Genomic DNA, 112,466 nt, shown 5'->3' with positions numbered 1-112,466 from the left:
CGTAAGCAATTCGCCAGCCGACGCGTTGACTCGCTCACATTTGAACGATAACAATTCTCATTTACAAAAAACATGTGGCAAAAACTTTCAGGGGAGTGTCACCACGTCATGTCCGCAGCACAGATCGAACGCAAGCGCACCGAACATTCGGTGGTGGGTTATCTGACCGGCGCGATGAGCTTCGCCGTGGTTTCGGCGCCGGCACTGGCCGACACGAAGAAAGACGCCGTGTCCGCCACCCTGCCCGAGCAAACCGTCACCGGCACCAACGGGTTCAAGGCGGATGCGGCCTCGGGCGGCAAATTCACCGCGCCGCTGCTCGATACGCCCAAGTCCGTCACGGTGGTCCCCGCAGAGGTATTGCAGGGCACCGGCTCCGTCACACTCACCGAGGCGCTGCGCACGGTGCCGGGCATCGCATTTGGCGCCGGCGAAGGCGGCAACCCCGTCGGTGATCGCCCGTTCATCCGCGGCTACGACGCGCAGGCCAGTACCTTCCTCGACGGGCTGCGCGACATCGGTGCGCAATCGCGCGAAATGTTCAACGTGGAATCGGTGGAAGTCATCAAGGGCCCGTCGGGTGCGTATGAAGGCCGCGGCGCGGCAGGCGGGGCGGTCAACATCGTCACCAAGACGCCCAAGCTTGAGCACTTCACCGAGGGCACGCTGTCGGTCGGCAACGCGGCGTACAAGCGGGCCACGGCCGACGGCAACTACCAGATCGGCGAGCACGCCGCGTTCCGCCTGAACGCGATGGCGCACGACGCCGCCGTTGCCGGGCGTGACGTGACGAGCTTCAGCCGCTGGGGCATCGCGCCGTCCATCGCCGTTGGGCTCGGCACGCCCACGCGCGCCACGCTGTCGTACTACCACCTGCAATCGAACGACACGCCAGACACGGGCATTCCATACAACAACGGCACGTTCAACCGCCGCACCGACGGCCGCCCGCAACTGTTCGGCCCCGGCGACGGCGCGCCCGTGAATGTCGACCGCAATGTCTACTACGGCCTGTCGCGCGACTTCCGCCGCGACCGCGTCGACATGGGCACCTTCACGCTGGAGCACGATGTGTCGAGCGCGCTGAAGCTGCGCAACACCATGCGCATTGCCCGCACGAGCCAGGACACGATCTGGACGCAGCCCGACGACAGCCAGGGCAACATCTATTACGGCATGGTCTGGCGCCGCGCCAATTCACGCTATTCGGTGGCCAACACCGTCGCCAACCAGACAGAAGCGACCGGCAAGTTCAATACCGGCGGCCTCAAGCACAGCTATGCGGCCGGCCTGGAGTTCTCGCGCGAGCGCAGCAGCAACGACACCTACGCCGTGGCCACCGGCAGCAACCGCTGCCCCAACGGCATCGGCGCGGCGGGCGACTACAACTGCGCAGATCTCTTCAACCCAAACCCGAACGACCCGTGGGCCGGCAGCATCAAGCTCAACAACAATCCAGCAGAGACGACGGTGCGCACGCAATCCGCCTACGTGTTCGACACCATCGAGCTGTCGCCGCGCTGGCAGGTCAACGGCGGCCTGCGCTTCGACCGCTATTCGGCATCGGCCACCACGTCGGCGAATGCGCAGGGCGTGCGGTCGACTTTCTCGCGCGACGACAATCTGCTGAACTACCAGCTCGGCCTCGTGTTCAAGCCTGCGCAGAACGGCAGCATCTACTTGGCGTACGGCACGTCTTCCACGCCGTCGGGCTCGGTGGCGGGCCAGGGCGCCGATACCAGCGGGCTTACGCCGGACCGCTCGGGCAATCGCGGGGACGTGCTCTCTCCGGAAAAGAACCGCGCCTACGAACTCGGCACCAAGTGGAACGTGCTCGACAGCAAGCTGGCACTGACGGCTGCGATCTTCCGGATCGAGACGACCAACGCCCGCATCGTGCAGCAGGACGGCACCGCTGCCATGGCTGGCAACAAGCGCGTCGACGGCTTCGAGCTGGGTTGGTCAGGCGCGCTGACCAACCGCTGGCAGGTGTTCGGGGGCTACACGTATCTGAAGAGCGAACTGCGCAACAACGGCGGCGCAGGCGCAGCCTTTGGCGGCACCAACGGAACGGCCTTCCCCAACACGCCAAAGAACAGCTTCAGCCTGTGGACGACCTATCAGCCGATGCCGAAGCTCACGCTCGGCGGCGGCGCGTATTACGTCTCGAAGGTGTGGGGCAGCGCCAACCCCGCCAACCCGAAGTGGGTGCCGGCCTACTGGCGCTTTGACGCCATGGCCGCCTACCGCATCGACAAGCACACCACGTTGCAGCTGAATGTGCAGAACGTGTTCGACAAGGTGTATTTCAATCAGGCGTATGCATCGCATTACGCATCGCTGGCACCGGGCCGCACGGCCATCCTGACGCTGGGCATTCGCTACTGATGCCGGCCGACGCTGCAACCGCCGCAGCCGCCGGAGCCACCGCAGCCGATCCTGCGGTGGTCGATGCCATCCACGCCGTGCTCACCGGCCCCGCTGACCGCGCCGCGCGCTGGCTGGCGGCAGCCGCCCGGCGCGGGCACACGGAAGCGCAGGCCATCTTCGGCCAATGGCTGCTCGATGGCCGCGGTGTTGAACGCAACCCGGCCGAAGCGTTGTTCTGGTTCAAGACGGCCGCGCTGTCGGGCCACGCGATGGCCGCCAACATGCTGGGCCGCTGCTATGAGCACGGCTGGGGCGCGCCCACCTGCGACAAGACCGCCACGCACTGGTACGCCCGCGCCGCCGATGCTGGCCTCGACTGGGGCAAGCACAACTACGCAACACGCCTGCAACTCGGGCGCGGCATCCCGGCGGACCGCGCCCGCGCGTTTGCACTGTTCCAAGCGGCGGCCGCACAAGGGCACGCCAAGTCGATCAACGTGCTGGGTGGATTCTATGAAGACGGCTGGGAGGTCGAGGCCGACACCGCAATGGCCCTGCGCTGCTATCTGCTTGCTGCAGAGGGCGGCGACTTCCGCGGGCAGTTCAACGCTGCACGCCTGCTTGCACTCGCCAACCGCGCAGACGACGCGCTCGCCTGGATGCACGCCGTGCCGCGCACCGCCACACCGGCCTTCCTCGCGAAGGCGCACGACTTTCTCGCCGCCCATCCCGATGCGCGCCTGCGTGCGTTGGCCTGCGTGCTGAACACCCCGTCACCATGTTGCTGAAGATTTCCAACGTCCTGACCAAGGAACAGGTCGCGCAGTGCCGCGCCACCATCGATGCTGCCGAGTGGGTGGACGGCAAGGTCACAGCCGGTGCGCAGTCGGGCCAGGTCAAACGCAACATGCAGCTGCCCGAGGGCTCGCCGGCTGCGCGCGAGGTCGGCACCTTGATCCAGGATGCGCTTTCCGCCAATACGCTGTTCTTCTCCGCCGCGTTGCCGCTCAAGGTGTTTCCGCCGCTGTTCAACCGGTATGCGGGCGGCCAGACCTTCGGCAACCACGTCGACAACGCCGTGCGCCATCTGCGCGGCACCGCTTTCCGCATCCGCAGCGACCTCTCCTGCACGCTGTTCCTGACCGAGCCCGAAGACTACGACGGCGGCGAACTCGTGATCGACGACACCTTCGGCGAACACCGCGCCAAACTTGCCGCGGGCGACATGGTGCTCTACCCGAGCAGCAGCCTGCACCGCGTGACGCCGGTGACGCGCGGTGCGCGCGTTTGCTCGTTCTTCTGGCTGCAAAGCATGGTGCGCAGCGACGCGCATCGCACGCTGCTGTTCCAGATGGACACGGAACTGCAGCGGCTGATGGGGCTGCTGGGGCAGGACGACCCGTCCGTCATTGCGCTGACGGGGACGTATCACAACCTGCTGCGCGAATGGGCTGAAGCGTAGGCGGCCACCTCAGGCCTCCTCAGGCAAAGTACGCCCGCATTTCCTTGAGCAGCGCTTCCGGCGCCTCCTCCGGCACGTAATGCCCGCATGGCACCGTGCCGCCGCTCACGTCGTCCGCCACCGCTTTCCACAACTCCAACGGCTTGAAGCAGCGCTGGATCACGCCGTGCTCGCCCCAGAGCACACGAAGCGGCACGCTCACACGCTTGCCGGCGTCGCGGTCGGCGCGATCGTGTTCGAGGTCGATGGTGGCGGCGGCGCGGTAGTCCTCGCACATGGCGTGCACGCAGGCGGGTTCGCGCATGGCGGCGGCGTAGGTCGCCATGGCCTCCGGGGCGAACGGTTCGAGGCCCGCATGGCGCAGGCCCATCAGCTTGCCGATGTAGAAATCGGGCGTGGCGTTGATGAGCGTCTCGGGAAACGGCGACGGCTGGATCAGGAAGAACCAATGCCAGTAGGCGGACGCAAACGCCATGTCGGTGTGCTCGTACATTGCCAGCGTGGGGGCGATGTCGAGCAGCATGGCGCGCTCGACGTGGAGGGGATGATCGACACACAGCCGATGCGCCACACGCGCCCCGCGATCATGCGCGCACAGACGGAAGCGGCCGAAGCCGAGCGCGCGCATCACCTCCACCTGGTCCTGCGCCATGGTGCGCTTGCTGTATTCCGCGTGCCGGGCGCTGCCGGCCGGTTTGGACGAGGCGCCATAGCCGCGCAGATCGGTCGCGACGACCGTGTAATCGTGCGCCAGCTCACGCGCGACCTTGTGCCAGATCACATGGCTTTGCGGATGGCCATGCAGCAGCAGCAGCGGCGGTCCGCTGCCGCCGATCACCCCCGCGATCTCCACCCCGTTGGCCATCTGGCGGAACGGACGAAAGCCGGGAAACAGCGCGGCATCTGCGGCAGCGGTGGCGGCATCGATGGAAAGCGGCGTGGTCATGCGGGTCTCCGGTGATCGGTCGTGATTGAAGTGATGCGTGGCGAATGCTCCGCATGCTAGCGCAGAGCGGGCACGTGCGTTGCGGAACCGTCCGCTGCCGTTCCCTTCTTTTGGTTTCCCCTGACACGGAGTTCGCCATGACCCCATTGCATGACATGCGCATCGCCATTCTCGTCGACGACCTGTTCGAGCAGGCCGAGCTGGCCAGCCCCAAGCAGGCGTTGGAAGGCGCCGGTGCCACCGTCAGCATCATTGCGCCGAAGGGCCCCAGCGTGACGGGCCTGCACCACGCCGACAAAGGCGATACGTTCAAAGTGGACCTGACGCTTGATCAAGCCAAGGCAGACGACTTCGATGGACTGGTGCTGCCCGGCGGGGTTTTCAACGCCGACGCACTGCGCGTCGTGCCGGCCGCGCAGGCATTCGTGAAAGCGTTCGAGCGCGCGCAAAAGCCCATCGCCGTGATTTGCCACGGGCCGTGGCTGATGGTGTCTGCCGGCCTGGTGCGTGGCCGCACGCTGACGAGCTGGCCGACGCTGCAGGACGACATCCGCAATGCCGGCGGCATGTGGGTGGACCGTGAAGTGGTGACTGACCGCAACTGGGTCAGCAGCCGCAAACCCGATGACCTGCCCGCCTTCAACCGCACCTTCATCGAACTGCTGGCGCAGCACGCCCACGTCTGAGCCCGGTGGGGTGACCGCGCACGGCGGGGTGCGGGATCGTTCCTATAATCGATCAACATGCTCTGCCCCTGTTGTGCCGGTTTGCCAAACCAGGAGACGCCATGCCCGCCGCCAAGCACCTGCCGCCCATGCTGCAGCACCTGACGCTGCCCGTGATCGGTTCGCCGATGTTCATCGTCAGTTATCCGGAACTGGTGTTGGCGCAATGCAAGGCCGGCATCGTCGGGGCGTTTCCAGCGCTCAACGCGCGCCCAGCCGAGGTGCTGGACGCGTGGCTCACGCAGATGAACGAGGACCTCGCTGCATACCGCGCCGCGCATCCGGACGCTGTGGTGGGACCGATCGCCGTCAATCAAATCGTGCACCACTCAAACGCGCGGCTGGAGCAGGACGTGGCCACGTGCGTCAAGCACAAGGTGCCGATCTTCATCACGTCGCTGCGTGCGCCGGTCAAGGAGATCCTCGATGCCGTGCACAGCTACGGCGGCATCGTGCTGCACGACGTGATCAATCTGCGCCATGCGGAAAAGGCGCTGGAAGCCGGCGTCGACGGGCTGATCCTGGTGGCTGCGGGTGCCGGTGGGCATGCCGGTACGCTCTCGCCCTTTGCGCTGGTGGGCGAAGTGCGGCGCATCTTCGACGGGCCGATCGCGCTGTCGGGCGCCATTGCCACGGGCGACGCCATCCTGGCCGCGCAGGCCATGGGCGCCGACTTCGCCTACATTGGCACACGCTTCATCGCCAGCCAGGAGGCCCACGCCGCCGAAAGCTACAAGCAAGCCATCCTGCGCGCGGCCGCGTCGGACATCGTCTACACCAACCTCTTCACTGGTGTGCACGGCAACTACATCCGCGAAAGCATCGAATTGGCCGGCCTGGACCCGGCCGCCCTGCCCGAGGCGGATAAATCGAAAATGAACTTTGGCGACGGCAACTCGCGCGCCAAGGCGTGGAAAGACATCTGGGGTGCCGGCCAGGGCGTGGGTCAGATTGCCGATCTGCCGCCCGCCGCCGAAATCGTGGCGCGCATGAAGGCCGAGTACGACGCGGCAAAGTTGCGTCTTGCGCTGCACCTGCGCCTCTAGAAGCGGCCTGCACCGAGCCATGCGTGCGTGCCCCGCTGCACTTCAATTGACTTGCGCTGGCGGCGCTTCTACATTCCAAAGATTCAAGACACGACATGCGTGGAGCCACGGATCGGCCACCGCGCAACCGTATGCGCAAGCATCCTTGGGGGGATGTCCGACAGGCGTCTGCTTTCCTGTTGCGCGCACCGACGACAAAGGAGAACAAGATGACGCACTGCCCTGCGCCGGTGCGCCTGCTTACCAAGCGGGCGGCCGTGGCGCTGAGCGTGGTGGCCTCGGCGCTTACCCTGGGCCTGGCCGGCTGCTCCACCCAGAACGCCGCGGCCACGGCCCCCATCGAACAACGCCTTCCGAAGCCGAACGAAGCGCTCGTTCGCTCGGCCTATGTCTACGCGTTTCCGTTGATGATGACCGACGCGCTGCTGCAAACCACGTCTGCGCTGGCGCCCGCCGGCACGTTCATGCATCAGCGCACGCTGGAAGACGAAGCCCTGCCCACCGGTGTGCGCGCCCGCGTGGACGTGCTCGCCAGCAGCGCCTTCGTCGATTTGCGTAACGGCCCGGTCGTCCTGAGCCTGCCCGACGCCGGGCGCCGACACCTCTGGGTGGCGCTGCACGACGGGTGGAACGACGTGTTCGAATCGCTCGGCAACCGCACCACCGGGGCGCGTGCCGCGCACTACGCCATCACGCCGCCGGGTTGGGAGGGCACGCTGCCCACGGGCGTCAAACAGATTGCCGCGCCGACCAGCCTCGTCTGGGTGGTAGCACGGACGCAGGTGGCTGGCCCGCGCGACCTGACCGCCGCACGCCGCGTACAGGACCGCTACCGCATCACCCCGCTGGACGCCTTCGGCAAAACTTCCCTGCGCGACGCCGAAGCCGAAACCAAGGTGAACACGGACAAGGCCACAGACCTCGACGTCAGCATGGACGCGGCGCGCCGCCGCGTCACCGCACTGGATGCGAACAGTTACTTCACGCGCTTTGCCGAACTGCTGAAAGACAATCCACCGCACGCGGCCGACTCGACAATGCTGCAATCGCTGCGTGATCTGGGCATCGTGCCCGGTGCGCCGTTCGACGCCAAGGCCGTGACCGCCGCCAATCTGAAGGTGATGGATGGCGGCGTGGCGGCCGCGCGGGAAACCCTCTCGCTGGCCGTGAAGCAGCCGCCCATCACGCAAAACGGCTGGTTCATCCCGCGCATGGTCGGTGCCTATGGGCTGGACTACGCGCAGCGCGCCATCGTCGCGTGGAACGGCGGCGGCACCGACCTGCCGCAGGACATGCTCATTGCCACCGCCAAGACCGACACCAACGGCATTGCGCTGGACAGCACGCACCGCTACGTATTGCACTTCGAGCGCAACCAGCTCCCGCCCGAGAACGCCGGCTGGGCCATCGCCGCTTTATCTCCTGGCGGGCAACCGCGCAGCACAGCGGAGCGCCCGGGCCTGCACAACATGCTGAGCGAGGCCGACCACCCGCGCCTGAACCGCGACGGCTCGCTCGACATCCTGATCCAGCGTGCGCCGCCCAAAGGCATGCGCAACAACTGGCTGCCGCCGCCCACCGGCCCGTTCCTCCTGCGCCTGCAACTGACGTGGCCGAAGGAAGCGGCGCTCGACGCTTCGTGGCTGCCGCCCGCCGTACAGCGCCGCGACGCCGCGACCCCATAGTCCGTCGCCCCCAATTGCGCGATCAAGCCTCGGCCACGCGCACCACGCGCTTGCCGAAGGTTCGTCCTTCGAGCAGGCCGCGGAATGCGACCGGGGCGTTCTCCAGCCTCGTCAACGCGATGGTCTCTGCCATCTGGGCAAGGCAAGACCCAGGCGCCTCAATGCAGGCGATTGCCTGACCATTCGGCTGGACTGCCCGATCGTCTATCACAACCCCACGCGGCGGCCGGCCCGTTACCTCGTCGCACTGACCACCGTATCCGCCGCCCACTGGAGGCCCTGATGATCGATACCCTGACCATCCGCCGCGTGGGCGCCAACTAAGCAAGCGCGTGCGTCGATGCATTGGCCGATGTGCTCATCGATTGCGTGGAGGGTGGCGCGTCCGTCAGCTTCATGGCGCCGTTGTCGCAAGACAAGGCGCGGGCATTCTGGCGGAATGTGGCCGAAGGCGTGGCAAGGGGCGAGCGTGCCCTGCTGATTGCCGAAGACGAGGCGGGCGCCATCCACGGGACCGTGCAACTGGTGCTCGCGCAGCCGGAAAACCAGCCGCACCGCGCCGACGTCGCCAAGATGCTGGTGCACCGCCGCGCGCGCCGTCAGGGTGTGGCGCAGCGGTTGATGGCCGCCATCGAAGACGAGGCGCGCGCCGAGGGCAAGACGGTGCTCGTGCTCGACACCGTGACGGGCGGTGATGCCGAGCGGCTGTACGCACGCGCCGGCTGGCAGCGCGTGGGCGTGGTGCCCAACTACGCGCTGATGCCCGACGGCGCATTCTGCGGGACGACGTTCTTCTGCAAGCAGCTCTGCGCGCCAGACAGCGCCGCCTGATCGATCAAATCGATCGATCAAATCGTCAACGTGCCGCGGCCGATTTCGATCACGCGGCCACCGACGTGGATCGTGCCGTCAGCATCCACGCGCAGCGTGAGGTGGCAGGGGCGCCCGACTGCTGCGCCCTGCTCGATGCGGTAGGTTGCCGGCAACGCATGGCCCGTCGCGCGCAGCCAGCCGCCGAGGTTGGCACACGCTGAACCGGTGCCCGGGTCTTCCCACAAGCCAGTGCCGTATTCGAAGAAGAAGCGCGAGACCACCGGATCATTGCTGCCGGGCGCAGGCATGGTGAACACGTAGGCGTTGCGCCCGTCGTTGCGGCTGCGCGGCCACACATCGAAGGCCGACGGGTCGGGCCGGGCACGCTCCACATCGGCGCGTGTCTTGACCGGCACCATCAGCTGCTCGATGCCTGCGTCGACCCACAGCGGCGGGCCCGCCAGCGCATCCGCATCCAACCCCAGCATCTTTGCAACGGCCGGATCGGCTTCGCGCGTGTTCAACGCGCCGGAGCGCGGCGGCACCAGCGACCACCCCTCGTCCTGCGCCGTCAGCGACACGATGCCCGACTGGCAACGCAGCGTCAGTTCATTGCCGGGGCCATACAGCTCGCGCACCACCTGCGCGGTCCCCAGCGACGGGTGGCCGGCAAACGGCATCTCGTAATCGGGCGTGAAGATGCGGAAACGCGCCGTGGCGCCGTCGGCCTCATCGGGAAAGATGAAGGTGATTTCGGAGAGGTTGAACTGGCGTCCGATGGCCTGCATGGTGGCGTCGTCCAGACCGCGCCCGTCTTCAAACACGGCGAGCTGGTTGCCGCCAAAAGTGGATTCGGCAAAGACGTTGAGCAGGCGGAAGGCGTAGCGCGACATGGTGGCGTCCGAAGTGTTGGGGAAGAAAAAAAAACGGTGTGGCGATGCGTCATCATCAACGCACCGCCACACCGTCTCCATGCACACTTGCAGACAGTTTGCGCGAATCCAGCCTGACAGTTGGCGGACAGCGCAAACGCCGTGAAGCGTCGCGGCTTACTTGCGATAGTCGTACACGCCGCGGCCGGTCTTGCGGCCCAGGTAGCCGGCGGCCACCATTTCGCGCATCAGCATGGCGGGGCGGTATTTCGGGTCGCCGAATTCGGTGTACAGCACTTCCATCACGGCCAGCATGGTGTCCAGGCCGATCATGTCGGCCAGCGCCAGCGGCCCGATCGGGTGATTGCAGCCGAGCTTCATGCCCTCGTCGATTTCCTCGGGCGAGGCCAAGCCTTCACCCAGCACGCAGAACGCCTCGTTGATCATCGGGCACAGGATGCGGTTGACGACAAAGCCCGGGCTGTTCTTGACCGTGATCGGCGTCTTGCCGAGCTGCTTGGCCAGCGCTTCGACAGCCGCATGCGTGGCATCGCTCGTCTGCAGGCCACGGATGACTTCCACCAGCGCCATCATCGGCACCGGGTTGAAGAAGTGCATGCCGATGAAGCGGCTCGCGTCTTGCAGCACGGCGGCCAGCTTGGTGATCGAAATGGACGACGTGTTCGACGCCACGATGGCGTGCGGCGCAGCAGCAGCTTCGAGCTGCTTGAGGATCTTCACCTTCAGGTCGAAGTTCTCGGTGGCGGCCTCGATGACGAGGTCGGCGCGCTTGAGGTCGTCGTACGAAGTTGAGCCCTGAATGCGGGCGAGCGCTGCGGCCTTGTCGGCTTCGGTCAGTTTTTCCTTCTTGATGAGGCGGTCCAGGCTGCCGGCCACGGTAGCAATGCCCTTCTGCACGGCGGCATCGCTGATGTCCACCATCACCACATCCAGCCCGACCACGGCGCACGCTTGCGCAATGCCGTTGCCCATTGTTCCGGCACCGACGATGCCGACGACTTGAATTGCCATGAACTGCTCCTCGCTTGGTGTTGGAATGAAAGATGGGATGAAACAGATTGCAGAGGATAAACGACGCAGCGACGGGCAGAAAAGCCTGGCTGACGCTCGCGTCACATTCCACCGGATCGCCGTATGATGACCAGCGTCGCGCCACCCCGCCGGGCGGGTGTGGTTCATCCCTGTTTCGTACCCTGCCGGGCACGACTCACTTTTCTTTGTCTTGCCAAAGAAAGTGAGTCAGCCTCGGCAGGGGATGAAACAAGGGATGCACCACAAACAAAAAACCAAGAACCCCTACATATTCCGCCGATACTGCCCCCCCACCTCAAACAACGCATGCGTGATCTGCCCCAGCGAGCAAACCCGCACCGCGTCCATCAGCACCGCAAACACGTTCTGATCGTCAATCACCGCGCGCTGCAGGCGCTGCAGCATGGCCGGGGCTTCCCCGGCATGCCGAGCATGAAAATCCTGCAGCCGCGCGAGTTGGCTCTGCTTTTCTTCCTCGCTGGAACGCGCCAGTTCAATGTGCGGCGGCACCACGCTATCGGCGTCTGGGTTGCGGAACGTATTCACACCGATGATCGGCAGCAAGCCATCGTGCTTGCGCTGCTCATACAGCATCGACTCCTCCTGGATCCTGCCGCGCTGGTAGCCGGTTTCCATCGCCCCCAGCACACCGCCGCGTTCGGCAATGCGTTCGAACTCCTGCAGCACGGCTTCTTCCACGAGGTCCGTCAGCTCGTCGATGATGAAGCTGCCCTGGTTCGGGTTCTCACACTTGGCCAGGCCCCACTCGCGATTTATGATGAGCTGGATGGCCAGGGCGCGCCGCACGGATTCGGCCGTCGGGGTGGTGATGGCCTCGTCGTAGGCATTCGTGTGCAGGCTGTTGCAGTTGTCGTAGATGGCGATCAGCGCCTGCAGCGTCGTGCGGATATCGTTGAAGGCGATTTCCTGCGCGTGCAGGGATCGGCCCGAGGTCTGCACGTGGTACTTCAGCTTCTGGCTGCGCTCATTCGCGCCGTACTTGTCGCGTAGCATCACTGCCCAGATGCGGCGCGCGACACGGCCGAGCACGCTGTATTCCGGGTCCATACCGTTGGAGAAGAAGAACGACAGGTTCGGCGCAAAGTCATCGATGTGCATGCCGCGCGCGAGGTACGCCTCCACATACGTGAAACCGTTGGCGAGCGTGAATGCGAGTTGCGAGATCGGGTTGGCGCCCGCCTCGGCAATGTGATAGCCCGAGATCGACACCGAGTAGAAATTGCGCACCTGGTGGTGCACGAAATATTCCTGGATATCGCCCATCACCTTGAGCGAAAACTCCGTCGAGAAGATGCAGGTGTTCTGCCCCTGGTCTTCCTTGAGGATGTCGGCCTGCACCGTGCCGCGCACGTTCTGCAGCACCCACGCGCGGATCTTTGCCTCTTCGTCCTGCGTCGGTTCGCGCTGGTTGTCCGCACGGAACCGGGCGAGATTCTGGTCGATGGCGGTGTTCATGAACATCGCCAGGATCGTCGGCGCCGGTCCGTTGATCGTCATGGAAACCGACGTGGCAGGGCTGGTCAGATCAAAGCCGTCGTACAGCACTTCCATGTCGTCGAGCGTGGCGATGGAGACGCCCGAATTGCCGACCTTGCCGTAGATGTCCGGGCGCAGCGCCGGGTCTTCGCCGTAGAGCGTGACGGAGTCGAATGCGGTGGACAGCCGCTTGGCGTCCATCCCTTCGGAGACGAGCTTGAAGCGCCGGTTGGTGCGGAAGGCATCGCCCTCGCCCGCGAACATGCGCGTCGGGTCTTCGTTCTCGCGCTTGAAGGCGAACACGCCGGCGGTGTACGGAAAGCTGCCCGGCACGTTCTCGCGCATCAGCCAGCGCAGCACCTCGCCATCATCCTCATAGGGCGGCAGGACGACCTTGCGGATGGTGGTGCCCGAGAGCGTGGTGTGCGTGAGCTGCGTGCGGATTTCCTTGTCGCGGATCTTCACGACGTATTCGTCACCGGAATACGCACGGCGCAGGTCGGGCCACATGGCGAGCAGCTTGCGTTCGGCGGCGCCGAGCTGTGCGTCGCGCTCGGCCGCCTGCTTGTCGAGCGCGGACAGCGTCTGCACCGTGGCGCCGGCCTGCTCCAGCATGCGGTGGCTGGCACGCAACTGCTGGCGCTCGCGCGCGAGGCGGCTTTGCGCGTCGACGCAGCGGTGGTAGCCGCGCACGGTATCGGCCAGCTCCGCCAAATAGCGAACGCGCGCGGGAGGCACGATGGCGTCGTGGCTGGTGGAGCATTTGCCGGCCGGGCGCGGCAGCGTGCGTTCAGCCAGCGCCATGCCCCGCTCGTTCAGTCGATCGGCCAGCGCGTGATACAGCGCCGTCACGCCGTCGTCGTTGAAGTGCGAGGCCTGCGTGCCGAACACCGGCATGTCTTCGGGGCGGGCGTGCCATTGCTCGCGGTTGCGCTGCACCTGCTTGGCGACGTCGCGCCAGGCGTCCTGCGCGCCCTTGCGGTCGAACTTGTTGATCGCCACCAGATCGGCAAAGTCGAGCATGTCGATCTTCTCCAGCTGGCTGGCGGCGCCAAACTCGGGCGTCATCACATACAGCGACAGATCGACATGCGGCACGATCGCCGCGTCGCCCTGCCCGATGCCGGAAGTCTCGACGATGATGAGATCGAACCCGCCGGCGCGGCATGCTGCGATCACGTCGGGCAGCGCGTCGGAGATTTCACGGCTGGCCTCGCGCGTGGCCAGCGAACGCACGAAGATGTTCGGATGGTTGATCGCGTTCATGCGAATGCGATCGCCCAACAGCGCGCCGCCCGACTTGCGCCGCGACGGATCGATCGAGATGACGGCGATGCGCAGCGTGTCCTGCTGGTCGAGCCGGAAGCGGCGGATCAACTCATCGGTCAGCGACGACTTGCCCGCGCCGCCCGTGCCCGTGATGCCGAGCACCGGCGTCGGCGTGGCTGCCGCAGCCGCATGTACGGCTTCACGCAATGGCGGATCGATGCGGCCTGACTCGAGTGCGGTGATCAATTGCGCCAGCGCACGGCGGTCGCCATTGGCTACCGGGTCAAGGGTAGCGGGCGCATGGATGGAGAGATCGATATCGCAGCGCTGCACCATGTCGGCAATCATGCCGGCCAGGCCCATGCGCTGGCCGTCTTCTGGGCTGTAGATGCGCGCAACGCCGTAGTCCTGCAGTTCGCGGATCTCCGCCGGCACGATCACCCCGCCACCGCCGCCGAACACCTGGATGTGCTCGCCGCCGCGTGCGCGCAGCGCGTCGATCATGTACTTGAAGTATTCGACGTGGCCACCCTGGTAGCTGGACACGGCAATGCCCTGCACGTCTTCCTGCAATGCCGCGTTCACCACCTCGTCCACCGAGCGGTTGTGTCCGAGGTGGATCACCTCGCAGCCCATCGACTGCAGGATGCGCCGCATGATGTTGATCGACGCGTCATGCCCATCGAACAACGATGCAGCCGTCACGAAACGCACCTTGTTGCGCACTGGCGCGGGTTCGCTTGCAGGCGTGGGATCGGCCGCGCGGGCAGCGGAAAGATCGGTCATGTCTCCACCTTCTATAAGTGGGGCGCCGGCGTTGAATATGTTGTACGGCGCACAAGGCGCGGCGTGCCGGTCGGAGGGTCGAACAGACAGTATTTTCGGGGTTGACGCACTCGTCAACCGGCCTTACGGGGCGCCGGCCTTCCCGTTCTTCCTTACCTGCGGCTTCATGGTGGCCGAAGCGCGATTCCCTTCCAACTGGCGCGCCGCCGCCCGGCATGGTTTGCGCAAATGGTTAGGGGCCGGAACGGTCCGATCTCGGTGCAACACCCATCTTGCACACAATCGATACAAATCGTTAGAGTCGGATTCCGGTCGGAAACGGGTCCGACCACAGGGGGAACTTCCAATGCCAAGCCGCGCAACGATGCGCTGGTGTCTGACCGCCTTGCTGGCGTGGTCCGGTCACGCCCTGGCGTGGGACTACACGCCTGGCGCCATTCCGGGGCTGATCAGCGTGCTTGGCTTCCTGACCGTGCAGTCGCAGGCGCTCGACCGCGCCATCCAGCGCTTTCCCGGCCAGCGTGAAGAGCTGATCCGCGCCCGTACCCAGTTCGACAACACCTTCCCGCAGGCGCTGGCCCGCACCCGCCGCCTGATCGCCGGCATTCCGCTATCCGACGACGAGCGCCAACTGCTGATCGAGCGCGCGCTGGACCTCCACCAGCCCAGCGTGGGCGTTGCCACCCAGACGGCCGAGACCGCCCACTCGCTGGCCGAACGCGTGGTTGCGCGTGCGCAGGGCAGCCAGGACCGCGCCACGCTGCAGACCCTGCTGGCGGTGGTCTACGACGACCGCCCCGCCGATGAGCTGGGCAGCCGCTTTACCCAGGCCGTGACCCTGTCTGACTGGCCGAATGCGCGCGGCGCGAGCCTCGCCCTGCGGCTGCCGTTCTCGTGGGAACGCGTGCCGCCCACGGCGCCGCGCAAGCCCGACCCGGCACGGGTGGCGATCGGCGCGTGGGCCAATCAGGGCGGCTCTGGGCTGTCGCGCATTGAGCTCATCGTGCGCCCCACCGAAGGCGACCCCGAAACCGTGCCCGACAGCCGCGAGCCGCGCTGGATGCGCGATGCCCTGAAGCAAGCCGTGGCGGCCCCCTGCCGACTGCTCGGCTGGGGTACGCAATCGTTCGGCGGGCGCATCGGCGTGTGGGCCAGCTACATCGGCGAATCGCCCGGGCCGAATATCCCGCGCGCCCCCGGCAACACGCTGGTCGGCCGCGTCTTCATGGTGCCGACCGACGGCGCGCTGCTGATGCTGCACATGCAGTCTCTCGCCACATCGCCCGAGCAGGCCAGCGCCGTGCGCTTGCGGTACGAACCATTGTGGGACGCCGTGGCCGCGTCGTTCAGCGTGTCCGGCGCCAAGCCGTAGCGCCTGTCAGAACGGCGCAACGCACCATCAAAGCGCACGTGCAGCGCCAGATGCACCAATTCAAAGCAAGAACGCACCGATTTCGGGCCACGGCCGTCGCGCTGCCGGGCAACGACCTCCCGCGCACGACCATGGTGCGCCATGTCACCTTTTTGCACACCGCTGGAACAACTTTTGCATCTGTCGGTGCCTTTTGCGCCATTTCCGGGCACGCACCGCACCCGGATGGCGCTGACCTTTAACCCGCACGACAACCGCAATGAACTCCATCAAAACCGGGGGCGACGCGCTCTTCATCCTGCTGGGCGCGATCATGGTGCTGGCCATGCATGCCGGCTTCGCGTTCCTTGAGCTGGGCACCGTCCGCAAGAAGAACCAGGTCAACGCACTGGTCAAGATCCTGGTCGACTTTGCCGTGTCGACCATCGCGTACTTCTTCATCGGCTATTCAGTCGCGTACGGCGTCAACTTCTTTACCGGCGCCGACGTGCTCGCCCAGCAGAACGGCTACGAGCTGGTGAAGTTCTTCTTCCTGCTGACCTTCGCGGCCGCTATCCCGGCCATCATCTCCGGCGGCATTGCCGAGCGCTCGCGCTTCGAGCCACAACTGGCGGCAACCTTCGTGCTGGTGGGTTTCGTCTACCCGTTCTTTGAAGGCATCGCCTGGAACGAGCGCTTCGGCATCCAGCACTGGCTGCAGAGCGTGACGGGGGCGGAGTTCCATGACTTTGCCGGCTCGGTGGTTGTCCATGCCGTGGGCGGCTGGATCGCGCTGCCGGCGGTGCTGCTGCTTGGCGCCCGCCACGGCCGCTACAAAGACGACGGCCGCATCGCCGCGCATCCGCCGTCGAACATCCCGTTCCTGGCGGCTGGCGCCTGGGTGCTGGCGGTGGGCTGGTTCGGCTTCAACGTGATGAGCGCGCAGACGCTCGACAAGATGAGCGGCCTGGTCGCCATCAACTCGCTGATGGCCATGGTGGGCGGCACGCTCACCGCGTGGTGGATGGGCAAGAACGACCCGGGCTTCTCGTACAACGGCCCGCTGGCCGGCCTGGTGGCCGTGTGCGCCGGCTCCGACGTGATGCACCCGCTGGGGGCGCTTGCCGTCGGCGGCATCGCGGGCGTGCTGTTTGTCTGGATGTTCACCCGCGTGCAGAACGTCTGGCGCATCGACGACGTGCTCGGCGTGTGGCCGCTGCATGGTCTGTGCGGCGCGTGGGGTGGCATCGCGGCCGGCATCTTCGGCCTGAAGGCGCTGGGCGGCCTGGGCGGTGTGTCGTTCTGGGCGCAGGTGGCGGGCACGGCCGGCGGCATTGTCATTGCGCTGATTGGCGGCACGGTGGTGTACGGCACGCTGCGCAAGCTCGTGGGGCTGCGGTTGGACCGCGAGGCCGAATTCATGGGCGCCGACCTGGCGATCCACCGCGTCTCGTCCACGCCGGAATCGGAAACGCACTGGTAAGCGGAAGCCTGCAGCCAGAGGAAGGCGCGCGCGGCGCTTGCTACAGTGAAAGCGTCTTCTCTCGCCCAACTGCAGGAGTGCCGCATGCCAGAAATCGATCCGAACCACCCCATCACCGTCGAGTCGAACCCGCGCCGCGTGACCGTGACCCTCAACGGTTTCACCATCGCCAGCACGCATCTGGCGCGCACGCTGCGCGAGGCGTCGTACCCGCCGGTGCAGTACATCCCGCGCGACGATGTGCAGATGAACCTGCTGGAGCGCACGCAGCATCACACCCATTGCCCGTACAAGGGCGATGCGTCGTACTACACGATCGTGGCCGGCGATGTGCGCGCCGACAACGCCGTCTGGACGTACGAACAGCCCAAGCCCGTGGCGCGCGAGGTGGCCGGCTATCTGGCGTTCTATCCGAACAAGGTGACGATCCAGGAGGAATGAGGACGCAGGCGCGGCTGACATGCCGCTGTCATGCGGGCGGCGCACGATGCGCCTGTTCCTCTTCTCACGGATCCTCTTTCCGTGAAAGTTCCGAGACCCGGCGCAGACGATCTGTGGCCGGGTATTTTTTGCGCTGGCACCGGCTCGCGATGAGCCGGTGCCAACTTCCCCGAAGGCGGCAGTGCCGGGCGCTCGGTTGGCGCCCTGGCCGTTGCCGCTTTTGATGACGGCGCCTTTCTCGATTTAGTTGCCGGGCTTGTTGACCGAAAAGTTCACCTGGTACGTGGATGGCGTGACGGACGGCGACCCGCTCAATGCCAGCGTCAGGCCGCTCAACGGCAGTTGCCACGTCTCGTTGCACGTAACCGCAACACCGCTCGTGTTCGTGCAGACCTTGGTACCGGGCCGATGGCGCAGGCCGGCGAATGGATCGTTGTAGATGATCTGGTCCGTATGGGTATCGGCAAAGGTGCGTGTCACCGTCGAGCCATTCACCGCCGTGATGGTGTTGCTGTCTTCCGTCACCGCGCTCAGACCGGTCGACTTGACGTTGCTTTGCCAGAAGGCGTTGGTCGTGCCGACTGCTGGCATGGACAGCGTCGTCTGCGGGGCGAAGATGCCTACGCCGCCCCCGGTCAGCGCAACCACGAAAACCGTATTCCCCTGCGCGTTCCGGAACCCATAGGCGTGGGCGTTGACGGTACCTGCGGAGGCGCCATCATCAACCCAGTCGACCCCACCATCCGACGTGGCAACCATGTGCCCATACGGTGAATTCAGATCAGGCGCGCAAGGCGCGTTGACCGCGCAATTCGTGGCAACCGTCACGACGCCCTTCGCATAGTTATTCGTGCCAAACGTGCCTTGGCTTGCCCCGCTCAGGAGCGCATAGATGTAGTTTCCGTTGATAGCGGTCGGATCGACGATCTGCTTGGGAAGCGACAGCGAAAGCACGCCCGTGCCACCGCTGCCGTTGGTCCAGACCGCCATTCCCGACTTGGCCACCAGCACGCGCGTCGAACCGGTATCGTTCAACGTGTAATCGCAGGCCGTCGCACCTTGGGTCAGTTGGTAGCTCGAGCCGCCCACCGCGACGGTCAGCTTGGCCGCGTCGATGGTCACCACCTGTGCCGAACCATCCGAGAATTTGATCAGCCGATGATCGCCGCTCTTGAGCGCCGGACAGGCCGAATTGGCCGGCGCCAGCACGGTGCCAACCGTCGAGCCTGCAGACCCGCTGGAGCTGCCGCTGGTGCTGGCAACCGCGGTGCTCAGGTCGGTCAGGGTGACGCCCGCGCCGGCCAGCTTCGATTGCAGCGTGTCGAGCACCCCGTCATAACCCTGGCCGCTGCCTGCGCTGAGCGTGCCGCCCAGGAAGTCACCGATGCCCGACGCGTCAAAGCCGGCGCTCTGCAACACCTTGATCAGGGCAGCTTGCGCGGCGGTGACGTCGCTGGCATTCACGATCGTCGTCGAACTGAATCCGGCCACATACTTTGCAGGGTCCTGTCCGGCCAGTTGTGCCAGCAGCAGTTCCGTCAGCGGCGTGATGTTGGCCGTGGCGGTGCTGCCGATCGATCCTGAACCGGCAACCAGCGAGTGCAGCACCGTCTTGCCGTCGCTGCTGGTGACCGTCACCACGCAAGGCAGGCTGGCGCCCGTGATGGGTGCCGAATAGCTGCCGTCCGCTCTCGTGGTGGCCGTACCCGAACCCGCCGAGCAGGTCACGTTGACCGTTGCACCGGGCAAGGCCGCGCCAGTGGCCGCCACGCCGCTGATCGTCTGCGATTGCTGCGTGGTTAGCTGAGGCGGAGCATCTCCGCCTCCGCCGCAAGCGGTCAAAACAAGCACTGCAGCGCTGATTGCGATCGGTGTGAGCTTCATGGTTCCCTCCCTCGGGCTCTTTTGTGGTGTGGTACGGAATCGCTCGGTTTCGGACCGGATTGGATCGGATCCTCTAGAAGCACATGGCGCCGCGCATCATTCAAATGAATGAAGACGCCGTGTGGCTCCTATGGACCGCGCTCAGGCATTACGCCACGCAGCCACTTACCGATGACTTACCGATCTGGGCGGCGATGGGGCTCGATGTGCCGAAACACCCCCTCCTTCCGAGGGGAAATCACCCGAGCCGAAGTGCATGACATTCTGGAAATCCCGAGGCATGCGAGCAGCGCGGCGCACGGGATAATCCCGCTGCACCCTTGCCGCACATTCCGCGAACCTCCTGCTGGCACTCGACCCCCGCTTGAACTCCGCTCCCACGCTCTCCAAGATCAACCGCCCGCAGTCGGGCGGCATCGTGCCGCGCCCGCGTGTGCTGAACCGCATCGGGCGCGGCTTTGCAGCCAGCCCCATCGTGTGGGTGGCCAGCCCTGCCGGTTCGGGCAAGACCAAACTGGCGATCAGCTATCTGGAAGCGAGCGGGCTGCCCGCCATCTGGTACGAGGTGGACGCCGGCGACATGGACCCGGCCAGCTTTTTCCGGACCTTCGGGCAAGCCTGCGCTGCGCATCTTGGTGCAGACAGTGCCACCCAGCCGCCGCTGTTCAGCCCCGACCATCTGTTTGACCTGGCAGCGTTTGCGCGGCGTTACTTCCGGGCCGTGTTCTCGGGGCTACCAGAAGCCACCCTGCTGGTGCTTGAGAACGTGCACGCAGCGGAGGCCGAGCCCAGCTTCAAGGGAATCCTGCAAGCCGCGTTGGCCGAGGCATCCGAGCACGTGCGGATTCTGGTGTTGAGCCGATCCGCGCCGCCGCCTGAGTTGGCGCGGCTGCAAGCCAATCAGCAACTCGCGCTGGTGGACTGGCAACACCTGCGGCTGACCGAGGAAGAAACCGGCGCCATCCTGGCCGGCCACCCCGCCGCGCTGGCAACGCTGGAACAGCGCCCCGATGCAGAGCGCGAGCTTGCCGGCCGGCTGCATGCGCGCAGCGGCGGCTGGGTAGCCGCCGTGGTGTTGCTGCTGGACCAGATTGGCCGCGTGGGCAGCTATGACGTCGACCGACTGGACTCGCGTGAAGTGCTGTTCCCGTATTTCGCGCAGGAGATGATCGGCGCCGCGTCGCCCGAGCTGCGCCGCTTCCTGCTGTGCACGGCGATCCTGCCGAACTTCGATCTGGCCGAGGCTCGCCAACTCACCGGCAGCACGGATGTCGATCACTTCGTTACCTCCGCGCATTGCCAGCAGTACTTCATCGACCAGTTCGGCAGCGGGGCGGGGGCGTCGTACCAGTACCACGCGCTGTTTCGCGAATTCTTGCTGTCACGGTTACCCGATGCATTTTCCGCTGACGAGCGGCAGCAGCTGACAGCCAACGCCGCTGCCTTGCTGGAAGCGCGCGGCGAGCTTGCCGGCGCCGGCGAATTGCTGGCCGATGCCGGGCTGATGCCGCAACTGGCGGCACTGGCGCTGCGCCATGCACCAATGGTTCTCCAGCAAGGCCGCTATCGCACGTTGAGCGACTTGCTTGGGCAACTCCCCACCGCCGTGCTCAATGCCGACCCCTGGCTGCTGTTCTGGGCCGGCACCAGCCGCATGGCGCTGGACCCGGGCAATGCACGCCTCTACTTCGAGCCGGCGTTGACGCTGTTCCAGGCGCATGACAATGCCGCTGGCTGTTACCTCGCCTGGTCTAGCATCGTCGATTGCATCTATTTCGAATCCCGCGATTACCGGCCGCTCACACATTGGCTGGAAATGCTGGACACGCTGCGCGCGCGTTACCCGGCGTTTCCCGATGCGCAAATCGAAGCGCGCGTGCTGGCCAGCGTGCTCGCGGCGTTGGCGTTTCACGCCATGGGCCATGCGGACAGCCGACATTGGACCGACCGCGCCCTCGTCTTCATCGGCACGGTGGACGTGCAGACGCAAGCCTCGCTCGGCTTCATGCTGACGGTCTATCACCTGTGGACGGGCGATCTTGAGCGTGCGCGCGTAGTGCTCCAGCTCATGCGGGCGGCCGTGGCATCGCCGCAGACCAGCGACCTGCTGCGCACCACGATCCTCACCACCGAGGCGATGGGCTACTGGTTCTTTGCCGAGAACGATGCATGCATCGCCGTGGTAGAGCAAACGGAAGCCTTGATGCACGCCAGCGACATCTACCTGTGGAAGCACGCGCTACTGAATCATGGGCTGGCGGCGGCTATCTCCGCCGGCAATGTGATGGTGGCGGAATCGTTCCGGGCCAAGCTGGCGCAAGACATTCACATGGGCCGGCCACTCGATCAGGCCATGCACCATTTCGAGCGCGGGTGGCTGGCCTTGCAGCAAGACCGCTTGCGCGAGGCGGAACTCATGGTTGAGTTCGGGCGCAATGGCTTTCGGTCACTCAACTTCCGCTTCGGCGTGGCGTTCACCCTTGCCACCAGCGCATATATCGCGCACTTGCTCGGCCAGGCAGAACAGGCCGACACGTTCGCCGAAGAAGCAGAGGCGCTGTCGCGCGACGTCGATAGCAAGGTGGCGCTCTGCCACACGTTGATGGTGCGCGCGGTGATGGCGTTGGATCGTGGCGCACCAACCAGCCCATGGCTGCCGGAGGCGCTGGCGCTGGGCCGACGCTTCGGCATCACGAATTTCCCTGGCTGGCATGACCCGATGGTCGCCCGCCTGGCGGCCCATGCGTTGGCAACCGGCATTGAGACGAACTACGTGACCGCACTGGTCCGCAAACGCCGTCTACAGGCGCCAACTGCGCGCGTGAAGCACTGGCCGTGGGAGATTGAACTGCGCGTGCTCGGGGCTTTCAGCGTGAGTTGCTCAGGTGAGCCGCTAGCGCAGAGCGGCAAGGGCAACCGGCGCACGCTGGACACGCTCAAGGCGATCGTCGCGTATGGGGGACGGGAAGTCGCCATCGACCATCTCTCAGCCGCGTTGTGGCCCGACGCGGATGGCGACAGCGCCAAAGGTGCGTTCGACGTGGCCATTCACCGGCTGCGCAAACTGCTCGGCAATGCCGATGCCATCGTGGTCAGCAACGGCAAGGTTGGGCTCAACATGCACTTGTGCGGGCTCGATCTCTGGACGTTCCAGGCGCACCGCCAAATCGCACTCGATCTGGCAAAAACACCTGACGCCGATTCCGACACGCTACTGACAGCCGCGTTGGACATGCTGGCCGCCTACACCGGGGACTTCCTCGCCGACGAGGCCGAGCAACCATGGCTGCTTCCGCAGCGGGAACGCCTGCGTGCCGAACTGGTGCGCACCGTGCTCACCGTGGGGGAAAAGCTGGAAGCCCTCAATGCACCAACGTCGGCAACGACTGTGTATCAGCGCGCGCTTCGCCTGCACCCGACAGCAGAAGGCATCTGCCGTCACCTGCTGGAATGCCTGCGGGCAGAAGGCCGGTCTGCTGAAGCCAGCGCGTTCTTCGCCGAATGGCAGCACACACTCAAGGTGGTTTATGGCGCCGCGCCATCTCCATCTTTAGTGGCGATGCTGGACTGGATACGATAGGTCTACCCGAAAACCGATATGCCGTGGGTTTCGCGCGTTCAGCGGGTTGCCCGACGTCAGGTTGTAGGCAGCGGCGTGTCCGGCCGATCTCTTCCGTTAGCGCCAGAGGCCTCTCCTCTGAGATGGTCGGCATCGAGATCTCAATACAGGAGTACGCTACACGCACGAAAAATCCCCGGGGAAAATGTGACATGAAGGTTATATCCACCGGGTTGTCAAATTGATCATGCTGGACTTCCGTACCTACGGCCTCGCCGCGCCCCCACACTCGCACGACTTCATGCAAGTCGTGATGCCCGCACGCGGCATCCTCGAGATGGACGTGGACGGCCGCGGCGGCCGCGTCGACACGCACCACGCCGCGCTCATCCCGGCTGGCGCCACGCATGCGTTTGAAGCCACGGGCGCCAACCGTTTCATCGTGTTCGACATTCCCGGCCAGACCGTGGACGCCCCCAGCCTGGGCGGCCTGGCCGATCGCGTGTTCTTTCCACTTACGCCGGGCCTGCGCGCACTGATGACCTGGCTGCAGGACGCGCCCATCGTCGATGCCGTACTGGCCAATGCGTGGTCGTCTCTCGCGCTGGCGACGCTCGCGGCGCATCCGGTCAACCAAGCCGCGCAGATCCGCGCACGCCCCGACGCGCGTGCCGAGCGCGCATGGCACGCCATCGAGCACCGCTACGCCGAGCCGCTCACCGTCGATGCGCTTGCCGCCGAGGCGGGCGTCAGTGCGCGTCGCCTCGCCACGCTGTTCCGTGCCACCTATGGCACCACGCTGCATGCGCATCTGGCCCAGGTACGGCTGCGGCATGCATTGACGCTGCTGGAAACCACCGCCTTGCCCATCGCCGAGATTGCCGCACGCACCGGCTACTACGACCAGAGCGCCCTCACGCGCCACCTCAAGGCCGCACACGGCGTCACGCCCGCAGCGGTGCGCCGCTAACCCGGGCCATTTCCGTTTTTGCCAAAGCGCAGCCGTCTTCGCCAAGACGCGCGACACGCGCACGCGCAGAGTGCCGGTTCGATTGATCTTTTCGGACAGGCGCTCCATGGCTGTTGGCGACACCTCCACTGCAACGCAGCTTCATCACGGTCAGCACGACGCGCGGCGCGACCACCTCACGGGCATCGGCTACGGCGTCGCGGCCGGGGCGCTGTGGGGCGTCATCTTCGTCGCGCCGAAAATGCTGCCGCAGTTCTCGCCGCTGGCGCTGTCGGCCGCGCGATATGTGCTGTACGGCGTGCTCTCGCTCGCGCTGGCGCTGCCGGTGTGGCGCACGCTGTGGCGCAAGACGACCGGGCGCGAATGGGCGGCGCTGCTGTTGCTATCGCTGCCGGGCAACATCCTTTACTACCTGTGCGTGGCCGGTGGTGTGCAGCGCGCAGGCGTGGCGCCGGTGTCGCTCATCGTCGGGCTGTTGCCGGTGACGGTCACGCTGGCCGGCGCGGCCGAACGCGGCAGCCTGCCCCTGCGCCAACTGGCCCTGCCCTTGCTGATGGCCGTCGCGGGCGTGGTGTGCATTTATCTGGATGCGCCAGACGTGCATTCGAGTGCGGGCGGCAGAACCTATCTCTTCGGGCTGTTGATGGCAGCAGGTGCGCTGGCGTGCTGGACGGTGTATGCGGTGTGCAATGCGCGGTACCTGCGCGCGCGGCCGCAGTTCACGAGCCGGGAGTGGTCGCTGTTGACGGGCGTTGCGACCGGGGTGTTGTCATTGGCACTGGCCGTGCCGGCGTTCTTCTTGCCCGGCATGGCAACGGCTTCTGCACAGCCCGCATCGGCGTGGGCGATGTTCTGGCTGGTGAATATGGGCGTGGCGCTGGGGGCGTCCGTGCTGGGGAACAGCCTGTGGAATGCGGCCAGCCGCAAGTTGCCGTTGACGCTGTCGGGACAGTTGATTGTGTTTGAGACGGTGTTTGCGCTTTTGTATGGGTTTATCTATGAGGCTCGATGGCCGCATGGGCTTGAAGTGGCGGCTGCGGTTTTGTTGGTGAGTGGGGTGGGGTTGGCGGCGCGGAGGCATGGGTAGGGGTTTTTTGGTTGTTTTTTGCCTTGGTGGTGCATCCCTTGTTTCATCCCCTGCCGGGGCTGACTCACTTTCTTTGTCTTGCCAAAGAAAGTAAGCAAAGAAAGGCGCGCCCGAGATGGCGAAAGATTCCTTCAATTTCCGTAACCGGGCGGAGGCGGGGAAAACTCGCTGCGCTCAGACAGTTCCCCGCCTTTTTTCCGCCCGCTTACGAAAATTGAAGGCGCCATCTAGGGCAGGAAAGTCAAAGGACAAAAGCCACACCAACTAAACGCACGCCCAAACGACAAGGCCAACCTCGCGACGGGTTGGCCTTTTTCTTTTGACGTTAGGCCCTTGATGGCGCCTTGAATTTTTGTGAGCGGGCGGAAAAAAGAGGGAGGCCTGTCTGAGCGCAGCGAGTTTGCCTCCCTCTCCGCCCGGTCACACAAATTCAAGGGGAAGTCGCCATCTCGGGCGCGCCTTTCTTTTGCTTACTTTTCTTTGGCAAGACAAAGAAAAGTAAGTCGGTCCCGGCAGGGAACGAAAGGGAGGTGGACCACCAACCCAAAAACCAAAGACAAAAAACACCCCCTCCATTTGACGCCCCATTTTTTTCATGGATAACTGTCTCCCCACCCCCCAACAACACAGCGAGCCACCCCATGACCCTCCAAACCTGGCTGGCCTTCATCGGCGCCAGCATCATCATCCTGCTCATCCCCGGCCCGACCATCCTGTTGGTGATTGGTGATTCGCTGGCCAACCGTGGCCGCTCGGCGTGGAGCACCGTTGCCGGCGTGGCCGCTGGCGACACGACCGCCATGGCCGTGTCCCTTGCCGGTGCGGGCGCGCTGCTCGCCGCATCGGCCGCGGCCTTCACGGCGCTCAAGCTGATCGGCGGTTCGTACCTCGTCTATCTGGGCATCAAGTCCATCCTCAGCGCACGCCGCCTGCAGGATGACGTACAGGCGGATGCGCCCGAGGCCACCCTCCCCGTGCAGCAGAAGTCCGCTGGCCGCCGCTTCCTCTCCGCCTGGACGGTCACCGCGCTGAACCCCAAGAGCATCGTCTTCTTCGTCGCCTTCGTGCCGCAATTCATGTCGGCCGAGCAGACCTTCCTCTCGCAGAGCTTGATCCTGCTGCCGACCTTCGTCATCCTGGCCGCCGCCAATGCGTCGATGTACGCGCTGGCCGCCAAGCTGCTCGCCAAGCGCCTGACCAGCGTGGCCGCGCAACGCCGCTTCGGCTACACGGGCGGCGCGGTGATGGTGGGCGCAGGCACGCTCACGCTCGGCATGCATTCGGCCTGATCGCCCTACCCAAGGCCGCACCGAGGACACCCGATGCCCCGCAGTTACCTCCGCCCCTCGCCCGAAGGGGCCCACGGCCATCACCGCGTCACCAACATCGAGTTGTTCTTCGATCTGGTATTCGTGTTTGCGGTGACGCAGCTCTCGCACCTGCTGATCAGCAATTTCACGCTGCAAGGCGGCGCGCAGGCGCTGCTGCTGATGCTGGCCGTGTGGTGGGTGTGGATCTTCACGTCGTGGGTGACGAACTGGCTCGATCCGGACAAGCTCGCCATCCGCATGCTGATGCTCGTGCTGATGACGGGCGGGCTGCTGCTCTCGGCATCGCTGCCGCAGGCGTTCGGCTCGCGCGGGCTGGCCTTTGCGCTGGCCTATGTGTTCATGCAGTTCGGCCGCACGGTCTTCTTCCTGTGGGCCGTGCGCGGCGAGTCGCTGCCCATGCGGCGCAACTTCCAGCGCATCGCCACGTGGCTCGGCATCTCGGCCGTGCTGTGGCTGGCGGGCGGCCTGTCGGACGGTTCCGTGCGCTGGACCTGCTGGATCTGCGCGCTGGTCATCGAATGGCTCGGCCCCTCGATGGGCTTCTACACACCGGGCCTGGGCCGCTCCACCACCAACGACTGGAACGTGGAAGGCGGCCACATGGCCGAGCGCTGCTCGCTGTTCATCATCATCGCGCTCGGCGAATCGGTGCTGGTGACGGGCTCCACGTTTGCTGGCCTCGACTGGACCGCAGAAAACATCGCGGCGATGGCGCTGTCGTTCATCGGCAGCCTGGCGATGTGGTGGCTGTATTTCGACAGGATTGCCGAGCGCGGCGCGCGCACCATGTCGCATTCGGCTGATCCGGGCCGGCTCGCACGGCTGGCCTACACCTACATCCACGTGGTGCTGGTGGCCGGCATCATCGTCGGGGCGGTGGCCGATGAGTTCGTGCTGGCGCATCCGGTGGGCCGCGCCCATGAAGGGACGACGCTGGCGGTGCTGGGCAGCGCAGCGCTATATCTGCTGGGCAACCTGCTGTTCAAGTGGGCGATCTTCGGGCGGTTGCGCCCGGCACATGCGGTTGGCCTGGTGGTGCTGGGCGGCGCCTGGCTGCCGGCGGGTGAACTGCCGGCGCTCGCGGTGTCCGCGCTGGCGACGGGCGTGCTGTGCGGCACCGCGGCGTGGGAATGGTACGCACGCTCCTGCGAGACAGCGGAACCCGAAGCGGCACACAACCCGTAAGTGGTTACCTGAAAATTCCAGTTTCTGGACATTACAAAAGGCCACTCGCGCGCCTACGCTGTCAACCAACATGACAGAACACGAGGGCCCCGCCATGATCGACCTCTACTACTGCGCCACGCCCAACGGCCTGAAGATGGCGCTGTTCTTTGCCGAAACCGGCTTGCCGCACCGCGTCATCCCCGTCGATATCAGCCGGGGTGACCAGTTCAAGCCCGAGTTCCTGGCCATCTCGCCCAATAACAAGATCCCGGCCATGGTCGATCACGACCCGGCCGAAGGCAGCGACCCCGTGGTGCTGTTTGAATCGGGCGCCATGCTGCTTTACCTGGCCGAGAAGACCGGCCAGCTGATGCCCGCCGACCTGCACGGCCGCATGGAAGTGCTCAAGTGGCTGTTCTGGCAGGTGGGCGGCCTGGGCCCGATGGCCGGGCAGATCGGCCACTTCAACGTGTATGCCCCCGAGCGCGTGCCCTACGCCATCGAGCGCTACACCAAGGAAACGAACCGCCTGTACGGTGTGCTCGACCGCCGCCTGGCCGATCGCCCCTACATTGCCGGCAACGACTACACCATTGCCGACATCGCGGCCTATCCGTGGATCGTGCCGCACGCCGGGCATGGTCAGGACCTGAACGACTTTCCGAATCTGCAGCGCTGGTTCGAAGCCGTTGGCGCACGCCCTGCCACGCAGCGCGCCTATGCCGGGGTCGAGCGCGCCTACTCGCGCCGCCGCGAAGACATCTCCGACGACGAGCGCAACGTGCTGTTGGGCCAGACGGCCAGCTCCACCGCGCGCTGATCCTCGCGGAGCCTCTGCGCTCCGCCCCTCTCTCCGCTTTCCTCTTCTGACAGGAGCCGACCATGCCGGCATCGCTGTGGTGGTTGTGCCTGGGCGCGTTCGCCATCGGCACTGAAGGGTTCATGATCGCCGGTCTGCTGCCGGTGCTGGCCGCAGACCTGGGCGTGAGCGTGCCGGCGGCTGGGCAGCTCGTCACCGTGTTTGCCGTCACCTATGCCGTGGGCTCGCCGGTGATGGCGACGCTGCTCGGCAATGTGGACCGCCGACGCGTGCTGATCGGCGCGCTGGCCATCTTTGCGGCAGGCAACTTGCTGGCGGCTACGGCGCACGGCTTCGGACAGTTGATGGCGGCGCGCGTGTTGCTGGCGCTGGCAGCCGGCGTGTTTCTGCCGACGGCCAATGCGGTGGCGACCTCGCTGGTGCCGGCCTCGCGCAGCGGCTCGGCGCTGGCCATCATCACGGGCGGCGGCACGGTGGCAGTGGCGCTCGGCGTGCCGCTGGGCGCCTGGATTGCGGCGCAGGGCGACTGGCGCTCGACATTCATCGCATGCGGTGTGTTGTCGGCATTGGCCACGGCGGGCCTGGCCTTCGGCCTGCCGCGCGCGCTGCCGCACAGCGTGACCACGCTGGCGCAACGCCTGAGCGTGGCACGCCACCCCGGCATGCTGGGCGCGCTGGCGGTGTCCACGCTGTGGGCGGCAGGCGGCTTTACGTTCTACACCTACGTCGCACCGTTCTTTGTGCAGGGGCTGGGCTTCGCGCCGCAGCATGTGGGCATCGTGCTGTTCCTGGTCGGCAGCTTTGCGGCGCTGGGCACGGGCCTGGGCGGCCACCTGACCGACCGCGCCGGCGTGGCGCGCGTGCTGGCGGTCAGCAGCGCGGGCATCGTGCTGGCCTTCTCGGTGCTGTCGCTGTCGGCACAGGTGCTGCACGGCACGGTGGCCGGCGCCGTCGCCATCGGCGCGGTCGTGCTGTGGGGCATGGCCGGCTGGGGCTTCGGCCCGGCGCAGGCGACGCGGCTGATCCGCCTGGCGCCCGATGTGTCGCCGATCACGCTGTCGTTGCATGCGTCGGCCGTGTATGCGGGGATTGCGCTGGGGTCGAGCGTTGGCGCGCTGGCGCTGGCGCATGGCGGGCCCGGCATGCTGGGATGGGCCGCCGCCGCGTGCCATGTGGTGGCCGTGGTGCTGTGGCGCATGGGTGGGCGGCATGAGGCGGCGCTGGCCGATGAACCGGCAGCCACGTCGGTCGCACATTGAACCCCCGGGCGCGGAACGCGACGCGCCAGGTTCTGAACCCGGTGGTCGAGCCTCAAACCGTCGTGCTCCACAGTTCGAGCTCGACATTTTCGACCTCAAACACTCGCGCTCCGGGCTTTGAGGTCGACGCTTGGGCCTCAAAGGCTCGGCGTCCGGCCCTCGACCCCTCGCGCTCGGCCCTCTGAGCCCGATTTTTTCGACCTCGAACTGTCATGCTCCGGGCGTTGAGCTTGGTGCCCAAGCCTTCGAGGCTCACGCTCGACAGTCTGAGCTCGGCAATCGGGCCTCAGAGCCTCACGCGCCACGCTCAGATGGCCGCGGTGGGCGCCCTCCGATCACCGGTCGAACGCCGATCACCCCGCCGATCCAGGTACGGCAGCGCAAACAGATAGAGCCCCGTGAATAGCAGCAACGCTAGCGGCAGCAGCGGCGCATAGGTGATCCACGCAGGCGGCTGCGCCCCCTTGCCCACCCCCATGGCGACAAAGTTGGCGATGACGGTGAGCGTGAACGCCATCGACACCCAGCGGTGAAACTGGCGGATTGCGTTACGGGCGCTCACTGTGCACCTCCGGCGGCCTGGATCATCTTCCAGCCGTTGCCGGCCGGGTCACGAAAACCGGCGTCGACGCTGCCGAAGCGGTCGATCGGCTCCTGCGTGAATTCCACGCCGCGCTCGCGCAATTGCGCGTAGGCGGCGCGGCAATCGGCGACGGTCAGCACCAGCGGCGGCATCGCGCCCTTGGCCACCATGGCGCGCAGCGTCTGCGCCGTGGCCTCGTCGTGGATGGGCGGACCAGGCTGGAACAGGCCCAGCTGAAACGACGGCTGCTCCGGATGCTGCACCGTCAGCCACCGGTACGGGCCGTTGCGCACATCGGTGTGCACGCGAAACCCCAGCTTGTCGACATAAAACGCCAGCGCCGCGTCCTGGTCATCCACATACAGCCCGACGACATTGATCCCTTGGCTCATCACCGCTCCTTGTTGTTGGTGGGTGACGGATTTGTACCCTCCGCCAACTGGCGGCGCTTCTCCGAAACTGCTGTGACGAGGTCGGGCCGCTGCGCCGCCTTCAGCACACAGGCGGGCACGCGGTCGAGTTGTTGCAGCGACGCGGTGGCCTGTGCGTGGCGGCGCAGCGCGCTCGGGCTCTGCCCGGTGATGTCGCGGAAGATGCGGCCGAAGGTGCCGAGGCTTTCCCAGCCTGTGGCGTAAGCGATTTCGATGATGGGCAGGTCGGTGTCGCGCAGCAGGGTGGTGGCCTGCTCGATGCGGCGTGTGAGCAGGTAGCGGTGCGGCGGAATGCCGAAGGCCTGCTTGAACGAGCGCGCAAAATGCGCCGCCGATACGCCGCTCACTTCGGCCAGCCGCTTGACGGGCCACGCCTCGTGCGAGGCGGCGTCCATGCGGTCTTTGGCGCGCAGCAGGCGGCGCAGCAGCGCGGGGTCTTGCTGCGCGTCGGTGTGTGCCTGTGCCACCGCGGCCTGCGCCGGTGCGGTCAGCCCAGCTTGAACTCGCCGATGGCGTGCGCAAGCTTGCGCACACCCTCTTCCACCTGCGCCAGCGACGAGGTCGCGTATGACAGACGCAGCGTCGAGCGATCCGGGTCTACGGGGTAGAACGCCGCACCCGGCACGAACGCCACACCGCGTTCGATGGCCATCTTGGCTACATCGCCGGCATTGCGGCCCGGCAAGGTGCACCACAGGAACATGCCGCCGCGCGGGCGGTTGAAGGTCAGTTCGGTGTCGGGCAGCAGCGCACGCAGCCCGTTGGCCATGGCGTGGGCGCGTTCGGCATAGGCAGCGCGCGTGCGCGGCAGCACGGTCTCGAGGCGATTGCTGCGCAGATACGCAGCGGCCGTGGCCTGCGCAAACGTGGAGGTATGCGCATCGGCAAACTGCTTGACCATCACCGCGTTGCCCAGCACCGGCTGCGAAGCGATCATCCAGCCCACGCGCAGGCCCGGCGCCACCACCTTCGACAGGCTGCCCAGGTAGATCACGCGCCCCTGTGCGCCGTCGGTCTGCTGCGACAGCGCGTACAGCGACGGCGGCGGGGGTGCGTCGAAATACAGATCGCCATAGGGGTCGTCTTCCACGATCAGCAGGTTGTGGCGCACGGCCACGTCCAGCAGGCGCTTGCGGCGCTCCAGGCTCATCAGCGCGCCGCTCGGGTTGCCGAAGTTGGGAATCACGTAGAGGAATTTGGGGCGCGCGGTGGACAGCACCTTTTCCAGCGCGTCGACGTCCAGGCCGTCGCCATCGGTCGGCACGCCGGCCACCTTGGCGCCATACAGCTTGAACGCCTGAATGGCGGCGAGGAAGGTGGGGGCTTCTGTCAGCACCGTATCGCCTTCGCCGATCAGCACCTTGCCCAGCAGATCCAGCCCCTGCTGCGAACCGGTGGTGACGAGGATGTCGGTGTTGGCGACGTTGGCGCCGCGCGCCTTCATCAGCGTGACAATAGCCTCGCGCAGCGGCTCGAAGCCCTCGGTGGCGCCATATTGCAACGCGCGGGCGGCGTCGGTGGTGAGCGCGCTGTCGGCCGCGGCCTTCAGGCCTTCCACGTCAAACAGGGCGGCGTCAGGAAAGCCGCCGGCAAACGAGATCAGGCCCGGCTTGCCGAGCACCTTGAACAGTTCGCGGATGGCGGAGGTTTCAACGTTTTGCAGGCGGGGTGCCAGCAGCGATTGCAGGAATTCCATGGCGTGCGTGTCTCTGTAGTTCGAGTGCCCGCCACTTTACGTGATGTGCGCCGCGTGCGCATGCCAACAGGGCGTCACAGCCGTGACTAGAATGCCGTCACCGAATCGGTAAAAAGGAGCCCCTGCATGGCTGTCCGACGCATCGTCCCCAATCTGCATGCAGCCGACCCGGCACGTGCCCGCGCGTTCTATGCCGAACTGCTCGATCTGGAAGCCGTGATGGACCACGGCTGGATCGTCACCTTTGCCGACACGGCCGCCACCATGATGCCGCAAGTCAGCATTGCCAGCGAAGGTGGAAACGGCACACCGGTGCCGGCGCTGTCGGTGGAGGTGGACGATGTGGATGCGGTGCATACGCGTGCCGTGTCGCTGGGCCTGGAAATCGTCTACCCGCTCGTCGATGAGCCGTGGGACGTGCGCCGCTTTTACGTGCGTGATCCGTTCGGCAATGTCGTGAACATCCTGGCGCACCGGTAAGCCGCCAGCCTCGAAAAAAAAGCCCGCATGCCAGAGGCGATGCGGGCGCGGCAGTGCCGGCGGACTGCTACCGGTGCTTGCCGCTGTGGGTGCGCTTGTCCTGGTGTGCGTCGGCGTCTTTGTCCTTGTCGACAACGCGCGTGATGCCGCCCGTGGCGGGCGGATCACTGGCCGGGAAGGTGTCTTCCACAGCCTTTTCCACCAGCTCTTCACGCTTATGTGCGTGCGGATGCTTCTCTTGCTTGCCCTTCTCCATGGCGACCTCCTGTTTCAAGCGTGGTTGACGACACGCAAGCGAACGGCGTGCCTAGGCGTGCTCAATATTCTTCCCAATACGGACGCGAGCCGTAGTACTCGTGCACCGACTGCGCCCAGGTCGGGTCGGCCATCGTGGGCCAGCTGTCCTTGTCGAAACCGGGAGCCGCTTCCAGGCGATCCTTGTTGGCATCGAGCACGAAGCACTTGCGGTCCACGTCGAGCGACATGGCGCTCCACGGCACGGCGAAGAGCTTGTCGCCGATACCCAGGAAGCCGCCCACCGACATCACCGCGTAGGCGATCCGGCCGCGCTGGACGTCGAGCATGATGTCGGTGATCTTGCCGAGGTCTTCTCCATTGAGGTTGACGACGCGATCGCCCTCCAGCGTATCTGCGGCCATCAGTTCCGGGCCCGGACCCGCCGAATCGGAGTCGGCACGCCCGATGATGCGCATGCGTACACCGGCGGTGGTTCCTACACCGGTGCCAGTACCGGTGCCCAGCGCGGTGCCGGTTGTCGTGGTTTGCATAGCAGTTACCTCCCATCAATCAGTTGACGTTCAGGATGATGTGCGGCGGCCACGCATCTGCGCGGCGTCTCGCACGTAACCACCTGTGTCAGCACGAAGCTTGCCTGCGGCACATCGCCCGCAAAGGCGCGCGTGCGGCATGCCGCTTGCTCGACGGTACGGCGCATCAAACCAGAAACCCCTACCGGAGAGCCTCATGAACAAAGCTGAAATCCCTGTGGCGCAACGCGCCGTGCTGTCGATGCTGCTGGACGATCACCGCGAGGTGAAAAAACTGTTCAAGACGTTCCAGCAGGAGAAAGACGAAGCGACCCGCGAGCAAATCGTGCGCGAAGCGTGTGAAAAGTTGACCGTGCACACGCAGCTTGAAGAAGAGGTGTTCTACCCGTACGTACGCGACAACGGCGGCGAAGCGTTCAAGGACCTCGTCGACGAAGCCGTGGTCGAGCACGCCACCGCAAAGGATCTGATCCAGCAGTTGAACGGCATGCACGCGGGCGACGATCTGTTCGCGGCCAAGTTCACCGTGCTGGCCGAGTACGTCTCGCACCACGTGGAAGAGGAAGAGACCGAACTCTTTCCCAAGCTGGTCCGACAGCACGTCGACCTGACGCCGCTGCAGGAGACCATGGCCGCGCGCAAGGAAGCGCTGCTGACCGAGACGGCGAGCTGAACGAGTTGACGGACCCGAGACGGACCCGACCACCCGACACCGGACAGACACCATGCAAGCCACCGTCTGCGATTTCCTCGTCGCCCGCCTGTACGAGTGGGGCGTGCGGCGCATCTTTGGTTACCCCGGCGACGGCATCAACGGCATGTTCGGGGCCCTGCAGCGCGCCGGCGGCAAGATCGAGTTCGTGCAGGTGCGGCATGAAGAGATGGCCGCCTTCATGGCATCGGCGCACGCCAAGTTCACCGGTGAGCTTGGCGTGTGCATGGCAACGTCCGGGCCGGGTGCTGCGCACCTGATCACGGGCCTGTACGACGCTCGGCTCGACCACATGCCGGTGCTGGCGATTACCGGGCAGCAGGCGCGCACCGCAGTCGGCGGGCACTACCAGCAGGAGGTGGATCTGGCGGCGATGTTCCGCGACGTGGCCGGCGCGTTTGTCCACCAGGCCAGCATGCCGGCGCAGGTGCGGCACCTGCTGGATCGCGCGGTACGCATCGCCATCGGGCAACGCCGGGTGACGGCGCTCGTGCTGCCAAACGATCTGCAGGAAATGCCCTACACCGAACCGCCGCGTGCGCATGGCACGGTGCACTCGGGCGTGGGCTACAGCGCGCCGAGCGTGATCCCGCAAGCCGCCGACCTGGAACGCGCAGCGGACATCCTCAACAGCGGCCGCCGGGTGGCGATGCTCGTGGGCGCGGGCGCACTCGGAGCCAGCGCGGAAGTGGCGGCCGTGGCGGAAACGCTGGGGGCGGGCGTGGCCAAGGCGCTGCTCGGCAAGGCCGTGTTGCCCGACGACCTGCCTTATGTGACAGGCGCCATCGGCCTGCTCGGCACCGAGCCGAGCTGGGAGCTGATGAACCATTGCGATACGCTGTTGATGGTCGGCTCCGGCTTTCCGTACGCGGAGTTCCTGCCCAAGGAAGGCCAGGCGCGCGGTGTGCAGATCGACCTGGACCCCGGCATGCTGGGGCTGCGCTATCCGATGGAGGTCAACCTCGTGGGCGACAGCGCGCAGACGCTGCGTGCACTGCTGCCGCTGCTCCAGCGCAAGACCGATCCCTATTGGCCCGACCGGATTGCACGCTGGAATGAAAGCTGGTGGAAGACGCTGGAAGACCGCGCATTGCAACCGGCCTATCCCGTCAACCCGCAGCACGTGTTCTGGGAGCTGTCACCGAAGCTGCCGGACGACGTGATCGTCACGAGCGACTCCGGCACCTGCGCCAACTGGTATGCGCGCGATCTCAAGTTCAAGCCCGGCATGATGGGCTCGCTATCGGGCGGGCTGGCATCGATGGGGGCGGCGGTGCCGTATGCGATTGCCGCCAAGTTTGCGCATCCCGAGCGCCCTGTCATCGCACTGGTGGGCGACGGCGCCATGCAGATGAACAACATGGCGGAACTCATCACCGTGTCGAAATACTGGAAGCGCTGGAAGTCTTCCAAGTGGATCTGCATGGTGCTCAACAATCAGGATCTGAACGAAGTCACATGGGAGCAGCGCGTGATGGAAGGCGACCCGAAATTCCCGGCGGCACAGGACATCCCGAACGTGCCGTATCACCGCTTTGCCGAATTGATCGGGCTGAAGGGCATCTACGTGGACAACCCCGACCAGATGGCCGGCGCGTGGGACGAAGCGCTCAAGGCCGACCGGCCCGTGGTGCTGGAAGTGAAGACCGATCCCGATGTGCCGCCGCTGCCGCCCCACGTCACGCTGCAGCAGGCACGCAACTTTGCGACGGCACTGGCGTATGGCGACCCGGATGCGAGCGGTGTGCTGCGCGGGACGGCACGGCAGGTGCTGTCGGCGCTGTTTCCGGTGCATAAGGAATAGGCGTATAGACGTAACGCCCCCGCTCACGCGGTGGCGCGTCGAAGCGTGAGCGCATGTCGACAAGACATGTGGGATGCGAGTCGAAGGGGCAAGGTGCGGAAAGCCGATGTGCTCGGTAAGATGCCGTCCATCCGCGGTTTTTCCACTCCACTCCACACCACGCACGATGATCCGCTTCGACGACCTCACCATCCTCGTGCTGGCCGTGGATAACGGCAGCCTGTCGGCGGCCGCACGCGTGTTGAACATTGCACCCGCGGCAGCAAGTGCAGCCGTCAAGCGGTTGGAGGCGGAACTCGGCGTGCGGCTGCTGGCGCGCTCCACGCGCAGCCTGGCGCTCACGCAGGAAGGCGAGCGCTATCTGCAACACGCACGCCGTGCGCTGGCCGATCTGCAGGCCGGGCAGGATGCGCTCGCCCTTGGACGCCAAGCCATCGGCGGCGATGTGTCGCTGTCGATCCCGTCAGACCTCGGGCGCAACGTGCTCACTGGTTGGCTCGACGACTTCCTCATCGAGCACCCAGCGGTGGCGCTTCAGGTGCGCATCGGCGACCGGCTGGTCGACATGTTCCGCCAGCGCGTCGATGCCGCGGTGCGCTATGGCGAGCCGGAGGATTCGTCCCTCGTGGCGCTGCCGCTGGCGCCGGACAACCGCCGCGTGCTGTGCGCGGCACCGGCCTACTTTGCGCGGCACGGCGTGCCCAAGACCCCCGACGATCTGCGTCGGCACAACTGCCTGTTGCTGGCCCTGTCCGACACCACGCACGACCAGTGGACCTTTCACGGCGCGGGCGACGACAGTCAGCAGCACGTTGTGCGTGTCACCGGCAACCGCATTGCAGACGACGGCGAACTCGTGCGCCGCTGGGCGGTTGCGGGGCATGGCATCGCTTACAAGTCGCGGCTGGATGTACTGGCCGATCTGCGCGCCGGCCGTCTGCAACCCGCGCTGACCGACTGGCGCGGCGAGGCGGCGCCGCTGCATTTGATCTGCACGCACCGCCTCGCGCTGTCGCCCACGCTGATGCGGCTGCGCGACTTCCTGCAAGAGCGCATCGCCGGTTATCTGGCCGACGCCTGAATCAAAACCCTTCCAGCACGATCTTGCCGCGCGCCTGATTGCTTTCGATCAAGGCATGCGCGCGCTTGAGGTTGGTGGCATTGATCGTGCCGAAATGCTCGTTCATGGTGGAGCGCAACATGCCCTCGTCAATGAGCGCGGCCACGCGGTTGAGCAGGCGGTGCTGCTCGATCTGGTCGTCCGTGCCGAACATGGAGCGCGTGTACATGAACTCCCAGTGCAGCGACAGGCTCTTCGCCTTGAGCTTGCGCACATCAAGCTGCGCGGGGTCGTCGATCAACGCAAGACGACCTTGCGGCTTGAGCGCCTCGACGATCTGCTCGAAGTGGTGTTCGGTCTGGTTCAGGCTGGCGACGTAGTCCACTGCCGGCACACCAATGCGATGCAGTTCTGCGGCCAGCGGCTGCGCATGGTTGATCACATGGTGAGCGCCCAGCTCGCGCACCCAGGCGGCCGTCTCCGGGCGCGAGGCGGTGCCGATCACGGTCAGGCCCGTCAACCGGCGCGCGAGCTGCACGAGCACCGACCCAACACCGCCCGCCGCGCCGACAATCAACACCGTCTTCCCGCTGGGCGCTGCAGATTCCGGCACCTGCAGCCGGTCGAAGAGCAATTCCCAGGCGGTGATGGCGGTGAGCGGCAGCGCAGCTGCCTGCGCAAACCCAAGCGTGGCGGGCATCACGCCGACCACGCGTTCGTCCACGACATGCAGCTCGCTGTTGGTGCCCGGGCGCTGCAGGGCACCGGCATACCAGACCGCATCACCCGGCTTGAAGAGCGACACCTCCGCGCCGACAGCGCGCACCACGCCGGCAGCATCCCAGCCCAGCACACGGGGCTGACCATCCACTGGCGGCATGCCGGCGCGCACCTTCACATCGACCGGGTTGACGGAGATGGCGCGCACTTCCACAAGCAGATCGCGCGGGCCTCGCGTGGGTTCGGGCAGGGTCAGGTCGACGAGCGCCTCGGGGCGGTCGATGGGCAGACTTTGGTAGTAGGCAACGGCTTTCATGGCAGGCTTCCCGGTGATTTGGATCGTTGGATAGCCGCATCATGGGCGCGCCACGCCAGGGGAAACAGCCGCGCCGCGCAGATTCAGTTTCAACGCCGGACAGAAAATCCCATCCTGCCGCATCAAGCCGTGGGCATGCCGTGGAGGTCTGCGTTGCAGTTCGGGTGATCTTCGTTGTGGTCGTGCTCACGCAGCGCGCCCGGGATGCCGGTGCCCGCCAGACCATCGGCTGCGAGCCATGCCGCCGTGGCCGCAGCAGCGCGGTCGATCAGTTCGCCGCAGCGGGCATAGTCGTAGGGCGACACGTCCAGCGGGCACAGCGGCGGCACGACGGCAATGGGCACCTGCCCAGCCCAGCGCTCCAGGTCTTGCACAAGCTGGCGCGCGACCAGCAGCGACAAGGCGTTCAGCGCGTGCTCGATGGCGCTGCGCGGGGCACGACGGTCGGCACACGCAAACCCGGCCGGCAACACGACGACGCGTGTGGCGCCCAGCCGGATGGCCGCAGAGATTGGCGTGTTGTTGGCGACGCCCCCGTCGATCAACAGGCGATCACCAATGCGCACCGGCGGAAACACGCCGGGAATGGCAGCGCTGGCCAGCACGGCCGGCACGATGGCGCCAGACGACAGCACCACCTCGGCGCCGGTGCGCATGTCGGTGGCCACAACGTGCAGGGGCAGCGTGGCCGCCTCCAGCAGGGTCTGCGCGAAATGCCGCGTCAGCAGGCGCTGCAGGCCGGATGCATCGACGAGGTGCTCGCGTCGCCCGCCCAGGATGCCCAGCATGCTGAACATTGCACGCCAAGACCACGGCATCACGTCGGCGCGCCGCACACCGCGCCACAGCGCCTCGAGCTGCGCCGTGCCGGCCGCGTGCGGATTGCACGCAAAAAAGGCAGCGTTGATGGCGCCGGCTGAGGCGCCCACCACCATGTCGGGCACCACGCCCGAGGCCACCAGCTCGCGCAGCATGCCGGCCTCGATGGCGCCGAGGCTGCCGCCACCGGCAAAGACAAACGCTGTTCGTTCCACTCTGTCCATGATCGATGCCGCGTTGCAGCAAGGAGTCCCAACTGGTCAATCCAGGGACGACTGGAACTAGAGTAGGTCTGCCCCGCCGTTGCGGCTAGTCGGGCCGGTCTGCGGCGATCAGCGGGCTTGCCGCGCGGCGTCCGCGAGGGGCTTCCAGTGCAGAAAACCGAACAGCAACGTCAGCAGCACGCTGTCGAACAGCGGCCCCTTGTGCAGCGCCACTTTGCGAAAGCACAGCACCACTTCCAGCAGGTGCGCAGCCAGCAGCACCAGCGCCACGATGCGCAGCCAGCCGATGGCATCGGTCGACAGCGGCAGTGGCGTGGCATAGCTGAGCAACGCGAGGCCATACACGGCGAGCAGGACAATCTTGCTGAGGACGTTGAACATGCCAGGACTCCAGAGGGACGGTCATTCCGATGCCGTGCAGCATACTGGCCACCGCGGTCCCTCCGTCCGCTTCAAACACCTGGATAGACGCCGCCCTCCACCCGGCTGTATCTGCCGGCGGGCGGCGTCAGGCCGCCTCCGGGCCGAACCACCGCTGTAACGCCGCCTGCAGCCCCTCGGTCGTTCCGTCACCAACCCACGCCACGTGGCCGCCGAGGCGCACCAGCACTGCGGATGGCGCGGGCACCGTGCCAACCACCGGCAGCGCCCAGGCTCCCGCATAGCGGGCGTCGACCCGCCGCACGCGATTGGCCCATGGCGGGGTCCGGGTCGAGATCGGGGATGCGGCGGCCGAGCAGCGGGTGTCCTTCACCGAAGTCGTAGCGAACGTCGAGCGCGGAGACCATCCCCACGAGCCGCCTGCGTAGGTCATCCATGCGAAACAGCTCCGAGGTGATCTCGCTCAGCGCCTTGGACCGCTCGTCCTGGCGAAGCGCACACCACGAAAAAAGGCCGTCCCGAAGGACGGCCTTTTCTGTTTCCGCGCCTGCCGAAACTTATTCGACAGTCACCGATTTCGCCAGGTTGCGCGGCTTGTCGACGTCAGTGCCGCGCGCCAGTGCCGTGTGATACGCCAGCAGCTGCAGCGGCACCACGTGCAGGATCGGCGAGAGCTGGCCGTAGTGCTCGGGCATGCGGATCACCTGGATGCCGTCGCTCGACTGGATGTGCGTATCGGCGTCGGCAAACACGTACAGCTTGCCGCCGCGCGCGCGCACTTCCTGGATGTTCGACTTGAGCTTTTCAAGCAGCGCGTCGTTCGGGGCGACGGTCACGACCGGCATCTGCTCGGTCACCAGCGCCAGCGGACCGTGCTTGAGTTCGCCGGCCGGGTAGGCCTCGGCGTGGATGTACGAAATTTCCTTGAGCTTGAGCGCGCCTTCCAGGGCAATCGGGTAATGCAGACCGCGGCCGAGAAACAGCGCGTTTTCACGGCGGGCAAACTCTTCCGACCACGCGATGATCTGCGGCTCCAGGGCCAGCACCGCGTTCAGCGCCGACGGCAGGTGGCGCAGATGGCGCAGCGCATCTTCTTCCTGTTCGGCGTTCAGATGGCCGCGCAGCTTGGCGAACGTGAGCGCCAGCATGTAAAGCGCGGCCAGCTGCGTGGTGAATGCCTTGGTGGACGCCACGCCGATCTCGGTGCCGGCGCGCGTGAGGAACTTGAGCTGCGTCTCGCGCACCATGGCGCTGGTCGCCACGTTGCAGATGGCGAGCGTATGCGTGTGGCCGAGTTCGCGTGCGTGGCGCAGTGCGGCCAGCGTGTCGGCGGTTTCGCCCGATTGCGAGATCACGACGACCAGCGCGTTCGGGTTGGGCACCGTCTCGCGGTAGCGGTATTCGCTGGCGACTTCCACCTGCGTCGGGATCTTGGCGATCGATTCGAGCCAGTACTTGGCCGTGCAGCCCGAGTAGTAGCTCGTGCCGCAGGCCAGGATCAGCACGCTGTCGACCTTGGGCAGCACCTGGGCCGCCTCGGGACCGAACAGATCGGGGCCAAACCCTTGCACGCCTTCAAGCGTGTCGCCCAAGGCGCGCGGCTGCTCGAAGATTTCCTTCTGCATGAAGTGGCGGAACGGGCCCAGTTCCACGGCGGCGGCGTAGGTGCCGACTTCCTTCACTTCACGCGCGACGATCTTGTCGTTGGCATCAGCCACGGTGAAGCCTTCGCGGGTGAGTTCCACCACGTCGCCTTCTTCCAGGTAGGCCATGCGGCTGGCGGTACCGGCCACGGCCAGCGCGTCGGATGCGAGGAACGATTCGTTCTCGCCGATCGCCACCACCAGCGGCGAGCCGGCGCGCGCGCCCACCACCACGTCGGGGTTGTCACGTGCAAACACGGCAATCGCATAGGCGCCGTGCAAGCGCTTGACCGACGCACGCACCGAGGCGAACAGGTCGCCGCGCGTCTTGCTGCTCGGGTACGTGTAGGCCTGGTGGATCAGGTGCGCGACAACTTCGGTATCCGTCTGCGATTCAAAGCCGTAGCCGACGGCCTTGAGTTCTTCGCGCAGCGCTTCGTAGTTTTCGATGATGCCGTTGTGCACCAGGGCGATGGTGTCGCCCGAGAAGTGCGGGTGCGCGTTGACGGTATCCGGCCGGCCGTGCGTGGCCCAGCGCGTGTGGGCGATGCCGATGGCGCCGTCCAGGTGGCTCGTCTGTGCCTGGGCATCCAGATCGGCCACGCGCGATACGGTGCGCGCGCGCTCGAGCTGGCCATCGCGCTGAATGGCGACGCCACAGGAGTCATAGCCGCGGTATTCCAGGCGGCGCAGGCCTTCGATCAGGACGGGAACGATATTGCGCGTGGAAACCGCGCCAACGATACCGCACATGTTGATTTCTCCAGTTTGGGGTGTGGCCGCACGTTCAATGTGCGCCGCACTCGGTAATTCAGTATCGATGCTCGTGTGCCGAAGCGGCATCCGCTGTTCGGCGCAGGAGAAAACCTGTCAGCCTTCCTTCTTCTGCTTGACCGGGCGCTGCCAGCTGTCGATGGTGACCTGCCGCGCCCGCGAGACCGTCAGCTTGCCCTCGGGCGCATCCTTGGTCAGCGTGGTGCCGGCACCCAGCGTCGCGCCCTTGCCAACGCGCACCGGCGCCACGAGCTGCGTGTCGGAACCGATGAAGACGTCGTCTTCGATGACGGTGCGGAATTTGTTCGCGCCGTCGTAGTTGCACGTGATGGTGCCCGCGCCGATGTTGACGCGCGAGCCGACCGTGGCGTCGCCCACATAGGCCAGGTGGTTGGCCTTGCTGTGCGCCGCGATCTGGCTGTTCTTGACCTCGACAAAGTTACCGATGTGCACGTCTTCGGCCAGCTCGGTGCCCGGGCGCAGGCGCGCGTACGGGCCGATGCGGGAGTCGGCGCCAACCTTGGCACGCTCGATATGGCAGAACGGCAGAATCTCGGCGCCGGCTTCGATCGCCGCATCGCGGATCACCGCATTAGCGCCGATGCGCACACCGTCAGCCAGCGTGACGCTGCCCTCGAAGATGCAGTTGACGTCGATCACCACGTCGCGGCCGCACGTGAGCTTGCCGCGCACGTCGATGCGCGCCGGGTCGATCAACGTCACACCGTCTTCCAGCAGTTGCTGCGCGAGGTTGCGTTGGTGAATGCGCTCCAGCTCCGCCAGTTGCACCTTGCTGTTCACACCCAGCGTTTCCCATTCGGCCAGCGGGTGGGCGGACGTGATCGGCACGCCTTCGCTGGCGGCGCGCTCGATCACGTCGGTCAGGTAATACTCGCCCTGCGCGTTGTCGTTGGAGAGCGTGGCGAGCCAGCTCTTGAGCTTGGCCGTCGGGCACACCAGGATGCCGGTGTTCACCTCATGGATGGCGAGTTGCGTTTCGTTGGCGTCTTTCTGCTCGACGATGCGCGTGATGCGGCCTGCGGCGTCGCGCACGATGCGGCCGTAGCCAGTCGGGTCACCCAGATGCACGGTCAGCACGCCCAGGTGGTCGTTGCCGGCGGCGCCTACCAGCGCGCTCAGCGTTTCGGCGCGGGTGAGCGGCACATCGCCGTAGAGCACCAGGGTGGGCACGCTCTCGTCGAGCTGGTCGACGGCCTGCATGACGGCGTGGCCCGTGCCAAGCTGCTTGTCTTGCGTGGCGAAGGCGATGTCGGGCGCGCCAACCATCTCGCGCACCCGATCACCACCATGTCCGACCACCACCACCAGGCGCGTCGGCGACATGGTGCGCGCGGTTTCAATGACGTGCGCCAGCAGCGGTTTGCCGGCCAGGGGGTGCAGCACTTTCGGCAGGGCGGAGCGCATGCGTTTGCCCATGCCTGCAGCCAGGATGACGATATTCACAAGGAGGTTCCTAGAGTGACTCGAAGCGATAGCTGCGACGGGTTGCCGGCACCGGGAATGGCTGCCTGAAACCCACCGCCCGCCACCTCCCCTCAGGATGGCCGGACCGCCTGCAAACCCTTCTGCGGGGCGCTTTTGCGGCGTATAAGACACAGATGGAAAAATTCTAGCATGGGGCCCACCCTCCCCCTGAACCGGTCAAACGGTGGAATTGTTGCAATCGCGCCATGACCGAGACGGGTAGCCCGCTGGCCGGTCGGACGGATGGTGGACGCCCGGCATGGCGCGCTGCGCGCATGTGTGCGCCGTGTGCCACCCCGTGTGGAGCGGGCCCCGCTCAGTTTGCCGCCGCCTCCCCAGGCACGGCTTGCTCGGCCGACTTGTCGCCCGGCTTGCGCTCAAATCGCACGAACTCGATGCGGTCGTCGTGCGAGCCGGCAAACACCAGCGGGGCCTGGTCGTAGGCAGTCTGGCCGAACAGCGCGTCTTCGCCGATCTTCGCCAGGCCTGTGGTGAGGCCGTTGAAGTCGAACAGGTTGGTATCGGCCAGGTGCGACGGCACGACGTTCTGCAGCGAAGCGAAGATGTTGTCGATGCGGCCCGGCGTCTGGCGCTCCCACTCCAGCAGCATCTCCTTGACCTTCTTGCGCTGCAGGTTTTCCTGCGAGCCGCAGAGGTTGCACGGAATGATCGGGAATTCCATCGCGCGGGCGTAGGAAGCGATGTCCTTTTCCGCGCAATAGGCGAGCGGCCGGATGACGATGTGGTCGCCGTTGTCGGTGGCCAGCTTGGGCGGCATCGACTTCATCTTGCCGCCGAAGAACATGTTCAGGAAGAACGTGTTGACGATGTCGTCGCGGTGATGGCCCAGCGCGATCTTGTTGGCGCCCAGCTCCTTGGCCGTGCGGTAGATCACGCCGCGGCGCAGGCGCGAGCACAGCGAGCACGTGGTCTTGCCCTCGGGCACCTTCTCCTTGACGATCGAATACGTGTCCGCCTCGACGATCACATACTCCACGCCCAGCTTCTTCAGGTAGTTGGGCAGCACCTCTTCCGGAAAGCCCGGCTGCTTCTGATCGAGGTTCATCGCGATCAGCTTGAAGTCGACCGGCGCGCGCTTCTGCAGCGCCATCAGCACCGACAGCATCGTGTACGAATCCTTGCCGCCGGACAGGCACACGAGGATGGCGTCGCCGTCTTCAATCATGTTGAAGTCGCCGATGGCGCGGCCAACCTGCGACTGCAGTCGGGTTTCGAGGCGGTGGAAATTATTGGAAAACGTCATGGCATCTCGACCCCGCCAGCGCTGAATAATGGCCGAACAGGCGTCAAATTGTGAGGAAAATCAGCATTTTAGCGCGCACGGGGCGCCGTCTGCAGGGTCGCGCGAACAGGCCTAGAATCGTTTGCCTATCTTCTGCTCGATGGAAACGAACCCAATGACGACAGCAATGCGGATTCTGGTGCTTGGCGCCGGTGGCACCGGCGGTTATTTTGGCGGGCGGCTCGCCCAGGCCGGCGCGGACGTGACGTTCCTGGTGCGCCCTGCCCGCGCGGCGCGGTTGCGCCAACACGGTCTCGTGATCCGCAGCCCGCACGGCGATGCGCAATTGCCCGTGCAGACCATCACCGCGGACCAGGCCACGGCTTGGGGCCGCGCCGACCTGGCGCTGCTGAGCTGCAAGGCCTACGACCTGGAAGACGCCATCACCGCGATCCGCCCCGTGGTGGGCGAGCGCACGGTGGTGCTGCCGGTGCTCAATGGGCTGGCGCATCTGGAACGGCTGGATGCGGCGTTTGGTGAATCGCGCGTGCTGGGTGGGCTGTGCCACATCAGTGCGACGAGTGCGCCGGATGGTGCCGTGCTGCATCTGAGCAACGGCCAGGGCCCCGCCGTGCACTCGATCACCTTTGGCGAGCGCACACCGCATGCGCCGCGCGAGCGCACCGAGGCGATTCGCGACGTGTTTGCCACGGCCAACTTTGATTCCGTGCTGGCCGAGAACGTCATGCAGGACATGTGGGAGAAATTCACGTTCCTCACTTCGCTGGCGGCAATGACGTGCCTGATGCGGGCGACGGTGGGCGAGATTGTTGCCACGGACGAGGGCGCGGCGCTGAACGAGGCGATGTTCAACGCGTGCGAGCGTGTGGCTGCGGCGTCGGGGTATCCGAATCGGCAGGCTGCGCGCGAACGGGGGCTCAATGTGCTGACGCAGGCTGGGTCGCCGCTGACGGCATCGATGCTGCGGGATCTGGAGAATGGCGCGCGGGTGGAGGCGGGTCACATCGTGGGGGACATGCTGCGCCGTGGGCGGGCGTTGGGGACGGATGTTTCGCTGCTGCGGGTGGCGTTTGCGCATTTGCAGGCTTATCAGCAGCGATTGTTGCGGGCGACTGTTTGATTGTTTTGCGTTTGTGGTTCATCCCCGGTTTCATCCCCTGCCGGGGCTGACTCACTTTCTTTGTCTTGCCAAAGAAAGTAAGCAAAGAAAGGCGCGCCCGAGATGGCGACCCATTCCTTGAATTTCTGTCGCAGGGAGGGGAAGGGAAAAACTCGCTTCGCTCAGACAGTTTCCCTTCCTTTTTCCTCCCTGCAACAGAAATTCAAGGCGCCATCTAGGGCAGGGTACGGCCACACCTTCTGGAGGCTTGGGTTGTCGATTTGGTTTGCCGCTGTTCCTGGTTTATTGCCAGCCGCCGCCTAGGGCCTGCATGAGCGCGGCGGAATCCAGCAACCTGTCGGCTTGGCTCTGCACCTGTTGCAACGTGGCCTGGTCGACCTGGCGTTGCGCATCCAGCAACGTTAGCGTGCTGATGCCGCCGGCGGCGTGGCGGGCTTGGGCGGCGCGCAGGGTCTGTTGTGCCTGGTCGGTTGCCAGCGCTCGGGCCTGCAGCGTTTGGGCGTCGTTGTTGACGGCGTGCAGGGCGTCGGCCACTTCTTGCAACCCTTGCAATACGGCTTGTTTGTAGGCGGCGCCGGCAGCGTCGTAGGCCGCTTCGGCTTCGCGTTTTTTTGCGCGCAGAGTGCCGCCGTGGAAGAGCGGTTGCGTGAGGCCGGCGCCCAGATTCCAGATGCTTGACCCAGCGCCAAGGAGGTTGCGGAAGCTGGTGGTTTCCGAACCCAGGCCTGCGGACAACGTAATGCGCGGGAACAGGTTGGCCGTGGCCACGCCCACGTTGGCGCTGGCTTCGTGCCACATGGCCTCGGCAGCGCGGATGTCGGGACGGCGCTGCGCGAGCGTGGATGGCAGCGACACCGGCAGCGGGTCGGGCAGATGCAGCGTGTCGAGCGACGGCAACTCGGGTAACCCGGCACCGGGCTCCCGGCCCAGCAATACCGATAGACGATGCCGCTGCTGCGCAGCCTGTTGCATGAGCGGCGGCAACGTGGCGTCGGTCTGCGCGACAAGCGTGCGCTGCGAGAACGCATCGACCTGCGCGACGCCGCCCACGCTCAACCTCCGCTCGGTGATCTCCAATTGCTGGCGCTGCTCGGCCGCCAGTCGCTGCGTGGTGGCGATCTGCGCATCCAGCGCGGCAATCCGCACCGCCGTCGTCACCACATTGCCCGCCAGGGACAGCCGCGCCGCCTCCAGTTCATAACGCTGCGTATCGACCTGCGCGCGCGATGCCTCCAGCGCCCGGCGCACGCCGCCAAAAATGTCCAGCGCATACGACACCGACAGCGACGCCGAATACAACGTGAACGGCCCCGGCTTGGGCGTGTTGAATCCGAACGCCTCCGGGTTGATCTGCTGACGCACCGCCGACACGGTGCCATCCACCGACGGCAACGCATAGCCGAACTGCGCCTGCGCTTCGGCCTGCGCCTGACGCAAGCGCGCCTCCGCCTGCGCGACGGACGGGCTCGCACGCAACGCCTCGTCCACCAACGCATCCAGCGCCGGCGATCGGAACAGGTGCCACCAATCGGCCGGCACGTTGGCATCGACGAGATGCTGCGCTTCGCCGCCAACAACGGGCGCGGATGCGGTTTCCCGCGACACAGGCTGCGTGGAATAGCCGGTAGCCGCTGGCTCCGCGGGCGCCTTGAAATCGGGACCGACGGCACAGCCGCTCAGAGATAACGCGGCAACAATCACAACACCAAGCAACCGCTCGCCCCCCACCAACGCACGCCCCCACTCCAGCAAACGCCCGCCGATGGTTCGGCCGTACCCTGCCCTAGATGGCGCCTTGAATTTTTGTAAGCGGGCGGAAAAAAGAACGGGAACTGTCTGAGCGAAGCGAGTTTTCCCGTTCTCCGCCCGGTTACGAAAATTCAAGGGGAAGTCGCCATCTCGGGCGCGCCTTTCTTTGCTTACCTTTCTTTGGCAAGACAAAGAAAGTAAGTCGGCCCCGGCAGGGGACGAAACAAGGGATGCACCACCACCGTCAGCGCGTCGAATCCACAGCGTCCACATAGCCACCTCAATCCAACGTCTTGCGATAAAACCGCAACGCCACCCCCAGCACCACCACCGTAAACACCATCAGCGGCCAGATGCTCGGCCACAGCTCGAACCAGCCATTGCCCTTGAGCAGGATGCCGCGCGTGAGCCGGTTGAAATACGTCATCGGCAGCAGGTTCCCGATCACCTGCGCCCACTTGGGCATCCCCACGAACGGGAACATGAAGCCCGACAGCAGGATGTTCGGCAGGAAGTAGAAGAAGGTCAGCTGCGTCGCCTGCAGCTGGTTCTGCGCCAGCGACGACAACGTAATCCCCACCGTCAGGCTCGCCACGATAAACAGCAGCGCCGACACGTAGACCATCCACACACTGCCGACGAACGGCACGTGGAAAACGAAGAACGCCATCAGCAGGATGATGGTCACCTGCACCAGCCCGATGAAGATGTACGGCACGATCTTGCCCGTCATCACCTCCAGCGGATGCACCGGCGTGGCGAGCAGGTTTTCCATCGTGCCGCGCTCGCGCTCGCGCGTCATGGCCAGGCCCGTCATCATCACCATGGTCATCGTCAGGATGGTGCCCATCAGGCCGGGGATGATGTTGTATTGCGTGATGCCTTCCGGGTTGTACAGCTTGTGGATGCGCACATCGAATGGCGGCGCCGCCCCGTTGGTGCCAGCACCTCCAGCCAGCGACGACAGCGCGCCCTTCATATCCTTGCTGACGACGCCCTGCACCAGTTGCGAGAGCGAGGCCACGGCGAGGCCGGTAGCGGCAGGGTCGGTGGCATCGGCCTCCACGAGCAGCGAGGGTTTCTCGCCGCGTACGAGCTTGCGCGTGAAGTCCGGCGGGATCGATACGACAAACTGAAGCTGCCCCTTGGCCAACGCCTCGCGCCCGGCGGTTTCGTCTGTCAGCGTGGTCGCCAGGTCGAAGTAGTCGGAGTTGCGCATGCTGGCCAGGAAGCTGCGCGTGAACTCGCTCTGGTCGGCGGCGATTACGCCGGTCAGCAGGTGCCTCGGGTCGGCGTTGATGGCAAAACCGAACAGGATCAGCTGCATGATCGGAATGCCGATCATCATCGCGAACGTCACGCGGTCGCGGCGAAGTTGCAGAAACTCCTTGAGCACCACGCTCCACCAGCGCACAAGCGAAAACCGATTGCCCTCTGGTTTCATGGCTGCGTCCCGTAATTGTCGGAGGAGCGCCTCATCATGTGGATGAACACGTCTTCGAGGCCGGTGTCGATCGGCTCGGCGCGCATACCGGATTCTCCGGCGAGCTTGCGCAGCGTGCCCTCCAGCGCTTGTGCATCCGCGCCGGTCACGTGCAGCACCGACCCAAACGCGACGGTCTGATCGACGCCGGGCTGCCCTTCCAGCTTGCGGCCCAGCTCGACCAGATTGCCGCCCGAGACCGACCACGTCGACAGGTGCTGCGCGGCGATCACTTCATCGGCGGTGCCTTGCGCGAGCAGCTCGCCATATGCGATGTAGGCAAGCTTGTGGCAGCGCTCGGCCTCGTCCATGTAGTGCGTGCTGACGAGCACCGAGATGCCCTCCGCCGCCAGCCGGTGCAGCTCTTCCCAGAAGTCGCGGCGCGCTTTCGGGTCGACACCGGCGGTGGGTTCATCGAGCAGCAGCAGTTCGGGCTTGTGGAGCATGCAGGCGGCCAGCGCCAGGCGTTGCTTCCAGCCGCCCGACAGCGAGCCCGCCAGTTGCTTGGCGCGCGAGGCCAGCCCGAGATGCTCCAGCGCGTGATCAACCGCCTCGCGCCGATTGGGCATCTCGTACAGGCGCGCGACGAAATCCAGATTCTCGCGAATGGAAAGATCATCCCAATACGAGAACCGCTGCGTCATGTAGCCGACGCGCCGCTTGATCTGCGCAGACTGCTTGAGGATGTCGTAACCGAGGCACGAGCCACTGCCGCTGTCGGGCGTCAGCAGCCCGCACATCATGCGGATCGACGTGGTCTTGCCGCTGCCGTTGGGGCCGAGGAAGCCAAAGATCTCGCCGCGCGCAACCTGCATGGAGAGGTCTTTCACGACGTGCTTGTCGCCGAAGTGCTTGTTCAGGCTATGCACGTCGATTGCGTAGCCGCCATTGCCTGTGTGGTGCCGGCTGTCGGGGCTGTCAGGCCGGGCAGTGCTCATGGCAGTGTCACCTCGACGGGTTGGCCCGGGCGCAGCTTCGGGCCATCGGCCGCGGCCGGCCGCGCTTCCACCATGAAGACAAGCTTGTCGCGCGTCGTGTTGCTGTAGATGACGGGCGGCGTGTATTCGGCTTCTGTTGCGATGTACGTGACGGTGGCGTTGATATCGGCCGCGCAGCCATCGCAGTGCAGGCGCGCGGCTTGCCCCGGCTTGAGCGCGCCGACCACGCCTTGTGGCACGAAGAATCGCACCTTGACGTTGGCCGGCGGCAGCATGCGCACCACGGGGCTGCCGGCGCCGACCCATTCGCCTTCGCGATACAGCGTGTCGAACACGAGGCCGCCCTGCGTAGCTTTCTGCGCTTTCTGGTCGAGCCGCCATTGGGCCTGCGCCACTGCGGCCCGCGCCGCCTCCACCTGTGCGGATTGCGCGCGAATCTGGTCATTGCGCGCCGGCAACTGGGCAATGCGCAGCTGGTTGGTCAGTTCACGCACGCGCTGCGCGTTGGTCTGCGCGCTGGAGCGGCTTGCATCGAGCTGCGATTGCGCGATGCCGCCTGCACGGAACTGCGCCTCGTCTCGCGCCAACTGCGTCGACGAGAGCTTGTCCGCCGCCACCGCCTGCGCCAGTTGCGCGCGCACCGCGTCCACTTCCGGCACACGCTTGCCGACGTTCAGGTCGGCGAGTTGCGCTTCGGCGCCTTGCAATTGCGCGGCAGCCTGCTGGCGAGCGGCAGTCTCATCCACCGATTCCAGCACGAAGAGCGGCGCACCTGCGTTGACCGTCTGCCCGCGCTGCACGCCGAGATGGTCCAGCCGCCCGCCCACCGGCGACGCCACGTAGACAAACTCACCTTCCACGTAGCCCTGGTAGGTGCGGTCGTCGTGTTGGGCGCAGCCCACCAACACCATTGCCGCAGCCGATACCGCCGCCACACACCCAGCCCTGCCGATGCACAACGCTTGCCGCATACCGCCCTCCGCGGGATTCGATTGGTTCGATTGTTGCGATTGATTCGATTGCGTGCCGTGTTCGCCTAATTGCGCCCCTTGCTCTCAGGCGTCGACTTTGGCTTCGTCTTCTTCCTGCTGGCGTCCTCGGGCGGTGCGACCGGGCCGATACCGTGCAACAGCAGCGCGGCCACGTGCCGCCCGATGTCCTCGTCGCTGACCCGATCCGCCAGCGGCAGGCGGCCCCAGAGCGCGCGCGTTGCCAACGGCAGCATCGCCAGGCCAATCACCGACACCATCACCAGCGGTGGCTGCAGTGCCGCGTTCACCGCCCCGGCGGCTTGTGCGCGGGCAATGCGGTCGACCAGCAACGTGGCGCGCTCCAGCGCGATGCGCGCGAACACACGCTCGCGCAGCTGGCCGCCTTCGCTGGCGATCTCCCGAATCCACAGCGTCGGAAACCAAGGCGTGGCCGTGGCCACCGTCACCATGCGCTGCGCCACGCCTGCCAAGGTCTGCGCGAGGTCGGGCAGATGCGCGTCGTCGGCGATGATTGCAAGCGCCGGGCGCGTCACTTGATCGACCAGCGGGCGGATGCGCCCCTCCACCACGGCGTCGAGCAATTGATCGCGCGACTTGAAGTGGTAATGCACCATCGGTGCCGTCACCCCAGCTTCGCGGGCGATGGCAGCAAGCGTGGTCGGGCCAACGCCGTCGCGCGCAAACAGGGTGACGGCGATGTCGAGCAGGCGGTCACGGAGGCCGTCCTGCGTTACGCCATCCTGGCGACGGGGGCGGCCCGGGCCGCGAGAAGTCGGTTCGGAGGTTGCCATGCCGCGAATATTAATTGTCTAATTAATTAATTTCAAGGCGACATGTCGCGCCTTGCAGATCGACGGGGAAGATTGCGACCGCGCGGCTAAACGCGCGCCGCCGCATCAAGCTGCGCAAGCCGCACCAGCAAGCGGTCCTGCGCTTCGCTCGGGAAGCTCGATGTGCGGCGCACGGCGAACACGGTGTTCAGGCAGCGCCGCGTCGCGATCGGGCGCACGACCTGCAGACGCCCGCGCTCCACCGCTTCCTGAACGGCATGCAGCGGCAGCACCGACCAGCCCATGCCGGCCTCCACCAAGGTGCTCACTTCTTCCAGATCGGAAACGTGATGTGCGCTGACGGTCGTCTCCGGCATGCGCCGGAACAGCGCCTTGAACCACAGCCCGTAGACCGCATCGGATTCGTCGTAGGTGACAAAGGGCAGCGCCGCGCAGTCGGCCAGCGTGCGTGGCGCAGCGTGCTCACGCAGTGCCCGGGCGCTGCAGGCCAGCACGAACTCTTCGGTATAGACAGCGTGGTGTTCAAACAGGCGCGACGTGCGCGGCGTGTAGACGAAGCCGAGATCGGCGCGGCCGGATTCGACATGGCTGAAGACCTCTTCGTCGCTGCCGAAGACGAGTTCCAGGCGCACGTCGTCGAGAAGCGGCGCCTCCGATTCGGGCGAAGGCGTCAGCAGCGCCGGCATCAGCACATAGCGTCCGAAGCTGGAGCCGCTCGCCAGCTTGAGCGATACCCGCTCCATCTCGCCGCTGTGCAAGGCGGCGCGCAGCTCATCCAGCCCGGCAAACGCATCGCGGCACCACGCACGCACCGACGTGCCGGCACGCGTGAGCACGAGCTTGCGCCCCGAGCGCTCGAACAAGGGCACGCCGAGCCACTGTTCCAACTGCCGCATCTGGTATGACAGCGCCGGTTGCGACACGGCGAGGCGGTCTGCCGCCCGCACGAAGCTGCCTTCGTTGGCGACGGTCAGGAAGCTATGCAGATAGCGCAGCGGCGAGTGCGACATGGCGCCTCAATTCATCAAATTTTTGGATCGAAAAACGAAAAACATTCGATTTGATTTCAAGTCTGTCAGATCGCACAATCCGCCGCAAGTGAACGACCGATCCAGGCAGGAGGCCATCATGACGACCGCAATGCAACATCCGAGCTATGCATTGGAAGACCGTTACGGCGCACGCAACTACGCGCCCTTGCCGGTCATGCTGGAACGCGGCGAAGGCGTGTGGCTGTTCGATACCGACGGCCGGCGCTACCTCGACATGATGTCTGCGTACTCGGCCGTCAGCTTTGGGCATTCGCATCCGAAGCTCGTGGCCGCGCTGACGGAACAGGCCGGCCGGCTGACGCTCACTTCGCGCGCATTCCACAACACCGAGCTGGGGCCCTTCCTGGCCGACGTCTGCCGCATCACGCGCATGGACCGCGCGCTGCCCATGAACACCGGCGCGGAAGCCGTCGAAACCGCCATCAAGGCGGCACGCAAGTGGGCGCGCGACGTAAAGGGCCTGCCGCCCGAGGCGGCCGAAATCATCGTCTTCGACAACAATTTCCACGGCCGCACGACGACCATCGTCGGGTTCTCCTCACACGATCAATATCGCTACGGATTCGGACCCTTCGCGGCGGGCTTCCGGCGCATTCCGTTCGGCGACGCTGATGCACTGCGTGCGGCGATCGGGCCCAACACGGGCGCCATCCTGATGGAGCCCGTGCAAGGCGAAGGCGGCATCGTCGAACCGCCTGCTGGCTACTTGAAACTCGCACGCGAACTCGCCACCCGGCACAACGTGCTGCTGATCTGCGACGAGGTGCAAACGGGCCTCGGCCGCACCGGCGATGTGCTCGCGAGCTGGCACGAAGGCGTTGACGCCGATCTGGTGGTGCTGGGCAAGGCGCTCGGCGGCGGCATGGTGCCCGTATCGGCCATTGCCGGGCGCGAAGCGGTCATCGGCGTGTTCCACCCGGGCGACCACGGCTCCACGTTTGGCGGCAACCCGCTCGCAGCGCACATCGGACGCGCGGCACTTGCCTTGCTGATGGAAGAACAACTGCCACAGCGTGCCGCGCGCGTGGGCGCAGCGTTCATCAACGAACTGAAAACGCTGGTCGGCCACGGCGTTCGGCAGGTGCGTGGACGCGGCTTGATGATCGGCCTGCAGCTCGACGCCGACATCGATGCACACGACTTCGCCTTCGCGCTGGCCGAGCGTGGCGTGCTGACCAAGGACACCTACGGCAACGTGGTCCGCCTGACACCGCCGCTGGTCATTGGCGAGGCCGAACTGGCGCTGGCGCTGGACGCCATCCGCCAGACGCTGGCCGGCTGGCCGCGGCGCAAGGTGGCGTGACGAAGAACTCGCAAGGGGAGTGACATGACCATCATTGATCTAATCGGCGCGGCCATCGGCTGCGGAGCGCAAGACGACGGCTGCAAGGACGGCCCGCGCGCGCTGCTGGAAGCCGGCGCGCTGGGGCGATTGCAGACGCGGGACACGCATGCCGCGCTCGTGCACGACATCGAACTGGCGATGTCAGCTGGGCACAGCCGCTCAGCACGCTTGGCGGCGCTCCCAGGCGTCGCCGGCTTCTCGCGCGCGCTCGGCGATGCGACCGCGCACAGCGTGCACCAGGGGCATGTGCCCGTGGTCATCGGCGGCGATCACTCCTGTGCCATCGGCACCTGGTCAGGCGTCGCAAACGCCTTGCGGCCAAGGGGACCGCTTGGCCTGATCTGGATCGACGCCCATCTCGACAGCCACACGCCGCAGACGAGCGATTCCGGCGCCATCCACGGCATGCCGCTGGCGGCGCTGCTCGGCCACGGTGCAGCGGCCCTCACGCAGATCCGCGATGCCGCGCCGAAGCTGCTGCCGGAACACGTGGTGGTGATCGGCGCGCGCAGCTACGAGCCCGCCGAACGCGCGTTGCTTGACCTGCTTGGCGTGCGCGTCATCGACGCAGCCGAAGTCGCACGCAATGGTCTGCGCGCCGTCATGGCCGACGCCATCCGCCAAGTCAAATCGGACACGGCCGCCTTTGGCGTGACACTCGATCTGGACGCCTTTGACCCCGCCGTCGCGCCGGGCGTCGGCACGCCCGAAACAGACGGGCTCACCGCGCAGGGCATGGCACAAGCACTCGCCGCGTGCGCACGCGACGCACGGTTTGCCGCATTCGAACTGGTGGAATACAACCCGCGCCACGACAAGGGCGGGATCACGGCACATCTGGCCCTGGACCTCCTGGCCAGCGTCGCAGGCGCATTGCACGCCCAGCGCCGCGAATACGCGACGGCGGCTTGAACCGCCATTAAAAAAATCGGACCGCCAACACCCGCGCACAGACGGTGTGGCCGTACCCTGCCCTATGCGGCGCCTTGAATTTCTGTTGCAAGGAGGAAAAAGGAAGGGAAACTGTTTGAGCGCAGCGAGTTTTTCCCTTCCCCTCCTTGCGACATAAATTCAAGGAATCTTTCGCCGCATCGGGCGCGCCTTTCTTTGCTTACTTTCTTTGGCAAGACAAAGAAAGTGAGTCAGCCCCGGTAGGGGATGAAACAAGGGATGCACCACAAACGCCGGTGGTGCAGAGAAGAACAAGCGCTTAAGCCTGTTCCTTGATCCGAAACACCTCCACCCCCACCGACTCACAATCCGGATACACATCCGGCTTCTCCGTCGACACCCGCGCGGCCAGCACATGCGGGTGCTTGAGCATCGCCGTCAGCACGTCATCGCACAGCGTCTCCTGCAGATGGATATGGCCTTGCGCCATGCGCCGCGCCACGGTCTCGCGCATGAAGTCGTAATCCACCACTTCATGCAGCTTATCTTCCGTGGGCGACGAATGCTCCAGCGGCACGTACAGCTCGATGTTGATCAGGACGCGCTGCTCGCCCTTTTTCTCGAATTCATGCACGCCGATGTTGATCTGCACTTCGTAGTTGCGCAGGAACATGCGGCGGCAGTGCGACAGGCGCGGGTGGGATAGCAGGGAAAGCATGGGAGCGTCCGGGGGAGGAGTTGTTTATTCAGTCAGGAACATCACGTCGCGTGCCAGCGGCATCAGGTGCTGGCCTCCGTCGACGAACAGCGTGGTGCCGGTGACGGCGCGGGCGGTGGCGAGGTAGCACACCGCCTCGGCAATGTCTTCCGGCGTGGACGACTGGCCCAGCGGCGTCATCTGGTGCGCGCGTGCAAACCCGCCTTGCGACTGGTCGCCCGACACCATCGTGATGCCCGGCGCCACGCCCACCACGCGCAGCGCGGGCGCCAGCGCCTGCGCAAGCTGCATCGTGGCGGTCGACAGCGCCGCCTTCGACAACGTGTAAGAGAGGAAATCCGGGTTCAGGTTATCGAGCTTCTGGTCGAGCAGATTGATGACGACGCCGCGGTGCTCGGCGCCATCGGCAGTCAGCGCACGGTGCAGCTCGCGCGACAGCAGCAGCGGCGCCGCCACGTTGGTGCGCATGTGCGTATCGAGCGACGCATAGCTGAAGCTGGTCGCTACGTCGTACTGGAACAGCGACGCGTTGTTGACCAGGCACGTGGGCGTACCCAGTGCAGCGCTGCAATCGGCGATCAGGCGGCCGGCGGCAGCTTCGTCCGAGAGGTCGGCCTGCAGCACGGCGGCGCGCCGGCCCATGGCAGTGATCTCGGCGGCCACGGCGTCGGCCTCCGTGCGCGAGCGGTGGCAATGCACTGCCACATCCCAGCCGTGGCGGGCCAGGGCCAGGGCAATGACGCGCCCCACGCGACGGCCTGCGCCTGTGACGAGAGCGATGCGCTGCTGTGTAGCGGATTCTGCGGTCGATTCCGCAGTTGACTGGTTGAGCGTCTGCGCCATTGTTTACAATTCGCCGATGAGCAAAACCGTGAGTTTACCGCTTCCCAACGAGGCGGCGCAGGCGCAGTCCGCGCACCTGTTCGCCGTGATCGCCGACGCCATTGCGGCCGCCGGCGGCTGGCTTCCGTTCGACCGCTACATGGAACTGGCGCTCTACGCGCCCGGCCTGGGCTATTACAGCGGCGGCGCGGCCAAATTCGGCCGCCGCGTGGAGGACGGCGGCGACTTCATCACCGCGCCCGAACTGACGCCGTTCTTCGGCCGCACCGTGGCGCACCAGCTCGCGCAGGTGCTGCAGGCATTGCCCGAAGGCCAGCGCCACGTGCTGGAATTTGGCGCCGGCACCGGCAAGTTGGCCGCCGACATCCTTATCGAATTGGATGCGCTGAGCGTGCGGCCCGACAGCTACGGCATCGTCGAACTCTCCGGCGAGCTGCGCCAGCGCCAGCAGGAGCGTCTGACTGCGCTCGGCCCCGAGCTGGGCGCCCTGGCGCAGTGGCACGACACATTGCCCGCGCCGTTCACCGGCGTGATGATCGGCAACGAAGTGCTGGATGCGATGCCCGTGTCGCTGTGGGCGCGGCGCGGCGGCATGTGGCACCAGCGCGGCGTGATGCTAGATGCGGAGCACGGCCTGCAATGGGAAGACCGGCTTGTTGATCCGTCAGAGGTCCCAGCCAAGCTGGCCGCCCTGCCCGGCACGGATGATTTCGTTACCGAATCGCATGAGGCCGCCGAGGGCTTCATCCGCAGCACCGGCGCAGCGCTTGAACGCGGCTTGCTGCTGCTGATCGACTACGGTTTCCCGGCCGCCGAGTACTACCACGCGCACCGCGCCAACGGCACGCTCATGTGCCACTACCGCCAGCACGCGCATGACGATCCGTTCTGGCTGCCAGGCCTGCAGGACATCACCGCGCACGTCGAGTTTTCGGGGATTGCCCAGGCGGGACAGGAAGCCGGGCTGGAACTGCTCGGCTACACGAGCCAGGCGCGCTTTCTGTTGAGCGCCGGTGTGGGTGAGCTGCTGATGACACTTGATCCGTCCGATCCGATGCAGTTTCTGCCGGCGGCCAATGCCGTGCAGAAACTGCTGTCGGAAGCAGAAATGGGCGAGCTGTTCAAGGCCATCGCGCTGGGCAAAGGCATCGATGCAGCACTGCCGCTGACCGGCTTTGCCGATGCCGACCGCTCGAACCGCTTGGGTTAGACGATCAGGCTGACGCGGCCTTGGCCGCTTTGGCCTCCAAGGCGCGTTCGTTCTGCTCGGCTTCGTAGCGGCCGATCGTGCCGCGCATCCACCACAGCAGCGCAAGGCCCGGGAAGGCAAACACCACGGTCATCAGATAGAACGCGGGCCAGCCGTAGGCTTCCACGAGGTAGCCCGAGGTGGGCCCAACGTACACGCGGCCGATGGAAGCCAGCGCTGACAGCAACGCATACTGCGTCGCCGAGAACGACCGGTTGCACAGCGCCATCAGCAACGCCACAAAGGCCGCCGTTCCCATGCCGCCGCAGATGTTCTCGATGCCGATGGCCACCGCCATCGTCCACAGGTGCTGCGGCGTCACGGCCAGCACCCAGTAGCCGAGGTTCGACACTGCCTGCAGCACGCCGAAGATCAGCAGCGCGCGCACCAGCCCCAGCCGGACCATCAGCGTGCCGCCATACAGTGCGCCCACGATAGTGGCGGCCAAGCCGAGTGTCTTGTTGACGATGCCAACCTCGCCGGCGGAAAAGCCGACGCCGCGGATCAGGAACGTGGTGGACAGGCTGCCCGCAAACGCGTCGCCCAGCTTGTAGAGCACGATCAGCCCCAGCAGCGCCCAGGCGCCACGGCGGGAGAAGAAGTCCCGCAGCGGGCCGACCACCGCCTCCTGCAGGCTGCGCGGTGGGCGCGCCGATACCTCCGGCTCGGGCGACCACAGCGTCGTGATGATGCCCAGCGCCATCAGCCCGGCCATCAGCAGATACATGTTGCTCCAGCCCATCACGCGATCGGCCAGATACAGCGCCAGGCCACCCGACACCAGCATCGCCAGCCGGTAGCCAAGCACCTTCACGGCCGCGCCGACGCCGCGCTCGCTCGTATGCAGCACATCGGTGCTGTAGGCATCGAAGACGATGTCCTGCGACGCGGATAAAAACGCCACCAGCACCGCCAGCCCAGCCAGCGCCCAGAGCGCGGCATGCGGCGGCGTGAAGGCCATGGCCGCAATCGACGCTACCAGCCCGGCCTGCGTCAGCACCAGCCAGCCGCGCCGGCGGCCCATCAATGGCGGTGTGAAGCGGTCCATCAGCGGCGCCCACAGGAACTTGAAGATGTACGCCTGCCCCACCAGCGAGAACAACCCGATGGTGCGGATATCCAGCCCTTCCACCGTCATCCAGGCCTGCAGCGTGCCCGAGGTGAGCGCCAGCGGCAGGCCGGAGGCAAAGCCCAGCAACAACATGGCGCCGATGCGGCGGTTGCGAAAAATATCGAGGTAATCGTGGAAGGTCATGCGGCGGGCCGGTGGCGAAGGCGAATGCGGGTTGCCACGTAGCGTGGCGCGCGGCGTTGGCCGATATTATGTCGCACGGATCCGTCCCCTCACCTATATGCCCCGTGTCACACGCTCCCTGCTGACCGCAATCGGCCTCGCGCTATCTGCGTGGGCAACCGCCATGGACGGCCCGCTGCCCGTACCCGCCGACGGCGTGAAGCTGGAAGCGCCCACCACCACATCGCCCAACATCCGGCTCGTCATTCCGGCCGAGGAAATCGATAAGCGCGCGCTGGCCGAGTACACGGGCATCATCGACAACGCGGCCCACGAAGGCGCGCTCGCGCCCGACAACGTGCCGGATCTGATCCGCATCCGCGGCATCGTCAAACGGCTCACACCTCAGGCACCGCGCTGGAACCCCGACGCCACGCATTGGCAGTGGGACGTCAACTTGATCGGCTCGTCGCAGGTGAACGCGTTCTGCATGCCCGGCGGCAAGATCGCCGTGTTCTCGGGGTTGCTCGAACAGTTCAAGCTGACGGACGACGAACTCGCCATGGCACTCGGCCACGAGATCGCCCACGCGTTGCGCGAACACGCCCGCGCCCGAGCCGGCCAGCGCGAGATCACCAACCTGGGCGCCAACGTCATCTCGCAGTTGTTCGGCTTCGGCAACCGGGGCGATACGGACCTGGGTGAAGGCGCCAAGATGCACCTGCTGGCCTTCTCGCGGGCGGAGGAAACCGAGGCTGACCTGGTCGGCATGGACATCGCTTCCCGCGCCGGCTACGACCCGCGCGCCGCGCTCACGCTGTGGCAAAAAATGGGATCGATCGGCGGGACGGAGCAAAAGCAGTTTCTGTCGACGCACCCGTCGGGACGCACGCGCATGGCCGTGCTGTCGCGCCATTTGCCCGAAACGCTCACGCTGTTTGCCGACGCCCGACATATGACGATGGCGAAACTGCCGGAATATCGATCGAACATGCAATATCTGGGCGCCGCACCTGTTGATAATGGCGATGAGGCGCCGATGCGGCCGATGCGGCGGCGGTAATAATGGCTAGGTAATTGGCGCATTGATGTCTGATCAGTCACCGGTTCCATCAAGATGCGCTGGAAAGTCACATCGGTAGCTGGTTTTGCGCACAGCATATCGTGCAGCCCCCCAAAAAAATCTCGTCGATGTGCGAGGTTTCTTGTCTGCGCGGCCGGATGCGGCAGCAGCAGCCCCAGCAGGACGCCACCGGCACGAACGCCGCCGTCGACACCCGCCATCCACAACGTGCTGGCGCCGTCAGCCGATCCGCAGCCAGCCGAAACAACCCCGTAAGCAGACGGGTCGCGCAACCGGCCATTCCTCTTTACGATGGCTGCTCACTTGCGCGTGTGCGGCGCCAACCTGGAGGAACCCGTGAGTCTGACCATCCTGTGTGTGCTGGTGATCGTGGCAACGGTGTGCGCAGCACGCGGCCGACGTCGGGCTGCGCGCGGGCTGGCGGTGTTCTCCGGTGTGCTGGTGATCGCGATCGGCTGCGGGCCGGTGCCCGCGTGGCTGCTCGATTCGCTGGAAAAGCCGTTCGAGAACGAGCCCCATGTCCAATGGGGCGCGCGCAACGCCATCGTGCTACTGGGCGCGGGCACATTCCGCGTGGGCGACTCGGTCGAGCCGGGGCTGTTCTCGTATCCGCGGCTGGTGGAAACCACACAGCTGTACCAGGCGTGCCGCAAGTCAGATGGCGATTGCAAGATCCTCGTCAGCGGCGGCGATGCACGTCACCATGGCTCGCCGGAAGCCACCGTGTATCAGCGCGAGCTTGTCAGGCTGGGCGTCGCCAAGGACGACGTGCTCATAGAGCCCCAGAGCATGAACACGTGGCAGAACGCGCAGTTCTCACGCACGGTGCTGGCGCAATACGGCGCTGATCGCACCGTGCTCGTTTCATCGGCCATCCATCTGCGGCGCAGCCTGCTGTATTTCACGCACTTCGGCATGGCGCCGGTCCCCGTGCGCGCCGACGATCTGCAGGCCGCGGCGTCGCCCTTGCCGATGGCATACAACTTTGCGCTGACCGATTTCGCACTGCACGAGTGGATCGGCATCGCGCGCTATCACATGTACAACGCGCTGGGCTGGAACCCTGGGCGCATCAACCCCGGTGACGCCTGATTCGGCGGCCCTGTGCCGGGCATTCGAAGTGGTGCTCTAGTGCTTCCGGAGGGGAGCAAAATTCCGGCGCCGACCTATACTTTGTGCATTGCAACATCCGGGCATCGCAATGCGCCATCTCGGCCGTATTGAAGCTCACCGCCTCATCGCCATTGGCAAGCTCGCTTGCCACCACCCGCCCACCGGGCGCGGCCATCCCTGACGGGAATCGCTGACGATTCCTGCGCCAGCAAGTGGGCCGCTGCGTAAGCAGCGCCCACCCCGCCAGCCACACCTCAGAAGCAATCCAACAAGCAAGGGGAACCCTCATGCCTCAAGTCACGGCAAGCAAGCTGCCGGTCAAACTGCTCGCGCTCGTCTTCGGCGCCGTCGCGGCGCTGGTGATCGGGCGGACTTTCCTGCTGAACTGGCAGATCATTCCGCCCGGCTACACGGGCATCAAGATCAATCGGCTCGTCGATCGCGGCATCACGCATGAAAACGTCGTCACCGGGTTCGTGTTCTACAACCCCGTGCAGACCGCGATCATTCAGTACCCGACTTACGTGCAGCGCGTGATCTGGACGCAAGACGTGAACGAAGGCCGCGCGCTCAACGAAGAACTGACGTTCAACACGAAGGACGCCGTGCCCGTCAACGTGGACGTGGCCGTCTCGTACCAACTCGATCGCGAGAAGGTGCCGGCCTTCTACACCAACTTCCGCGCCGATCGCATCGAGACGTTCACGCACGGCTATCTGCGCGACACCGCGCGCAACGTGATCGTCGCCATGGGCTCGGAATACAACTTTGACGACGTGAACGGCGGCAAGAAGGAAGAGTTTGTCGCGCGGCTGACCAAGGAGCTGGACACGCGGCTCGCACCGCTGGGCGTGTCGATCAAGCAGTTCGGCATCGTCGGCTCGCTGCGCCCGCCGCGTGCGCTGCTCGATGCAGTGAGCGCCAAGACCAAGGCCATCCAAGACGCGATCCGCACTGAAAATGAAGTGCGCTCCGCCCAGGCCGAGGCCAAGAAGAAAGTGGCGATTGCCGAAGGCGAAGCCGCTGCCAACCATGCGCTCGCCTCGTCGCTGGATGACCGGCTGCTCGCCTGGGAACGCTTGAAGCTCGAACGTGCCGCCATCGAGAAATGGAACGGCGTGACGCCGAGCGTGATGGCGGGCGGCAACGGCGGCGGCATGTTTTTCAACATCCCGGCGGGGGCGCAGAGCAAGTAAGCCCCGGGTCGTCAAAACGGCCAAAGAAAAACGCGCCCGAAGGCGCGTTTTTCGTTTCCGCTCAGGCGGCGATCAGCTCGCGAAACCCGGCGCGGCTTCGCGCACGGTGTGCTCGGCGCCTGCTGCGGGAACCGGCGCTTCCACATGCAGGCTCGTCGCCTCATCCACACCGAGATGCACGTTCATGCATTGCACCGCTGCGCCCGCCGCGCCCTTGCCCAGGTTGTCCAGACGCGCGGTGACGACCATGCGCTCGTCCGAACCGAACACGAACAGGTCGGCACGGTTGGTGTCGTTGGCGCCCTGCACATCGAAGAAGCCGTTGTCGAGCGTCGCAACGTTGTCGGCCGGCGCCACGCGGATGAACTGCTCGCCCTGGTAGTAATCGGCCAGCACGCGGGCGATGTCCGCCGGGCTCGCCTTGCGCGCCAGGTGCTGCGGGTGCAGGCCGATCGTCACGGCCAGGCCCTTGAGGAAATTGCCGACGACCGGCGTGAAGATCGGTGCGAGCGACAGCTTGCTCTGCACGCGCATCTCCGGCAGGTGCTTGTGCGCCAGCGCCAGCGCGTACGGACGCGGGCTGTCGAGCTTCGGGTTATTGGCGGCGAGGTAGTCGGCAATCATCTGCTTGCCGCCGCCGCTGTAGCCGGTCAGCGAGAACGCGGTGACCGGGTAATCGGCCGGGACGATGCCCGCGTCCACCAGCGGACGCATCAGCAGCACGAACGCACTGGCGTGGCAGCCCGGCACGGCGATGCGCTTGGTGTTACGCAGGCGCTCGCGCTGGCCCTGGGCCAGTTCGGGCAGGCCGTAGACCCAGTCGTCCGACGTGCGGAACGCGGTGCTGGCGTCGATGATGCAGGTGTTCGGGTTGTTGACCAGCGAGACGGCCTCGCGCGAGGCGACGTCCGGCAGGCACAGGAATGCGACATCGGCGGCATTCAGGAATTTGGCGCGCTCGGCAGAATCCTTGCGCTTGTCTTCGGCGATGCGCAGCAGCTCGATATCGTCGCGCTGCGACAGATAATCGAGCAGGCGAAGGCCGGTGGTGCCTTCCTGACCGTCGACGAAAACCTTGAATGCCATGGTGATCTCGCTAAAAAACTGGGGGCCAAAGACAACGCCGGCAAGCGATGCCGGCGCGTGAGGTTTGCATTGTAGCGGCTGACGAAGACATTTCCGCGGCAGCGCCATGAAGTGCTTTTTGTGTCGCTTACCAGTGCGGCTTCGTGTCGTAATCGATCGTCAGCGGCGCGTGGTCGCTGAACTTGATGTCCTTGAAGATCGACGCGCGGCGTGCCGTGGCGGCAATGCCCGGCGTAGCGATCTGGTAATCGATACGCCACCCGACGTTCTTTGCGTATGCCTGGCCGCGGTTGCTCCACCACGTGTACTGCTCGGGGCGCTGGTCGAGCGTGCGGAACACGTCCACGTAGCCGACCTCATCGAAGAGCTTGCTCAGCCACGCGCGCTCTTCGGGCAGGCAGCCGGAGTTCTTCTGGTTGCCCTTCCAGTTCTTGATGTCGATTTCCTTGTGCACGATGTTGACGTCGCCGCATAGCACGACCTCGCGGCCCTTTTCGTGGCGCAGGTCCTTGAGGTGCTCCATGAACAGGTCCATGAAGCGGAACTTGGCCTGCTGGCGCTCTTCGCCGCTGGAGCCCGACGGCACGTAGACCGAGATGACCGACAGCTTGCCGTAGCGGGCCTCGACGTAGCGGCCTTCGGCATCGAACTCGCCGTTATCGAAGCCGATGATGACCTCGTCGGGCTTGTGGCGCGTGTAGATGCCCGCGCCGCTGTAGCCCTTTTTCACCGCGTGCTGGAACACGCCGTGGTAGCCGTGCGGCGCCAGGAATTCAGGCGTCATGTCGTCTTGCGCGCATTTCAGTTCCTGCACGCAGACGAAATCGGCGTCCTGCTTGCCCATCCATTCAAAAAAGCCTTTGCTGGCAGCGGAGCGAACGCCGTTGAGGTTGGCGGAAATGATGCGTAACATGGCGGGACTTTTTTGCGGACCAGAGAAAAAAGATGAGCCAAAACAGCGAGTTGCGCCAATCCTTCATCCGCTTTGCGGTGGAAGCCGGCGTGCTGTCATTCGGGGAATTCGTGACCAAGGCGGGGCGGACGTCGCCCTATTTCTTTAACGCCGGCAAGTTCGCAGACGGCGCCCTGCTGGGCCAAGTCGCGCAATTCTATGCGAAAACCCTGCTGGACTCGGGTGTCGAGTTCGACATGCTGTTCGGGCCGGCCTACAAGGGCATCACGCTCGCGTCGGCCACCGCCGTAGCCTTGGCGGGCCTGGGCCGGAATGTGGGCTTTGCGTACAACCGCAAGGAAGCCAAGGACCACGGCGAAGGCGGCAGCCTGGTCGGCGCGAAGCTGCAGGGCCGGGTGGTGATCGTCGATGACGTGATCTCTGCCGGCACCTCGGTGCGCGAGTCCGTCGAGCTGATTCGCGCCGCCGGCGCGACCCCGGCTGCTGTGCTGATCCTGATGGATCGGATGGAGCGCAGCGGCAACGCCGTGGATATCGGCGAGCGTTCTGCGGTGCAGGATGTGCAGGCGCAGTACGGCATGCCGGTGGTGTCGATTGCGAATCTGGATGATTTGCTGGGGTATCTGGATAACGCTGGCGACCCGGCGCTGGCTGGGTATCGGGAAAAGGCTGCTGCTTATCGGGATAAGTACGGCGTTAGCGCGATCTGAGTTTTTGCCGCGTAAAAAAACCCCGGTGGATGTTGTTCGCCGGGGTTTTGTTTTTTGTGGCTCATCCTCCTGCCGCGGCCGATGCGAGGGATGCACCATCAGCGCAAGAGCCGCAAACCACCACCCTATTCGATCTTCAACCCCAAGAACGCCGGATTCCCCACCGGATATTCCGGCTGCAACCGCTCCATCACCTGCAGCAGAATCTCCGCCACCATCAGGCTGCGATGCGACTTGGAGTTCGCCGGAATGATGTGCCACGGCGCGTGCGGGGTGGCTGTGGCATTGATCGCGTCTTCGTAGGCGGCCATGTAGTCTTCCCAGAACTTGCGTTCTTCAATGTCCGCCATCCCGAGCTTCCAGTGCTTCTGCGGATCGTCGATACGCATCTGCAGCCGATCGCGCTGTTCCTCCTTGGAGATATGTAAAAAGCACTTGACGATGGTGGTACCGGTCTCGGTCAGCATCTGCTCGAAAGCATTGATGTGAGCGTAGCGGCGCTTGCTCTCGGCGGCATCGATGTCTCCATGCACGCGGGTGACAAGCACATCTTCGTAATGGCTGCGATTGAAGATGACGATCTCGCCTGCGGCCGGCACCTCCGCATGGATCCGCCACAGGAAGTCATGCGCCAACTCCAGCGGCGTGGGCACCTTGAAGCCCACCACGCGCAGGCCGAGCGGGTCGAGCGCACGGAATACGGTGCGTACGGTGCCATCCTTGCCCGCAGTATCCATGCCCTGCAGCACGACCAGCAGCTTGCGGCGGTGCTCGGCATAGAAGATGTCCTGCAGCGCCTCAATGCGCGCAGACAGTTCGGCCAGCCGCGCCAGGTCACCCGCCTTGCTGCCCGTGGTGCACGGTTTGGCGGCAGGATCGAACTTGGCGATCTTGAACTTGCTGCTGCCGTCGAAATACCAGTCGTCGATGGGGTTCTTGCCGTTGGATGCCACGGTGTCTCCTTGTTGTTCAGACAGGCGAATGGGCAGTTCCCGCGCGCCTAGTGGGCAGCGGTCAGCTTGAGCGCATCCAGATCCAGCGTGCCTTCAAACACGGTCGTGGCGGGGCCCGTCATCATGACCGGCTGGCCATCGCCCGCCCACGCGATGGTCAGGTCGCCGCCGTGCGTGGCCACCTTGACGGGTGAATCGAGCAGGCCGCGGCGGATGCCGGCCAACACCGCTGCGCACGCGCCGGTGCCACAGGCGAGCGTCTCCCCCGCGCCGCGCTCGTACACGCGCAGGCGCACGGAATGGCGATCGAGGATCTGCATGAAGCCCGCATTCACGCGACGCGGAAACACGGCATGCGATTCGATCAGCGGGCCATCTTCCAGCACGGGGAAGGCTTCCGTATCGTCGACAATCTGCACGGCGTGCGGATTGCCCATCGACACGGTCGACAGCCATTCGGTCCGGCCGTTGATCTGCAGCGCGTGCTGCGTGTCGTCGCCTTGGGTGCGGGTGGGCAGGCCTTCAGGCAGGAACGGCAGGCGCGCCGCCTCGAACACCGGTGCGCCCATGTCGACTGTGACCTGGCCGTCGTCCTGCATCGTCAGCGTGGCGATGCCGTTCATGACTTCCACACGCACGGTGCGTTTGTCGGTCAAACCGCGGTCGGTGACGAACTTGACGAAGCAACGTGCGCCGTTACCGCAGTGCTCCACCTCGCCGCCGTCGTGGTTGAAGATGCGGTAACGGAAGTCGACATCGGGCCGTGTCGAACGCTCGACCAGCAGGAGCTGGTCCGCCCCCACGCCGAAGTGGCGGTCGGCAATGGCAGCCCATTGCTCGGGCGTGAAGTCGATCGGGGTCTGGATGCCGTCGAGCACGACAAAGTCGTTGCCCGCGCCGTGCATCTTGGTGAAGTGCAGTTTCATGGCTGGCCGCACAGATGCGGCGATGAGCGTTCGGAAAACACCAATTCTAAAGGGAGCCGGCCGGGGTTGGCGCGGGCCGGCTCCCCGCATCAATAAATGCCCGGCATGCCCTCGGGACGGTGCTTGAAGCGCTTGTGCACCCAGTAGTACTCGGTGATGCGCGGGCGTATCGCGTCTTCAAAGAAGGCGTTCATCCGGCGCGTGTCGGCGGTGAGATCGCCGGTGGGGTAGTTCTCCCACGCGGGCAGGATGCGCAGCGCGTAGCCCTCGTAGTTGGGCAGGATCTCGGTGTACATCGGCACGACCTTGGCACCGGTCATGGATGCCATGCGCGGGATGGCGTTGAGCGTGAGCGCCGGTACACCAAAGAACGGCACGAACTCCGAGTCGCGCTCGCCGAAATCCATGTCGGAGATGAGCTGCAGCGCCTCGCCGCGCTTGATGGTGCGCATGATCTGGCGGATGTTTTCGTTGCGCGACACCATGGTCGCGCCAAAGCGGCTGCGCAGCGCCTTGATGGCGTCATCGAGCACCGGGTTGGCCATGCGCGTGTACAGCGAGCAGCCGGCGTTGCCGACGTGCTTGCGCAGGTAGTCGGTCAGCGCCAGCGCGCCGATCTCCACGCCCGACAGATGCAGCGTGACGAGAATGTGCGGCTGGCCGTGCAGCGCCGGCAGATTGGCCTGGTCGTCGATCTTCACCACGCGCATCAGGCGCTTTTCCGACGCGAACCACGCAAACGAGCGCTCGGCAAAGCTGCGGAAGACCTTGCGGAAGACTTCGTGCGCCATGGCTTCGCGCTCGGCTTCGGACTTCTCGGGAAAGCACGCGCGCAAGTTGGCCAGCACCACGCGGCGGCGGCCATTGGGAATGCGGTACAGCAGCCCGCCCAGGCCTTCGCCAAAACGCGCGACAAAGCCGTACGGCAGGAAGGACAGCAGCCACAAGAAGCCGAGTCCGAGTTTGGCAGAGAGACGTTCCATAAAGGCAGCAGTGTCAGGCAGCGGGCGGAGCGTCCGCGCCCTTGGGATGCTTGTAGCGGTTATAGCCCCAGAGATATTGCGTCGGCGCCACGGCAATCAACCGTTCGACGGCGGCATTGATGCGGGTGGCGGCCTGCGTTGCGTCTTCGGGCAGATCGCCAATCTCCTCCAAGTGCAGGCGATAGCCTGCGCCGCGCGGCAGCCGCTCGGCAAACAATGCCACCACGGGCGCACCTGTGAGCCGATGCAAACGGTGCACCAGCGTCATCGTATAGGCGGGCTTGCCGAAGAACGGCGCCCATACGCCTTCGCCGGCGGTGGGGGTCTGGTCGGGCAGGATGCCGACGGCCTCGCCGCGCTTGAGCGCGCGCACCAGCATGCGCACGCCACGCGGGTCTGCTGGTGCCATCTGCATGTTCGGTCCCGCCCGCATGGTTTCAATCCAGCCGCGCAGGCTTGCCTTGCGCGGCGGCTTGAACAGCGAGGTGACAGGGTGCTCACGCGCGTAGGCCTGCGGCAGCACTTCAAAGCAGCCCAGGTGCGGCGTCAGGAAGATCAGGCCGCGCCCATCTGCAAGCGCGCGCTCGACGACCGTCCGGCACACGTCGAACAGGTGAGGGGCGACGTCCGCCCCGTTCTTGCGCACCCAGAAGTAGGGCATCTCGAACACCATGCGGCCGGCAGATCGCCCGGCCTCCTTGAGCATGGCGGGCGTGACGTCGGGATAGGCGTGGCGGAAGTTGGCAATGAGCCGGTCGTGATAGCGGCCGGGCACCTTGGCCGCCAGCGCCCCCAGCCAGCCGCCCAGCGCCTGCAGCGCGGATAGGGGCAAGCGTGAAAACAGCCAGAACAGGAAGGTCATGCGTGCGGTCGCAGCAATGTGTTGGTCGCAGTCGACAGGGGAGCAGGGTCTTGACAGGCCTTGCTGCGGCCCCGAAAAGTGCCGCGTATAATAGCGCGATTCGCCGAGTTAACTGACAACTTGCGGGGCGAATCCTTGCTTGGCCACAAACCTCGGCAAGGTTGCTAAATACCGCTAAAGCGTCGCCGGCCGTGGCTCAACGGATTGGCAACGTGATAGCCAATCTGGAGCTAACAGCCGTGTCAAACGACTTCCTCTTCACCTCGGAGTCGGTCTCCGAGGGCCATCCCGACAAGGTCGCCGACCAGATTTCCGACGCCATCCTGGACGCCATCCTCGCCCAGGACAAATATGCGCGCGTCGCAGCAGAAACGCTGTGCAACACCGGCCTGGTGGTGCTCGCGGGTGAAATCACCACGACGGCCAACGTCGACTACATCCACGTTGCGCGCGAAACCATCAAGCGCATCGGCTACGACAACACCGAATACGGCATCGACTACAAGGGCTGTGCCGTCCTCGTCGCTTACGACAAGCAATCGCCGGACATTGCCCAGGGCGTCGACCGCGCATCGGACGACTACCTCAACCAGGGCGCCGGCGACCAGGGCCTGATGTTCGGCTACGCGTGCGATGAAACGCCCGAGCTGATGCCCTTCCCGATCTACTACGCACACCGCCTGGTCGAGCGCCAGTCGCAACTGCGCCGCGACGGCCGCCTGCCCTGGCTGCGTCCGGACGCCAAGTCTCAGGTGACGGTGCGTTATGTGGATGGCAAGCCCCACAGCGTCGATACCGTGGTGCTGTCCACCCAGCACGCGCCGGAAATGTCACAAGAGGCCATCCGCGAAGCCGTGATCGAAGAGATCATCAAGCCGGTGCTCCCGTCGCACATGCTGGCCGAGACCAAGTACCTGGTGAACCCGACCGGCCGCTTCGTCATCGGCGGCCCGCAAGGCGACTGCGGCCTGACCGGCCGCAAGATCATCGTCGACACGTACGGCGGCGCAGCCCCGCACGGCGGTGGCGCGTTCTCGGGCAAGGACCCGTCCAAGGTCGACCGCTCGGCCGCGTATGCCGCGCGCTACGTGGCCAAGAACGTGGTGGCTGCCGGTCTGGCGCGCCAGTGCCAGGTGCAGGTGAGCTACGCGATTGGCGTCGCACGCCCGATCAACATCACGGTGTACACGGAAGGCACGGGCGTGATCCCGGACGAGCAGATCGCCAAGCTCGTGCAGGAGCACTTCGACCTGCGCCCGAAGGGCATTGTGCAGATGCTGGACCTGCTGCGCCCGGTCTACGAAAAGACCGCCGCATACGGCCACTTCGGCCGCGAAGAGCCCGAGTTCAGCTGGGAAGCCACCGACAAGGCCCTGCTGCTGCGCGAAGCGGCCGGCCTGGCCGGCGAGCCGGCCAAGGCGTTTGCCTGAGGCCACCCTGCTGCAGACAAGAAACCGCCTCTCGGGGCGGTTTTTTGTTGCGTGCTTGGTAATACCGCGCTCACGGCATCTTGCTGAGAATGCCGTTCATCTCATCTGCGGAAAACGCCCTCAGCGTCTGCGAACGGACATTGCCCGCCGCGGCCAGCGCCAGCCCGAAGGCCGTCATGGCGGCATCGTCCGGGCCCTCGCAGATCACGGCGAGGTCGTACTGGCCCAGCGTCCAGTAGATCGCCTTCATGTCGATGCCGGCCGCCTTGGCCAGTTCGCGGGCCGCAGCCGCCCGCTTGGTGGTGTCTTTCACGCTGCGGATGCCCTGGTCGGTAAAGTTCAGCAGGGCCAGAAAAGTTGCCATGGTGCATCTCCTGATCGGCGGGAGTCGGAGGGAAGCCGCATCGCGCGCCGCCGAAACGCGCGGGAGGTGCTTTCGTGCAATGTGCACGCCAGGCAAGCTGGCAGGCCGCATTGCGGCAACATCGCGCCCACACCGGTCCGTTCCAGCCCGTGCAGTGCCCCGGATGGTTTCAGATGCGATACACCGCCGCTGACAAGCGCCCATTGCGCAACTTCGGTCAGGCACGGCGGTATCACGCGCGCTAACGTAGCGCCACCCAGGAGCCCAACCTGACCACCGCCACCGACCGCTACCTCGCCCGCTTCCGCGCCGTGCTTGCACACATCGACGCGCATCTGGAAGACACGCTGGATGTAGACGGGCTGGCCGGGGTGGCCGCGTTTTCCCGGTACCACTTCCACCGCCAGTTCTCGTTGCTGTTCGGCATGAACGTCGGGCGCTATGTGCAGTTGCTGCGCCTGAAGCGCGCCGCGCATCAACTCGCCTATCGCGACGAAGCGCGCATCACCGACATCGCACTGGCGTGCGGGTACGAAGGGCCGGAGGCATTTGCGCGGGCGTTCCGCAGGCAGTCGGGACAATCTCCGTCGGCATTTCGGGCGGCGCCGCAGTGGGCGTCCTGGGCGACCGATCTACAGGCGCTGCGCGCCCTCAGGCGCCAACACATGCCCGCACAACCGCAAATCCAATCCGTTGAGATCGTCGAGCGCGAGGCCGTTGCCGTCGCCGCCATCGAGCACCGCGGTGACCCAACACGCCTTGGCGAGACCCTTCGCAGGTTCATCGCCTGGCGCCGTGAGCATCGGCTGCACCCGAGCGTTTCGGCCACGTACAACGTCGTCTACGACAATCCCGACGATGTGCCGCCCGAGGCGTTCCGCATGGACATCTGCGCGGCCACGCGCGCGCCGATCGCCCCCAATGCAGCGGGCGTAGCGGGCAAGACGCTGGCGGGCGGCCGCTACGCCGTGCTGCGCCACACGGGCTCCGACGACACGCTCGGCCAGAGCGTTGCGTACCTGTATGCCGACTGGCTGCCCGCCAGCGGCGAGGAATTGCGCGACGCGCCGCTGCTGTTCCAGCGCGTGCGCTTTTACCCCGACGTGCCCGAGCACGAAGCCGTGACGGACGTGCTGCTGCCGCTCAGGTGAACGTTCAGGCGTCCAGGTGAACCTGGATGCCGGTGGCCGTGTAGATGGCCGTGGCCTGGAAGCCGTCCACCACCACCGTCGAGAACTGGCGGTTGCTGCCCGCGCCATCCACCACGGCGATGGTGTCGCCCACCTTGGGCGTGTAGCCGTTCACGAACTTCAGGTGCAGCGTGCCGCCCGCAATGGTGGTAAGGCCGGCCACGCTGAGCTTGCCCTGGCCGTTCGGGCCGATGGCGAGGTCGAGCGTGGTGCCCTGCAGTTGGGTGAACTTGCCCGCAATGGCCACCGCCGCCGGCGCGTTGACGGCCAGCGTGCCAGCGCCGACATACACATCGCCCGTGCCGAATGCGTTGGCCGAATCGGCTTCCAGCACGCTGCTTGCGACCTGTGTGCCGCCGGTGTAGGTGTTGGCGCCGGCCAGACGCAGCGTGCCGGTGCCTTGCAGGGTGAGCTTGCCCGCGCCCGAGATGGCATTGCGCCACGTATCGACCGCGTTGAAGCCGCCCTGTGTTGCATCCATCGAGACGATCACGTTGCCGTTGAACGCGCCATAGCCGTCGGCAGCCGCAAACAGGTTGAGGCGGCCCCAGCCTTCGGCGTCGTCGAGCACCGGGTAGCCGGACGCCAGCTCCGTGGTCTTGAGCACCACGCGGCGCTGGTCGGCGCTCAGGTACGGGAAGCGCGTTTCCAGCAGCACCTCGGCGCCCTTGGGTACCACCGGCGCCAGTGTCGTGGCGCTGATCTGCGAGAAGCCAAACGTCATCCGGCGCGTGAAGTTGGCCTGATTGGTGGCGTAGTCGGCAAAGCGGTCGGTGGCCGGCGTGCCCGACTGGGCCAGCGCCGGGAAGGTCGTGGCATCGGTGCCGGTCTGCGCCATCAGCGCGGTGTGCGCCTGCGTGAAGGCAGCCGCCTTGAGCGCGGCGTTGGCCGGGTCGACCAGATTGGCCGCCGCGGCGGCAATGCCGATCATGCGGCCGGACATCACATCCAGCGGTGAATGCATGCCCGCCAGGATGCGGTTCTCGCCCAGCTCCTGGCCGCGTGCAAGCATCTGCTGGAAGCGCTCAGGCACCAGGTACGGCAGCCGTGTCGCCAAAGCCCGGGGCTGCGGGCGGCGCCGGAATGGCCTGCGTGGTGGCAGCGGCCGTGCTGCTGGTGGTGTCATCGCCGCCGCACGCGGTGAGCGCGAGGGCACCGAACAGCGCAACGAGGCTGGAGCAAAGACGCGGGCGGGAAAACGCGGGGCGGGCAGCGAAGGCCATGGTACGGCGGGCTCGCAACCCGCAGAGCGCGCTGGAAAGCGCGGCAGTCTCGACACGCGCCACGAAACAACGGTGACGTTTCGTTGACAAATCCGCGTGATCTTCGCCCTACATTGGGGCATTCCGCGTCATGACAGCGCTAACAGTGAGTTATGTCACGGCGTGATAGAATCGCCGGCTGCATTCTTTGACATTGGTGAAGCCTGGTCCGGGCAATCGCCGTCCGTCGACCATGTCCTCTTCATCCCTGCATCCCGCCCTGCGCCGCTGGCTCCACAGCTTCATTCCTGCACCCGTGACGGTGCGCTGGAGCGAGCGCGTCCGTTCCGCTGCCGGCGCCCTCGTCGGCATCCTCTTTACCGGCACGATGATGAAGATGGTGCCGGGCGCTTCCACCCTGATCCCGCTGCTGGTCGCCCCAATGGGCGCCTCTGCCGTGCTGCTGTTTGCGGTGCCCGCCAGTCCGCTCGCGCAGCCGTGGTCGATCATCGGCGGCAACCTGGTGGCGGCTACCGTGGGCGTGACGTTCGCGCTGCTGGTGAATGATCCGGTGATTGCCTCTGCGCTGGCCATCTCGGCGGCCATTGCCGGCATGTTCGCACTGCGCTGCGTGCACCCGCCATCAGGCGCGGTGGCGCTCACCGCCGTGATTGGCGGCCCGGCCGTGCATGCCCTGGGCTATCGCTTCGTGCTCGAGCCGATCCTGATCCAGTCTGCGCTGCTGCTGGTGGGCGCGCTGGTGTACCACGCGGCCACGGGCCACCGGTATCCGCACGCACAGCGCCTGCCCGCTGCCGAGCGTCCGCCTACCGCGGCCGGTTTCACCCGCGCCGACATCGTGGCAGCGCTGCGCCGCCAGAGCGAGCTGCTCGACATCGACCCCGAAGACATCGAAGCCGTGCTGCGCGAGATGCAGCTGCAGGCCTACACGCGCACCTTCCAGGCGCTCACCTGCGCGGACATCATGACCACGCCGGTGGTCACGGTCTTGGCCGGCACGTCGATCCCCCGTGCATTGGAACTGCTGCGCCAGCATGGTTTCAAGGCATTGCCGGTCGTGGACGAAGGACGGCGCGTGGTGGGGATCGTCACGCGTGTCGACCTGCTCGGCCTGGCGCCGGCGGACATGCGCCAGACGCTGCGCCGCTGGTTCAGCATCGGCGCGCTCACACCCCCGCGCGTGGCCGATCACATGAAGACGCGCGTGCAGACCATCGCCGCCAACGCGCCCATGTCGGATCTGGTGCCGATGTTTGCCAGCGCCGGCCACCACCACATTCCGGTGCTGGATGCCGACGGCCGGCTGGCCGGCATCGTCACGGAATCCGACTTGGTGGGCGGGCTGTACCGTCAGGCCAACATCGAGCCACAGGCGGCCTGAGCGGCCATCAAACCGCATCCATCGGCAACTCACGGAACGCGCCCAGCTGTTCCGCCGCCACTGAGTACGCCACCAAGCGCGGGTAATCCGCCGCCGGCACGCGATCAGCCACCATCAACTGGATGAAGGCCCAGGCCACGGCCACTGTGACGCCGGCCTGCGTCAGCTCATTCTCCTCGACGGGCAAGGGCGCGTCCTTCCACTCCGCTTCGAGCGCTTCCACCGCCGCCAGTAACTGGCTGTGCACGCGCTCGACCCACGGTCCGTGCACTTTCTCGCTCGGGCGCAGGTTGTGTTCATAGACGATCTGCACGGCCTTCTCGCACGCGGCCAGCGCCAGGCCAATCACGCGCAGCGCGTGCTGGCGCTCGGCAATGGCGGCGGGCATCAAGCTGCGGCCTGCCAGCGTTTCTGCGTAATCGATGATGAGCGTGGAGTCGATCAGCACGGTGCCGTCGTCGCACACCAGTGTGGGCGCCTTGACCACGGGGTTGATGGCGCTGAACTGATCGAAATGCCGGAAGACCGAGACCGCCGCGTGCTCGAACGGCAGCCCGAGCAGCTTCAGCGAAATGGCCGTGCGGCGCACGTACGGTGAATCAAGCATGCCGATCAATTTCATGAAATCTCCTCGCTGGTGGGGGCGTGGGTGGGTAGAAAACCTTGGTGCGAAGCGCATGGCTGCGCGGGCACGGATGCACATGATAGACAGCCAGCGCAAAGCGTGCCGGCCGCCTCAGGCACGTTTTCTGCGTGCGGCGCATGGCTTTGAGCCGTCTGTTGCCGACACCGGCCGGCCTCCCGATTTTCTAGAATGACCACAACTCGGGTGCACTGTGCTGCCCGCCGGACAGGAGACCTTATGCCGTTTCTCGCGCATCACCATGACTGCCTCGGCTGGAACGGTGAGATGGCGCAGCGCGTGCTGGCATTCGATTGGGCCTCCACTGAACTGGGCCCGATCCAGGACTGGTCACCCAGCCTGCGTGCCGCCGTGCACATGGTGCTGGCGTGTCCGGTGCCGCTGGTCATGCTGTGGGGCCGCCACGGCTACATGGTCTACAACGATGCCTACGCCGTGTTTGCCGGCGGGCGTCATCCCTATCTGCTGGGTTGCCCCGTTGAACTGGGCTGGCCCGAAGTGGCCGACTTCAACCGCCATGTCATGGACGTCTGCCTCGGTGGCGGCACGCTGTCGTACCGCGACAAGGAACTCGTCCTGCTGCGCAACGGCCGCCCCGAAGACGTGTGGATGGATCTTTACTACAGCCCGCTGCCCGATGACACCGGTCGCCCGGCGGGCGTGCTAGCCATCGTGGTGGAAACCACCGAGCGCGTGCAGACCGAGCGCGAGCGGCAGGCCGCCGAGCAGGCCCTGCGCCAGTTGACCGAAACGCTGGAGCAACGCGTGGCCGATGCGCTGTCTGCCCGCGCCGAAGTGGAAGCGCAATTGCGCCAGGCCCAGAAGATGGAAGCCATCGGCAACCTGACCGGCGGCGTGGCCCACGACTTCAACAACGTGCTCCAGGTGATTGCCGGCAATCTGCAGATGCTCTCGGTGGAGGCACCGAGCAACACGCGCGTGCAGCATCGGATTGCCGCCGCCACGCGTGCCGTGCAGCGCGGTGCCACGCTGGCGGCGCAGCTGCTCGCCTTTGCGCGCCGCCAGCAGCTCTCGCCGGCGGTCGTCAACCCGACGCGGCTGGTCCAAGGCATGAGCGAGATGCTGCACCGCGCACTGGGCGAAGCCATCAAGGTGGAAACGCACCTGGCCGCCGACTTGTGGAACGTCCAGGCCGACCGCAACCAGCTCGAGAACGCGCTGCTGAACCTCGCCATCAACGCACGCGATGCCATGCGCGGCGGCGGCATGCTCACCATTGCCGCCAACAACGTCACGCTCGACAACACACAGGCGGACGTGCGTGATCAGCTTACACCCGGCGACTACCTTGTCTTCTCCGTCACCGATACCGGCGTGGGCATGCCACCCGAAGTGGTCGAACACGCTTTCGAGCCCTTCTTTACCACCAAGCCCGACGGCCACGGCACGGGCCTGGGGCTCAGCATGGTGTTCGGCTTCGTCAAGCAGAGCGGCGGGCACATCGCCATCGACAGTACAGTCGGACAAGGCACCACGGTGCAGCTCTACTTCCCGCGCTGCACGGAGGCGGCCCCGGACGATGCCGTCGAGCTGCGCGACACCATCGTTACGCCCATGGGCGGGCGCGAGACCATCCTCGTGGTGGAGGACGATACCGACGTGCGCCTGACCGCCGTCGACATGCTGACCCAACTCGGTTACCGCGTGCTCACGGCCGCCAACGGCCAGGCCGCGCTCGACCTCATGAACAGCGGCACGCCCATCGACCTGCTGTTTACCGACGTGATCATGCCGGGCCCCATCAAGGGCAGCGAACTGTCGATACGCGCCGCGCAGCGCGTGCCGCCACTGCCGGTGCTGCTCGTCTCGGGCTATACGCGTGACGAGGTGCAGCACGACGGCAGGCTGCCTCCGGGTGTGACACTGCTCGGCAAGCCCTACCGGCGTGATGACCTGGCGCGCATGGTGCGCAACGTGCTCACCGCCAGCCGCACCGCGCAGGCACAGGCGCAATCGGCATCGCCATCGGCGGGCCCTGCCGTGGCTACAGACGCTTCACAACCGCCTGCGGTGCTGCTGGTGGAAGACGACACCGCCTCGCGCGAAGCCATGCAGGAGGTGCTCACCACCTTCGGCCTGCAATGCGTGGCCGCCGTCAATGCCGAAGACGCCCTTGCACTGGCCCGCACGCGCTCCGTTCAGGTGCTGCTGACCGACCTCACCCTGCCCGGCCAATCCGGCGCGAACCTCGCCCGCACGCTGCTGCGCATGCAACCGCAACTGCAGGTGCTGCTGATGTCCGGCTACGGCACGGAAGCCGAGATTGGCGAGCCCATTGCCGGCGCACGCCTGCTCGGCAAACCGATCGACCTGATGACGCTGCAGCAGGCGCTGGCGCCGTGGCTCGGCGCAACCGTAAGGGCTGCCGATACGCAGAATGTGACGAACGCCGCATAACCGAAGCACCCGGTCACAAACGATCTCGCCCGCCCGTCTAGGGAGGGAGCATCATCCCCGGACGATACGCCCGCCATGACCAAGCCCAGCCCCGACCGCACCACCCGCACCGACAGCGAAGACACGACCTTCACCGCCGTCCGGCCCCGCCTCTTTGCGATTGCCTATCGCATGCTCGGCAGCCGCGCTGACGCTGAAGACGTGCTGCAAGACGCCTGGATGCGCTGGCACCAAACCGACCAGACCGCGCTGCAATCGGCCGAGGCATGGCTCGTGACGGTGGTCACTCGACTGTCGATCGACCGCCTGCGCGCCGCCAAGACCGAGCGCGAAGCCTACGTCGGCTGGTGGCTACCCGAGCCGCTGGTTGAACCCGAAAGCCACGCCCCCACGCCCGAAACCGCCGTGGAACTGGCAGGCGATGTGTCGATGGCCCTGCTGTGGGTGCTCGAGCGCCTATCGCCCGAAGAGCGCGCGGCGTTTCTGATGCGCCAGGTATTCGATCAGGATTACTCGGAGATCGCCGCCCTGCTGGGCAAGACCGAAGCCGCGTGCCGGCAGATGGTGCACCGCGCATCAGACCGGGTGCAGCAGGAGCGCCCGCGCTTCGATGTCGCGCCCGATGCGCATCGGGACTTGCTCGAGCGCTTTGCGCAAGCCTCACGCACGGGCCAACGCGATGCCATCCGCGCGCTGCTGGCAGATGACGCGCAACTCGTGGGCGACGGCGGCGGCAAGGTGCCGTCGTTCACGCGCATCATTCAAGACGCCGGTCAGATCACCAAGATCTACTGCGAGCTGGTGCGCGCCATGGGCGACGTCCGCTACGTACACGCCCGCGTGAACGGCGAGCCCGGCCTGCTGCGCTACGTGGATGGCAAGCTGGAATCGGCGCAGTCGTTCGTCATCGAGAACGGCCAGATCGTGGCCATCTACGTGGTGCGCAATCCGGACAAGCTGGCGCACATCGGCATCGGCGCATAAAAAAACAAAGTTTTCTTGCGGGGCTGTCACAACGCAGCCGCGCTAGGCGTCTTCAGGGTATGGAGCGACGCAAGGCACCCACCTGCCGCCTGCATCGGCTCCTTCATCAACTCAAACCCTCAGGAGCCACGTATGTCGCAAGCCCCCCGCATTGCCTACTTCCAACTCGCACCGAAGGCGTTCAACAACCTGCTGAACCTGTCGAACGGCCTGCGCCGCGACTTGCTGGGCGCCAGGCTGGTCGACCTTGTGCTGCTGCGCGTGTCGCAAATCAACGGTTGCGCCTTCTGCATCGACATGCACTGGGCCGACCTTATCAAAATGGGCGAAGACCCGCGCCACCTGAACGCCGTGGCCGGCTGGCGCGAAGCGCCGTTCTTTACCGAGCGCGAGCGCGCCGCACTGCGCTGGGCCGAACTGGTCACCAACACCCCGCACAGCGATGCCAGCGACGAAGAATTCGCCCGGCTGCGCGAACACTTCAGCGATGAGGAGATCGCCGAGCTGAGCTTTGTGATCGTCACCATCAACAGCTGGAACCTGCTGAACGTGAGCCTGCGCAACCCAGTGCCGCTGAAGGCGCCGCATGTTGCAGCGGCTTAACAGAAAACAGCGGGAAGCTGCGCCAGTACGACGATCGCTGTACAGCAGCGCTTGCGCACATGCGTAGGCGCTGCACCTACAGGTTCAACAGGTTCAGCCGTGCAGGAAGCGCACCATCAGCACTTCGTCTGCATAGCCCGTGGTGGATTTAAGCGCGCGCGGCTCCACGCCGTAGGTCTCAAACCCGCAACGCTCGTACAGTGCCAGCGCGGCATCGTTGCCGCGTACCACCGACAAGGTGAGCTGCTGCACCAGGCCCGTTGCCGCCGCCACGATGCGCTCCACCAGCGCCACGCCCACGCCGCGCCCGCGCGCGGCCGGCGCCACGTAAAAGCCCCACACAAAACCCTTGTGCGCGAGCTTCGCTATCGTTTGCTGCTTGAAGCCGACCATGCCGACGATGCGTGCGTCGCTGCCGGTTCCCGCATAGGCGCCCAGCACGATGGTGGTCGCCAAGCGCTCGGCAAACGCTTCCGTCGAGAGCCCGACCTCGGCCTCGTAGGTTGAACCGAATGCGTCGGGCGAATCCTTGAGCGCAGCAAGACGAATGGCGCGGTAGTCCGCCACGTCAGCTGCATCGACAGAAGACAACTGGCGGATCAAGACTGTGTTGTTCGAGTTTGGGTTGGCGTTGGACATGGCTGGCAAGGCGATCAGCGTGTAGGCAAGAAGCAAACGTAAGCGGCCAGTATCGCGCCAATCACACGCACACGACCTACAGTGCCGCCTCCGTCCATGAAGCCGAGGGCTTTGTCCGTCAATTGGCCTATGTCGGCATGTGCCCAGGTACCTATGCTTCGGGAAACGCGAGTCAACAAATCTACAAACCGCGACAACCGGAACGGGGGGAGCCATGGCCGAGCTTTTAATCGCCAAAGCGCAACGCAGCAGCAGCGCATACACACAACCCACACCGGCACCGATTCCGCCCGACGCCCCGCGGCACGCACGCGGCATGCACGGCGCCGCGCTGGTGATGGCCGCCGCGCTGTCGCTGGGGCTCAGTGCCTGCGGTGGCGGCGAAGATGCCGGTACCACGACCCCACCGACGAACAACAACACGCCAGCCCCCACCCCGTCACCCGCGCCCACACCGGCGCCCAAACCGACGCCATCGCCATCACCTGCGCCCACACCAACGCCGGCGCCCACACCTGCGCCAGCGCCGGCGACCTATTCCGTGGGCGGTACCGTCAGCGGGCTGACCAGCGGCAAGTCCGTCACGCTGCTGGACAACGGCGGCGATGCGGTTGTCGTCAACGCCAATGGCAGCTTCAACTTCCCGACCAAGCTCGCGCAGGGCAAGCCCTATGCAGCGACGGTCGGAACGCGGCCTTCGGGTGAGAACTGCACCGTCACCAACGGCAGCGGCACCGTGGGCACCAGCAACGTGACCACCATTGCGGTGGCCTGCACGCCCAAGCCCCTGTTCGGCTATGCGGTCAACTCGAACGACGGCACCATCTCGGCCTTCACGCTGGATGCGACCACCGGCATGCCCACCGCAGTCGGCACGGCAGTGGCGGTGGGAGCAGGGCCGCTGTCGCTGACCATCGACCCGGCGGGCAAGTTCGTCTACGTGGCCAACGCCAACGCCAACACCGTCACCACGCTCTCCATCAATGCCGATACCGGACTGCTCACGGTAGTCGGCTCGGCCACGCCCACGGGCATACAGCCCTACAGCATTGCGCGCACGCCCAACGGCAAGTTCGCATACACGACCAACTATGGAGACAACACGCTGTCGGCGTTCTCCGTCAACACGGGCACCGGTGCACTGACCGCGCTCGCGCCCATCACCGCCGGGGCCAACCCGTACACGGTCGCCATCAACAGCGCAGGCACCTTCGCCTACGTGGTCAATGCCAACAGCGGCGCCACGCCGGGCACGGCCATGGCGTTTGCCGTCAACAACACAACGGGCGCACTCACGCAGGTGGGCACCACGGTCAACACGGGCAACACGCCGCAGTTCATCGCGGTCAACTCGGCGGGCACCTACGCCTACGTGACCAACGCCGCAGACAACACCATCAACGTCTACAGCATCAGCAACACCGGGGCGCTCACCGCATCGGGCACACCGGTGGCGGCAGGCACCAACCCGTACTACATCGCCATCGCACCGTCGGGCGGCTTCATGTACGTGACCAACGTGCTGGCCAACACGGTCAGCGTCTTCAGCATCAACCCGGCCAACGGCGCGCTCACGCTGGTCGACACCACGCCCACCGGCAACGCGCCCGTGACCGTGCTCGTCAACCCCGCCGGCACCTTCGCCTACGTGGTCAACGCCGTGGACAACAGCGTCAGCGCATACAGCATCAACAGCACCACCGGCAAGCTGACCGCCGTGGCAAGCGGGTCAGCCGCCACCGGCAACATCCCGCGCGGGATGGCGATTGTGGCGGTGCCGTGAGGCTGGGCTGAATCGATTTGGTGGAATGCAAAAAGCCCCTCGCGAAGGCGAGGGGCTCTGTTTTATTGCGGGGGTCCCACGCGGCAGCCCCGGCCAGCCTCACACATCAATCGCCGAAGTCGACTTCACCTTGCGGCGCAGCTCGTATTTCTGGATCTTGCCCGTCGACGTCTTGGGCAGCGGCCCGAAGAACACTGCCTTGGGCACCTTGAAGCCGGCCAGCAAAGTCTTGCAATGTGCGATCAGGTCTTCTGCGGTGGCGGTGGCGCCGTCCTTGAGTTCAACGAAGGCGCAGGGCGTTTCGCCCCACTTGGCATCCGGCTGGGCAACCACGGCGGCAGCCAGCACGGCCGGGTGCCGATACAGCGCGTCCTCCACTTCCACGCTTGAGATGTTCTCGCCGCCGGAGATGATGATGTCCTTGCTGCGGTCCTTGATCTTGATGTAGCCGTCGGGCATGCAGACGCCCAGGTCGCCGGTGTGGAACCAGCCGCCGGCAAAGGCCTCGCGCGTGGCCTTCTCGTTCTTGAGATAGCCCTTCATGCAGATGTTGCCGCGGAACATGATTTCGCCAATGGTCTCGCCATCGGCCGGCACAGGCTGCATGGTCTCGGGGTTGAGCACCGCCACTTGCGATTGCAGGTGGTACCGCACGCCCTGGCGCGCCTTCATCGTTGCCCGGTCGTGCTCGGGCAGCGTACGCCATTCGTCCTGCTCGGCGCAGACGGCTGCAGGGCCGTACACCTCGGTCAGGCCGTAGACGTGCGTCAGCTCAAAGCCCATGGCTTCCATCTGCGCCAGCACGGCGGCCGGGGGCGGTGCACCCGCCACCATGCCGCGCACCGGCCCGCGCAGGCCCTCGCGCCACGACGGCGGCGCGTTCACCAGCGCGGTATGCACGATGGGCGCGGCGCAGTAGTGCGTCACGCCTTCGTCGCGCATGAGGTCGAACACCAGCTTCGGCTCGAACTTGCGCAGGCAGACATTCACGCCCGCACGCGCCGCGATCGTCCATGGGAAGCACCAGCCATTGCAGTGGAACATCGGCAGCGTCCAGAGATAGACGGGATGCTTGGGCAGATCCCACTCCAGGATGTTCGACACCGCGTTGATGGCCGCGCCTCGATGGTGATAGACCACGCCCTTCGGGTCGCCCGTGGTGCCCGAGGTGTAGTTCAGCGCAATGGCGTCCCACTCGTCGGCGGGCAACTGCCAGGCGTAGTGCGGGTCGCCCGAGGCCAGGAACGTTTCGTAATCGGTGTCGCCAAACGGCTCGGCCTGCGGACCCAGGGCATCGTTCACGGCAATCACTTTCAGGCCGGGAATCTCCAGCGCCATCTGGCGGGCCAGGTCGGCAAACTCGGTGTCGGCCAGCAGCACGCGGGCTTCGCCATGGCGCAGCATGAAGACGAGGTTGGCGGCATCCAGACGGATGTTCAGCGCGTTGAGCACGCCGCCCGCCATCGGCACCCCGAAGTGCGCCTCCACCATGGCAGGCGTGTTGGGCAGGAGCGCCGCCACCGTGTCGCCACGGCCGACGCCCGCCAGCGACAGCGCACTGGCCAGGCGCCGCGCGCGCTCATAGGTGTCGCGCCAGTTCTGGCGCACCGGCCCGTGCACGATGGCCAGGCGGTCGCCATACACATCCGCCGCGCGGGCAAGAAACTCGATGGGTGTGAGCGGGACGAAGTTGGCCGCGTTGCGGGCCAGACCGCTATCAAAATCCGTGGGCATTGCTGTGTCTCCGTGCGCCGGGCGCTGTTGCTTTTTGTTGGGCAACGCTATCATCGGCCGGCTCCCGCACTCTGTCACCTGAGTGACAAACCGCCCGGAAACCCGCGCCACCCCGAGACTGACGGGTTTCTTACAAAGCGAAGGCAGAGCCCCACGCGCCCCCGCGACCCTTGACCGTGTGCCTTCGCCTGCCATGACGACACCCCGTGCTCCGACGCCCGCCACGCAACTGGAAGGCCATGCGTGGTTCACCGCGCTTGCGCCTGAACACCAGGCCCTGGCCGCGCGAGAAACCCTGCTGCAGGCCTTCGAGCCCGGCGCCTTCATTGCGCGCCGCGGCGAACCGTCCCGCTACTGGATCGGCGTGGACACCGGCCTCATCAAGCTGGCCGTGTACACCTCCGACGGGCGGGGCTGCACGTTCTCCGGCGTGCCTGCGGGCGGCTGGTGCGGCGAGGGCAGCGTCATCAAGCGCGAAGACCGCCGCTATGACGTGATCGCCATTCGCGCCTCGCACGTGCTGCTGGTGCCCGAACCCGTGTTCAATACGCTGCTCGCGCAGAGCTTGCCGTTTGCCAGCTTTGTGGTGCGCCAGCTCAACGAACGCATGGGTCAGTTCATTGCCACCGTGCAAAACGACCGCCTGCTGAGCGCCGATGCGCGCGTGGCGCAAGCGATTGCGCAGCTGTTCCACCCTGCCCTGTACCCGCGCACGAGCACCGTGCTGGAGCTGTCGCAGGAAGAGATCGGGCTGCTGACGGGGCTGTCGCGCCAGCGCGTGAACCGCGCGCTGCAACGGCTGGCCGAAGGCGGAATGATCGCGCTGTCATACCAGACCATTCGCGTGACCGACCTCGAGCGGCTGCGGCTCTTCGGCCTGTCGGAGCTGTAAGCGCCGCGCCCGACTCTGTCACCCGGGCGACATTGCCCCTGTTGCGCACAGACATAGAATCCTGCAACAGTCGCGCTTCATCCGCCGCCTTATCGGTTAGCCATGCCACTCATCAGCCGCGCCCACGTCCGTCTCTCGCGCCTGCGCTTTCCGTTTGCGGTGCGCGTGCAGTCCGAGCAGGGCACCGTATGCCTGCGCGATGCCAACGGCCGGCGCGAAGTGCGCCCGGGCAATCCGTTCGTGGTGCCCGCCTTCGCGCATTTCGGTTGCGAGATTCCGGGCACCCTGTGGCAGCCGTGCGCCATCACGTTCAAGGCCGTGCCCGACGCCGGCTGCCCGCGCATGGCCGCCATCCAGCATGACAAGCCCTGGGCGCGCGCATTCGCCACGCTGGTGTTCGAACACCCCGTGCAGGCGTGGAACGCCGCGCTGCTGAGCCACTGCTGGCAGGCCTGCCCGCGCCAGGTGCGTGCGCGTCTGTTTGCGGAAGGGGAAGCACTGCATGCGCTGGTGCGCGAGCAACGCGCCGCCTGGGCGCTGTACCGGCTGGCGCACACGTGCGGCAATGACGAGCCCGAAGCTGAAGCGCTGCACGCGCTGGCCCGGCGGGCCGGCCTCCGCAACGCGCGCACGCTGAACGAAACGTGCGCAAGCCTGTTCGGGGTGGAGCTGGGTGCCCTGCTGGCGGGCAACGCAGATTCGGCCAGCGGTTCGGTGCACGGCAGCACCGCCCCGCTGGAGCGGTGGGCGCAGCCGCTGGCGATGGCCCTTTAAGCGCTGCGCCGCAACCGCGGCATCAATCGAAGATCACCCCACGCCGCACGCCCGCACGCGGCAGCGGGCTCGGCTCGCCAAGGATGTCGAGCACCGCATCTTCAATCGTGTTGGACAGCGCGTTGAGCGCGAGGTCGTTGTCTTCCGTGCCGAACGGGTCTTCGAGCTGCGAGGCGATGGCCTCGTGCGCCATGAAGGTGTACGCCACGAACACCGCAAACACGGGCGTGAAACTGCCGATGCTTTCCACCAGCCCAAACGGCAGTGCCGCGCAGAAGAAGTACACCGTGCGGTGGATCATGACCGAGTAAGCAAACGGCAGCGGCGTGCCCGCAATGCGCTCGCACCCGCCGATGCTGTTCGACAACTCGTTGAGGTTGCGGTCGAACGCCAGGGCGGCGTACCCATCGAGCGCACCGGCTTGCGCGCGACGCTGCACCCATTCACCCAGCCACTGCACGATGACGATGGGCCGGTAGCGCGCGGCCATCACGCGTTCGAGCAACGCTGCGGGCAGCCGGGTGGCGAGGTCTTCGCGCGCATCGGTGTGGCGCAACTGGTGGCGCAGCGCGTGCGGCAGCGCGCCCAGCACCTGTGCGAACTCGCGGACGTCGGCATCGGCTGCGGGACCGTTCGGGCCATCCCCGCGCGGCAGCGTCAGTGCCTGGCGCGTGAGCGAACGCGCCGTGTTGAGCAACTGGCCCCAGAGCTTGCGGGCTTCCCAGTAGCGGTCGTAGCTGGCGTTGTTGCGAAAGCCCAGGAACACCGCCAGCGCAATGCCGACGAGCGAGAACGGCGTCGTGCTCAGGTTGACGGAGACGGGCAGCAGGTGCGCATGCACCGCGATGGCTACCAACGACACGAAGAAGATCAGGAACAGGCGCGGCAGAAGCTGCGGCAACACCGACCCGCGCCATGCGAGCAGCATGCGGAACCAGTGCAAATGGGGGCGGACAACCATGGGAAGACGCGAATGCGTTGCAGGGGAGTGCGCGAATTATGGCAGAGGCAAGGCCGCCCGGATGCCTGCCTATGCCCTGCGCCTCACTGCACCGCGCCAATGAACGCCGCCAGCTCCGCCGTCTTGGGGCTGGCAAACACCTCTTTGGCCGGCCCGCTTTCATGGATCAGCCCCTGGTGCATGAAGACGAGCTGATCGCCCACGTCACGCGCGAAGCGCATCTCGTGCATGACCATGATGAGCGTCATGCCTTCGGCGGCGAGCTGCTTCACCACGGCCAGCACCTCGTTCACCAGTTCCGGGTCCAGCGCGGAGGTGATTTCGTCGCACAGCAACACCTTCGGCTGCATGGCGAGCGCGCGGGCAATGGCCACGCGCTGCTGCTGACCGCCGCTGAGCTGATCCGGGTACGCATCGAACTTATCGGCCAGGCCAACCTTGACGAGCATCTGGCGCGCGAGGTCGTTGGCATCGGCCTTCTTCATGCCCTTGACCACCACGGGCGACAGCGCCACGTTCTGGCCGGCTGTGAGGTGCGGAAACAGGTTGAACTGCTGGAACACCATGCCCACGTTCAGGCGCAGCGCGCGCAACCGCGCGGGCGTGGCCTGCGAGCCCTGCAGCACCGCGTTGTCCACGACGATCTGCCCGTCGTCGATGGTCTCCAGCCCGTTGATGGACCGCAGCAGCGTGCTCTTGCCCGAGCCGCTGCGCCCGATGATGGCGACCACCTGGCCGGCCTCCACGCGCAGGTCGACGCCCTTGAGAACGTGGTTGTTGCCGTAATGCTTGTGTACGGCGCAGAGATCAACGAGCGGCATAGAGCTTCTTTTCCAGATGAGAGGCGTAAAGAGACAGCGGCCAGCACAGCGCGAAATACCCAATGGCCACCAGCCCGTAGATAAGGAACGGCTGGAAGGTGGCATTGGCCAGCACCGAACCCAGCTTGGACAGGTCTTCAAACCCGATGATGGAGGCCACCGCCGTGCCCTTGACGATCTGCACGGAGAACCCCACGGTGGGCGCAACCGACAGGCGCACCGCCTGCGGCAGCACCACGTGGCGCATCTGCTGGAAGTACCCCATCGCCAGGCTGGAAGATGCTTCCCACTGGCCGCGCGGGATGGCCTCGACACAGCCGCGCCACACCTCGGCCAGATAGGCACTGGTGTACAGCGTCAGGCCGATGGCGGCGGCCGTCCACGGCGACATCTCGAACCCCGCCATGGACGCCCCAAAGAACACGATGAACATCTGCATGAGCAGCGGCGTGTTCTGAAAGAGCTGGATATACGCCCTGCTCACTCGCCGCAGCGTGGCGTTGCGCCCCACGCGGGCAAACAGCACCACCAAGCCTCGCATCTCCTTCAGCCGTTCAAGCACTTGCTTCACTTGCAAGTCCGGCAACGAGGTATCAACCTCGATGGCCATGCACTCGCGCGTGTAATCGTCGACCACGTTCAGGCATCGAAACCGCCGACCATAGGCCAGTCCGTCGGAAACAAAGTCCATCGACCAGCTCTGGTTCGGGCCCGCTGGCACCGGCGTCGGCGTGCGTTCGACAGCCGCAATGCGCTTGCGCCGCCGCTTACGCACTCAGTCCCGCCTTGCTATACAGGCGCCAGATGCGCTTGTGGTTGGCTGGCCAGCCAGCCCTCCCGTTGCAACAGCACGTGAATCCGGCGATAGCCGTAGCGACGCTTCTGCGCGGCGATGACCATCATCCGACCAGTCAGCGCTTCGTCGTCAATTCGGCGACGCGATTTATAGTGAAACAGCGAGCGCGAAATCCCTACCAGCCCGCAGGCCCGGGTAACACCCATGGCGCGTTCAGTCGTCAGTATCTGGACCGCTTCGCGCTTGGCCTGCGGGCTTGCTACTTTCGAGATAGCAGATCCTTGAGTGCCGCGTTGTCCAGCATCGATTCAGCCAGCAGGCGCTTGAGCTTGTTGTTCTCCTGCTCTAACTCCTTCAGGCGCTGCGCTTCGGAGACCGTCATTCCGCCGAACTTCGCCTTCCAGTTGTAGTAGGTCGCTTCCGAGATGCCGTGCTTGCGGCACAGCTCCGCTGGCTTCAGGCCTGCCTCGGCTTCCTTGAGCACGCCAATAATCTGTTCTTCGGTGAATCGCTTCTTCATGACCGCTCCTCTTCGGAACGGACTCTACATCGTCAACGTACTAATCACGGCGAGCAGGTCAGAATTGAACCAATGCCCGTAATCACCCCAATATCTCGACCTTCCACGCGCAGTGTGAGCACAAGCCGCGGCATGCGGAGGGGCCATTCCTTGCGAACCTGCTTGAGGCCATTGGCTATCCCGAGCCGCGGACGGGAAACAACACGGCCAAGCGATTCCGGCTGCCCCATAAACGTCATTCGCTGGACGCTGCTGCGCAGTGCCCTGCTTGATGTGCCGGAGTTCGATTTGCAGCCGGAACACACTGTCATTGCTCGCCGGGATGCAGGATACTCCGGCGTGGCTTATCTGAACGGCAGTTTTTCAGGTGGCGCATTTCGAACGACCGAAAGCGTCGCGCTGATGTGATCCTCGAGCGCGAGTGCCGCGCGTGCATCGGCGCGGCGCATCGCCGCTTCGAAAATGCACGCATGTTCCTCATGCACGTTGCGCTTCGAATCCTCGAGGCCGATACACACGCGCCGGTAACGTTCGCCCTGCTGCGACAGAATGCGCAGCACCAGGTAGGTCCAGGATGACGCCGCAGCCGAGATCAGTGCCTCGTGAAAGCGCCGATTGCACGCCTCCCATGCGGCCCTATGTTCGATCGACACCGGCTGCTCCCACGCAGACAGCACCTCGAATCTTTCTCGTACACGTTGTTCCCAGGCGGCGTCACCGCGCTGGACCGAGGTGCGCAGCGCATCGACCTCGATGTGGATACGCAGCCGCGTGATCGCCTCCAGGTCCGAGACCGACATCGGTGTGACGCGGAACCCGCGCTGCCCTTCGGCAACGACTAGCGCATCGCTGACGAGACGCGTGAGCGCCTCGCGCAGCGTACCTGCGCCGACGCCGTACACGTCTTTCAGATGCTCGACGCGCAGTTTCGTACCCGGCGGGTAGAGCCCTTCGATGATGTGCTGCCGCAATTGGTGATACGCATGCTCGCTAAGCGTGCGAGCATGCGGGGCGGGGGCGGTATCGTCAGAATACGTTTCCGCTGGCGCGGGCGGCGGGTCGTCGGACAGCACGTCGCCGGCCTCCCGTGCGAGCTGGATGATGGTCATATCACGCGTCCTCCTGATCCTGTTTGCGATTGAGGCGGTAACTGAGTTGCGCGCGCGTCAGGCCGAGCAGCCGCGCGGCGGCTGACAGGTTGCCCTTTGAGCGTTCGACGGCTTCCTGCAGCAGCGCGTGTTCGAGCCCTTCGAGCCCGCCGCCGCAGCCTTGCAACCGGTCGAGAATCGAACCGCAGTCGACCTGCACCGTTGATGCAGATTTGATCTGCCCGGCAAGATCAACAGTGGCGCCGCCGGGCGGCCCGAGGCCGGGAAACAGGTCGTTTGCGTCCACCGCGCGATTCGGCCGCGAGAGGATCACCGCGCGTTCGATCAGGTTCTCAAGCTCGCGCACGTTGCCGGGCCACCGGTAGCCGCGCAGCGCTTCGTAGGCATAGTCGGTCAGCGTCGGCACTGGCTTGCCATGCAGCGATGCGAACCGCGTGAGCATCGTGTCGGCAAGCAGTTCGATGTCGCCCTGCCGCTCGCGCAGCGAGGGAATCTGCACCGGATAGACGTTGACCCGGTAAAAGAGATCGGCACGGAACGTGCCCTCACGCACCGCCCGCTCAAGATCACGGTTGGTGGCGGCCACGACGCGCACGTCGACCTTGCGGCTGCCGGTTGCGCCAAGCCGTTCGATTTCGCCTTCCTGCAGCACGCGCAGCAGCTTCGCCTGCACGTCGAGCGGCAGCTCGCCGATCTCGTCAAGAAACAGCGTGCCGCCGTCGGCGCGCTCGAAGCGTCCGGCGCGGGGGGCCTGCGAGCCCGTGTACGCGCCTTTCTCCGCGCCGAACAGCTCGGATTCGATCAGCGCGTGCGGTATCGCGGCACAGTTGATTGCCACGAACGGCTTCGCGGCGCGCGGGCTCAGGTTATGCAGCGCGCGCGCAAAGCGTTCCTTGCCGACGCCGGTCTCGCCCGTGAGCAGCACGGCAACCTTGGTCGGCGCGGCCATTTCAAGCATGGAGTAGGCGGCCGAGAACGCATCGGACCGCCCGACGAGTTGCGTGCGGTCTGCCTCGGGCCCGATCTCGCGGCGCAGCGATTCGACTTCGGTCTGCAGGTCGCGGATTGTGTTGATCAGCGAGTCGGCCTTGAACCATGACGAGATTTCTTCAGCGTCTTCCCATTCTTCTGCCGGCTTGCCGACGATCATGCAATGCGCGTCGTGCGCACCGACGCAGGCCGTTTCCTTGAACAGCACGGAGCGGCCCATGAACGCGCTCGTATAGCCCGTCGCGTAGCCGATCAGCATCCAGCACACGGGTTCGGGCTGCGGGCCGAACGCGCGCAGGTGCACCTCGGCCTCCCACGAGTGTTCCCACCGGTATTCACCGTAGAACGCGCCGGTCTCCGGGTCCGCCTCGAACCGCAGCGGCGTGACCTGTACCGCGCCTTCGAGCATATGAAGCTGCGGGCCGACACTGAACATGTCGAAGAACGATGCCTTGGCACGAATGTCTCGCGCTAGTGCCGCATCGCGCTCGCCTGAGGCGAAGCCGACCCGCGTGAAGAAGCGGCGCGTCTGCGCCGGCCCGACGCTTGCCATCAGTTCCTCGCGCAGCGTGGCAAGCGCACCCGCATGGATCATCACCATCCGTTGACCGGCCAGCCAGATGCGGCCATCGCTGGTCGAGAAATGAATCAGCCGTCGTAGATCGGCGTCCGTTGGCATCGGGGGCAGGTTGGGGCGTGGCATGTCGTCTCCGTCGAGATTTTCTTGTGAAATCTGTTTTTGTGTTTCGGCCGGCCGGGGCGTGCCTGCGGACTTCACCATTTCATCAAATCGGCTTGTCTGCATTTTTTAAATGATCAAAAAGCCCGCCATATAAAGCAATTGGCGGCCCTGCCCCGGGACGGATTCCATTCTGGTTAACCGGTATTGTGCGTGCCCAACGCGAATTTCGTCTCAGGGCTTTCCCTTAAATTATCGAGATTTTTTGCATCAAGACCGGAAAGTGGCACGGATGGTGCATTGAGGTCCAGGCATGGAGGCGACCTCGACCATGAACCCAGCCACAACCGATCAACCACCACTCGACCCGAGCCGCAAATGCGTTCGGGTGACCGGCACGAACAATCGCGGCTTCGTCGAATTTGAGTTGTCGGTCGGCGGCGCGCCGGAGATGTTTGTCGAGCTGACATTGCCTTCTGCCGCGTTCGACCTGTTCTGCATCGAACAACACGTCACGCGGCTGGATGACGAAACGAACCCATGAACTTGAGGAGCAAGAAGTGACCATCGAGCTGAAAACAGTCGACATCAAGCCGCTCCGGCAGACCTTTGCCCATGTCGCGAAGCACATCGGCGGAGACAAGACGGCGTCGCGGTATCAGGAAGGCATGATGGGCGCGCAGCCCCAAGTGAATTTCCACTACCGCCCGACCTGGGATCCGGACTACGAGCTCTTCGATGCGTCGCGCTCGGCGATCCGGATGGAGAACTGGTACGCCCTGAAGGATCCGCGCCAGTTCTATTACGCGTCATGGACGACGACCCGTGCGCGCCAGCAGGACACGATGGAATCGAACTTCGAGTTCGTCGAGTCACGCCGGATGATCGAGCTGATGCCCGACAACGTCGCGCAGCACGCGCTCGAGGTGCTGGTGCCGCTGCGCCACGCCGCGTGGGGCGCAAACATGAACAACTCGCAGATCTGCGCGCTTGGCTATGGCACTGCGTTCACCGCCCCGGCCATGTTCCATGCGATGGACAACCTCGGGGTGGCGCAATACCTGACGCGTCTTGCACTGGCGATGGCCGAGCCCGACGTGCTCGACGCGGCGAAGGCGGCGTGGATGTCGGATGCCGCGTGGCAACCGCTGCGCCGCTATGTCGAAGACACGCTTGTCGTTACGGACCCGGTCGAGCTGTTCATCGCGCAGAACCTCGCGCTCGATGGCCTGCTGTATCCGCTGGTCTATGACCGATTTGTCGACGAACGGATCGCGCTTGCGGGTGGCTCTGCAGTGGCCATGCTGACCGCGTTCATGCCCGAGTGGCACACCGAATCAAACCGCTGGATCGACGCCGTCGTGAAGACGATGGCCGCCGAATCCGACGACAACCGTGCCCTGCTCGCGCGCTGGACGCAGGACTGGTCGGCCCGCGCCAGCGCGGCACTTGCGCCGATTGCCGAACGCGCGCTGAAGGACACCGCAGGCGCGGCACTCGACGAAGTGCACGAGCAGTTCCGGGCGCGCATCGCGAAGCTCGGCATTGCACTCTGACGACGGACGTTCATCTTTCATCGAAGGAACACTCGCATGTCCAACGTATTCATCGCCTTCCAGGCCAATGAGGATTCCCGGCCGATCGTCGAGGCAATCGTGGCCGACAACCCGCGCGCGGTGGTCGTTGAATCGCCCGGCATGGTCAAGATCGACGCACCCAATCGGCTGACGATCCGGCGCGAAACGATTGAGGGGCTGACCGGCTCGCGCTTCGATCTGCAGCAACTGCATGTCAGCCTGATCACGCTGTCCGGCCATATCGACGAAGACGACGACCAGTTCACGCTGAGCTGGACGCACTGAACGCCGCGCATCGCGCACCGACAATTACGGAGACACGAATGGACACCCCAACGCTCAAGAAAAAGCTCGGCCTGAAAGACCGCTACGCGGCGATGACGCGCGGCCTGGGCTGGGAGACGACCTACCAGCCGATGGACAAGGTCTTCCCGTACGACCGCTACGAAGGCATCAAGATCCACGACTGGGACAAGTGGGTCGACCCGTTCCGCCTGACGATGGACGCGTACTGGAAATACCAGGGCGAGAAAGAAAAGAAGCTCTATGCGGTGATCGATGCGTTCACGCAGAACAACGCGTTCCTCGGCGTGACCGACGCGCGCTACATCAACGCGCTGAAGCTGTTCATCCAGGGCGTGACGCCGCTGGAATACCTTGCACACCGCGGGTTCGCCCACGTTGGCCGGCACTTCACCGGCGAGGGCGCACGCGTTGCATGCCAGATGCAATCGATCGACGAGCTGCGGCACTACCAGACCGAAACGCATGCGATGTCGACGTACAACAAGTTCTTCAACGGCTTCCACCATTCGAACCACTGGTTCGATCGTGTCTGGTATCTGTCGGTGCCGAAGTCGTTCTTTGAAGACGCGCAGTCGGCCGGCCCGTTCGAATTCCTCACTGCGGTGAGCTTCTCGTTCGAATACGTGCTGACCAACCTGCTGTTCGTGCCGTTCATGTCGGGCGCCGCCTACAACGGCGACATGTCGACCGTGACGTTCGGTTTCTCGGCGCAGTCGGACGAATCGCGCCACATGACGCTGGGCATCGAGTGCATCAAGTTCCTGCTCGAACAGGATCCGGACAACGTGCCGATCGTGCAGCGCTGGATCGACAAGTGGTTCTGGCGCGGCTACCGGCTGCTGACGCTCGTCGCGATGATGATGGACTACATGCAGCCCAAGCGCGTGATGAGCTGGCGCGAATCGTGGGAGATGTACGCCGAGCAGAACGGCGGTGCGCTGTTCCGCGATCTCGCGCGCTATGGGATTCGCGAGCCCAAGGGCTGGAAGGATGCGTGCGAAGGCAAGGACCACATCAGCCATCAGGCGTGGTCGACGTTCTACGGCTTCAACGCCGCGGCACCGTTCCATACGTGGGTGCCGAAGGAAGACGAGCTCGCATGGCTGTCGGCCAAGTATCCGGAAACGTTCGACCGCTACTACCGCCCGCGCTTCGAACACTGGGGCGAGCAGGCCAAGGCCGGCAACCGCTTCTACATAAAGACGCTGCCGATGCTGTGTCAGACCTGCCAGATCCCGATGCTGTTCACCGAGCCCGGCAACCCGACAAAAATCGGCGCGCGCGAGTCGAACTACTTCGGCAACAAGTTCCATTTCTGCAGCGACCACTGCAAGGAAATCTTCGACCACGAACCACAGAAGTACGTGCAGGCATGGCTGCCGGTGCACCAGATTTACCAGGGCAACTGTTTCAAGCCGGGCGTCGATCCGACAGCCGAGGGTTTCGACCCGCTCGCCGCGGTGCTCGACTACTACGAAGTTGAGCCCGGCCGAGACAACATGGATTTCGAAGGTTCGGAAGATCAAAAGAATTTCGCGGCATGGCGCGGCCAGACCACGAGCAACTAACCAGGAGACGAACATGGCCGTCATTGCGCTCAAGTCCTACGACTTCCCGGTGAAAGATGCGGTGGAGAAGTTTCCCGCGCCGCTGCTCTACATCTGCTGGGAAGAGCACCTGATGTTTCCGGCGCCGTTCTGCCTGCCGCTGCCGCCCGACATGCCGTTTGGCGCGCTGGCCAGCAACGTGCTGCCGCCGATCTACGGCGATCACCCCGATTTCTCGCAAATCGACTGGGATCGGGTGGAGTGGTTCCGGTCTGGCGAGCCGTGGACGCCGGACGCATCGAAGAGCCTGGCCGACAACGGCCTCGGGCACAAGGATCTGATCAGTTTCCGCACGCCGGGCCTCAATGGCATTGGCGGTGCGAGTTTCTGACCGTCACCTGCGCGAGTGCCGGCTGCCTGCAAGCGGAAGGCATTCCAGAACGACGAGCACATCATCATGAGCCACCAACTTACCATTGAGCCGCTGGGCGTCACGATCGAGGTCGAGGAAGGCCAGACGATGCTCGACGCTGCGCTGCGCCAGGGCATCTACATTCCGCACGCGTGCTGCCACGGCTTGTGCGGAACCTGCAAGGTCGCAGTGCTGGGCGGCGAGACCGACCTGGGCGATGCCAACCCGTTCGCGCTGATGGACTTCGAGCGCGAAGAGGGCAAGGCGCTCGCGTGCTGTGCAACGCTGCAGGCCGACACCGTGATCGAGGCCGACGTTGACGAGGATCCGGATGCCGAGATCATTCCGGTGAAGGATTTCGCAGCCGACGTCACCCGCATCGAGCAGCTCACGCCGACCATCAAGGCGATCCGTCTGAAGCTGTCGCAGCCGATCCATTTCCAGGCCGGCCAGTATGTGCAGCTTGAGATTCCGGGGCTGGGGCAGAGCCGCGCATTCTCGATCGCCAATGCGCCGGCCGACGTCGCGGCCACCGGCGAGATCGAACTCAACGTGCGGCAGGTGCCCGGCGGGCAGGGCACAGGCTATCTGCACGAGAAACTGGCAACGGGCGACCGCGTGCGCCTGTCGGGTCCGTACGGCCGGTTCTTCGTGCGCCGCTCGGCGGGGCTGCCGATGATCTTCATGGCCGGCGGCTCCGGCCTGTCCAGCCCGCGCTCGATGATCGTTGACCTGCTGGAGAGTGGCGTCTGCGCGCCGATCACGCTGGTCTACGGCCAGCGCAATGCGAAAGAGCTCTATTACCACGACGAATTTCGCGCGCTTGCCGAACGCTACCCGAACTTCACCTACGTGCCGGCGCTGTCCGAAGGCGCAGGTGAATCGGGCGACAACATCGCGCAAGGGTTCGTGCACGACGTTGCGAAAGCGCATTTCGACGGCAATTTCTCGGGCCACCAGGCGTACCTGTGCGGGCCGCCCGCGATGATCGATGCGTGCATCACCGCATTGATGCAGGGGCGCCTGTTCGAGCCCGACATCTATCACGAGAAGTTCATTTCGGCCGCGGATGCGCAGCAGGCGCGCAGCCCGCTGTTCCGGCGGGTGTGACATGGACGAGCGCTGCGTGAAGGCGACTGTGACGATTGCGCAGACCGACGAGCGCTATGCGTGCGCGGCAGGCGAATCGCTGCTGGCCGGCATGGCCAAGCTCGGCCGTCGCGGCATTCCGGTCGGCTGCCTGAACGGCGGTTGCGGCGTCTGCAAGGTGCGCGTGCTGCACGGCACGGTGCACAAGCTCGGGCCCATCAGCCGCGCGCACATCAGCGCCGACGAGGAAAGCGATGGTTATGCGCTGGCCTGCCGCGTTGCGCCCGACGGCGATGTCGAACTGGAAGTGGCAGGGCATTTGAGAAAACCGTTTTTTTGCTGTGCGGCCGGCAAGGCAACGCCGGTTTCAAAAAACTAATCTGGAGGAGACTCATCATGGGTGTCATGCGTATTGGTCATGTCAATCTGAAGGTGATGGACATCGACGCAGCGCTGCGTCATTACATACGCGTACTCGGCATGCAAGAGACGATGCGCGACGCAGCAGGCAACGTCTACCTGAAGTGCTGGGACGAATGGGACAAGTATTCGCTGATCCTCACGCCGGCGGATCAGGCGGGGCTCAATCATGCCGCGTACAAGGTCGAGCACGATGCCGATCTCGACACGCTGCAGCAGCGCATCGAGGCGTATGGGATCAAGACCGAGATGCTGCCGGAAGGCGCGCTGCCGGACGTTGGCCGCCAGTTGCGTTTCAATCTGCCGAGCGGGCATGAACTGCGGTTGTTCGCGCAGAAGGCGCTGGTTGGCACTGCTGTGGGCTCGCTCAATCCTGATCCGTGGCCCGACGACGTTCCGGGCTCGGCCGTGCACTGGCTCGACCACTGCCTGCTGATGTGCGAGTTGAACCCCGAGGCGGGCATCAACCGCGTCGAAGAGAACACGCGTTTCATGGCCGAGTGCCTGGACTTTCATCTGGCAGAGCAGGTAATGGTTGGCCCCGGCAACACGATCCAGGCCGCCACGTGGATGTTCCGCAGCACCACGCCGCACGATATTGCCTTCGTTGGCGGCCCGCGCAACGGGCTCCACCACATTGCGTTCTTCCTGGACGACTGGGCCGACGTGCTGAAGTCGGCCGACGTGATGGCAAAGAACAAGGTGAAGATCGACGTGGCGCCGACGCGGCATGGCATTACGCGCGGCACGACCATCTACTTCTTCGATCCGAGCGGCAACCGCAACGAGACCTTCGCGGGCCTGGGCTACCTCGCGCAGCCGGATCGCCCCGTCACGACATGGACCGAGGAAGAACTCGGCCGCGGGATTTTCTTCCACTCCGGTGAGCTGAACGAAGCGTTCACCACCGTCTACACCTGATTGAGACGGAGCGAGCGCTATGGCCCGAAATGACACCCCCCTGAGCGTGGATGCGCGGGTGATCGACTGGCCCGCTGCGTTGCGCGCCGCGCAGGCGGCAGCGCAGGCCGCCGAGCAGCTTGGCGTGCGCGTGAACGTTGCGGTGGTCGATGCGGCCGGCCTGCTCGCCGCGTTCGTACGCATGCCCGGTGCACCGCTGCATTCGATCGACATCGCCATCGACAAGGCCTACACGGCGGCGAGCTTCGGCTTGCCGACCGGCGAATGGCACGACGCGCTGGCCGCGCACTCGGCCGCCGTGCAGCAGGGGCTTGTGCTGCGCGCGCGCTTCGTCGCGTTTGGCGGTGGCCTGCCGATCGTCGAGAGCGGCCGCCTGATCGGTGGGATCGGCGTATCGGGTGGCAGCGAGTCACAGGACGAGACCTGCGCGCGTGCCGGCCTGGACGCGGCCGGCCTTGCCGCCATGTAACGGGAACGGGCCCTGGCACGGCAACGCGCACTCCCTTCCTCACAGGACAGCATCACTGAATCACGATTACGGGCACACATCATCATGGACAACACGGAAACCCTCGCCGCGACACGCGGCCCCGCCGGCGGGCAGCCAAACGTGCGGCGCATCCACAACTTTGTCGATGGCGAATACCGCGCAGGCGAGCGCTGGTTCGACAAGCGATCGCCGCTGGACAACGCGCTGATCGCACGCGTTGCCGAAGCGGGGCGCGCCGACGTTGACGCGGCCGTGAAGGCGGCACGCGCCGCACTGTCAGGCCCGTGGGGCAGCCTGACCGTCGCGCAGCGCGTCGAGATCCTGTACGCGGTGGCCGACGGCATCCAGCGCCGCTTCGACGATTTTCTCGAGGCGGAAGTGGCCGATACCGGCAAGCCCGTCAGCCTCGCCAGCCACATCGACATTCCGCGCGGCGCAGCCAACTTCAAGGTGTTTGCAGACGTTGTGAAAAACGTGCCCGGCGAAACCTTTGAAATGGCAACGCCCGACGGCGCAGGCGCGATCAACTACGCGATCCGCCGGCCGGTCGGCGTTGTCGGCGTGATCTGCCCGTGGAACCTGCCGCTGCTGCTGATGACGTGGAAGGTCGGTCCCGCGCTCGCGTGCGGCAACACGGTGGTCGTCAAGCCGTCGGAAGAAACGCCGCAAACCGCCGCGCTGCTGGGTGAGGTGATGAACGCAGCCGGCGTGCCGCGCGGCGTCTACAACGTCGTGCACGGCTTCGGGCCGAACTCGGCTGGCGAATTCCTGACCACCCACCCCGGCGTGAACGCGATCACGTTCACGGGCGAAACGCGTACTGGCGCGGCCATCATGAAGGCTGCAGCGGAAGGCGCGCGCCCGGTCAGCCTGGAAATGGGCGGCAAGAACGCCGCCATCGTCTTTGCCGATTGCGATTTCGATGCCGCCGTTGAGGGCACGCTGCGCTCGTGCTTCGCAAACGCGGGGCAAGTGTGCCTCGGCACCGAGCGTGTGTATGTGGAGCGCCCGCTGTTCGAGCGTTTCGTCGCCGCGCTGAAGGCGGGTGCCGAACGGCTGCAGCCCGGCCGCCCCGAAGCCGAGACGACCGGCATCGGGCCGCTGATCAGCCAGGAGCACCGCGACAAGGTGCTGTCGTACTACCGCAAGGCGGCCGAGCTTGGCGCGACAGTTGTCACCGGCGGCGGCGTGCCCGACATGCCGGGCGAGCTGCGCGACGGCGCCTGGGTGGAACCGACGATCTGGACGGGCCTTGGCGACGATTCGCCGATCGCCCGCGAGGAAATCTTCGGGCCGTGCACGCTGGTGATGCCGTTCGATTCCGAAGCGGAGGTTGTCAACCGCGCAAACGCGAACGTGTACGGGCTATCGACCGCGATCTGGACAACCAATCTTTCGCGCGCGCATCGCGTTGCCGCGTCGATCGACGTCGGGATCGCCTGGGTCAACTCCTGGTTCCTGCGCGACCTGCGCACGGCGTTCGGCGGCGCGAAGCAATCGGGCATCGGCCGCGAAGGCGGCGTGCATTCGCTCGAGTTCTACACCGAACTCCGCAACGTCTGCATCAAGCTCTGATCCACCTCCACCTGTTACTGGCCGGATGGCTCCTATGGATTCCACATTGATTACCACGCTGGGCGACGCGCTGTATGACGCCATGACCTTGCGCACGCCGATTGCACCCCTGACGTCGCAGCACGAAGACCTGTCTGTGGACGACGCTTATCGTATCCAGCAGCGCTTCGTGCAGCGCCGTCTGGACGCCGGCGAAACCGTGATCGGCAAGAAGATCGGCGTCACCTCGAAAGCCGTGATGGACATGCTCGGCGTTTATCAACCCGATTTTGGCTACCTGCTGTCGGGGATGGTGTACGGCGAAGGCGAATGCATTCCGCTCGACACGCTGATCCAGCCGAAGGCCGAAGGCGAGATCGCGTTCGTGCTCAAGCGCGATCTGATCGGCCCCGGCGTGACGAACGCGATGGTGCTGGCCGCGACCGAATGCGTGATGCCTTGCTTTGAGATCGTCGATTCGCGCATTCGCGACTGGAAGATCCGGATCGGCGACACCGTTGCGGATAACGCTTCGTGCGGCGTGTTCGTGCTGGGCGACCAGGCCGTGAGCACGCGCAGCGTCGACTTATCGACCTGCGGGATGGTGCTCGAAAAGAACGGCGAAGTGATCGGCACCGGCGCGGGCGCGGCGGCGCTCGGCTCGCCGGTGAACGCGGTCGCCTGGCTGGCGAACACGCTCGGCCGCCTCGGTATTCCGCTCAAGGCGGGCGAGGTGATTCTGTCTGGCGCGCTGGCCGCGATGGCGCCGGTGCGCACAGGCGACAACTTCCGCGTGTCGATCGGCGGGATCGGCGCGTGCTCGGTGCGGTTCGCCTAGCCGGCTCCGCCTCTGCGTTCATTGATATTCAGGAGAACTCCCCATGACTCAAAAAATCCGTTGCGCGCTGATCGGGCCCGGCAACATCGGCACGGATCTGCTTGCAAAGCTGATGCGCAGCCCCGTGCTCGAGCCGGTCTGGATGGTCGGCATCGACCCGGAATCCGACGGCCTGAAGCGCGCCCGCGAACTCGGCCTGAAGACGACCTCGGACGGCGTCGACGGCCTGCTGCCGCACGTGCTGGCCGACAACGTGCAGATCGCGTTCGACGCGACGAGCGCTTACGTGCACGCGGAAAACAGCCGCAAGCTGAACGCGCTCGGCGTGATGATGATTGACCTGACGCCAGCCGCGATCGGGCCGTACTGTGTGCCGCCCGTGAATCTGAAGGAACACATCGGCCAGCGCGAGATGAACGTGAACATGGTCACGTGCGGCGGGCAGGCGACGATCCCGATGGTCTACGCGATCTCGCGCGTGCAGCCGGTTGCGTATGGCGAGATCGTCGCGACGGTGTCGTCCAAGTCGGTCGGCCCCGGCACGCGCAAGAACATCGACGAATTCACGCGCACGACTGCCGCGGCGGTGTCAAAGGTTGGCGGCGCCAAAGAAGGCAAGGCAATCATCGTGATCAACCCGGCGGAGCCGCCGCTGATCATGCGCGACACCGTGCACTGCCTGACCGAAGGCGAGCCCGATGCGGCGCGAATCATCGAATCGGTGAACGCAATGATTGCCGACGTGCAGCGCTACGTGCCCGGCTACAAGCTCGTGAACGGGCCGGTGTTCGACGGCAAGCGCGTGTCGGTCTATCTGGAGGTCGAAGGGCTCGGCGACTACCTGCCGAAATACGCGGGCAACCTGGACATCATGACGGCCGCCGCCGCGCGCACCGCCGAGATGTTTGCCGAGGAACTGCTGGCGGGCCGCATTGCGTTGGAACCCGCCGCCAGCGCAGCCGCATGACGCGCCCGCTTCATCTCAACGATCGGACGAACGAGGAATCGCAATGAATCTCAAAGGCAAGCACATCACCGTCCACGACATGACGCTGCGTGATGGTATGCACCCGAAGCGTCATCAGATGACGCTGGATCAAATGCGCTCAATCGCGAGCGGGCTCGATGCGGCCGGTGTGCCGCTGATCGAAGTCACGCATGGCGACGGGCTGGGCGGATCATCAGTCAATTACGGCTTTCCCGCCCACACAGACGAGGAATATCTCGGCGCGGTGATCCCGCTGCTCAAACGCGCGAAGGTGTCCGCGCTGCTGCTGCCGGGTATCGGCACGGTCGACCATCTGCGGCGCGCGCACGCGCTTGGCGTGCATACGATTCGCGTGGCGACGCACTGCACCGAGGCCGATGTGTCGGAGCAGCACATCACGCTCGCGCGCAAGCTCGACATGGATACCGTCGGCTTTCTGATGATGAGCCACATGAGCAGTCCGGAAGGGCTCGTTGCACAAGCCAAGCTGATGGAAAGCTACGGCGCGAACTGCGTGTATGTGACCGATTCGGCCGGCTACATGCTGCCCGACGACGTGAAGGCCAGGATCAGTGCGGTGCGCGACGCGCTCAAGCCCGAGACCGAACTCGGTTTTCATGGCCACCACAATCTCGCGATGGGGATCGCGAATTCGCTCGCGGCAGTCGAGGCCGGCGCGAACCGGATCGACGGCGCAGCGGCTGGCCTGGGCGCGGGCGCGGGGAACACGCCGCTCGAAGTTTTCGTTGCGGTGTGCGACCGCATGGGCATCGAAACCGGTGTCGACCTGTGGAAGATCCAGGACGTTGCCGAAGATCTCGTCGTGCCGATGATGGACTTCCCGATCCGCGTCGATCGCGATGCGCTGACGCTCGGCTACGCAGGCGTTTACGGGTCGTTCCTGCTGTTCGCAAAGCGCGCGGGCGAGAAGTATGGGGTACCGTCGCGCGACATTCTTGTCGAGCTGGGGCGGCGCGGGATGGTCGGCGGCCAGGAAGACATGATCGAAGACACCGCGCTCACGCTCGCGAAGGCGCGGGCGGCCAGCGCAAAGCGGGAGGCGGCATGAAGCTCTCGACCGATACCGTTGAATCGCTGGCTGCGCATCTCGATGGCTGCGTGCTGGAAGCGCGTGACACCCTGAAGATCACCGACGCGCATCCAGACATGGAGTGGGACGACGCGTACGCGATCCAGGACGCGATCCGCCGCCGTGCGCTGTCGCGCGGCGCGCGCATCGTCGGCTACAAGGCTGGGCTGACCTCGCACGCAAAGATGCGCCAGATGAACGTCGACGTGCCCGTGTTCGGCTTTCTCGTCGATACATACGAGTTGCCCGACGGCGGCGAGTGCGATGTGTCCAAGCTGATTCACCCGAAAGTCGAGCCGGAGATCGCGTTCGTCACGAAGACCGAACTGAAGGGGCCGGGCTGCCATATCGGCGCGGTGCTGGCGGCCACCGACTTCGTGATCGCCGGCATCGAGGTGATCGACAGCCGCTACCGCGATTTCAAGTTCGACCTGAAGAGCGTGGTGGCCGACAACACCTCGGCCGCGCGCTTCGTCGCTGGCGGGCAGCCGCTCGCGGTGGACGGCGTCGACTTGCGCACGCTCGGCATCGTGCTTGAGAAGAATGGCCGGCCGGTAGCTTTTGGCGCCGGCGCGGCGGTGCTCGGCCATCCCGCCGCCGCGGTTGCAATGCTCGCGAACCATCTTGGCGCGCGCGGCGAATCGATTCCGGCGGGCAGCCTGATCCTGTCCGGCGGCATCACCGAGGCGGTGGCCGTCGAGGCTGGCGACAACGTGACGCTGCGCGTGCAGGGCATCGGCTCGGTCGGCGTGCGCTTTGTTTGACAAGGAGGACACCATGCCAATCGCTCATCTGTACATCCTGGAAGGCCGCGACGATGACCGCAAGGAGCGGTTGATCGCCGAGGTGACCGACGCCATTCACCGTTCGCTCGATGCGCCCATCGAATCGGTGCGCGTGGTTATCACCGAGATGCCGAAAGCGCATTTCGGTATCGGCGGCCAAAGCGCGAAGCAGCGCGGACGCTAATGCTAATGCGCAACACCCAAGACGATTAAACGACTGAGGATTGCCATGCAGACGAATCCGGAAATTGGCCGCCGCATCGTGGCCAACGGGATCGATACGAACTATCACGACATCGGCGAAGGCGAGCCCGTGCTTTTGATTCACGGGTCCGGCCCGGGCGTGACGGCCTATGCGAACTGGCGGCTCACGATGCCGGCGCTTGCACAACACTTCCGTGTGATCGCGCCGGACATGGTCGGCTTCGGGCTGACCGAGCGGCCGAACGGCTATCGCTATTCGATGGACAACTGGGTCGAGCACGCGCTCGGGCTGCTCGACGCGCTGGGCGTGCAGCGTGTGCACGTGGTCGGCAATTCGTTCGGCGGTGCGCTCGCGCTCGCGCTGGCGATCCGCGCGCCGGAGCGCGTTGGCCGGATTGTACTGATGGGGCCGGCCGGCACGCGCTTCACGCTGAGCGAAGGGCTCGATGCGGTGTGGGGCTACACGCCTTCGATCGAGACGATGCGCAGGCTGCTCGATATCTTCGCTTACGATCGCACGCTCGTGAACGACGAACTGGCGAAGCTGCGCTACGAGGCGAGCGTGAAGCCCGGCTATCAGGAATCGTACGCAGCGATGTTTCCGGCGCCGCGCCAACGCTGGGTCGATGCGCTCGCCAGCGACGAAGAACAGATTCGCGCGCTGACGCACGAGACGCTGATCGTCCACGGGCGCGAAGACCAGGTAATCCCGCTGTCGAGTTCGCTGAGGCTGGCCGAACTGCTGCCGCGTGTGCAACTGCACGTGTTCGGCCAATGCGGGCACTGGACGCAGATCGAGCATGCGGCGCGTTTCAACCGGCTCGTGATCGACCACTTCCAGGAGTGATGCTCCGGGAGGGCTAAAGAGCATCAGCAGCACGATTCAACTAAATCAAATAACAGGTGGAGACAAAGAATGAAGCGGAAAGCAACTGCAGGTCTGATTTCGCTCGCGGCGTGCGCGGGGCTTGCATTGAGCTCGGGCGCACTTGCGACCGAAGGCGGAAGCGACACGATCGGTGAGGGCGCCGAGGCGTTCTTCGCTGGCGCGCTGCCGCCGGCCGGCGTTTATGGCCTGCTGTACTACACGCACTATCATGCGTCGCAGTTCAACGACTCGCACGGCAACAGCGCGGTGCCGGGCTTCAAGCTCGATGCGGATGTGGTGATTCCGCGCGTTGTCTGGATGTCGGATTGGTCTCTGCTGGGCGGGCGCTACGGTGCCTATGCGGTACTGCCGATGGAGAGTCTGGCGCTCGACGCGGGTGGTTTTTCGTTCAACCGGACCAATCTCGGTGATCTGATTGTCAGCCCGGGGCTGATTGCGTGGGGTGCGGGCCCGCTGCGGACCGTTGCAGCGATGGAGTTCGTATTTCCGACCGGGCAGTACGACATGCGTGCAGTGCTGAACACCGGCAAGAACTACTACACGGCGCGGCCCATTTTCGCCGTGTCGTGGATGCCGAACGACAAAGTCGAAATGTCAGCGAAGATCACGTACAGCTTCAACTCACCAAACAGGGATACCAACTACCACTCGGGCAACCTGTTCCACATCGACTATTCCGCAAGCTATGCGCTCACACCGGCGGCACGCGCCGGGATTTCCGGCTACTTCGTCAAGCAGACGACGGACGACACCCTCAACGGTCAGTCTGTCGCCGGTGACGGGTTCCGCGGGCAGACCTTCGCGATCGGTCCGGGCTTCCGCTACCAGTTCAGCAAGTTCAGCCTGGAAGCACGCGTCGTGAAGGAGTTCTTCGTGCGTAACCGCCCGGCCGGGGCGGCCTTGTGGGCGAAGGCGGTCATACCTTTCTAACAGCGGAATCAGGGCAAGCATGGCATGGTTTCGTGCCATGCTTCTTGTCGCCCGCGGCGGAGAACATCGCTCGTCGACGTGGGCGGAGTCCGGATTCGTGAGCTGCCGTATGACTTGATTGCAACGCTGGGCTGGTAGAGCAACGACGTTTTAGCTGTCGCTGGTGACGCGAAAGCCAGGCTGCAGAGTTTCAGAGTGAACGCCAGCAGCGCGTGCCGGGTGAGGGTCACCGGCAGCAAGTGCCATAGGCCAAGGCGCGTAGCGCGTTGTCATACAGTCAGCCGAAAGCCCGCAGATCGCCGGGGCAAGGCAACAGGCCGCATTGCCGCGCGCGACAGCCGGTCAACGCCGCCCACTGATCCGGTCGATCTGATGCATGCGGTGCTCGGCATCGCCCTTGCACAGGCGCCGGGCGTCAAGGCCAACTTCGCACCAACTTAGCCCATCGCTTCTGGCTCTGTACGCGCCCCGTAGATGGTTAGTACCAGTTCACTGTCATCATTGAGGGTATATTGGGGACGGCGCCCTGCCAGCTGTTCGCTGGCCTCAAGAATGATCGATACACCTTCGCCCCGTTTGTCCATGATGTGCTGACGGTGGCCGGCGAGCGAGTCATCGCCTACCGCGCAGCGAGCAAGTAGACTCGTAAGAGCCTCATTGCGTGCCGCTTGGCGAAATGGCAGGCTTTCGGTTGTCATGGTGTTGGGCAGCATGCCAGGCGAATAGAGCTCCAGCCGGTCGTCGAATAGGCGCAGCCGCACTTTGGCCCCCGCCATCGAGTAATCGCGATGGGCTACTGCATTGGTAATCGCCTCGAACACAGCCAGCATGTCGAATTGGGGAACGTCCTCGCGCCCTCCCTCGGCACGTTTGTAGGCAGCGACCTTCATGTTCTTGCGCACGAATGCACAGGCATCGAGGATCTGCCGATCCAACGGTCCGGTAATGTCCTGTGCGTCACGCTGATACGGTGCCTCATCCACGGGCAGAGCATCTACCCCTCGATAGGCAACTGCCTGAATGAATGCTCCCGGTAGAAACCGTTGTACATCCTCGCTAGCCATCAGCAGACCCGCTACAGTCGGACGCCACACATCCTGTTCATCGCGCGCCGCCATGGCGAGCTTGCTGAGCAGAACCTCTGCCGAATCGGTACTCCGCGCAGGAGCGAAGCGTCGCCAAAGGGCTTCTTTCAAGTCGGCTAACCCGAGAACTTCCTTCCCCGACCAGCTTCGATGCGCGCGGGAGCGCGCGATGGAATGGAGCCATCCCATCAGCAGCTGTCGCCAAGGTTTGTATTGGCCGCCGCAAGAATTGCGCTTGAAACAAGGCAATTTTAGCAAATTGCACTCGTGAGCGAACCCTCCTTCGATGCACGCCGGCGGTCCCGAAATGTCTAAGTTTTCGCGACTGGCCCACCATCGCGTCTAGCAAATTGCGATGGTCATTTGGCGAGGCAGCTACCGAGTTGTCTCCCCCATCTCTACCCCGTCTCTGGCCAGTGATTTCCGTGGCCGGTCGAGCCCCACCCGTCCGCCCATCACAACCCGGCCTGGAGGGTGTTCATGAAATCGACCCGCCTATGTCTCGCCTGTGGCAACGCGTTCCTCCCGTTGCCGCATGTTCCCCACCAGCGTTACTGCTCGTCGAAGGCTTGCCAGCGCGCGCGCCGGCGCGACTGGCAGAACCACCGGCTCCGCATCGACCAGGACTACCGCGACAACCAAGCCCGGGCACAGGCGAAATGGCGTGCCAGCCACTCACGCTATTGGCGCGAGTATCGAGCTGCACATCCCGCGTACCGAGAGCGCAACCGCAGCATGCAGCGGATGCGCAATGCGCGGCGGAGTTGCAGACCAATTGCAAAGATGGACGTCATCGGGCGCCGTTGGCCACTGGGTTCAGGCTTCTACGTGCTGTCTCATGCGGATGAAGGCGGCGTTGCAAAGATGGACGCGTGGACCGTCCACATCGCCGTGCTGTCTGCGCCGACAGGGCCACCGCCGTGATTGCAAAGAGATGACGTGATTCTCATTGGCGCCGTGCCTGCTACGCTGGCCTCACCAAAGTTCGTTTTCGAACGCCACCGCCTGATGTGAAATCGTGGCGCGTGAGCATGAGGCCCCACGCCCTCGGTGCCTGCCGCGGCCTATGCCTGAGTTGCGGAGTGAAAAATGTCATCCAATACCGCTGCTGCAGCAGTTGGAGCCGGCTCCTCTGGAGGACGGGCGGCGGAGTATGTCCGCATGTCGACTGAGCACCAGCAGTATTCGACCGAGAACCAGCGCGACAAAATTCGCGACTACGCAGCCCGCCGCGGATTTGAAATCGTCCGCACGTATGCGGACGAGGGCAAAAGCGGGCTCCGCATCGATGGGCGCCAGGCGCTTCAGAATCTCATCGCCGATGTGGCCAATGGCAAGGCTGATTTCTCGGTCATCCTGGTCTATGACGTGAGTCGATGGGGGCGTTTCCAGGATGCCGATGAAAGCGCGTATTACGAGTACATTTGCCGCCGCGCTGGCATCCAGGTGGCGTACTGCGCCGAGCAGTTCGAGAACGATGGCTCCCCAGTTTCGACCATCGTGAAAGGGGTAAAGCGGGCGATGGCCGGCGAATACAGCCGAGAGCTGTCCGCGAAGGTATTTGCCGGCCAGTGCCGCTTGATTGAGATGGGCTTCCGGCAAGGAGGACCTGCCGGCTACGGGCTGCGCCGCGTTTTGGTCGACGAGCACGGCCTCATGAAGGCAGAGCTGTGCCGTGGCGAACGCAAAAGCCTTCAAACCGACCGAGTCATCCTGATGCCGGGTCCGGACAGCGAGGTGCGAATCGTCAACCTAATCTATGACTGGTTTATCAATGAGTCGCTCGACGAACATGAAATCGCAGCGCGCCTGAATGGCATGCGTGTGCGGACGGACCTGAACCGGGAGTGGACGCGAGCTACCGTGCGAGAGGTATTAACGAACGAGAAATACATCGGCAACAACGTCTACAACCGGGTGTCGTTCAAACTGAAAAAGCTACGAGTGACCAACACACCTGATATGTGGATTCGAAAGGAAGGCGCATTTCAGGGCATTGTGCCGAGCGAAACGTTCTACACGGCGCAAGGGATTATGCGGGCGAGAGCGCGTCGCTACTCAAATGAGGAGCTCATCGAACGACTGCGTAACCTGTACCGGAGCCGCGGGTTTTTGTCCGGCGTCGTGATTGATGAAACGGATGGCATGCCTTCCACATCCGTCTATGTGTACCGCTTTGGCAGTTTGATTCGCGCCTACCAGACGGTCGGTTTTACCCCTGGTCGAGACTATCGATACATTGAAACCAACCGTTTCCTGCGGCAGCTGCATCCGGAAATCATTGCGCAGACGGAGCGGAAAATCGCGGATTTGGGCGGCGCGGTCATACGCGACCCGGCGACCGACCTGCTGACGGTCAATGATGAGTTCACGGCCTGCATCGTGCTCTCGCGTTGCCAGGCGCATGAAAATGGCCGAAATCATTGGAAAGTCCGCTTCGACACAAGCCTCCTGCCGGACATCACGGTGGCGGTGCGGCTCGACCACACGAATGCGTCGGCATTGGATTACTACCTGCTGCCACGTTTGGATTTTGGACAACCGCGCATTCACCTCGCCGACCAAAATCCAATCGAGTTTGAGAGCTATCGCTTCGATACGCTGGACTACTTGTATGGGATGGCCGCGCGTGCCCGTCTCAGGAGAGTAGCGTGAACGCGCGGCAGCAGGTCGGAGAAATCCGCATGGTCCCCGTCGCTCAGATTGAGGTCATCAATCCGCGTGAACGCAATGGTCGGGTTTTCAAAGAAATCGTCGACAACATCAAGACCATCGGCCTCAAGAAGCCTATCGTGGTCACGCCGCGAGCGACAGCAGGCGGCATCGAGAAATACCTGCTGGTGTGCGGTGAGGGACGGTTGAAGGCGTTCCGCTCCCTGGGGGAAGAAACCATTCCGGCGCTCGTCGTCAGCGTGAGCGATGAGGACGCGTTCGTCATGAGCTTGACGGAAAACATCGCGCGCCGACAGTGCCGCCCGCTCGAACGGCTGGCTGGCATTCGGCAATTGCAGGACCAGGGATACGCGCCGAAGGTCATTGCCGAGAAGACAGGCCTTACACCCACTTACGTCCAAGGCATCCTCACCCTGCTGCGCCAGGGAGAAGAGAGACTCGTGGTGGCGGTGGAGAAGGGCCTCGTCCCCTTGAACGCGGCCCTCACGATTGTCGGGGCCGGCAACGACGACGCTGAAATCCAGGCGGCACTCCAGGAGGCCTATGAGTCGGGAAAATTACGGGGCAAGCAACTGATGAACGCTCGCCGTGTCATCGAGCGCCGAAAAACACTCGGGCGAAGCGCGACCCACAATATGACGCACAAGTCCGCAGCGGTCACGACATCGAGTCTCGTGCGGACGTATGAGCGCGAGGTGGAACGTCAGAAGGCCATGGTGAGAAAAGCCGAGTTCACGCAACAGCGATTGCTATTTGTGGTCGGCGCCTTGCGACAACTGTTTGCCGATGAGAACTTCGTCAATCTGCTGCGTGCCGAGGGCTTGGCTAGCCTGCCGAAGTACCTTGCCGAGCGCGTCTGGCCCATCGGAAGTGGCACATGACTGGCATAACTCTCGGGTTCATCCCCGAGCCGTTGTCCGTGCCCGTTGCCAGCATCCTGCCGTCACGCAGAATTCCGGCGCCTGTACTGGAATCGCGCAAGTTTCAGCAGATAAGAACCTCCATTGCGGAGGTGGGCCTCATCGAACCACTCTCTGTCACGCCTGCAGACCAGTCTTCCGGGCAGCATGTCCTGCTGGATGGGCATCTGCGCTTACTTGCTATTCAGGACCTGGGATATGAGCAGGTGGCCTGCCTTGTGGCGACCGATGACGAGAGCTACACGTATAACAACCGTGTCAATCGGCTCTCGACCATTCAGGAGCACTACATGATACGGCGCGTCATTGACCGAGGCGTCTCGCCCGAGCGATTGGCGAAAGCGCTTTCCGTCGACGTCTCTCAGATTATAAAAAGAATGTCGCTACTGGACGGCATTTGCCCAGAAGCCGCCGAACTGCTCGGAGACCGTCAGTTCTCACCGGAGCTGGTTCGCGCCCTTCGCAAAATGAAGCCCACGCGCCAGGTCGAATGCGTGGAGCTGATGGTGGCCGCGAACAACGTGTCAGTGTCCTATGCCGAGGCGTTGTTGGTGGCCACGCCGGCGGCGCGTCTTGTGGAGGGAAAAAAGCCGCGGAAACTGACCGGAGTCAGCCCGGAGCAGATGGCGAAGATGGAGCAGGAAATGAGCAATCTGCAGGGGCAGTACAAGCTGGTAGAACAGACTTACGGTCAAGACGTATTGAATCTGGTGCTTGCGAAAGGGTATCTCGCCAAGCTCCTTGAGAACGAATCAGCGCGGCTGTATGTTGCCCAGCGCCATCCGGATTTGATGGTGGAGTTCGAATCCATCATCGCAACTATTTCTCTCGACCAGCAGCAATCCAGTGTGGTCCTCTAGCCCTGTGCAGAAGTACCACGTGCATGAAAAACTTCGTCGCCAATATTCACCTGGCCCTCGTCCGAGCGACTTCCTAGCATGACAACTCCTTTCACCACTCGGAAGCTCGACATGAAAAGCCAGGCAAACCAGCAAGCCAACCACCGCGCGGACTCACTTAACAAGAACAAGGGAACGAGCGGTACGAATTCCACAAATGCCAAGGTGCATGGGAACCGAGGAAAACAGTTGAATCCGAACCAGACGGGCAAGTAATCTCCAAGCGCCCCGCTTCCGCGGGGCCCCTGCTTTCTGACACGGGCTCATATCATGAAGGTTGTTGGCTTCCCCACTCAAGGTGAAGTACTGCAGTTCGTCTTCGATGCTTGCGGGGTTCTGCCCAGGAAGTATGAGAAAGACGAGAGCTTTGACGATGCGAGAAAAAAATCGACCCAGACGGCGCTGAGGCGCCTGGCCAAAGAGGTCGGTCAACTCGACCCGAACCTCGGTAAGCTTCTCGTGACGTTTAGCTATCTCGTCGCGGGTGTGTTGCCAGCGCGCGAGTTCTGGGCGTTCGGCGATGTCTTTTTCGACCTGTTCGATACTTATCGGTACGCCCTGAGAACCGAAGGCACCTATCTCACAAAGTCGGAGACTGCCAAATGGTTTCTGCTGGAGACCGCCGCCCCAAGGTTGGCGATTTCGCTCGCCAAGCATCTCCAACGATATAACGTCGCGGCCGACGACCTTCAGGTGCCAGCAGACCCTTTCTGGTACTTACCCAAACAAGACGGTGATGATTGGAAGTGGCCTCTCGAACGCGTAATGCGCTGGGCGTACGAGCTCGCCGGAACCTCAATCCAACGGTTCCATTGCCCGGACGACGCGGACTTGGCGCTTCTCGGTAAGAACCTCGAAAGTGCAAAAAACTGGCTCGCGGGCCGCAACCTTCCCTCCTGGTCCTCACTACTCAGGAACTTCGACGAGTCGTTCGAAGCGCTCGACAGATTTCGAGCCAAGCAAGGATTGCCGGCGCTTCCCGAACAGCAGAAAGTAAGTATCCGGACCGCGCTATTTCTGTCGCGGGCCGCGACTTACGTCTCGACGCTCGTTACGAAGCACTTCGGGACTGAGACGCTGGAGGAGTTCTGCAGCCGCCATCGCTTGGTCGCCGAGTGCGTTGTTAGCGATACTCGACGAGTTCGCGAGTTCGTCCATCAGCTCATCACTTGCGAGCAGCTTCCACCAAGCGAGTGGGATAGGGTCTGGTTCGAGGTTGTCGCCGACTATTGGGAAAAGCTGGTTGCACGGCAGGACCTGATGAGCCAGGCCGTGGCAAGCGGTCGCCTCACTGCCGATGAAGCTATTGAGGAGAGTCGGACCTTTGGCGGACTCGCCGCGCTCCAGTTTGAACGCCCAGATGCCTTTGCTCCTCAACACGCCATCCCTGATGGATTTGCAGAACTCCTGCTGGATGGGTTGGCGGCGAGAAAGTCCAGCGAGCTCAGCATTTCGAGCATTGAGACCTATCGCGCCCGACTCGAAAATCGTGGGCTCACGGAAACCCTTCCGTGGATGGTCCCTTGGCTACGAGTGACCTGCTCCCCGCGATTAGTACGTTGACGATGTAGAGTCCGTTCCCAAGAGAGGAACGGTCATGAAGAAGCGATTCACCGAAGAACAGATTA

105 protein-coding genes and 3 pseudogenes are annotated in these 112,466 nt (G+C 65.0%); 61 read left to right on the top strand and 47 right to left on the bottom strand.

Annotated elements, in window-relative coordinates; genetic code table 11:
- The first annotated feature begins 108 nt into the window (after positions 1-108).
- The 3 genes from ACUXH0_RS12220 to ACUXH0_RS12210 are packed head-to-tail and all read left to right on the top strand — an operon-like array spanning position 109 to position 3,832.
- Positions 109-2,388, top strand: a complete 2,280-nt coding sequence (locus ACUXH0_RS12220) for a TonB-dependent receptor (protein ID WP_182594068.1) — start codon at positions 109-111, stop codon at positions 2,386-2,388.
- On the top strand, positions 2,388-3,158 hold the full coding sequence (locus tag ACUXH0_RS12215; RefSeq protein ID WP_182594069.1) for a tetratricopeptide repeat protein: 771 nt from the start codon (positions 2,388-2,390) through the stop codon (positions 3,156-3,158). Before ACUXH0_RS12220 ends, ACUXH0_RS12215 begins: the two co-directional genes overlap by 1 nt.
- A complete protein-coding gene (locus ACUXH0_RS12210) occupies positions 3,149-3,832 on the top strand; it encodes a Fe2+-dependent dioxygenase (RefSeq protein WP_182594070.1) in 684 nt (227 codons plus the stop codon). Before ACUXH0_RS12215 ends, ACUXH0_RS12210 begins: the two co-directional genes overlap by 10 nt.
- A gap of 19 nt (positions 3,833-3,851) precedes the next feature.
- Here ACUXH0_RS12210 and ACUXH0_RS12205 read toward each other — a convergent pair whose 3' ends face one another.
- Complete coding sequence (locus ACUXH0_RS12205; protein ID WP_004633638.1) at positions 3,852-4,778, bottom strand: alpha/beta fold hydrolase; 927 nt, start codon at positions 4,776-4,778, stop codon at positions 3,852-3,854.
- A gap of 137 nt (positions 4,779-4,915) precedes the next feature.
- Here ACUXH0_RS12205 and ACUXH0_RS12200 point away from each other — a divergent pair, with 137 nt between their 5' ends.
- The 5 genes and pseudogenes from ACUXH0_RS12200 (at position 4,916) to ACUXH0_RS12180 (ending at position 9,065) form a co-directional block, all read left to right on the top strand.
- A complete protein-coding gene (locus tag ACUXH0_RS12200; RefSeq protein ID WP_182594071.1) occupies positions 4,916-5,464 on the top strand; it encodes a type 1 glutamine amidotransferase domain-containing protein in 549 nt (182 codons plus the stop codon).
- 101 nt (positions 5,465-5,565) lie between these two features.
- Positions 5,566-6,549: an NAD(P)H-dependent flavin oxidoreductase gene (locus ACUXH0_RS12195; protein WP_182594072.1), complete on the top strand. Its 984-nt coding sequence runs from the start codon at positions 5,566-5,568 to the stop codon at positions 6,547-6,549.
- Between the two features lie 209 nt (positions 6,550-6,758).
- Positions 6,759-8,234, top strand: coding sequence for a DUF1254 domain-containing protein (locus ACUXH0_RS12190; RefSeq protein ID WP_182594073.1), 1,476 nt, complete (start codon positions 6,759-6,761; stop codon positions 8,232-8,234).
- 154 nt (positions 8,235-8,388) lie between these two features.
- A pseudogene (locus ACUXH0_RS12185) lies at positions 8,389-8,517 on the top strand (cupin domain-containing protein); the annotation flags it as partial.
- Positions 8,517-9,065, top strand: a pseudogene (locus ACUXH0_RS12180) (GNAT family N-acetyltransferase). The pseudogenes ACUXH0_RS12185 and ACUXH0_RS12180, both read left to right, overlap by 1 nt.
- Positions 9,066-9,082: 17 nt before the next feature.
- On the opposite strand, the gene ACUXH0_RS12175 reads toward ACUXH0_RS12180, so the two are convergent.
- From ACUXH0_RS12175 to icmF, 3 genes are all read right to left on the bottom strand, one after another.
- On the bottom strand, positions 9,083-9,940 hold the full coding sequence (locus tag ACUXH0_RS12175) for a PhzF family phenazine biosynthesis protein (RefSeq protein WP_137910928.1): 858 nt from the start codon (positions 9,938-9,940) through the stop codon (positions 9,083-9,085).
- Positions 9,941-10,096: 156 nt separating this feature from the next.
- Positions 10,097-10,951 carry a 3-hydroxybutyryl-CoA dehydrogenase gene (locus ACUXH0_RS12170; RefSeq protein ID WP_009239280.1) on the bottom strand — a complete coding sequence of 285 codons (855 nt, stop codon included), beginning with the start codon at positions 10,949-10,951 and terminating at the stop codon, positions 10,097-10,099.
- Positions 10,952-11,236: 285 nt separating this feature from the next.
- Positions 11,237-14,524, bottom strand: a complete 3,288-nt coding sequence (gene icmF / locus ACUXH0_RS12165) for a fused isobutyryl-CoA mutase/GTPase IcmF (protein ID WP_182594074.1) — start codon at positions 14,522-14,524, stop codon at positions 11,237-11,239.
- Between the two features lie 346 nt (positions 14,525-14,870).
- On the opposite strand from icmF, the gene ACUXH0_RS12160 reads away from it, so the two are divergent.
- The 3 genes from ACUXH0_RS12160 to ACUXH0_RS12150 all read left to right on the top strand — a co-directional run bounded on the left by ACUXH0_RS12160 (position 14,871) and on the right by ACUXH0_RS12150 (position 17,799).
- Complete coding sequence (locus ACUXH0_RS12160; protein ID WP_182594075.1) at positions 14,871-15,896, top strand: hypothetical protein; 1,026 nt, start codon at positions 14,871-14,873, stop codon at positions 15,894-15,896.
- Positions 15,897-16,155: 259 nt separating this feature from the next.
- On the top strand, positions 16,156-17,358 hold the full coding sequence (locus tag ACUXH0_RS12155) for an ammonium transporter (RefSeq protein WP_182594076.1): 1,203 nt from the start codon (positions 16,156-16,158) through the stop codon (positions 17,356-17,358).
- Between the two features lie 84 nt (positions 17,359-17,442).
- Complete coding sequence (locus tag ACUXH0_RS12150; RefSeq protein ID WP_009239282.1) at positions 17,443-17,799, top strand: DUF427 domain-containing protein; 357 nt, start codon at positions 17,443-17,445, stop codon at positions 17,797-17,799.
- Positions 17,800-18,042: 243 nt separating this feature from the next.
- On the opposite strand, the gene ACUXH0_RS12145 is transcribed toward ACUXH0_RS12150, so the two are convergent.
- Positions 18,043-19,683 carry a hypothetical protein gene (locus tag ACUXH0_RS12145; protein ID WP_182594077.1) on the bottom strand — a complete coding sequence of 547 codons (1,641 nt, stop codon included), beginning with the start codon at positions 19,681-19,683 and terminating at the stop codon, positions 18,043-18,045.
- Positions 19,684-20,047: 364 nt separating this feature from the next.
- On the opposite strand from ACUXH0_RS12145, the gene ACUXH0_RS12140 reads away from it, so the two are divergent.
- The 7 genes from ACUXH0_RS12140 (at position 20,048) to ACUXH0_RS12110 (ending at position 29,876) form a co-directional block, all read left to right on the top strand.
- Positions 20,048-23,263, top strand: coding sequence for an AfsR/SARP family transcriptional regulator (locus tag ACUXH0_RS12140; protein ID WP_182594078.1), 3,216 nt, complete (start codon positions 20,048-20,050; stop codon positions 23,261-23,263).
- A gap of 226 nt (positions 23,264-23,489) precedes the next feature.
- A complete protein-coding gene (locus ACUXH0_RS12135; RefSeq protein WP_182594079.1) occupies positions 23,490-24,212 on the top strand; it encodes an AraC family transcriptional regulator in 723 nt (240 codons plus the stop codon).
- 106 nt (positions 24,213-24,318) lie between these two features.
- Positions 24,319-25,299: a DMT family transporter gene (locus ACUXH0_RS12130; RefSeq protein ID WP_182594080.1), complete on the top strand. Its 981-nt coding sequence runs from the start codon at positions 24,319-24,321 to the stop codon at positions 25,297-25,299.
- Between the two features lie 641 nt (positions 25,300-25,940).
- Complete coding sequence (locus ACUXH0_RS12125; protein WP_182594081.1) at positions 25,941-26,588, top strand: LysE family translocator; 648 nt, start codon at positions 25,941-25,943, stop codon at positions 26,586-26,588.
- Positions 26,589-26,621: 33 nt separating this feature from the next.
- Positions 26,622-27,815 carry a low temperature requirement protein A gene (locus ACUXH0_RS12120; RefSeq protein WP_004633603.1) on the top strand — a complete coding sequence of 398 codons (1,194 nt, stop codon included), beginning with the start codon at positions 26,622-26,624 and terminating at the stop codon, positions 27,813-27,815.
- A gap of 94 nt (positions 27,816-27,909) precedes the next feature.
- Positions 27,910-28,617 carry a glutathione binding-like protein gene (locus ACUXH0_RS12115; RefSeq protein ID WP_024973775.1) on the top strand — a complete coding sequence of 236 codons (708 nt, stop codon included), beginning with the start codon at positions 27,910-27,912 and terminating at the stop codon, positions 28,615-28,617.
- 62 nt (positions 28,618-28,679) lie between these two features.
- Entirely contained in the window at positions 28,680-29,876 is a 1,197-nt protein-coding gene (locus tag ACUXH0_RS12110) for an MFS transporter (protein WP_137910981.1), read from the top strand.
- Positions 29,877-30,183: 307 nt separating this feature from the next.
- On the opposite strand, the gene ACUXH0_RS12105 is transcribed toward ACUXH0_RS12110, so the two are convergent.
- Genes ACUXH0_RS12105 through ACUXH0_RS12090 form a run of 4 tightly spaced genes read right to left on the bottom strand, consistent with a single transcriptional unit; the run spans position 30,184 to position 32,586 of the window.
- Positions 30,184-30,438, bottom strand: coding sequence for a hypothetical protein (locus tag ACUXH0_RS12105; protein WP_137910980.1), 255 nt, complete (start codon positions 30,436-30,438; stop codon positions 30,184-30,186).
- Positions 30,435-30,851 carry a VOC family protein gene (locus ACUXH0_RS12100; RefSeq protein ID WP_004633594.1) on the bottom strand — a complete coding sequence of 139 codons (417 nt, stop codon included), beginning with the start codon at positions 30,849-30,851 and terminating at the stop codon, positions 30,435-30,437. The genes ACUXH0_RS12105 and ACUXH0_RS12100 overlap by 4 nt, the downstream gene beginning before the upstream one ends.
- Entirely contained in the window at positions 30,851-31,357 is a 507-nt protein-coding gene (locus ACUXH0_RS12095; protein WP_004633586.1) for a helix-turn-helix domain-containing protein, read from the bottom strand. The genes ACUXH0_RS12100 and ACUXH0_RS12095 overlap by 1 nt, the downstream gene beginning before the upstream one ends.
- Before the next feature lie 20 nt (positions 31,358-31,377).
- Positions 31,378-32,586: an aminotransferase-like domain-containing protein gene (locus tag ACUXH0_RS12090; protein WP_004633584.1), complete on the bottom strand. Its 1,209-nt coding sequence runs from the start codon at positions 32,584-32,586 to the stop codon at positions 31,378-31,380.
- A 126-nt stretch (positions 32,587-32,712) separates the two neighbouring features.
- Here ACUXH0_RS12090 and ACUXH0_RS12085 point away from each other — a divergent pair, with 126 nt between their 5' ends.
- On the top strand, positions 32,713-33,066 hold the full coding sequence (locus ACUXH0_RS12085) for a glyoxalase superfamily protein (RefSeq protein WP_182594082.1): 354 nt from the start codon (positions 32,713-32,715) through the stop codon (positions 33,064-33,066).
- 67 nt (positions 33,067-33,133) lie between these two features.
- Here the strand turns inward: ACUXH0_RS12085 and ACUXH0_RS12080 are convergent, their stop codons facing one another.
- Both ACUXH0_RS12080 and ACUXH0_RS12075 read right to left on the bottom strand, forming a co-directional pair.
- Entirely contained in the window at positions 33,134-33,322 is a 189-nt protein-coding gene (locus tag ACUXH0_RS12080) for a hypothetical protein (RefSeq protein WP_137910978.1), read from the bottom strand.
- A 61-nt stretch (positions 33,323-33,383) separates the two neighbouring features.
- Positions 33,384-33,854, bottom strand: a complete 471-nt coding sequence (locus ACUXH0_RS12075) for a PRC-barrel domain-containing protein (protein ID WP_004633581.1) — start codon at positions 33,852-33,854, stop codon at positions 33,384-33,386.
- A gap of 196 nt (positions 33,855-34,050) precedes the next feature.
- Between ACUXH0_RS12075 and ACUXH0_RS12070 the strand changes: the two genes are divergently transcribed.
- The 3 genes from ACUXH0_RS12070 (at position 34,051) to ACUXH0_RS12060 (ending at position 37,451) form a co-directional block, all read left to right on the top strand.
- Positions 34,051-34,527, top strand: coding sequence for a hemerythrin domain-containing protein (locus tag ACUXH0_RS12070; protein WP_004633580.1), 477 nt, complete (start codon positions 34,051-34,053; stop codon positions 34,525-34,527).
- A gap of 52 nt (positions 34,528-34,579) precedes the next feature.
- Positions 34,580-36,370 (top strand): thiamine pyrophosphate-requiring protein, encoded by a 1,791-nt coding sequence (locus tag ACUXH0_RS12065; RefSeq protein WP_137910977.1) that lies wholly within the window; start codon positions 34,580-34,582, stop codon positions 36,368-36,370.
- A 166-nt stretch (positions 36,371-36,536) separates the two neighbouring features.
- The gene (locus ACUXH0_RS12060; protein WP_137910976.1) at positions 36,537-37,451 is read left to right on the top strand and encodes a LysR family transcriptional regulator; all 915 of its coding nucleotides are present in this window, start codon (positions 36,537-36,539) and stop codon (positions 37,449-37,451) included.
- A 1-nt stretch (position 37,452) separates the two neighbouring features.
- Here ACUXH0_RS12060 and ACUXH0_RS12055 read toward each other — a convergent pair whose 3' ends face one another.
- The 7 genes from ACUXH0_RS12055 to ttcA all read right to left on the bottom strand — a co-directional run bounded on the left by ACUXH0_RS12055 (position 37,453) and on the right by ttcA (position 45,056).
- On the bottom strand, positions 37,453-38,466 hold the full coding sequence (locus tag ACUXH0_RS12055; RefSeq protein ID WP_137910975.1) for a zinc-binding alcohol dehydrogenase family protein: 1,014 nt from the start codon (positions 38,464-38,466) through the stop codon (positions 37,453-37,455).
- A gap of 122 nt (positions 38,467-38,588) precedes the next feature.
- Positions 38,589-39,509, bottom strand: coding sequence for a patatin-like phospholipase family protein (locus tag ACUXH0_RS12050; RefSeq protein ID WP_137910974.1), 921 nt, complete (start codon positions 39,507-39,509; stop codon positions 38,589-38,591).
- 108 nt (positions 39,510-39,617) lie between these two features.
- Positions 39,618-39,890 carry a hypothetical protein gene (locus ACUXH0_RS12045; protein WP_037028002.1) on the bottom strand — a complete coding sequence of 91 codons (273 nt, stop codon included), beginning with the start codon at positions 39,888-39,890 and terminating at the stop codon, positions 39,618-39,620.
- 127 nt (positions 39,891-40,017) lie between these two features.
- Complete coding sequence (locus tag ACUXH0_RS12040; RefSeq protein ID WP_137910973.1) at positions 40,018-40,323, bottom strand: aromatic-ring hydroxylase C-terminal domain-containing protein; 306 nt, start codon at positions 40,321-40,323, stop codon at positions 40,018-40,020.
- Between the two features lie 124 nt (positions 40,324-40,447).
- Complete coding sequence (gene glmS, locus ACUXH0_RS12035) at positions 40,448-42,286, bottom strand: glutamine--fructose-6-phosphate transaminase (isomerizing) (RefSeq protein WP_004633529.1); 1,839 nt, start codon at positions 42,284-42,286, stop codon at positions 40,448-40,450.
- Positions 42,287-42,403: 117 nt separating this feature from the next.
- Positions 42,404-43,771: a bifunctional UDP-N-acetylglucosamine diphosphorylase/glucosamine-1-phosphate N-acetyltransferase GlmU gene (glmU, locus tag ACUXH0_RS12030; RefSeq protein ID WP_137910972.1), complete on the bottom strand. Its 1,368-nt coding sequence runs from the start codon at positions 43,769-43,771 to the stop codon at positions 42,404-42,406.
- 337 nt (positions 43,772-44,108) lie between these two features.
- On the bottom strand, positions 44,109-45,056 hold the full coding sequence (ttcA, locus tag ACUXH0_RS12025) for a tRNA 2-thiocytidine(32) synthetase TtcA (RefSeq protein WP_137910971.1): 948 nt from the start codon (positions 45,054-45,056) through the stop codon (positions 44,109-44,111).
- 166 nt (positions 45,057-45,222) lie between these two features.
- Between ttcA and panE the strand changes: the two genes are divergently transcribed.
- Positions 45,223-46,176 (top strand): 2-dehydropantoate 2-reductase, encoded by a 954-nt coding sequence (panE, locus tag ACUXH0_RS12020; RefSeq protein ID WP_171013300.1) that lies wholly within the window; start codon positions 45,223-45,225, stop codon positions 46,174-46,176.
- Positions 46,177-46,458: 282 nt separating this feature from the next.
- Here the strand turns inward: panE and ACUXH0_RS12015 are convergent, their stop codons facing one another.
- From ACUXH0_RS12015 to ACUXH0_RS11990, 6 genes are all read right to left on the bottom strand, one after another.
- Positions 46,459-48,198 carry an efflux transporter outer membrane subunit gene (locus ACUXH0_RS12015; RefSeq protein ID WP_137910969.1) on the bottom strand — a complete coding sequence of 580 codons (1,740 nt, stop codon included), beginning with the start codon at positions 48,196-48,198 and terminating at the stop codon, positions 46,459-46,461.
- 7 nt (positions 48,199-48,205) lie between these two features.
- Positions 48,206-49,369: an ABC transporter permease gene (locus ACUXH0_RS12010; protein ID WP_137910968.1), complete on the bottom strand. Its 1,164-nt coding sequence runs from the start codon at positions 49,367-49,369 to the stop codon at positions 48,206-48,208.
- A complete protein-coding gene (locus tag ACUXH0_RS12005) occupies positions 49,366-50,346 on the bottom strand; it encodes an ABC transporter ATP-binding protein (protein WP_009239302.1) in 981 nt (326 codons plus the stop codon). Before ACUXH0_RS12005 ends, ACUXH0_RS12010 begins: the two co-directional genes overlap by 4 nt.
- On the bottom strand, positions 50,343-51,317 hold the full coding sequence (locus ACUXH0_RS12000) for an HlyD family secretion protein (RefSeq protein ID WP_137910967.1): 975 nt from the start codon (positions 51,315-51,317) through the stop codon (positions 50,343-50,345). The genes ACUXH0_RS12005 and ACUXH0_RS12000 overlap by 4 nt, the downstream gene beginning before the upstream one ends.
- A 65-nt stretch (positions 51,318-51,382) precedes the next feature.
- Positions 51,383-52,129, bottom strand: coding sequence for a TetR/AcrR family transcriptional regulator (locus ACUXH0_RS11995; protein WP_137910966.1), 747 nt, complete (start codon positions 52,127-52,129; stop codon positions 51,383-51,385).
- An 86-nt stretch (positions 52,130-52,215) separates the two neighbouring features.
- Positions 52,216-53,139, bottom strand: coding sequence for a LysR family transcriptional regulator (locus ACUXH0_RS11990; RefSeq protein ID WP_024973797.1), 924 nt, complete (start codon positions 53,137-53,139; stop codon positions 52,216-52,218).
- Positions 53,140-53,257: 118 nt separating this feature from the next.
- Here ACUXH0_RS11990 and rocD point away from each other — a divergent pair, with 118 nt between their 5' ends.
- Complete coding sequence (gene rocD / locus ACUXH0_RS11985; RefSeq protein ID WP_137910965.1) at positions 53,258-54,484, top strand: ornithine--oxo-acid transaminase; 1,227 nt, start codon at positions 53,258-53,260, stop codon at positions 54,482-54,484.
- A 24-nt stretch (positions 54,485-54,508) separates the two neighbouring features.
- A complete protein-coding gene (locus ACUXH0_RS11980) occupies positions 54,509-55,438 on the top strand; it encodes an arginase (RefSeq protein ID WP_009239307.1) in 930 nt (309 codons plus the stop codon).
- 298 nt (positions 55,439-55,736) lie between these two features.
- Here ACUXH0_RS11980 and ACUXH0_RS11975 read toward each other — a convergent pair whose 3' ends face one another.
- Complete coding sequence (locus tag ACUXH0_RS11975; protein WP_004635799.1) at positions 55,737-56,135, bottom strand: dihydroneopterin aldolase; 399 nt, start codon at positions 56,133-56,135, stop codon at positions 55,737-55,739.
- A gap of 24 nt (positions 56,136-56,159) precedes the next feature.
- Complete coding sequence (locus tag ACUXH0_RS11970) at positions 56,160-56,978, bottom strand: SDR family oxidoreductase (RefSeq protein WP_009239309.1); 819 nt, start codon at positions 56,976-56,978, stop codon at positions 56,160-56,162.
- Positions 56,979-56,994: 16 nt separating this feature from the next.
- On the opposite strand from ACUXH0_RS11970, the gene ACUXH0_RS11965 reads away from it, so the two are divergent.
- Positions 56,995-58,188 (top strand): class I SAM-dependent methyltransferase, encoded by a 1,194-nt coding sequence (locus ACUXH0_RS11965; protein ID WP_137910964.1) that lies wholly within the window; start codon positions 56,995-56,997, stop codon positions 58,186-58,188.
- A 4-nt stretch (positions 58,189-58,192) separates the two neighbouring features.
- Here ACUXH0_RS11965 and ACUXH0_RS11960 read toward each other — a convergent pair whose 3' ends face one another.
- Positions 58,193-59,482 (bottom strand): muropeptide transporter, encoded by a 1,290-nt coding sequence (locus ACUXH0_RS11960; protein WP_137910963.1) that lies wholly within the window; start codon positions 59,480-59,482, stop codon positions 58,193-58,195.
- 97 nt (positions 59,483-59,579) lie between these two features.
- Here ACUXH0_RS11960 and ACUXH0_RS11955 point away from each other — a divergent pair, with 97 nt between their 5' ends.
- The 3 genes from ACUXH0_RS11955 (at position 59,580) to ACUXH0_RS11945 (ending at position 62,854) form a co-directional block, all read left to right on the top strand.
- Positions 59,580-60,524: a M48 family metallopeptidase gene (locus tag ACUXH0_RS11955; RefSeq protein WP_182594083.1), complete on the top strand. Its 945-nt coding sequence runs from the start codon at positions 59,580-59,582 to the stop codon at positions 60,522-60,524.
- Positions 60,525-60,881: 357 nt separating this feature from the next.
- Positions 60,882-61,637 carry a YdcF family protein gene (locus ACUXH0_RS11950; RefSeq protein ID WP_024542217.1) on the top strand — a complete coding sequence of 252 codons (756 nt, stop codon included), beginning with the start codon at positions 60,882-60,884 and terminating at the stop codon, positions 61,635-61,637.
- Positions 61,638-61,945: 308 nt separating this feature from the next.
- A complete protein-coding gene (locus tag ACUXH0_RS11945) occupies positions 61,946-62,854 on the top strand; it encodes a prohibitin family protein (RefSeq protein ID WP_004635812.1) in 909 nt (302 codons plus the stop codon).
- Positions 62,855-62,926: 72 nt separating this feature from the next.
- On the opposite strand, the gene argC is transcribed toward ACUXH0_RS11945, so the two are convergent.
- Positions 62,927-63,940 carry an N-acetyl-gamma-glutamyl-phosphate reductase gene (gene argC, locus ACUXH0_RS11940; RefSeq protein WP_009239314.1) on the bottom strand — a complete coding sequence of 338 codons (1,014 nt, stop codon included), beginning with the start codon at positions 63,938-63,940 and terminating at the stop codon, positions 62,927-62,929.
- Between the two features lie 127 nt (positions 63,941-64,067).
- Complete coding sequence (locus ACUXH0_RS11935; RefSeq protein ID WP_182594084.1) at positions 64,068-64,853, bottom strand: exodeoxyribonuclease III; 786 nt, start codon at positions 64,851-64,853, stop codon at positions 64,068-64,070.
- Positions 64,854-64,885: 32 nt separating this feature from the next.
- On the opposite strand from ACUXH0_RS11935, the gene pyrE reads away from it, so the two are divergent.
- Positions 64,886-65,563 carry an orotate phosphoribosyltransferase gene (pyrE, locus tag ACUXH0_RS11930; protein WP_004635818.1) on the top strand — a complete coding sequence of 226 codons (678 nt, stop codon included), beginning with the start codon at positions 64,886-64,888 and terminating at the stop codon, positions 65,561-65,563.
- Positions 65,564-65,688: 125 nt separating this feature from the next.
- Here the strand turns inward: pyrE and ACUXH0_RS11925 are convergent, their stop codons facing one another.
- The 4 genes from ACUXH0_RS11925 to ACUXH0_RS11910 form a co-directional block, all read right to left on the bottom strand.
- On the bottom strand, positions 65,689-66,516 hold the full coding sequence (locus ACUXH0_RS11925) for a polyphosphate kinase 2 family protein (RefSeq protein ID WP_004635820.1): 828 nt from the start codon (positions 66,514-66,516) through the stop codon (positions 65,689-65,691).
- A 47-nt stretch (positions 66,517-66,563) separates the two neighbouring features.
- Entirely contained in the window at positions 66,564-67,442 is an 879-nt protein-coding gene (gene dapF / locus ACUXH0_RS11920) for a diaminopimelate epimerase (RefSeq protein ID WP_182594085.1), read from the bottom strand.
- Positions 67,443-67,531: 89 nt separating this feature from the next.
- The gene (locus ACUXH0_RS11915; protein ID WP_009239318.1) at positions 67,532-68,425 is read right to left on the bottom strand and encodes a lipid A biosynthesis lauroyl acyltransferase; all 894 of its coding nucleotides are present in this window, start codon (positions 68,423-68,425) and stop codon (positions 67,532-67,534) included.
- A 13-nt stretch (positions 68,426-68,438) separates the two neighbouring features.
- A complete protein-coding gene (locus ACUXH0_RS11910; RefSeq protein ID WP_009239319.1) occupies positions 68,439-69,287 on the bottom strand; it encodes a lysophospholipid acyltransferase family protein in 849 nt (282 codons plus the stop codon).
- 239 nt (positions 69,288-69,526) lie between these two features.
- On the opposite strand from ACUXH0_RS11910, the gene metK reads away from it, so the two are divergent.
- Positions 69,527-70,717, top strand: coding sequence for a methionine adenosyltransferase (gene metK / locus ACUXH0_RS11905; protein ID WP_004635827.1), 1,191 nt, complete (start codon positions 69,527-69,529; stop codon positions 70,715-70,717).
- Between the two features lie 70 nt (positions 70,718-70,787).
- On the opposite strand, the gene ACUXH0_RS11900 is transcribed toward metK, so the two are convergent.
- Positions 70,788-71,081, bottom strand: a complete 294-nt coding sequence (locus tag ACUXH0_RS11900) for a GYD domain-containing protein (protein ID WP_004635830.1) — start codon at positions 71,079-71,081, stop codon at positions 70,788-70,790.
- Between the two features lie 311 nt (positions 71,082-71,392).
- Between ACUXH0_RS11900 and ACUXH0_RS11895 the strand changes: the two genes are divergently transcribed.
- On the top strand, positions 71,393-72,232 hold the full coding sequence (locus tag ACUXH0_RS11895; RefSeq protein ID WP_473241712.1) for a GyrI-like domain-containing protein: 840 nt from the start codon (positions 71,393-71,395) through the stop codon (positions 72,230-72,232).
- Positions 72,233-72,236: 4 nt separating this feature from the next.
- Here ACUXH0_RS11895 and ACUXH0_RS11890 read toward each other — a convergent pair.
- A pseudogene (locus ACUXH0_RS11890) lies at positions 72,237-73,325 on the bottom strand (autotransporter-associated beta strand repeat-containing protein); the annotation flags it as partial.
- Positions 73,297-73,494 carry a hypothetical protein gene (locus ACUXH0_RS11885; RefSeq protein ID WP_182594086.1) on the bottom strand — a complete coding sequence of 66 codons (198 nt, stop codon included), beginning with the start codon at positions 73,492-73,494 and terminating at the stop codon, positions 73,297-73,299. The pseudogene ACUXH0_RS11890 and the gene ACUXH0_RS11885, both read right to left, overlap by 29 nt.
- Before the next feature lie 232 nt (positions 73,495-73,726).
- Here ACUXH0_RS11885 and ACUXH0_RS11880 point away from each other — a divergent pair, with 232 nt between their 5' ends.
- Positions 73,727-74,875: an HPP family protein gene (locus ACUXH0_RS11880; protein WP_024973807.1), complete on the top strand. Its 1,149-nt coding sequence runs from the start codon at positions 73,727-73,729 to the stop codon at positions 74,873-74,875.
- Positions 74,876-74,882: 7 nt separating this feature from the next.
- Here the strand turns inward: ACUXH0_RS11880 and ACUXH0_RS11875 are convergent, their stop codons facing one another.
- Positions 74,883-75,497: a glutathione S-transferase gene (locus ACUXH0_RS11875; protein ID WP_004635840.1), complete on the bottom strand. Its 615-nt coding sequence runs from the start codon at positions 75,495-75,497 to the stop codon at positions 74,883-74,885.
- Between the two features lie 240 nt (positions 75,498-75,737).
- On the opposite strand from ACUXH0_RS11875, the gene ACUXH0_RS11870 reads away from it, so the two are divergent.
- The 3 genes from ACUXH0_RS11870 (at position 75,738) to ACUXH0_RS11860 (ending at position 79,523) form a co-directional block, all read left to right on the top strand.
- The gene (locus ACUXH0_RS11870) at positions 75,738-77,936 is read left to right on the top strand and encodes a hybrid sensor histidine kinase/response regulator (protein ID WP_182594087.1); all 2,199 of its coding nucleotides are present in this window, start codon (positions 75,738-75,740) and stop codon (positions 77,934-77,936) included.
- Positions 77,937-78,011: 75 nt separating this feature from the next.
- Positions 78,012-78,920, top strand: coding sequence for an RNA polymerase sigma-70 factor (locus ACUXH0_RS11865; protein WP_004635843.1), 909 nt, complete (start codon positions 78,012-78,014; stop codon positions 78,918-78,920).
- A gap of 132 nt (positions 78,921-79,052) precedes the next feature.
- Positions 79,053-79,523, top strand: coding sequence for a carboxymuconolactone decarboxylase family protein (locus tag ACUXH0_RS11860; RefSeq protein ID WP_004635846.1), 471 nt, complete (start codon positions 79,053-79,055; stop codon positions 79,521-79,523).
- Between the two features lie 93 nt (positions 79,524-79,616).
- On the opposite strand, the gene ACUXH0_RS11855 is transcribed toward ACUXH0_RS11860, so the two are convergent.
- Complete coding sequence (locus ACUXH0_RS11855; protein WP_009239327.1) at positions 79,617-80,162, bottom strand: GNAT family N-acetyltransferase; 546 nt, start codon at positions 80,160-80,162, stop codon at positions 79,617-79,619.
- Between the two features lie 214 nt (positions 80,163-80,376).
- On the opposite strand from ACUXH0_RS11855, the gene ACUXH0_RS11850 reads away from it, so the two are divergent.
- The gene (locus ACUXH0_RS11850) at positions 80,377-81,945 is read left to right on the top strand and encodes a lactonase family protein (RefSeq protein ID WP_182594088.1); all 1,569 of its coding nucleotides are present in this window, start codon (positions 80,377-80,379) and stop codon (positions 81,943-81,945) included.
- A 99-nt stretch (positions 81,946-82,044) separates the two neighbouring features.
- On the opposite strand, the gene ACUXH0_RS11845 is transcribed toward ACUXH0_RS11850, so the two are convergent.
- Entirely contained in the window at positions 82,045-83,679 is a 1,635-nt protein-coding gene (locus ACUXH0_RS11845) for an acyl-CoA synthetase (protein WP_009277204.1), read from the bottom strand.
- A gap of 193 nt (positions 83,680-83,872) precedes the next feature.
- Between ACUXH0_RS11845 and ACUXH0_RS11840 the strand changes: the two genes are divergently transcribed.
- Together ACUXH0_RS11840 and ACUXH0_RS11835 are read left to right on the top strand one after the other, a co-directional pair.
- Positions 83,873-84,571, top strand: a complete 699-nt coding sequence (locus tag ACUXH0_RS11840; protein WP_004635853.1) for a Crp/Fnr family transcriptional regulator — start codon at positions 83,873-83,875, stop codon at positions 84,569-84,571.
- A gap of 102 nt (positions 84,572-84,673) precedes the next feature.
- Positions 84,674-85,345 (top strand): hypothetical protein, encoded by a 672-nt coding sequence (locus ACUXH0_RS11835; RefSeq protein WP_004635856.1) that lies wholly within the window; start codon positions 84,674-84,676, stop codon positions 85,343-85,345.
- Between the two features lie 22 nt (positions 85,346-85,367).
- Here the strand turns inward: ACUXH0_RS11835 and ACUXH0_RS11830 are convergent, their stop codons facing one another.
- The 7 genes from ACUXH0_RS11830 to ACUXH0_RS11800 form a co-directional block, all read right to left on the bottom strand.
- The gene (locus tag ACUXH0_RS11830; RefSeq protein ID WP_024973813.1) at positions 85,368-86,306 is read right to left on the bottom strand and encodes a bestrophin family protein; all 939 of its coding nucleotides are present in this window, start codon (positions 86,304-86,306) and stop codon (positions 85,368-85,370) included.
- A gap of 83 nt (positions 86,307-86,389) precedes the next feature.
- On the bottom strand, positions 86,390-87,127 hold the full coding sequence (locus ACUXH0_RS11825; RefSeq protein WP_182594089.1) for an amino acid ABC transporter ATP-binding protein: 738 nt from the start codon (positions 87,125-87,127) through the stop codon (positions 86,390-86,392).
- The gene (locus ACUXH0_RS11820; RefSeq protein ID WP_310735964.1) at positions 87,114-87,902 is read right to left on the bottom strand and encodes an ABC transporter permease subunit; all 789 of its coding nucleotides are present in this window, start codon (positions 87,900-87,902) and stop codon (positions 87,114-87,116) included. The genes ACUXH0_RS11825 and ACUXH0_RS11820 overlap by 14 nt, the downstream gene beginning before the upstream one ends.
- Before the next feature lie 14 nt (positions 87,903-87,916).
- Positions 87,917-88,129: a hypothetical protein gene (locus ACUXH0_RS11815; protein ID WP_182594090.1), complete on the bottom strand. Its 213-nt coding sequence runs from the start codon at positions 88,127-88,129 to the stop codon at positions 87,917-87,919.
- Positions 88,130-88,182: 53 nt separating this feature from the next.
- Positions 88,183-88,443 carry a transposase gene (locus ACUXH0_RS11810; RefSeq protein WP_010112046.1) on the bottom strand — a complete coding sequence of 87 codons (261 nt, stop codon included), beginning with the start codon at positions 88,441-88,443 and terminating at the stop codon, positions 88,183-88,185.
- Between the two features lie 344 nt (positions 88,444-88,787).
- On the bottom strand, positions 88,788-89,552 hold the full coding sequence (locus ACUXH0_RS11805; protein ID WP_182594091.1) for a GntR family transcriptional regulator: 765 nt from the start codon (positions 89,550-89,552) through the stop codon (positions 88,788-88,790).
- A 1-nt stretch (position 89,553) separates the two neighbouring features.
- Positions 89,554-91,245, bottom strand: coding sequence for a sigma-54-dependent Fis family transcriptional regulator (locus ACUXH0_RS11800; protein WP_182594092.1), 1,692 nt, complete (start codon positions 91,243-91,245; stop codon positions 89,554-89,556).
- Positions 91,246-91,534: 289 nt separating this feature from the next.
- On the opposite strand from ACUXH0_RS11800, the gene ACUXH0_RS11795 reads away from it, so the two are divergent.
- The 17 genes from ACUXH0_RS11795 to ACUXH0_RS11715 all read left to right on the top strand — a co-directional run bounded on the left by ACUXH0_RS11795 (position 91,535) and on the right by ACUXH0_RS11715 (position 105,261).
- Positions 91,535-91,765, top strand: coding sequence for a phenol hydroxylase subunit (locus tag ACUXH0_RS11795; RefSeq protein ID WP_182594093.1), 231 nt, complete (start codon positions 91,535-91,537; stop codon positions 91,763-91,765).
- Between the two features lie 16 nt (positions 91,766-91,781).
- Positions 91,782-92,777, top strand: a complete 996-nt coding sequence (locus ACUXH0_RS11790) for an aromatic/alkene monooxygenase hydroxylase subunit beta (RefSeq protein ID WP_182594119.1) — start codon at positions 91,782-91,784, stop codon at positions 92,775-92,777.
- Between the two features lie 36 nt (positions 92,778-92,813).
- A complete protein-coding gene (locus tag ACUXH0_RS11785; RefSeq protein WP_182594094.1) occupies positions 92,814-93,083 on the top strand; it encodes an MmoB/DmpM family protein in 270 nt (89 codons plus the stop codon).
- 38 nt (positions 93,084-93,121) lie between these two features.
- Positions 93,122-94,672: an aromatic/alkene/methane monooxygenase hydroxylase/oxygenase subunit alpha gene (locus ACUXH0_RS11780; protein WP_182594095.1), complete on the top strand. Its 1,551-nt coding sequence runs from the start codon at positions 93,122-93,124 to the stop codon at positions 94,670-94,672.
- A 13-nt stretch (positions 94,673-94,685) separates the two neighbouring features.
- Complete coding sequence (locus ACUXH0_RS11775; protein WP_182594096.1) at positions 94,686-95,042, top strand: phenol hydroxylase subunit P4; 357 nt, start codon at positions 94,686-94,688, stop codon at positions 95,040-95,042.
- A 66-nt stretch (positions 95,043-95,108) separates the two neighbouring features.
- Positions 95,109-96,173 carry an NADH:ubiquinone reductase (Na(+)-transporting) subunit F gene (locus ACUXH0_RS11770; protein ID WP_182594097.1) on the top strand — a complete coding sequence of 355 codons (1,065 nt, stop codon included), beginning with the start codon at positions 95,109-95,111 and terminating at the stop codon, positions 96,171-96,173.
- A 1-nt stretch (position 96,174) separates the two neighbouring features.
- On the top strand, positions 96,175-96,531 hold the full coding sequence (locus ACUXH0_RS11765; protein WP_182594098.1) for a 2Fe-2S iron-sulfur cluster-binding protein: 357 nt from the start codon (positions 96,175-96,177) through the stop codon (positions 96,529-96,531).
- 17 nt (positions 96,532-96,548) lie between these two features.
- Positions 96,549-97,493: a catechol 2,3-dioxygenase gene (locus ACUXH0_RS11760; RefSeq protein ID WP_182594099.1), complete on the top strand. Its 945-nt coding sequence runs from the start codon at positions 96,549-96,551 to the stop codon at positions 97,491-97,493.
- A gap of 19 nt (positions 97,494-97,512) precedes the next feature.
- On the top strand, positions 97,513-97,962 hold the full coding sequence (locus ACUXH0_RS11755; RefSeq protein WP_182594100.1) for a GlcG/HbpS family heme-binding protein: 450 nt from the start codon (positions 97,513-97,515) through the stop codon (positions 97,960-97,962).
- A gap of 84 nt (positions 97,963-98,046) precedes the next feature.
- Positions 98,047-99,558, top strand: coding sequence for a 2-hydroxymuconic semialdehyde dehydrogenase (locus tag ACUXH0_RS11750; RefSeq protein WP_182594101.1), 1,512 nt, complete (start codon positions 98,047-98,049; stop codon positions 99,556-99,558).
- Positions 99,559-99,592: 34 nt separating this feature from the next.
- Entirely contained in the window at positions 99,593-100,375 is a 783-nt protein-coding gene (gene dmpE / locus ACUXH0_RS11745; protein WP_182594102.1) for a 2-oxopent-4-enoate hydratase, read from the top strand.
- A 43-nt stretch (positions 100,376-100,418) separates the two neighbouring features.
- On the top strand, positions 100,419-101,342 hold the full coding sequence (locus ACUXH0_RS11740) for an acetaldehyde dehydrogenase (acetylating) (protein WP_182594103.1): 924 nt from the start codon (positions 100,419-100,421) through the stop codon (positions 101,340-101,342).
- Positions 101,343-101,385: 43 nt separating this feature from the next.
- Positions 101,386-102,432, top strand: a complete 1,047-nt coding sequence (gene dmpG, locus ACUXH0_RS11735; protein ID WP_182594104.1) for a 4-hydroxy-2-oxovalerate aldolase — start codon at positions 101,386-101,388, stop codon at positions 102,430-102,432.
- Positions 102,429-103,217 carry a 2-oxo-3-hexenedioate decarboxylase gene (gene dmpH, locus ACUXH0_RS11730; RefSeq protein ID WP_182594105.1) on the top strand — a complete coding sequence of 263 codons (789 nt, stop codon included), beginning with the start codon at positions 102,429-102,431 and terminating at the stop codon, positions 103,215-103,217. Before dmpG ends, dmpH begins: the two co-directional genes overlap by 4 nt.
- 13 nt (positions 103,218-103,230) lie before the next feature.
- Positions 103,231-103,422 (top strand): 2-hydroxymuconate tautomerase, encoded by a 192-nt coding sequence (locus tag ACUXH0_RS11725; RefSeq protein ID WP_182594106.1) that lies wholly within the window; start codon positions 103,231-103,233, stop codon positions 103,420-103,422.
- Between the two features lie 45 nt (positions 103,423-103,467).
- Positions 103,468-104,289: an alpha/beta fold hydrolase gene (locus tag ACUXH0_RS11720; protein ID WP_182594107.1), complete on the top strand. Its 822-nt coding sequence runs from the start codon at positions 103,468-103,470 to the stop codon at positions 104,287-104,289.
- A 69-nt stretch (positions 104,290-104,358) separates the two neighbouring features.
- A complete protein-coding gene (locus ACUXH0_RS11715; RefSeq protein WP_182594108.1) occupies positions 104,359-105,261 on the top strand; it encodes a SphA family protein in 903 nt (300 codons plus the stop codon).
- Between the two features lie 437 nt (positions 105,262-105,698).
- Here the strand turns inward: ACUXH0_RS11715 and ACUXH0_RS11710 are convergent, their stop codons facing one another.
- Positions 105,699-106,457, bottom strand: a complete 759-nt coding sequence (locus ACUXH0_RS11710; RefSeq protein ID WP_259393695.1) for an ATP-binding protein — start codon at positions 106,455-106,457, stop codon at positions 105,699-105,701.
- Between the two features lie 369 nt (positions 106,458-106,826).
- Here ACUXH0_RS11710 and ACUXH0_RS11705 point away from each other — a divergent pair, with 369 nt between their 5' ends.
- The 5 genes from ACUXH0_RS11705 to ACUXH0_RS11685 all read left to right on the top strand — a co-directional run bounded on the left by ACUXH0_RS11705 (position 106,827) and on the right by ACUXH0_RS11685 (position 112,401).
- Positions 106,827-107,270, top strand: coding sequence for a hypothetical protein (locus ACUXH0_RS11705; RefSeq protein WP_182594110.1), 444 nt, complete (start codon positions 106,827-106,829; stop codon positions 107,268-107,270).
- A gap of 165 nt (positions 107,271-107,435) precedes the next feature.
- Positions 107,436-109,001: a recombinase family protein gene (locus tag ACUXH0_RS11700; RefSeq protein WP_182594111.1), complete on the top strand. Its 1,566-nt coding sequence runs from the start codon at positions 107,436-107,438 to the stop codon at positions 108,999-109,001.
- A gap of 29 nt (positions 109,002-109,030) precedes the next feature.
- Complete coding sequence (locus ACUXH0_RS11695) at positions 109,031-109,900, top strand: plasmid partitioning protein RepB C-terminal domain-containing protein (protein ID WP_220485437.1); 870 nt, start codon at positions 109,031-109,033, stop codon at positions 109,898-109,900.
- Entirely contained in the window at positions 109,897-110,799 is a 903-nt protein-coding gene (locus ACUXH0_RS11690) for a plasmid partitioning protein RepB C-terminal domain-containing protein (RefSeq protein ID WP_182594113.1), read from the top strand. The genes ACUXH0_RS11695 and ACUXH0_RS11690 overlap by 4 nt, the downstream gene beginning before the upstream one ends.
- A gap of 309 nt (positions 110,800-111,108) precedes the next feature.
- A complete protein-coding gene (locus ACUXH0_RS11685) occupies positions 111,109-112,401 on the top strand; it encodes a hypothetical protein (protein WP_182594114.1) in 1,293 nt (430 codons plus the stop codon).
- Positions 112,402-112,466: the final 65 nt, after the last annotated feature.

This window comes from Ralstonia sp. 110700041-2 (assembly GCF_056280165.1).
The sequence above is the reverse complement of the archived record's forward strand: the minus strand, read 5'-3'. Positions and strand labels throughout refer to the sequence as shown.

Bases quoted from the DNA above. Each gene is read 5' to 3' on its own strand.
- ACUXH0_RS12220 (WP_182594068.1), top strand. From the start codon at position 109: ATGTCCGCAGCACAGATCGAACGCAAGCGCACCGAACATTCGGTGGTG.
- ACUXH0_RS12215 (WP_182594069.1), top strand. From the start codon at position 2,388: ATGCCGGCCGACGCTGCAACCGCCGCAGCCGCCGGAGCCACCGCAGCC.
- ACUXH0_RS12210 (WP_182594070.1), top strand. From the start codon at position 3,149: ATGTTGCTGAAGATTTCCAACGTCCTGACCAAGGAACAGGTCGCGCAG.
- ACUXH0_RS12205 (WP_004633638.1), bottom strand. From the start codon at position 4,778: ATGACCACGCCGCTTTCCATCGATGCCGCCACCGCTGCCGCAGATGCC.
- ACUXH0_RS12200 (WP_182594071.1), top strand. From the start codon at position 4,916: ATGACCCCATTGCATGACATGCGCATCGCCATTCTCGTCGACGACCTG.
- ACUXH0_RS12195 (WP_182594072.1), top strand. From the start codon at position 5,566: ATGCCCGCCGCCAAGCACCTGCCGCCCATGCTGCAGCACCTGACGCTG.
- ACUXH0_RS12190 (WP_182594073.1), top strand. From the start codon at position 6,759: ATGACGCACTGCCCTGCGCCGGTGCGCCTGCTTACCAAGCGGGCGGCC.
- ACUXH0_RS12175 (WP_137910928.1), bottom strand. From the start codon at position 9,940: ATGTCGCGCTACGCCTTCCGCCTGCTCAACGTCTTTGCCGAATCCACT.
- ACUXH0_RS12170 (WP_009239280.1), bottom strand. From the start codon at position 10,951: ATGGCAATTCAAGTCGTCGGCATCGTCGGTGCCGGAACAATGGGCAAC.
- icmF (WP_182594074.1), bottom strand. From the start codon at position 14,524: ATGACCGATCTTTCCGCTGCCCGCGCGGCCGATCCCACGCCTGCAAGC.
- ACUXH0_RS12160 (WP_182594075.1), top strand. From the start codon at position 14,871: ATGCCAAGCCGCGCAACGATGCGCTGGTGTCTGACCGCCTTGCTGGCG.
- ACUXH0_RS12155 (WP_182594076.1), top strand. From the start codon at position 16,156: ATGAACTCCATCAAAACCGGGGGCGACGCGCTCTTCATCCTGCTGGGC.
- ACUXH0_RS12150 (WP_009239282.1), top strand. From the start codon at position 17,443: ATGCCAGAAATCGATCCGAACCACCCCATCACCGTCGAGTCGAACCCG.
- ACUXH0_RS12145 (WP_182594077.1), bottom strand. From the start codon at position 19,683: ATGAAGCTCACACCGATCGCAATCAGCGCTGCAGTGCTTGTTTTGACC.
- ACUXH0_RS12135 (WP_182594079.1), top strand. From the start codon at position 23,490: ATGCTGGACTTCCGTACCTACGGCCTCGCCGCGCCCCCACACTCGCAC.
- ACUXH0_RS12130 (WP_182594080.1), top strand. From the start codon at position 24,319: ATGGCTGTTGGCGACACCTCCACTGCAACGCAGCTTCATCACGGTCAG.
- ACUXH0_RS12125 (WP_182594081.1), top strand. From the start codon at position 25,941: ATGACCCTCCAAACCTGGCTGGCCTTCATCGGCGCCAGCATCATCATC.
- ACUXH0_RS12120 (WP_004633603.1), top strand. From the start codon at position 26,622: ATGCCCCGCAGTTACCTCCGCCCCTCGCCCGAAGGGGCCCACGGCCAT.
- ACUXH0_RS12115 (WP_024973775.1), top strand. From the start codon at position 27,910: ATGATCGACCTCTACTACTGCGCCACGCCCAACGGCCTGAAGATGGCG.
- ACUXH0_RS12110 (WP_137910981.1), top strand. From the start codon at position 28,680: ATGCCGGCATCGCTGTGGTGGTTGTGCCTGGGCGCGTTCGCCATCGGC.
- ACUXH0_RS12100 (WP_004633594.1), bottom strand. From the start codon at position 30,851: ATGAGCCAAGGGATCAATGTCGTCGGGCTGTATGTGGATGACCAGGAC.
- ACUXH0_RS12090 (WP_004633584.1), bottom strand. From the start codon at position 32,586: ATGGAATTCCTGCAATCGCTGCTGGCACCCCGCCTGCAAAACGTTGAA.
- ACUXH0_RS12085 (WP_182594082.1), top strand. From the start codon at position 32,713: ATGGCTGTCCGACGCATCGTCCCCAATCTGCATGCAGCCGACCCGGCA.
- ACUXH0_RS12080 (WP_137910978.1), bottom strand. From the start codon at position 33,322: ATGGAGAAGGGCAAGCAAGAGAAGCATCCGCACGCACATAAGCGTGAA.
- ACUXH0_RS12075 (WP_004633581.1), bottom strand. From the start codon at position 33,854: ATGCAAACCACGACAACCGGCACCGCGCTGGGCACCGGTACTGGCACC.
- ACUXH0_RS12070 (WP_004633580.1), top strand. From the start codon at position 34,051: ATGAACAAAGCTGAAATCCCTGTGGCGCAACGCGCCGTGCTGTCGATG.
- ACUXH0_RS12065 (WP_137910977.1), top strand. From the start codon at position 34,580: ATGCAAGCCACCGTCTGCGATTTCCTCGTCGCCCGCCTGTACGAGTGG.
- ACUXH0_RS12060 (WP_137910976.1), top strand. From the start codon at position 36,537: ATGATCCGCTTCGACGACCTCACCATCCTCGTGCTGGCCGTGGATAAC.
- ACUXH0_RS12055 (WP_137910975.1), bottom strand. From the start codon at position 38,466: ATGAAAGCCGTTGCCTACTACCAAAGTCTGCCCATCGACCGCCCCGAG.
- ACUXH0_RS12050 (WP_137910974.1), bottom strand. From the start codon at position 39,509: ATGGACAGAGTGGAACGAACAGCGTTTGTCTTTGCCGGTGGCGGCAGC.
- ACUXH0_RS12045 (WP_037028002.1), bottom strand. From the start codon at position 39,890: ATGTTCAACGTCCTCAGCAAGATTGTCCTGCTCGCCGTGTATGGCCTC.
- ACUXH0_RS12040 (WP_137910973.1), bottom strand. From the start codon at position 40,323: ATGACCTACGCAGGCGGCTCGTGGGGATGGTCTCCGCGCTCGACGTTC.
- glmS (WP_004633529.1), bottom strand. From the start codon at position 42,286: ATGTGCGGTATCGTTGGCGCGGTTTCCACGCGCAATATCGTTCCCGTC.
- ttcA (WP_137910971.1), bottom strand. From the start codon at position 45,056: ATGACGTTTTCCAATAATTTCCACCGCCTCGAAACCCGACTGCAGTCG.
- panE (WP_171013300.1), top strand. From the start codon at position 45,223: ATGCGGATTCTGGTGCTTGGCGCCGGTGGCACCGGCGGTTATTTTGGC.
- ACUXH0_RS12015 (WP_137910969.1), bottom strand. From the start codon at position 48,198: ATGTGGACGCTGTGGATTCGACGCGCTGACGGTGGTGGTGCATCCCTT.
- ACUXH0_RS12010 (WP_137910968.1), bottom strand. From the start codon at position 49,369: ATGAAACCAGAGGGCAATCGGTTTTCGCTTGTGCGCTGGTGGAGCGTG.
- ACUXH0_RS12005 (WP_009239302.1), bottom strand. From the start codon at position 50,346: ATGAGCACTGCCCGGCCTGACAGCCCCGACAGCCGGCACCACACAGGC.
- ACUXH0_RS12000 (WP_137910967.1), bottom strand. From the start codon at position 51,317: ATGCGGCAAGCGTTGTGCATCGGCAGGGCTGGGTGTGTGGCGGCGGTA.
- ACUXH0_RS11995 (WP_137910966.1), bottom strand. From the start codon at position 52,129: ATGGCAACCTCCGAACCGACTTCTCGCGGCCCGGGCCGCCCCCGTCGC.
- ACUXH0_RS11990 (WP_024973797.1), bottom strand. From the start codon at position 53,139: ATGTCGCACTCGCCGCTGCGCTATCTGCATAGCTTCCTGACCGTCGCC.
- rocD (WP_137910965.1), top strand. From the start codon at position 53,258: ATGACGACCGCAATGCAACATCCGAGCTATGCATTGGAAGACCGTTAC.
- ACUXH0_RS11980 (WP_009239307.1), top strand. From the start codon at position 54,509: ATGACCATCATTGATCTAATCGGCGCGGCCATCGGCTGCGGAGCGCAA.
- ACUXH0_RS11975 (WP_004635799.1), bottom strand. From the start codon at position 56,135: ATGCTTTCCCTGCTATCCCACCCGCGCCTGTCGCACTGCCGCCGCATG.
- ACUXH0_RS11970 (WP_009239309.1), bottom strand. From the start codon at position 56,978: ATGGCGCAGACGCTCAACCAGTCAACTGCGGAATCGACCGCAGAATCC.
- ACUXH0_RS11965 (WP_137910964.1), top strand. From the start codon at position 56,995: ATGAGCAAAACCGTGAGTTTACCGCTTCCCAACGAGGCGGCGCAGGCG.
- ACUXH0_RS11960 (WP_137910963.1), bottom strand. From the start codon at position 59,482: ATGACCTTCCACGATTACCTCGATATTTTTCGCAACCGCCGCATCGGC.
- ACUXH0_RS11955 (WP_182594083.1), top strand. From the start codon at position 59,580: ATGCCCCGTGTCACACGCTCCCTGCTGACCGCAATCGGCCTCGCGCTA.
- ACUXH0_RS11945 (WP_004635812.1), top strand. From the start codon at position 61,946: ATGCCTCAAGTCACGGCAAGCAAGCTGCCGGTCAAACTGCTCGCGCTC.
- argC (WP_009239314.1), bottom strand. From the start codon at position 63,940: ATGGCATTCAAGGTTTTCGTCGACGGTCAGGAAGGCACCACCGGCCTT.
- ACUXH0_RS11935 (WP_182594084.1), bottom strand. From the start codon at position 64,853: ATGTTACGCATCATTTCCGCCAACCTCAACGGCGTTCGCTCCGCTGCC.
- pyrE (WP_004635818.1), top strand. From the start codon at position 64,886: ATGAGCCAAAACAGCGAGTTGCGCCAATCCTTCATCCGCTTTGCGGTG.
- dapF (WP_182594085.1), bottom strand. From the start codon at position 67,442: ATGAAACTGCACTTCACCAAGATGCACGGCGCGGGCAACGACTTTGTC.
- ACUXH0_RS11915 (WP_009239318.1), bottom strand. From the start codon at position 68,425: ATGGAACGTCTCTCTGCCAAACTCGGACTCGGCTTCTTGTGGCTGCTG.
- ACUXH0_RS11910 (WP_009239319.1), bottom strand. From the start codon at position 69,287: ATGACCTTCCTGTTCTGGCTGTTTTCACGCTTGCCCCTATCCGCGCTG.
- ACUXH0_RS11900 (WP_004635830.1), bottom strand. From the start codon at position 71,081: ATGGCAACTTTTCTGGCCCTGCTGAACTTTACCGACCAGGGCATCCGC.
- ACUXH0_RS11885 (WP_182594086.1), bottom strand. From the start codon at position 73,494: ATGGCCTTCGCTGCCCGCCCCGCGTTTTCCCGCCCGCGTCTTTGCTCC.
- ACUXH0_RS11880 (WP_024973807.1), top strand. From the start codon at position 73,727: ATGTCCTCTTCATCCCTGCATCCCGCCCTGCGCCGCTGGCTCCACAGC.
- ACUXH0_RS11875 (WP_004635840.1), bottom strand. From the start codon at position 75,497: ATGAAATTGATCGGCATGCTTGATTCACCGTACGTGCGCCGCACGGCC.
- ACUXH0_RS11870 (WP_182594087.1), top strand. From the start codon at position 75,738: ATGCCGTTTCTCGCGCATCACCATGACTGCCTCGGCTGGAACGGTGAG.
- ACUXH0_RS11865 (WP_004635843.1), top strand. From the start codon at position 78,012: ATGACCAAGCCCAGCCCCGACCGCACCACCCGCACCGACAGCGAAGAC.
- ACUXH0_RS11860 (WP_004635846.1), top strand. From the start codon at position 79,053: ATGTCGCAAGCCCCCCGCATTGCCTACTTCCAACTCGCACCGAAGGCG.
- ACUXH0_RS11855 (WP_009239327.1), bottom strand. From the start codon at position 80,162: ATGTCCAACGCCAACCCAAACTCGAACAACACAGTCTTGATCCGCCAG.
- ACUXH0_RS11850 (WP_182594088.1), top strand. From the start codon at position 80,377: ATGGCCGAGCTTTTAATCGCCAAAGCGCAACGCAGCAGCAGCGCATAC.
- ACUXH0_RS11845 (WP_009277204.1), bottom strand. From the start codon at position 83,679: ATGCCCACGGATTTTGATAGCGGTCTGGCCCGCAACGCGGCCAACTTC.
- ACUXH0_RS11840 (WP_004635853.1), top strand. From the start codon at position 83,873: ATGACGACACCCCGTGCTCCGACGCCCGCCACGCAACTGGAAGGCCAT.
- ACUXH0_RS11835 (WP_004635856.1), top strand. From the start codon at position 84,674: ATGCCACTCATCAGCCGCGCCCACGTCCGTCTCTCGCGCCTGCGCTTT.
- ACUXH0_RS11830 (WP_024973813.1), bottom strand. From the start codon at position 86,306: ATGGTTGTCCGCCCCCATTTGCACTGGTTCCGCATGCTGCTCGCATGG.
- ACUXH0_RS11825 (WP_182594089.1), bottom strand. From the start codon at position 87,127: ATGCCGCTCGTTGATCTCTGCGCCGTACACAAGCATTACGGCAACAAC.
- ACUXH0_RS11815 (WP_182594090.1), bottom strand. From the start codon at position 88,129: ATGGGTGTTACCCGGGCCTGCGGGCTGGTAGGGATTTCGCGCTCGCTG.
- ACUXH0_RS11810 (WP_010112046.1), bottom strand. From the start codon at position 88,443: ATGAAGAAGCGATTCACCGAAGAACAGATTATTGGCGTGCTCAAGGAA.
- ACUXH0_RS11805 (WP_182594091.1), bottom strand. From the start codon at position 89,552: ATGACCATCATCCAGCTCGCACGGGAGGCCGGCGACGTGCTGTCCGAC.
- ACUXH0_RS11800 (WP_182594092.1), bottom strand. From the start codon at position 91,245: ATGCCACGCCCCAACCTGCCCCCGATGCCAACGGACGCCGATCTACGA.
- ACUXH0_RS11795 (WP_182594093.1), top strand. From the start codon at position 91,535: ATGGAGGCGACCTCGACCATGAACCCAGCCACAACCGATCAACCACCA.
- ACUXH0_RS11785 (WP_182594094.1), top strand. From the start codon at position 92,814: ATGTCCAACGTATTCATCGCCTTCCAGGCCAATGAGGATTCCCGGCCG.
- ACUXH0_RS11780 (WP_182594095.1), top strand. From the start codon at position 93,122: ATGGACACCCCAACGCTCAAGAAAAAGCTCGGCCTGAAAGACCGCTAC.
- ACUXH0_RS11775 (WP_182594096.1), top strand. From the start codon at position 94,686: ATGGCCGTCATTGCGCTCAAGTCCTACGACTTCCCGGTGAAAGATGCG.
- ACUXH0_RS11770 (WP_182594097.1), top strand. From the start codon at position 95,109: ATGAGCCACCAACTTACCATTGAGCCGCTGGGCGTCACGATCGAGGTC.
- ACUXH0_RS11765 (WP_182594098.1), top strand. From the start codon at position 96,175: ATGGACGAGCGCTGCGTGAAGGCGACTGTGACGATTGCGCAGACCGAC.
- ACUXH0_RS11760 (WP_182594099.1), top strand. From the start codon at position 96,549: ATGGGTGTCATGCGTATTGGTCATGTCAATCTGAAGGTGATGGACATC.
- ACUXH0_RS11755 (WP_182594100.1), top strand. From the start codon at position 97,513: ATGGCCCGAAATGACACCCCCCTGAGCGTGGATGCGCGGGTGATCGAC.
- ACUXH0_RS11750 (WP_182594101.1), top strand. From the start codon at position 98,047: ATGGACAACACGGAAACCCTCGCCGCGACACGCGGCCCCGCCGGCGGG.
- dmpE (WP_182594102.1), top strand. From the start codon at position 99,593: ATGGATTCCACATTGATTACCACGCTGGGCGACGCGCTGTATGACGCC.
- ACUXH0_RS11740 (WP_182594103.1), top strand. From the start codon at position 100,419: ATGACTCAAAAAATCCGTTGCGCGCTGATCGGGCCCGGCAACATCGGC.
- dmpG (WP_182594104.1), top strand. From the start codon at position 101,386: ATGAATCTCAAAGGCAAGCACATCACCGTCCACGACATGACGCTGCGT.
- dmpH (WP_182594105.1), top strand. From the start codon at position 102,429: ATGAAGCTCTCGACCGATACCGTTGAATCGCTGGCTGCGCATCTCGAT.
- ACUXH0_RS11725 (WP_182594106.1), top strand. From the start codon at position 103,231: ATGCCAATCGCTCATCTGTACATCCTGGAAGGCCGCGACGATGACCGC.
- ACUXH0_RS11720 (WP_182594107.1), top strand. From the start codon at position 103,468: ATGCAGACGAATCCGGAAATTGGCCGCCGCATCGTGGCCAACGGGATC.
- ACUXH0_RS11715 (WP_182594108.1), top strand. From the start codon at position 104,359: ATGAAGCGGAAAGCAACTGCAGGTCTGATTTCGCTCGCGGCGTGCGCG.
- ACUXH0_RS11705 (WP_182594110.1), top strand. From the start codon at position 106,827: ATGAAATCGACCCGCCTATGTCTCGCCTGTGGCAACGCGTTCCTCCCG.
- ACUXH0_RS11700 (WP_182594111.1), top strand. From the start codon at position 107,436: ATGTCATCCAATACCGCTGCTGCAGCAGTTGGAGCCGGCTCCTCTGGA.
- ACUXH0_RS11695 (WP_220485437.1), top strand. From the start codon at position 109,031: ATGGTCCCCGTCGCTCAGATTGAGGTCATCAATCCGCGTGAACGCAAT.
- ACUXH0_RS11690 (WP_182594113.1), top strand. From the start codon at position 109,897: ATGACTGGCATAACTCTCGGGTTCATCCCCGAGCCGTTGTCCGTGCCC.
- ACUXH0_RS11685 (WP_182594114.1), top strand. From the start codon at position 111,109: ATGAAGGTTGTTGGCTTCCCCACTCAAGGTGAAGTACTGCAGTTCGTC.